We start from the raw sequence: 115,343 nt of genomic DNA, 5'->3' as shown, positions 1-115,343 counted from the left end.
CGACTACGTCTCGGCGAGCGCCGAGCAGGCGCGCGCGGAAGCGATCTGCAAATTCCTCTATCCGAACGACGAGAGCGCGGCGGGCCGCGAGCTGCGGCTGCGCCAGGAATATTTCTTCGTCTCGGCCTCGTTGCAGGATCTCGTCAACCGGCATCTCGCCTCCGACGGCGGCCTGCGCAACCTCGCACAGAAGGCGGCGGTGCAGCTCAACGACACCCATCCGAGCCTTGCGGTCACCGAGCTGATGCGCATCCTGGTCGACCTGCACAATTTCCGCTGGGACGAAGCCTGGAAGATCACCGTCGCGACGCTGTCCTACACCAATCACACCCTGCTGCCGGAGGCGCTCGAGACCTGGCCGGTCGAATTGTTCGAGCGGCTCTTGCCGCGGCACCTCGAGATCATCTACCGCATCAACGTGGCGCATCTGGCGCTCGCCGAGGAGCGCTTCCCCGGCGACATCGAATACCGCGCCTCGGTGTCGCTGATCGACGAGCGCAGCGGCCGGCGGGTGCGGATGGGCCAGCTCGCCTTCGTCGGCTCGCATCGCATCAACGGCGTCTCCGCGATGCATTCCGACCTGATGAAGGAGACCGTGTTCCACGACCTGCATCATCTCTATCCCCAGCGCATCACCAACAAGACCAACGGCATCACCTTCCGCCGCTGGCTGATGCTGGCCAATCCGCGGCTGACCGCGCTGCTGCGCGAGACCTGCGGCGAGGCCGTGCTCGACGACTTCTCGCTGCTCGAGCGGCTCGAGCCCCACTCGAGCGACCTCGAATTCCAGAAGCGCTTCCGCGACGTCAAGCATCACAACAAGCTGGCGCTGGCGCGGCTGATCGGCGAGCGCAACCACATCAAGGTCGATCCGTCGGCGCTGTTCGACGTGCAGATCAAGCGCATCCACGAATACAAGCGGCAGCTGCTCAACATCCTGGAAACCATCGCGCTGTATCACGCGATGAAGGACGATCCGGGGGCGAACTGGGTGCCGCGGGTCAAGATCTTCGCGGGCAAGGCCGCGGCGAGCTACCGCTACGCCAAGCTGATCATCAAGCTGATCAACGACGTCGCCGAGATCGTCAACAACGACGCTTCGCTCGGCGGCAGGCTGAAGGTTGCCTTCCTCGCCGACTACAATGTCAGCCTCGCCGAGGTGATCATCCCCGCCGCCGATCTGTCCGAGCAGATCTCGACTGCCGGCATGGAGGCCTCGGGCACCGGCAACATGAAGCTCGCGCTGAACGGCGCGCTGACCATCGGCACGCTCGACGGCGCCAACATCGAGATCCGCGACAATGTCGGCGAAGAGAACATCGCGATCTTCGGCCTCGAGGCCGGCGACGTCATGGTCCGCCGCAAGCAGGGCCTCGATGCCAGCGACATCATCCGCAAATCGCCGCGGCTCGAGCGCGCGATCCGCGCCATCGAGAGCGGCGAATTCTCGCCGGGCGATGCCGCGCGCTTCGCCTCGATCGGGCACGCGCTGCGCTATCTCGACCACTACATGGTCTCGGCCGATTTCGATTCCTACTATGACGCACAGCGCGGCATCGACGCGCGCTGGCGGGTGCCCCCGGCCTGGACCCGCGCCTCGATCCTCAACGTCGCGCGCATGGCGTGGTTCTCCTCCGACCGCACCATCCGCGAATACGCCGAGGACATCTGGCACGTGCCGGTGCATCCGAGTGCCTCGCCGCAGCTCGGCAGCCAGCGCGAGGCGAAGGGGTAATCCCGGGACGCGGAAATCGATGACCTCGGACGTCATTGAATTCGGCATCGTTGCCGGACTATTGCATGTCGAGCGTCATTCCGAGCGTGGCGAAGCGGTCCGTCGCACCCCACATGTGGACGCATGGATTGCTTCGTCGCTCCGCTCCTCGCAATGACGAACAAATATTCAGGGTCATGCATGCTCACCAAGGCTCCGCACCTTTTCGATGAAGCGACCGCCGTGACTGCCGGCGACAGCCGCTGGCAGGGACGGACCAGCCCGGACTACTGGGCGTTCGTCGGCCCGTTCGGCGGCTGCACCGCCGCCACGATCCTGCGCGCCCTGATGCAGCACCCGCAGCGCGCCGGCGAGCCGCTGGCGCTGACGGTGAATTACTGCGCGCCGGTCGCCGAGGGCGTGTTCGATCTCGATGTCCGCCTGGTGAGAAGCAACCGCTCGAGCCAGCACTGGTCGGTCGAGATGACGCAAGGCGGCGGCGAGGTCACGACCTTGGCGACCGCGGTATTCGCCGAGCGCCGCCCGTCATGGTCGCATCAGCCTGCGGAGTTTCCCGGCGCGGTACCGTTCGAAGAGCTCCGTCCCTATCCGAAGCTCGCGATGACCTGGGCCAACCAGTATGATTTCCGTTTCGCCGAGGGCGAACCCAAGCTCAGCGGCGGCGCCGCGAAGCAGCCCTTGAGCCCCTACTCGAAGCTCTGGATCGCCGACCGCGTCCCGCGCAAGCTCGATGCGATGTCGCTGATGTCGATGTCGGACGCGTTCTTCGGCCGTGTGTTCCACGCGCGGCAGGAGCTGGTACCGTTCGGCACGGTGTCGCTGACGACCTATTTCCACGTCGATGCTGCCGACCTGGATGCGGAGGATACCACCCGCGTGCTCGCGACCGCCGATGCCAAGACCTTCCACAAGAGCTACGGCGACCAGCATGGCGAATTGTGGTCGCCGTCCGGCCGCCTGCTCGCCACCACGACGCAGATCGCTTATTTCAAAGCATAAGCACAAACCAGCTATCCACATGGCCGGACTGGACTGCCTTGCCTATTTCGAGGGTTGAGGGAACAGTGGCGCGTCGCTTCTGTTCCACGCCTTTGGGAGCCCCGCCGCATGTCCGAAGCCGACAATTCCAAACATCAGCGCATCGCCCTGCTCGGCGTTCCCATCGAGATCGGCGCGTCGCAGCCCGGCCCGCTGATGGGACCGGACGCGCTGCGCACCGCGGGCATCGCGCGCCTGCTCGAGCAGCTCGACTTCCACGTTGACGATCATGGCAACCTTGCGATCCCGGCCGTGGTCGCCGACGGCCCGGTGCCGGCAAACACCAGATTCTACGACGAGGTGAAGACCTGGACCCGCGCGCTCTCCGAGCGCGCCTACTGGCTGGCGCATTCGGGCGCGATCCCGCTCTTCATGGGCGGCGATCACTCGCTGTCGATGGGATCGATCAACGGCGTCGCGCGCTACTGGCAGGAAAAAGGCCGGCCGCTGTTTGCGCTGTGGGTCGACGCGCATGCCGACTACAACACGCCGGCCACCACCATCACCGGCAACATGCACGGCATGTCGGCGGCGTTCCTGTGCGGCGAGGCGGGCCTCGACGATTTGCTCGGCGGGCTACCGCGCGCCTCGATCCCGCCGGATCAACTCGCGCTGATCGGCACCCGCTCGGTCGACCCGCTGGAGCGCAAGCTGCTGCGGCAGCGCAACGTCTCGATCGCGGACATGCGCCAGATCGACGAGTTCGGCGTCGCCGTGCTGACCCGCCGCGTCATCGAGCGCGTCAGGGCGAAGAACGGCGTGCTGCATGTCTCGTTCGACGTCGACTTCCTCGATCCGGACATCGCGCCCGGCGTCGGCACCACGGTGCCGGGCGGCGCGACCTATCGCGAAGCGCATCTCATCATGGAGCTGCTGCACGATTCCGGATTGGTGCGCTCGCTCGATATCGTCGAGCTCAATCCGTTCCTCGACGAACGCGGCCGCACCGCGCGCGTCGCGGTCGAATTGATCGGCAGCCTGTTCGGCCTGCAGATCACCGACCGGCAGACGCCGAGCAACGCGGTGCTGCCGGAGATAGGCGAGTAGCGAGTAGCGAAGCGCAATCCCCCGCCCCCGTTATCCTGAGGTGCGAGCACTTGCGAGCCTCGAAGGATGTACGGCCCGGCTCGTGGCCGTCGACCCTTCGAGGCTCGCTCCGCTCGCACCTCTGGGTGACGGATCGAGAAGGAGCGCGCTGCGCTCACTACGCCCAAAAAGCAAAAAGGCGGCCACCAGGGCCGCCTTTTCAAATCGCGAGATCAGCGCGCGTTACTCTGCCGCGAGCTTCACTTCCGGCGCGGCGGCGCGGACCTCGGCGTCGACCTGCGCTTCGAACTTGGCGAAGTTCTTCTGGAACATGCCGACCAGCGCACGCGCGGTCTTGTCGAACTCGGCCTTGTCGGCCCAGGTCTTGATCGGATCGAGGATGTGCGGTTCGACCCCCGGCAACGAGGTCGGCACCGCGAAGCCGAAATACTTGTCGGTGCGGAAGTCGGCGTTGCGCAAGCTACCGTTCAGCGCCGCGGTGAGCAGCGCGCGGGTCACCTTGATCGGCATGCGGCGGCCGGTGCCGTATTTGCCGCCGGTCCAGCCGGTGTTGACCAGCCAGCAGTCGACATTGTGCTTGGCGATCAGCTCGCGCAGCATGTTGCCGTACACCGACGGATCGCGCGGCAGGAACGGCGAGCCGAAGCAGGTCGAGAATTCCGGCTGCGGCTCGTTGCCGAGACCACGCTCGGTGCCCGCGACCTTCGCGGTGTAACCGGACAGGAAGTGATACATCGCCTGCGCCGGCGTCAGCTTGGCGATTGGCGGCATCACGCCGAAGGCGTCGGCGGCGAGCATCACCACGTTCTTCGGATGCGGCGCGCAGCCGGTGCGCGAGGCGTTCGGGATGAAATCGAGCGGATAGGCCGACCGGGTGTTCTCGGTCTTCGAGCCGTCGTCGAAATCGGGCACGCGATCGTTGGCGCCGAGCACGACGTTTTCCAGCACCGCGCCGAAGCGCTTGCTGGCGGCATAGATCTCGGGCTCGGCTTCGCCCGACAGCTTGATGCACTTGGCGTAGCAGCCGCCTTCGAAATTGAAGACGCCGTCCTCGCTCCAGCCATGCTCGTCATCGCCGATCAGCGTGCGCTTCGGATCGGCCGAGAGCGTGGTCTTGCCGGTGCCGGACAGGCCGAAGAAGATTGCGGTGTCGCCGTCGGGGCCGACATTGGCCGAGCAGTGCATCGGCATCACGCCCTTCTCGGGCAGGTAATAGTTCAGCGTGGTGAACACGCTCTTCTTCATCTCGCCGGCATATTGCGAGCCGCCGATCAGGACGATCTTGCGGGCGAAATCGATCGCGACGACGTTCTCCGACTTGCAGCCGTGACGTTTCGGATCGGCGCGGAAGCTCGGCAGATCGATGATCGTGAGTTCGGGCACGAAGCTCGCGAGCTCCGACGTCTCTGGACGAATGAGCAGCGTGCGGATGAACAGCGAGTGCCAGGCGAGCTCGGTGAAGACGCGCGTCTTGATGCGATGCTTCGGATCGGCGCCGCCGTAGAGATCCTGCCCGAACAGAGTCATGCCTTCGGCATGCTTGAGGAAGTCGGCATGCAGCGTCGCGAACTGCTCCGAGGTGATCGACTGGTTGCCGGCCCACCACATGCTCTTGTCGGTCAGACCGTCGCGGACCGTGAACTTGTCCTTCGGGCTGCGGCCGGTGAACTCACCGGTGTCCGCGCAAAGCGCGCCATCGGCCGAGAGCACCGCTTCGCCATTGCGCAGCGCGTGCTCATAAAGCTGCGGCGCACCGTAGTTCCAATGCACGCCCTTGAGATTTTTTAAGCCGAATTTGTCGGCACCGAAGGCACCGTTATGCACGCCCGTCTCTTGCACGAAGAACCTCCTCGAACCCGCGTATCCTTGTTCGCGCGAATGTCGCTAGTCGCGCCCCGTCGCGGTGATGACCGTCATCAGAATATAGCCTCTCGGCCCCGGTCCGGCGACCTAATAGTGGGGATCGCCGGGCTTGCCAAGCCAGTCGAATGGCTTTTGGTTTATTCCAAGGCAGGTACAGCATCGGGCACAATTACCGCAGCGCGAAACAGTTTCGCTTTGCTTTCGCTTTCGCGTTGTTTTCGCGGCGATCGGGCGACGTTTCGTCGCCTTTCCCGCTGCGAGCAGGGGGAATTGCGATGCACAAAGAGTGCCAGCGATCCGCGTGCGCCTCGCGTCGTGCGAACGAAAGCACCGGGGAATGCCGGGTATGCATTTCGCGCTGAGAATGTGTTGCTGAACCAGACTGCCACAAGTTGACGCTGCGCCGCACCGACGAGCACGTCGTCCACGATCGTGTTGCACATGGCATGCACCATTGATCGGCTGTGAGCACAAGCTCGATCGAGCTCAACACGCCAGCGGAACAGCTTGACTGCGTCAATGCTTGGCATCGGCGAATGTTCCGCAACGCCCTGCGTGCAGCGTCGGTGAGACCACTGACCGCAAAGATCTCAGGTAACGCAATCAGCGCGTCACGCACGTGCGTGAGGCCATCGGCGATGGTGAGATATGCCCGCACGAAATGATTGCGCTGTCACGCCCGGCAAGCGCGCGTGCCGCCGCGGCCGTGCGACACCATGCCTCGCCGCGCGGAGCACCGCCGTTCGGATCGGCTGGTGGCCTCCTCTACTTCTTGGCGCGCGCCTCGCCGGCGAGCCGCACCAGCATCTTGCGCAGCTCGGTGCCGTTGGTGACGCGCTCGGGGAAATCGAGCCGCAGCGTGTTACGGCCGGCCTGCATGTCCATGCCGTCGGGGTCGCAGCCGGTGCACAGCCAGTCGGCACTTTCCGCAGCCAGCAGCCGCGTGGCGTAGAGGTTCATGGCCTCGCGGTGGTCCTCGTTCATATGCGCCACCGCGCCCGGCTCGGCCTCCAGCAGCGCGTCGGCACCGCCGAGATCGGTCAGAAACTGCGCAGGCTTCAGGTCGACGATCCGCCCGAACCCGGCGACCAGATGGGCGCCGCGCGGCCGGATCACAAAAAACGAGAAATCCTTAAATTCTACAAAGGCTTCCGCCGACGGATGAGCGCCAAGGTAGCGCCGTTGGACGAGCTCTCGCCCGGCGTCGGCGACCTCCTCCGCTCGGCCGGCCAGCATGATCCGGGCGCCCTCCAGCGGATCGCCCTCGGCGCGCTCGTCCAGCATCAGCGACACCCTGTCGTCGGCCAGAATGTTCTTCGTATGCAGCGCCAGCCGGGAGATCAGCAGGATCGGCGAGCCGTCGGGGTGGCTCGCCAGATTGACCAGCGAGCAATAGGGATCGCCGGAGCCGGCCGTCAGCGTAGCGAGCGCGCCCTGACGGCTGCGGCGGAGCAGCGAGCGGGCGAGGTGGGCAGGATCGAAGTCGGCGGTCGGTTGCATGGGCCTATCGGGTCGTTTTGAGGGCGAATCGGGCGGTTCCCTTTGAAGAAAGGGCCTTTTCTCACGGTCTCAGGGTGCTATATGGGGGTCCAACGCGTGGGTCGCAGAGCGTTTTTTGCGGAACTCGGTCACACTTCAGCCCAGCTTGCATTGCTCGTTGACCGCGTTCGAAGCCCATATTCTACGGCGAGTCGCCAGAGTGCCCGCCGTCTAAGCCACTCTCATTGTGAAAGCAGCTCATGCCCACAATCGCCTTGGTCGACGACGACCGCAACATTCTTACGTCGGTCTCGATCGCGCTCGAAGCCGAAGGCTATCGCATCATGACCTACACGGACGGTGCGTCGGCGCTGGATGGATTTCGCACGTCGCCGCCCGATCTTGCGATCCTCGATATCAAGATGCCGCGCATGGACGGCATGGAAACGCTGCGCCGGCTGCGCCAGAAGTCCGACCTGCCGGTGATCTTCCTCACCTCGAAGGATGAAGAGATCGACGAATTGTTCGGCCTGAAGATGGGCGCCGACGACTTCATCCGGAAGCCGTTCTCCCAGCGCCTCCTGGTCGAACGCGTCAAGGCCGTGCTCCGCCGCGGCCAGCCGAAGGATCCGACCGCCGCGCCGAAGGAGCCGGACGCCCGCGCGCTCGACCGCGGCCTGCTGCGGATGGATCCGGAGCGCCACACCTGCACCTGGAAGAACGAGCCGGTGACGCTCACCGTGACCGAATTCCTGATCCTGCAGGCGCTCGCCACCCGCCCCGGCGTGGTGAAGAGCCGCAACGCGCTGATGGACGCGGCCTATGACGACCAGGTCTATGTCGACGACCGCACCATCGACAGCCACATCAAGCGGCTGCGCAAGAAGTTCAAGGTGGTCGACGACGACTTCGAGATGATCGAGACGCTGTACGGCGTCGGCTATCGCTTCAAGGAAGCCTGATCTGCGCTTCCCGGGCGGCTTGTTGACTGACAGGCTCCGCACGGCTGGGGTAAGCTCGGGCGACTACTGTCTGCTTCGCGGGACGACATCCATACCAACCGGCAGCTTTGCGAAGTGCTTGATCGAACGCAGCTCGAGCAGGGACTGAACACCGAGGACGCGTCGCAGCTCCTCGATCAAGAAGCCGTGGCCGACGATCTGGTCCAGGACAAGGGCTGGCGCCGTCCGCTCGGCTGGCTGCGCCGTGCCGGTCAGTTCTTCTTCGCGCTGTCGTTCTCGAGCCTGACGCGCCGCATCGTCTCGCTCAACCTCGCCGGCCTCGTCGCGCTGGTCGCCAGCATCCTCTATCTCTCGCAATTCCGCGCCGGCCTGATCGAGGCGCGCACGCAGAGCCTTCTGGTCTACGCCGAGATCATCTCGGAGGCGATCGCGGCGTCCGCGACGGTCGAAGGCAATACGGTCACCATCGATCCCGATCGGCTGCTCGACCTCAAGCCCGGCGAGAGTTACGGCCAGCCGGACGAATCGGCGGATTTCCCGATCAATCCCGAGCGGGTCGCGCCGGTCCTGCGCCGCCTGATCGCGCCGACCAAGACGCGGGCCCGCATCTTCGACCGCGACGGCGGGCTGATCCTCGACAGCCGTAATCTGTTCGCGCGCGGCGACGTGCTGCGCATGGAGCTGCCGCCGCCGTCGGAGAAGCCGTCGCTATATGAGAAGACCAAGGCCACGATCAAGACCTGGCTCAACCGCGGCGATCTGCCGATCTATCGCGAGCTCGGCCCCGAAGGCGGCAAGGGCTATTCCGAAGTCGCGCAATCGCTGGAGGGCATGAAAGGCAGCGCGGTGCGCGTCACCGATCGCGGCGCAATCATCGTCTCGGTTGCGGTTCCGGTGCAGCATTTCCGCGCGGTGCGCGGCGCGTTGATGCTGACGACGCAAGGCGACGACATCGACCAGTTGGTGATGTCCGAGCGCCTCGCCATCCTCAAGATCGGCGGGGTCGCATCCGCCGTCATGATCATGCTGTCGCTGCTGCTGGCGAGCACGATCGCAGGCCCGGTGCGGCGGCTCGCCGAAAGCGCAGAGCGCGTCCGCCACCGTATCCAGACCCGCGTGGAGATTCCCGACTTCACCGGACGCCGCGACGAGATCGGGCATCTCTCGGGCGCGCTGCGCGACATGACCAGCGCGCTCTACAGCCGCATCGAGGCGATCGAGATGTTCGCCGCCGACGTCGCCCATGAGCTGAAGAACCCGCTGACCTCGCTGCGCTCGGCAGTCGAGACGCTGCCTTTGGCGCGCAACGAGAACAGCCGCGCGCGGCTGCTCGCCGTGATCGAGCATGACGTCAAGCGGCTCGACCGCCTGATCTCCGACATCTCCGACGCGAGCCGGCTCGACGCCGAATTGCAGCGCCAGGACATGGCGCCGGTCGATCTGCGGCGGCTGCTGACCACGTTGACGAGCGTCGCCAACGAGACCCGGCTCGGCCACGACGTGGTCGTCGAAGCCCGCTTCGAGGGCCGCGGACCGACCGACACGCTCGCTGTCCCCGGCCATGATTCCCGGCTCGGCCAGGTGATCTCGAACCTGCTGTCGAACGCACAATCATTCTCCAAGCCGGGCGACAAGGTGCGTATCGTCTGCCGCCGCACCCGCGGCGAGGTCGAGATCTTGGTCGACGACGATGGGCCCGGCATCGGCGAGGACGCGCTGGAGCGGATCTTCGAGCGCTTCTACACCGATCGGCCGCACCAGGGCTTCGGCCAGAACTCCGGCCTTGGGCTCTCGATCTCCAAGCAGATCATCGAAGCGCATGGCGGGCGCATCTGGGCCGAGAACCGCGTGGGCCCTGCGGACGAAGACGGCAAGCCCACCGTCGCCGGCGCTCGTTTCGTGGTCAGGCTGCCGGCACTATGAGCGACAATTCAAGCGTGCACGCATCCGCCGTTCTGATCGGCGAGCGTGCGGTGCTGATCCGCGGCCCGTCGGGCGCCGGCAAGTCGCGCCTCGCCTTCGATCTGATTCTCGCCGGACGCGCCGGAGCGCTTCCGCCGGCCATTTTGGTGGGGGATGACCGTGTCCATCTCGACACAGCCGGCGAACAATTGTGGGTTCGTCCGGCACCGCAATTGGCCGGTCTGATCGAGATCCGAGGTCTCGGAATCCGCCATTGCCCGTTTGCAGGTGAGGCCGTCGTCGGCTTGATCGTCGATCTTGCCGCCGATGACGCCGAGCGGCTGCCGCCGCCGGAGGCGCTCGAGACTCGCATAAATGGTGTTTTAGTACCGCGAATTCCCGTGCCGGCCGGCTTCCAACCCCTGCCGCTGGTTGTCGCTGCGCTGACGACAACCTGAAAGTTCATGTCCCCGTAATCTTGCGGCCAATTGTGGGAAGGGAATTGGTAACCATATCACATCCACTATCGCGTCGGATTTTGCCGGCGCAGCCTCCCCTCTCTACCGCCAGGAACCGGGAGACTAGCCAAGATGCCCTCTTGCGCAGGGCCTCTGGATGGTCAAAGTGGCGCGTTCGTGCGGTGCACCAAAGGGCGCCCGCGAGGAGTTTCCGATGATTGGTCTAGTGCTGGTGACCCATGGGCGCCTTGCCGACGAGTTCAGAGCGGCGCTCGAACACGTCATGGGTCCGCAGAAACAAATTGAAGCGATTACGATCGGGGCCGAGGACGATTCCGATCTCTGTCGAAGCGACATCATCGAGGCGGTGAACCGCGTCGATAGCGGCGACGGCGTTGCGATCCTCACCGACATGTTCGGCGGCACGCCGTCGAACCTTGCGATCTCCTGCATGAGCCGCCCGAAGGTGGAAGTGCTCGCGGGCATCAATCTTCCCATGCTGGTCAAGCTTGCCAAGGTTCGCGAGGAGCGTTCGCTGCCGGATGCCATCGCGATGGCGCAGGAAGCCGGCCGCAAATACGTCACCATCGCCAGCCGCGTTCTCGCAGGCAAATGAGCGACGAGGCCCCGGGCGGAAACCATGTCGGCCCGGGCGTGCCAGCGGGCGCCGTCTCGCGCGAACTCCTGATCGTCAACAAGCGCGGCCTGCATGCGCGGGCGTCGGCGAAGTTCGTCCAGCTGGTCGAGCGCTTCAACGCCGAGGTCTGGGTGACGCGCGGCGGCGAAACCGTCGGCGGCACCTCGATCATGGGCTTGATGATGCTGGCCGCGGGGCCCGGCACCACCGTCGTGGTCTCCGCGAAGGGCGACGAAGCGCAGCAGGCGCTCGACGCCATCGCCGAACTCGTCGCCAGCAAGTTCAACGAGGAAGGCACGTAACCGCCGCCTCGCGCGGTACGACAAGCGAAAGCCTCTCCCCGTCATTGCGAGCGAAGCGAAGCAATCCATCGCGCCACAAGTGGAAAAATGGATTGCTTCGTCGCTGTCGCTCCTCGCAATGACGGCGGTGAAAGCTTCACAGGAAGACGGAAGCCGCACCGATGCCCCGAACGACTACTTCGCCGGCGGCACCAGATAGACCTTCCACATCGTCGACGGGCCGGGATGGCCGTTGAAGAAGCGCATGGTGTTCATCACCATCGGCTCGGCATCCTTGGCATGCTCCGCCATCCACGCTTCGCATGGCTGCAGGAACACCGGATCGGTGGTGTCGCAGACGCCGATGAAGCCGAGGCGCCTGGCTTCGTCGAGCGACGTCAGCCCCGACGACCACGCTTCGCCCGGCACCAGCGAGGCCGGATGATCCGGGCTGTAGAACGTCATCGGCTCGCCGATGTCGGAGCGTGCGACCACCACCGCCCAGCGCGAATGGAATCTGTTCTGCCAGGTCTCGGTGAGCTCGCGCGCCAATTCGGAGCGCGCGGCGTAGGTCGAGCCGCCGACACGGTTGGACGCGATCTCCTGCGTCGCGATGCTGGGCGCGGCGATCAGCGTGGCGATGGTGGCCACGAACCACACCGCCGTGATCGAGAACAGCGCCATGCGCGGGAAACGCAGCGAGGGGATCGCAACCAGCGCAAGCGGCACCAGGAAGAACAGCGGGATGCCCCAATCGGTCTTGATGTAGACGGTGAAGGCCAGCGCGCCGAGCGGCGGCCCGATCGCGACGATCGACTGGATGATCCAGATATTGAGCGCCTGCGGAAGGTTGACGGCCGGATTGGGTCCGCGCGACCAGATCCGCGCCAGCACGTCCGACGGCCGCCATGGCACCGAGCCCAGCAATAGCGCCACCAAGCCCAGCACGGTCGGAATCGCGAGGAGGCCAAGATTGTGCACGATGTAGCCGATCACGAGCTGGATGTTGAGCTCGCGGCTCGACAGCGCGTAGACGTCGCCGGCATAGGTGAACGGCACGAAGTTCACCTCTTCCAGCCAGACCAGATGCGGGATCATCGTCACGACCATCGTGCCGATCGCAACCCACGGCGCCGGCGAGCGCAGGAATTGCATCCGCTGCGGATGGATCAGCGCGGCAAGCCCGATGGCGCCGATCATCGTCACCACCCAGTACTTGGTCATCAGCGCCAGCATGCCGGCAAAGCCGAGCAAGAGCCCCGATTTGAAGCTGCGCTTCTCGAACGCGTTCAGATAGGCCAGCACCAGCAGCGGCAACGGCACCAGCTGCGCAAGGTCGGCGTTGTATTTGAACCCCTTGAAATTGAAGATCGGGTAGAGCGCGAGCATCACCACCATGAAGAACGCGCGGCGGCGATCGACGACGCGCAGTGCGATCAGCCAGCACACCACCAGCGCGAAGCTGACGGTTGCCATCGCAAGCGCGTAGGTCGACCAGTTGGTGACCGGGAAGATCCTGAACCAGATCCCGGCGATCCAGCCCGACAGCGGCGGATGCTTGCCATAGCCGAGCAGGAAGCGCTGGCCCCAGGCATAGGCCTCCGCGACATCCATATGGACGTCCTGCGCAGCCTTGAGCTTGACCAGGATCAGCGTCCACAGCACCGCGTGGACCAATGCGAAGCCGATCACGAACCACAGGCTGGTCCTGGGATCGACGGCGCGCGAGGCTATCCAGGCGGCGATCCGCCGGATCGTCAGTCTGCGGGTGGTGCGCCTTGCGGCAGGAAGAGCGGTGGCGGTCGACATGGCCTGTGCCTGAGGCATGACCCGGAAACGTGGAAAGCGGTTTCCCGGAAGGATCATACCGAATGGAAGCGGAAGGAACGATGAGTGATTGCTCACCGGCGTTTCGCCGCGCTTTAGCGCGTTTTTGTGGCCAGTGTAATCAGCTTGGCGTGAGAACGCCTCCAACCGACCGATTCACTTCTCGAGGAGCTCCGGGCGGTACTCGAAATGCATGGTATCGTAGTGATACCACTTGCCGCCCCAGATGAAGCCGTGGCGCTCGAAAATGTCGACGATCTCGCGCGGCATCCGGTTTTTGTAGGGGATGGTCCCACTGCCCTTGCCCGCCCACAGCCAGTAATCGGAGACCTTCAGGTTGAGGTCGATCGCGGCCGCATAGCCGTGCATGCTCATCCGCCCGGTATCGGCGACGGCGCGACAAGACAGCACACCCGCGATCGGAAAGGCCGCGGCGCGCAGCGCCGGATCGAGCGCGTCGATCTCGACGGAGACCTGCTTGAGGCGGTCGGCGACACCGTTGACCCGGGTGACCTGGACCGGCTTGCCCCAGGATCGCGGCAGCCAGGTGATCGTCACCAGGTTCCGCCTGACCTCGGCCGTGTTGCAATCGCCATACATCTTCTTGAAGAAGGCCTCGTTGCGGAAACGACCGGGATCGACATTCGGGGCCGGTGGCGCCGCCGGCCCGGACGGATAAGGCTGCCGCATCTGGTCGAGGATCGAGGCATTGCGCAGCAACTGGTCGAGCGGCTTGCCGGAGACGCCATCGTCGGCCGGCATCACCGTGCCGTCGCGCCAGGTGATCGTGGTGTCGTCATGGCCCGACAGCGCATCGGGATAGGCGCGCACCAGGCGGTCGAGCAATTCGCTGTTGCTCTGCGCGTGTGCGAACGGCGGCAGCAGCGCCAGCAGAGCAACGATGCAGGCGGGCCAGCGCGCGGCCATTTCAGCGCTTTCCGGCCTGGTCGATCAGCGTGACATTGGCCTCCTCGATCGCGTTCAGCTTCGGATTCCAGCTGTTCGGCGCATACCAGGGGAAGCGGGCGAAATACGCCTTGAGATCGGCGGAATCGAAATAGCGTCCCCTGCGAGCGAAGATCTCGTTGCGTGCGATCCGCAACTCGTCGCGCGACAGCCGGCGCAGATCGGCCGGCGTCAAGAGACGCCGATCGGAATCCGGGAAGATGAAACCGCTCGGCGCAGCACCGCCACCGGATTCGAAGCGATCGATCAGCGCGACATTCGCGCTCTCGATCGCATTGAGCGGCGGATCCCATGAGCGGGGCACGTACCATGCGAACCTGCTGAACCGCGCGGTCAGGTCGGGCGCGTTGAAGTAGCGCCCGCGCCGCGCGAAGATTTCGTTCCGCGCGATCCGCAGATCGTCCCTGCTCAGCGCCCTGAGATCGCTCTCCGACAACAGGCGGCTGTCGGAGTCCGGAATGATGAAATCCGATTGCGTGCGCACCGCCGGCGGCACGCTTTGCAAAGGCGGGCTTGGCGACGGTAGCGTCTGCTGCGGCGGGATCATCGTCGCCGGCGGATCGGCGGTCGCGACCTGATTTGTCGAGACCTGCGCCGGCGCGTTGCCGGCGAAATAGAACGAGCCGTCGATCGGCGAGGTCGAGACCCAGGGCTGCTGGGCGTTGCCGGTCGCGCGTTTGACGACGAGGCCGACCTGATTGAAGGCCTGCAATACGTCGAGCCCGGGCTTCTGCATGGTGTCGACCAGCGCGCGCGTGTAGGGGCTGTGACCGTCATCGCCGTCGAGCGCGACGTTGCCCGGCTGGGTCGCATAGGACAACAACGTCCCCTCCGGCGCGCGGATCTGGGCGAGGCCACCATCGGCGGCACGCAAGCCGCGGCCGCCGAACGGATTGTTCCGGCAGGCGTCCAGGATGACGATATTGAGCCGCGTGCCCGCGCCTTCCATCTGCCGCAGCACCAGGCCGACATCGACCATCTGGAAATCGACATCGGCCTCACGCGTGGGGTTCGCCGAGACCGGCACCAGATAATTCGTGCCGCGCACCTGGATGCCATGGCCGGCGTAATAGAACAGCGCCACATCGGCGCCCATCAGCTGGCTGCCGAAGCGCTGGATCGCGGCATCGAAACCGGCCTTGTCGAGGTCGACCTGGGCCTGCCCGCCGACCAGCGCAAAGCCGAGCCGCTGCAGCGTGCCGGCCACGAGCTCTGCATCGTCCTTCGGGTTCTGCAACCGCGACACGTTCTGATAGGTCGAATTGCCGACCACCAGCGCAACGCGCTTGTCGGCGGCCGCAGGCTGCACGAACGACATTGCGAGCAATCCGGCGGCGAGAAGGGTCCAGCGCATCGTCAAATCCACGATTTCGGGGCGCCAGAGCTAGCAGAAACGTGCCCGAAAATCGATCATTGCAACTCTGCCGGAAACGCCCCCGTGATTCGCCGTCACACCCCTGCAAAATACCGCAATATGGTTGCCCGCGCGGGGGTGCGGATGCTATCCCGCGCCCCATGACAACCGCCCCGATTTCGAACATCCGCAACTTCTCCATCGTCGCCCATATCGACCATGGCAAGTCGACCCTTGCCGACCGCCTGATCCAGATGACGGGCGGCCTGTCGGATCGCGAGATGGCGGGCAAGGAGCAGGTGCTCGATTCGATGGATATCGAGCGCGAGCGCGGCATCACCATCAAGGCGCAGACCGTCCGGCTGAACTACCGCGCCAAGGACGGCAAGGATTACATCTTCAACCTGATGGACACGCCCGGCCACGTCGACTTCGCCTACGAGGTCTCGCGGTCGCTGGCGGCCTGCGAGGGTTCCCTGCTGGTGGTCGACGCCAGCCAGGGCGTCGAGGCGCAGACGCTCGCCAACGTCTATCAGGCGCTCGACAACAATCACGAGATCGTGCCGGTCCTCAACAAGGTCGACCTGCCCGCTGCCGAGCCCGAGAAGGTCAAGCAGCAGATCGAGGACGTGATCGGCATCGATGCCTCGGATGCCGTGATGATCTCGGCCAAGACCGGCGTCGGCGTGCCCGACGTGCTGGAGGCGATCGTCACCCGCCTGCCGCCGCCGAAGGGCGACCGCGACGCGACCTTGAAGGCGCTCCTGGTCGACAGCTGGTACGACGTCTATCTCGGCGTGGTCGTGCTGATCCGCGTCGTCGACGGCGTCATGAAGAAGGGCCAGCGCATCCGCATGATGGGCACCGGCGCGGCCTACGACATCGAGCGCGTCGGCTTCTTCACGCCGAAGATGCAGCAGGTCGAGGAGCTCGGTCCCGGCGAGATCGGCTTCATCACCGCGGCGATCAAGGAAGTCGCCGATACGCGGGTGGGCGACACCATCACCGACGACAGGAAGCCGGTCACCGAGATGCTGCCGGGCTTCAAGCCGGCGATCCCGGTGGTGTTCTGCGGCCTGTTCCCGGTCGATGCCGACGATTTCGAGACACTGCGCGCGGCGATGGGCAAGCTGCGCCTGAACGACGCCAGCTTCTCCTTCGAGATGGAAACCTCCGCCGCGCTCGGCTTCGGCTTCCGCTGCGGCTTCCTCGGGCTGCTGCATCTGGAGATCATCCAGGAACGGCTGTCGCGCGAGTTCGACCTCAACCTGATCGCGACCGCGCCCAGCGTCATCTACAAGATGAAGCTGACCGACGGCACCGAGCTCGAGATCCACAACCCGGTCGACATGCCCGACGTGGTCAAGATCGCCGAGATCCAGGAGCCGTGGATCGAGGCGACCATCCTGACGCCGGACGAATATCTCGGCAGCGTCTTGAAACTGTGCCAGGACCGCCGCGGTTCTCAGAAGGAGCTGACTTACGTCGGCTCGCGCGCGATGGTCAAATACGATTTGCCGCTCAACGAGGTGGTGTTCGATTTCTACGATCGCCTGAAGTCGGTCTCCAAGGGCTACGCCTCGTTCGACTATCATCTGACCGACTACAAGCCGGCCGATCTCGTCAAGATGCAGATCCTGGTCAACGCCGAGCCGGTCGACGCGCTGTCGATGCTGGTGCACCGGACCCGAGCCGAGGGCCGCGGCCGCGCCATGGTCGAGAAGATGAAGGAGCTGATCCCGCCGCACATGTTCCAGATCCCGATCCAGGCGGCGATCGGCGGCAAGGTGATTGCGCGCGAAACCGTCCGGGCGCTGCGCAAGGACGTCACCGCGAAGTGCTACGGCGGCGACATCACCCGTAAACGAAAACTTCTGGAGAAGCAGAAGGAAGGCAAGAAGAAGATGCGGCAGTTCGGCAAGGTCGACATCCCGCAGGAAGCCTTCATCGCCGCGCTCAAGGTGGACAGCTGAGGCGCTGACGATCCGTCCAGCCCGTCATTGCGAGGAGCGATAGCGACGAAGCAATCCATCTTCCCCCTTATGCGGAACAATGGATTGCTTCGCTTCGCTCGCAATGACGGGAAATGGATCCGTCACGCCGACTATTCTCCAGCAACAAAACGCACCATGATTTGAATCGCCATCGCGGGTCCGCCCCACTAAGCTCCTGACATGTTGCGCATTCTGTCCCTCCTCATCGTCATCCTCGCCTTGCTGCAGCCAGACCTGAGCGCCGCCGCCTCCTCGAAGAAGCGGCAGCCCCCCCGCTGGCATGGCTACGGCTTCCTGCCCGGCTACCGGCAGCCGCCCAATCAGACCATCCCGGTGCTCGGCCCGCGCGGCGCCGCCCGCGGCTACCCCGATTTTTCGCCGGAATATTACTATGGCGGCGATTGGCACTATTTCGGCCGCCCCGGCTTCCATGGCGGCGGGCGCTACAATGGCGGCAGCTATGGCCCGTGCTGGGTCTGGACGCCGATCGGGCGGGCCTGGCAGTGCGGCTAGCCGCGCGTCGCTGCGACATCCTGCGCCTGCAACGCACAATGCGCTGATCCCGGAATGAGAGGCATGTTGCCCGTCATATTGCCCCCGGAGCCCGGATAGGCCACCATCCTCCCTGGGCGCGCCACAACAAACAACAGCGCCTGAGGAAACGCATGAGCAAGGACGCTCGGTTCGACTATGGCTGGGTCGTGGTCGGCGCGGGCGCGCTGATGACCTGCGTCGGCTTCGGCACCATGCTGTCGCTCGCGGTGTTCCTGCAGCCGATCTCGGATGCGATGGGCTGGTCGCGCGCCGGCGTATCGGCGGCCGCGACGCTGGATTTCCTCTGCATGGGTTTTGCGGCGTTCGCCTGGGGCGCGCTGTCCGATCGCTTCGGCACCCGCATCGTGGTGCTGGCGGGCAGCCTGCTGCTCGGGCTTGGCCTCGTGACGGCAAGCCAGGCGCAGAGCCTGTGGCAATTCCAGCTCTGCTTCGGCGTGCTGATCGGAATCGCCGCCGGCAGCTTCTATGCGCCGATGATGGCGCTCGCGAGCGCCTGGATCGACAAGCATCGCAGCCTCGCCGTCGCGCTGGTGTCGGCCGGCATGGGCGTCTCGCCACTCACGGTCGCGCCATCCGCGAGCTTTCTGATCACGGCGTATGACTGGCGCTTCGCGATGCTCGTGATCGGCATCGCCGCATGGGCGCTGCTGATCCCCGCCTCGTTCCTGGTGCGCCCGGCGCCGCAGGGATCGAGCGTCGCGATCGCAACGGCCAGCCATGCGCCGCAAGCGGAATGGACCGTGGCGCAGGCGCTGCGCACGCCGCAATTCATCACGCTCGCACTGGCGCATTTCGCCTGCTGCGCGGCACATTCGGGCCCGATCTTCCACATGGTGTCCTACGCCATGGTGTGCGGCATCGCGCCGCTCACCGCGGTCACGGTCTACAGCCTCGCCGGCTTCTCCGGGCTCGGCGGACGGCTGCTGCTCGGGGTGCTGGCGGACCGGCTCGGCGCCAAGCCGGTGCTGGTCGGCGGCCTGCTGGTGCAGGCGCTGTCGATCGCGACCTATCTTGCGGTGGCGCAGCTCGGCCAATTCTACGCACTCTCTGTCGTGTTCGGCCTCGCCTATGGCGGCGTGATGCCGCTCTATGCCGTGCTGGTGCGCGAATTCTTCGGCGCGCGCATCATGGGCACGGTGTTCGGCGCGGTGTCGGCGTTCGCGAGTCTGGGCATGGCGCTCGGGCCATGGGCCGGCGGTTACGTGTTCGACACGTTCCACGGCTACACGTGGCTGCACGCCGGTTCCTTCGCGATCGGCCTTGCCGCGGTCGCGGTGGCCCTGAGCTTCTCCACCAAGCGACAGCCGTCGCTCGATCTCGACCGCGCCGCCGCCTGAGCGCGGATGCGTCGATCGCTCACGCGCGGCCGCGAGCGACGGATAGCTGATCTGCATCGGCGCCGCCCCGCCTTGCCCTCCTTTGCCGGATGGGCCACCATCGCCTGCCCCGCCCAACAAGAACCTCAGAAGGGGCGCCGAGGACACGCATGAACAAGCCGCAGGGAGTAGACCTTGTCGAGCGGGCGCGCGCGCTGGCGCCGCTGATCATTGCTGAAGCCGACGAGATCGAACGGACGCGGCGGCTGACGCCTTCGGTCACCGCGGCCCTGGTCGAGAACGGGCTGTATCGCGCGCTGCTGCCGAAGCGTTTCGGCGGCGCCGAGGCGACGCTGGACGCGTTCATGCAGATGCAGGAGGAGATCGCCAAGGCCGATGCCTCGACCGCCTGGTGCCTCGGCCAGTGCAGCGTCTGCGCCATGACCGCGGCCTATCTCGAGCCCGACGTAGCCAACGAAATTTTCAACACCGCGCCCGGCATCCTCGCCTGGGGCGCGATCGCACACGAAGTCCGCGCCGAGCCCGGCGGCTACCGCGCCAGTGCGCGCTGGGATTTCGCCTCGGGCTCGCGGCAGGCAAGCTGGCTCGGTGCCCATGTTCGAATCGTCGAGGCCGACGGCACGCCGCGCCGGAAGGCGGACGGTTCGCCGGAGATCCGCACCATCCTGTTTCCGGCGTCGCAAGCGACCATGTACGACGTCTGGGACGTGATCGGCCTGAAGGGCACCGGCACCGATTCCTACTCGGTCGACAACCTCTTCATTCCAGAGACATTCGCCGCGCTGCGCGACGACCCGGCCGCGTGCCGCGAGGGCGGCCCGCTCTACAAGCTCTCCACCAACATGGTGTTCAGCATGGGCTTTGCCGCCACCTCGCTCGGCGTCGCCCGCGCCATGCTGGATGCGGCGACCGAGCTGGCCCGCGGCAAGACCCCGCAGGGCCTCAAGGCGATGCGCGACAACAACGCCGTGCAGGGCCAGATCGGCCGCACTGAGGCGAGCCTGCGCGCCGCGCGCGCCTATCTGTATGCGACGGCGCACGACGTCTGGAGCGATCTCGCGCGCGGCGAAGCGATCACCGAGGCCCACCGCATCGCGATCCGCATCGCCTCGACCTGGACCATTCACCAGTCGGCCGCGGTGGTCGACATCGCCTATCACATGTCGGGCGCAACGGCGGTATTCGCCAGGAATCCGTTCGAGCGACGGTTTCGCGACATGCACGCGATCGCCCAGCAGATCCAGGCCCGCGACACCCAATATGAGGACGCGGGCAAGGCGATCCTGGCGGAAAATCTGGGCGCACCGCCGACGGCGCGCTGAAACGTGCCGAAGTTAGATTGAACCAGGACACGCACTCATCACTCCGCCATGCAGCGCTACTGCAATTGTGTCTGCGCACAGCGCGCCAAATTGGCCCTGACCACGAGGTGATGAAACGGCCTGATCGCGTTGAGATAGGTGAAGCCGAGGGCATTGTGGGTATGCACGACGGTCGTCGCGATCAGCAACGCGCCGATTGGAGAATGGCGCCGGAGCAGAGACAGCCGGAAGTCGAGGTGCCGGTCATCCGCACCGAGCACGATTTCATCCTTGCCCTCCCAGTGCACCGGGAAGAAGTCGACCCGTTCATGGCCGTCCGGGGACGTCCTGACCGTATCGGAGGTCTTGATGCCGAAGGGCGTCACCATGGCGTCGCGCAGCGCGATCAGCGCCTTTTGCCATGCGGGCGGATTGAGGAGCGTCCGCCTCGCCAGCTCGCGCATGCTCGGCTGTTCCGATGCACTGAGGTCAATGCTGTAGCTATCGAGCAGGCTGGCGTTCTCGTACCAGTCCGCCACGACGCTTTCCGACGGCGGCGCCGCCCGGCGCACCAGCGGTTTGCGGTCCAAACCCATGCTCATGATGATGTCACCTGTTCAAGGGACCGATCGCAAGGGCTATTCCCGGCTTGAGGCGCGGGTGATTGTCCTGCGCTGAGCCTTGCCTTACTGGTCTTCAATTCTATGGTGGTCGGCGCGGGGTCTCAAGGCCGATCTACCCCTGATGAGGACGCCGAGTAGGCTCCACACAAGCGGACGGTGAGGAGCACATCCATGCAACGATCGGCCTTTCGCAGTGTCTTGCGGCCTTGCATCCGGCTATTGTTCACGTCGGAAAGGCTTTGAAGGTTCACCAATGCTGCTCGAAACCGGGCTCCGAGGCGCCGCACTGGCGCTGATCGGCCTGCTTGCGATCATCGGTCTTCCCGGCACGCTTCGATCGTTGATCGGTCGCGCCACACTGCTGTTCGACCTGTGTGTCATCGCGTTCCTCGTCGAAACCGCTCCCGGACTACATGACGGGCTCGCCTGGTGGATCGTTCCGCTGCGGATTCTCAGCAACTCGATCGCAGGCATTTTCGTCGTGTGGGCCGAGACGGTGTTCGGGGATGCATCCGAGGCGACGCCATGGCGGTGGGCGGTCTTCGTTGCCGTTTTGCCGCTCGCGGCGGTGGCGACCTTGTCCGGCTCGAGCCTGGCGTGGAATGCGACGCATGCCGTGACGCTCATCGTGGTGGTGATCGAAACCGCCCGGGTGCTTGCAGGACGCAAAGCAGACCTGGTCGAGGGGCGGCGACGCTTCAGGATCATCTTCGCCTGCGCCGTGGGTCTGGTCATTCTGGCAACGACGCTGCTCGACGCAGTAGGTGTCGGCTGGCTCCCCGGGCTTTCGGCCGTGCTGGGCCTCGCCATCGTTGCCGCCATGACACGCCTGCGTGCCGTCATGCCCGATCCGACGCTCGATCCGGCACCGGCAGCGCGAGGGGCCCCGACGATCCCGATCGCGGCGAGCGACATGAGCGCCGAGGAGCGCCAACTGGCGGAGCGGCTGCGGCGGGCGATGGAGCAGGACCGTGCCTACCGCGACCCGGAGCTCTCGGTGGATCGACTGGCCGAGCGGTTGGGCGTGCCTGAATATCGTCTCCGGCGAACGATCAACCAGCGCCTCGGCTATCGGAACTTCACTGATTTCGTCAACGAGCACAGGCTGAAGGAGGCGCGGCAGGCGTTGTCCGACCCCGCGCAAGCCCGCGTCCCGGTCCTCACCATCGCCCTCGATGCCGGTTGGGGATCGATCGGCCCGTTCAATCGCGCCTTCAAGGCCCAAACCGGCCAAACGCCGACTGAATTCCGCCGCCGCGCGCTGGCCGATTTCGCAATCGGCGATAGTTTGCCGGTATCGGCCAGGTCCGACACGGCTTCCGGCAAGACCCCGACCTCGGCATGAGGCCTGATCCCGGCGCAAACCGGAGGACGGGTCATGCCTGGAGAGAGACCGAGCCATCGCCTGCTCTATATCGACAACCTGCGTTGGTCGGCGATCAGCATGGTCGTCGTCATGCACGCGGCCGTGACCTACTCGCCCTTTGGCGCATGGTATTACCGCGAGCATCCGGAGCTGGGTATCGGAGCGAAGATCGGCTTCGCCGCCTATCAATCCTTCCAGCACGCGGTGGCGATGGGTCTGCTGTTCGGCCTGGCGGGCTTCTTTTCAGCCGGCGTCATTGCACGCAATGGCGTCCGTCACTTCGTCCGCGAGCGGCTGCAAAGACTTGGCCTGCCATTGCTGCTCTATGTGACCTTGATTGGCCCGCTGACTGAGTATTTCGTCGCGGGGTCGTGGCGGTCCGACCCGCCGCGAACGTTCATCCAGGACTGGTGGCTGCACTTTCGTTCGGGGGAACTGCTCGACGGCTCGGGGCCCCTGTGGTTCTGCCTGGTGCTTCTCCTGTTCTCCGCCGTCTACGCAGTGCTGTGCCAGGTGCGCCCGATCCAGTTCGCGCCGCGTGATCCGCCTTCGGCAGCGGCCGTGCTGGGTTACGCGGCCCTGATTGCCATCGTGACCTTCGTCGTCGGCGCGGCCTTTCCGAACGCGACGACTGTTCTCAACGTCGATGTGCACGACTTTCCGCAATACCCCTTCATGTATGCCGCCGGAATTGCCGCATGGAAAGGCGACTGGTTCCGCCAGATACCATCACGCGTCGGAAGGCGCTGGTGGTGGAGTGGCCTTTGGATCGGCGGCGCGCTGTGGATCATCCTCATCGCTACTGGCGGCGCCATGCGCGGCGACGTGTCCTCCTATGGCGGGGGCTGGCACTGGCAGGCTGCCGGCATCGACGCCTGGCGCTCATTCACCTGTGTTGCGCTCTCGTTGGGGGCAATCATCCTCTATCGAGACCGGCTTGACGGCCAGGGACCCATCGCGCGCTTCCTGACGCGCAATGCGTTCGGCGTCTATGTCTTGCACGCGCCGATCCTGGTTGCGATCACGCGCTTGCTGCACCTTCTCCCTGCTTCAATTGCCGTCAAATTCGCAGCCGCCAGTCTGGGGGGCATCCTGGCAAGCTTTCTCGTTGTCGGGTTTGTGGCCCGGCGAACGCCTGGCTTGCGCGCAGTTCTCTGAACGTCTGCCTGCGGTCCGGCTGAATCAGCCAAACCTCAGCTCGATTGAGCCGCATGGTACGAAAGTAGGCACCGGCACGATGCTGCCGGCGCGAATTTTCGGCGGTGCAACACCCGGTTGTTAAGCTTTTTCTGGGACTTTGCGGCCGGCGCTAATGCCTGGAGTCCCGCTCGTCCCATGTTCACGCTTCGATCGATTGCCGCCCGCCTGATTCTGGCGATTTCACTGACCGTTGCGGTCGCCTGCGCGATTCTCGGCGGCTTCTCCATCAGCCAGCAGCGGGCGCTGACCCGGCTCGCGCTCGATCAGCAGCTCAAGCTGCAATATGACAGCGTGATTGCGGCGATCGACTATGAAGGCCGCACGGCGCTCGCGGTTTCCGCCGTCATCGCCGCCCTGCCGCCGGTCGAGGACGCGATCGCCAAGGGCGACCGCGACGGCCTCGGCAAGCTGCTCGGCGCCCCCTGGGCCTCGATCAAGGCGCAGGGCATCCCGCTGATCTCGTTCTGGCAGGCCCCGGCGACCAGCTTCTACCGGGTCCACACGCCGAAAATCTTCGGCGACGACGCCTCTACACGGCGCATCACCGTGGTGGAATCGATCAAGGCTGGCAAGCCGATCGTCGGCGTCGAGCCCGGCCGCGAAGCGCTTTCGATCTTCGGCATGACCCCGGTCATGCGCGACGGCAAGACGCTGGGCAATGTCGACATCGGCGTCGCCTTCGGCAAGGAATTCGTCGATCGCGCCAAGAAGCGCTTCGGTATCGACCTTGCCGTGCATTCGTTCGACGGCCAGAAATTCAGGCGGCTGTCGTCCACCTTCGGCGACACCGTGGTCGCGACCCAGGACGAGCTCAAGAGCGCAATGAATGGCGCGGCTCTGCTGCGCGACGCCACGCTCGACGGCCATGCGGCGGAGCTCTATCTCGGCCAGATCAAGAACTATGCCGGCGAACCGGTCGCCGTGCTCGAGATCGTCAAGGACACCAGGGACTATGAGGCCGCGGCCGCGAGCGCGCAGCGCAATCTGATCGTCGGCGTGGTCGCGATCCTGGCCGCGGCCGTGCTGCTCGCGTTCCTGCTCGGCCGCGGCCTGTCGCGGCCGCTGACCGCGATCACCGCCGTCATGAACCGCCTGTCCAGCGGCGACACCAGCGTTGCGATCCCCGGCAGCGAGCGCCGTGACGAGCTCGGCACCATGGCGAAGGCGGTCGACGTGTTCCGCCGCAGCATGATCGAGACCTCTTCGCTGCGCGATGCACAGGAGGCCGACAAGGTGAAGGCTGCGGCCGACAAGCAGGCGCTGCAGCGGCAGATGGCCGACCGTTTCGAATCCGACGTCAAGGGCATGGTCGCCGCCGTCGCGCAATCATCGAGCGCCATGCAGCGCGTCGCGGGCGAGATCGCCAGCAGCGTCAACGGCACCTCCGAACGGACCGCGGCGGCAGCCGCCGCGTCCGAGGAGGCGTCCGCCAGCGTCAACGCGGTGGCGGCCGCAACCGAAGAGCTGGCCTCTTCGATCACCGAGATCGGCCGCCAGGTCACCCATTCCAGCCGCGTCGCCGACAATGCCGTGGCCAAGGCGATGGAGACCACCGAGATGGTGACGAGCCTTGCCGCATCCGCCGAGAAGATCGGCGACGTGCTGCGCCTGATCAGCGCGATCGCCAGCCAGACCAATCTGCTGGCCCTCAACGCCACCATCGAGGCGGCCCGCGCCGGCGAGGCCGGCCGCGGCTTTGCCGTGGTCGCCGCCGAGGTGAAGGAACTGGCGAGCCAGACCGCGAAGGCGACCGACGAGATCGCCGGCCAGGTCGGCGCGATCCAGTCTGCTACCGGCAATTGCGTCAGCGCGATCGGCGACATCAGCGGCACCATCCGCGAGATCTCGGGCATCGCGACCGCGATTGCGGCCGCCGTCGAGCAGCAGGGCTCGGCGACGCGGGAGATCGCCCGCAGCGTGCAGCAGGCGTCCTCCGGCACCCTCGAGGTCTCCGCCAATATCGCGGGCGCGAGCGAGGCCGCCGGCCAGTCCCGCGCCCTCACGGGCAATGTGCTGGATACATCGGGCCAGCTCGGCGATCACGCCTCCGCGCTGTCGCACAGCGTGGATACGTTCCTCGCCGGATTGCGCAACGCGGCCTGAGCGGTCGCGGTCTGGATGACGTTCAAGGCGCTGTGGTAGACAGACGTGGGACGTCCTCCTCGTGAAGCCTACCATGCGCAAGCCGGCGACATCGACCAGCAAGGCGGCACGACGACCGCAAGCGAAGGCTGATTCGCTGTTCGACGGATACCCTGCCCCCGTGAAGACAAAACTGCTGGCGCTGCGGCGGCTGATCTTCGAGACCGCGAAGACGACCAAGGGCGTCGGCGCGCTGGAAGAGACGCTGAAATGGGGGCAGCCGAGCTACCTCACGCCGGAGACCGGCAGCGGCAGCACGATCCGGATCGATCAGGTGAAGCCGGCCGCTGGCCAAGTCGCGATCTACTTCCACTGCCAGACCAATCTGGTCGAGACGTTCCGCGAGCTCTATCCCGAGCTCAGCTACAGCGGCAACCGCGCGATCCTGCTCGATGTCGCGGGGAAGCTTCCGGAGGTAGCGCTGCGCCACTGCGTGGCGCTGGCGCTGACGTATCATTTGAACAAGCGGAAGCCGAGCGACCGGCTACAATAATTTCCACCGCCGTTGCGTGGAGCGAAGTGACGAAGAAGTCCATCTAGCTTCGCGTGAGGCTGGGGCGCGCATCTATCAATCCGAGACCCCCGCTTTCGAGGAGAAGCGGACACGCGATGCAGACCGCGGGGATGCCGCCTTGTGGCCATTGCAGAAGTTGACCAACGACTGCTTCTGGAGGCAACGTCATCGGCCAAAAAGAAATGAGGCGGCCGGCGTTTTCTCGGAACTTTCCTGCTTGATCCCGCGACACCCTCACGCCAAATTGCAATCGGTTGAGGAGCGAATGCAACAGATCGAAGAGTGGCTTGAGAAGCTGGGCATGTCTGCTTACGCCCAGCGGTTTCGCGAAAATCGGATCGATATCTCCATCCTGGGTGAACTTAACGACCAAGACCTTCGGGAACTGGGCATCGTCCTCGGCGATCGCAAGACGATCCTCCGTGCAATCCGCGAGTTGCACGCCTCCGATAAGTCCTCCGCGCCGTATACGGAGTCGGTCCCTGATACGGCCGAACGGCGCCAGCTAACGGTCATGTTCTGCGATCTCGTCGGCTCGACAGCCCTATCGACGCAGCTCGATCCGGAGGATTTGCGGAAGATCATCGGTGCATACCACCGCGCCTGCGCAGCCGTCGTCGAACAGAACGGCGGCTTCGTTGCAAAATATATGGGCGACGGCGTGCTGGTGTATTTCGGCTATCCACGGGCCCACGAGCACGATGCGGAGCACGCTGTGCAGGCAGCACTTGGGCTCGTTGCTGCGGTCGGAAAGCTCGAAACGGCGACCCCCGGCCGACTGGAGGTGCGTGTCGGGATTGCAACGGGACTGGTCGTTGTCGGAGACATCGTCGGCTCTGGAGAGGCCCAGGAACGCGGCGTTGTCGGCGAAACGCCGAATCTGGCGGCCCGCTTGCAGGCCGTCGCGGGACCTGGAATGGTCGTGATCGCGGACGCAACGCGACGGCTGGTCGGCGATCTATTTGTGCTGACGAGTCTCGGGGCACAACAGCTCAAGGGGCTAGCTGGACCGGTTCAGGCCTGGGCCGTCCACGGCACCAACGCCATCGATGGCCGCTTCGACGCCCTTTATCGTCGCGGATTGGGAGCCCTCGTCGGACGCGAGCGCGAATGTGCGGTGCTGGAGCAGAGCTGGTCCAGAGCTCGAGCGAACGCCGGGCAAGTCGTCATCATTGCCGGCGAGGCCGGCATCGGCAAATCGCGCCTGGTGGCTGCCATTCTGGAGCATGTCGTCGCGGATGCGCCGACGCAGCTGCGCTACTACTGCTCTCCGCAGCACACCAATTCGGCGCTTTATCCAATCGTCAAGCAGATGGAACGACGCGCGAATCTTGCGCGCGAGGATGATGCGAAAACGAGACTCGACAAGCTTGATGCGACCCTCGGCCGCTCATCCGCACCTATCGCACACAGGGCAGCGCTTGCCGACCTGCTTCAACTCGCCAATGACGGCCGGTATTCCACCGACGAGCTGACGCCAGCGCTGCGCCGCCAACGAATGCTGGAAGCGATCGTGCTGGATATCCAGAGCCAGGCCCGCTCCAATCCGGTTCTGATGATATTCGAGGATCTGCACTGGATCGATCCGACCAGCCTCGAACTGCTTGGTCAGCTCATCGAGGCGATTGTCGCCCTTCCCGTGTTGCTGGTTGCGACGTTCCGGCCCGAACTTGCACCACCCTTGGCCGCTCGGCCTCATATCACGGCGATGACGATCACCCGGCTTGGTGCGCGCGAAACCGAAGCTCTGGTTGATGAGGTGATCGGAGAGCACCCCCTTCCGGCACACATTCGCAAGGAGATCATCGATCGCGCCGACGGAATACCGCTGTTTGTCCAGGAAATGACCAAGGCCGTGCTGGAGGCTGGCTCCGAGACGCGTCTCGTCGGGGCAATCCCTGCGGCTGCGAGTCCGGTGCCGGCCACCCTTCACGCATCTCTGATGGCCCGCTTGGACCGGCTCGGCCCCGCCAAGGAGGTTGCACAGATGGCAGCCGCAATCGGTCGCGACTTCAGCCAAGCGTTGATCGCCGCCATCGTACCACTGACGGAGTCCGAGCTGAACCGCGCGCTCGACCGTCTCGTCGATGCGGGATTGCTGTTTCGCCAGGGCGACCCGCATGATTCGAACTATGTCTTCAATCACGCGCTGATCCAGGAGGCCGCCTATGGCACGCTCCTGCGTGAGAAGCGCCGCGCGCTCCACCTTGTGCTTGCCGAGACCATAGAAATCGATTTCGTCGACATTGCCGAGAGCCAACCGGAAGTGCTGGCCCGGCATTGCACCGAAGCCGGCCTGCTAGAAAAGGCGGCACACCTGTGGAGCAAGGCCGGAAGGCGGTCGCTTTCCCGGTCGGCGCTCGTCGAAGCGGCGGAACAGCTGGCACGCGCCCTTGACCTGATCGCCAGGTCGCCCGAGACAGCCTCGTTGCGCCGTGAGCGAATCTCGTTGCAAATCGAGCTTGCCAACGCTCTGATCCACACCAAAGGCCATGCTGCTCCCGAGACAAGAGCGGCTTTCGATCAGGCGCGCGCCTTGATCGAGCATGCAGAGAAGCTCGGGGATACGGCGGACGATCCCATCGTGCTCTTTTCGGTGCTTTACGGATTCTGGGTGGCAAGCCGCATGTCGTTCCACGCCCATGTTACGCGGGAGCTGGCTGCCCAATTCCAGGCCCTCGCTGAACAACGGCAGGCAAGTACACCAACGATGATCGGGCATCTCTTGATGGGAATTTCCCTCGTGCTCGCCGGAGACCTGGCTGCCGGCTCAGCCGAGCTCGATCATGTCGTTACGACGTACTGTCACGCCGAGCACCGCCCGCTTGCAATGCGGTTTGGCCATGATGTTCTCGTCTCCGCATTGGCGTGGCGCGCCTTTTCGCAGTGGACGCTGGGCCGCACCGATGCCGCGACGGCCGACCTGGAGCGTGCTATCCGCGAGGCACGCGAGTTTGGCCACGCCGCAACGCTCATGTATGCGCTGGCCCATGTGTCCCTCACTCTCATCTACATAGGCAAACTCGGCTCCGCGGCCGAACTCGCTCGCGAGCTTATGCAGCTCGCGGACGAGAAGGGATCACGCTTCTGGAACGCTTACGGCAAGCTGTTGCGCGGTCGGGTGCTCGCCCTTGAGGGGCAGCACCACTCTGCCGCTGATATGATCGAGGCCGGGATTTCGGGTATGCGATCCACCGGCGCGACCGCCTATGCGCCGTGGTATCTCAGCATATTGGGAGCGACATACGCTCGGATCGGAAGGCTTGGCGATGCGCAACGCTGTAACGAAGAGGCGTTGCTGAGGATCAGGGAGAGTGGCGAATGCTGGCAGGAGGCGGAAGCCTATCAAATCGCGGGAGAAGTGGCGCTGGCGTGCGAACCGCCGAATGTGGAGCAGGCGCGGGCTCATTTCGAAAGGTCACTGGTCGTTGCGAAACAACAGATGGCCAAATCATTCGAATTGAGGGCGGCCGAAAGCCTCGCCCGACTTGCCCGAAAGCCAGGAAGCGGGCCCGAAAACCCGATTCGCTAACATCCACACATGGCCCGTTGCCGACGTGGAGGACTGGATTTCGAGAATAGCTTTCTCGGCTTGAGCGGCGCGGTGACGGCCACAAACTTGGTCGATGCGAGGAAGCAGCGGGCTGTTCTGGCCTACGGCGACTTCCTGGCGACAGTGATCAATTTCTCGTTCTGTACTTTCTCGTTCGCACGGAAGTCGCCGTTACGAAGAGGCAAGTTTCGTCCCATGAGCTAGACGATCATGAACAATGTCCGAGTCCGGCCCTTTGCGGACATCTACTTAAGCGTCGTCGATGTCCGCTCTTTCATGTCAACCGGAACCTCGCTATTCTCGCGCACGCGCGTACCGGCTTTATGAGTACACGTCCCGGATGGATTGATTCACTGCGCTCGCAATGACGCAATCGAAGCAGCTTCGCTACGCCACCAGCGCGGTGGCGACGCGCTGCGCCTTCAGCAGGCTGATGACTTCAGTGTTCGGCCGCGCGCGGCTGAACAGAAAGCCCTGGCCCTCGTGGCAGCCCTCGGCGCGCAGGCAGCTCAGCTCCGCCTCGGTCTCGACGCCCTCCGCGGTGATGGTGACGCCGAGCCCGATGCCGAGGCTGACGATCGAACGCACGATCGCCTGCGCGTCCGGATTGGCGCCGAGGTCGCGCACGAACGACTGGTCGATCTTGATCTTGTCGAACGGGAAGCTGCGCAGATAGCTCAGGCTCGAATAGCCGGTGCCGAAATCGTCCATCGACATCCGCACCCCGAGCGCGCGCAGCGCATGCAGCGTCGCCAGCACCTGGCTGCTCTTCTCGAGCAGCAGCGTCTCGGTGATCTCGAGTTCGAGCCGCCGCGCCGGCAGGCCGGATTGCCGCAGCGCGTCGGTGACCAGCGCCAGCAGGTTGCCGGTGCGGAATTGCAGCGGCGACAGATTGACCGCGACGCGGACGTCGTCGGGCCATTGCGCCGCGTCCATGCAGGCGCGATGCAGCATCAGCGAACCCAGCGGATTGATCAGACCGGTCTCCTCGGCCACCGGAATGAACTCGCCGGGCGAGATCATGCCGCGCTCCGGATGCGGCCAGCGCACCAAGGCCTCGAAGCCGGTGATGCGTCCGCTGGTGAGGTCGACCAGCGGCTGGTAGTAGGGCCGCAGCCCTTCATTCTGGATCGCATCGCGCAGGTCGATCTCGATCTTGCGGCGGCTCTGCGCGCGCGCATCCATCTCGGCCTCGAAGAACGAGAAGGTGCCGCGGAATTCGCTCTTGGCGCGCGACAGCGCCATGTCGGCGCTCTTCAACAGCTTTTCGGAATCCTCGCCGTCGCCGGGCGACATCGCGATCCCGATGCTGGCGCCGACCACCACCGAATGGCCATCGAGCAGATAAGGTTCGCCGATCGCATCGAGGATCCGCCGCGCCAGCAGCACCGCGTCTTCGGGCCGCATCACGCCGCCTTGCACGATGGTGAACTCATCGGAGTTGAGCCGGGCCAGCGCGTCTTCCTCGCGCAGCGTCGAGCGCAGGCGCTTGGCGACCCCGCGCAACAGCTTGTCACCGATGCCGTGGCCGAGCGTGTCGTTGACCGCCTTGAAATTGTCGAGCCCGAGCATCAGCACCGCGACCTTGTCGGTGGAGCGGCGGGTGTGCTGCAACATCTCCTCCATCTGCTGGCGCAGCAGATTGCGGTTCGGCAGGCCGGTCAGGCTGTCATGCTGGGCCATGAAGGCCAGCCGCGCCTCGGCGCGCTTGCGTTCGGTGATGTCCATCAGCGCGAGCAGCATCGCCGGCTGATCGCCATGCATCAGCTGGCGCGAATAGATCGCCAGGTCGATCAGCGTGCCGTCCGCGCGCACATGCTTCCAGGTCCGCGCCGCCTGCTCGTCGCTGCTGCGGCCTGAGGCCCAGGGCAGCTCGGCATCGAACGCCTGCAGGCTCTTGATCGTCATCTTCTCGAATTCGGCACGAACGTAACCATAGTGCGCGATCGCGGCGTCGTTGACCGCCAGAATCTTCTCGCCGTCGAGCGCGCACAGGATCATCGGCACCGGGTTGCCGTCGAACAGCAGGCGGAACGACGCCTCGCGCTGCTTCAATTCGGTGATGTCGACGCGCAGGCCGACGATGCCGCCATCCGAGGTCAGCCGCTCCTCGATCAGCACCACGCGGCCGTCGGCCAGCACCTGCTCATGCCGCTCGCCCGGCTGGTACATCTTCTCGAGCCGCTCGGCGATCCACTCTTCCTCGCGCCCGGCGGCCTCGGGATAGTCGCCGCGCGCGACGCCGATGCGGATGGTGTCTTCGAGGCGCGCGCCTTGCTCGAACAGGTCGGAACTGCGCTTGTAGATTTCCGCGTATTTCTTGTTCCAGAGGGTGTAGCGGCCTTCGGGGTCCAGAAACACGATGCCTTGCGGCAGGATGTCGATCGCCTCGCGCAGCCGCGCATTGGACTTGCGGGCCTCGGCGATCGCAGCGTCGGCTTGCGCGCGCTGGCGCACCAGTTCGCTGATCTCGACCGCGCTGCGGCGCGAACTGCCCGACATCTTCGGCATCGGCCTCACCCGGCGGCCCTGAGGACCTGATAGTTTGGCCTGTTTCGGTTTCTTGATCTTCTTCGGCCGCATCATCGGTATCGCACGCCCCACGCGCATTTCAATTCGGCGACATATCTGCGATAAGTCTCTGAAAAATTGGTATCTCTCGGCAAATAGCTGCGCTGCTTGAGAAGCTGCGGCATGCCTGCTTTGCAGGCGAGTTCACGACGAACGCCAGTGGCGCGCCGTCAGCAGGCGGCCCACAACCCAGATTTACGGCATGGACGCGCCGGAGTGTGGTGAAGGAAGGGTAAAACGGCGCGCGATTGCACAGAAAGCACGTCCGACGCATCAATGTTTGCCAGTGTGTGACAGGGTTATCGCGAGGTAAAGGCGGCACAGGCAAAGGAACAGGGGCAACCTTCGAGTCCGAGCCAAAGCGGTTTGGCCATGCGTATCGACTCCGGACGGAAACCACCGCGCTCATGAAAATCAGCGGCGCGTCGATCGTCAGCGCACATCAAGCGAATGGGATGAAAGCGCGGTTCGCCTGCCTCGAATCCATGTTAGCCTTGCGCAGACAGAGTGATCCGAATGCCACCCCGCCTGCGTCTGATCCCGTTCCTGATCGCCACCCTGCTCGCCTGCACCATCTCCGCGCGGGCGCAGGACAAGGGCTCGCTCAATCCGCAGCCATTGCCGCCGCTCGCCAACCCTAACGATCCGACGATCGGGGCGAAGCAGCTGTTCGCGCGCAAGATGCTGCCGGCGGCGCTGCCGACCCAATCGATCGGCGGCTACACCAAGGGCTGTCTCGCCGGCGCCGCGCAGATGCCGCTCGACGGCGCCACCTGGCAGGTGATGCGCCTGTCGCGCAACCGCTATTGGGGCCACCCCGCCATGATCGCGCTGTTGAAGCGGCTTGCGGCCAACGCCCACAGGGACGCCGGCTGGCCCGGCATCCTGGTCGGCGATATCGGCCAGCCGCGCGGCGGCCCCGCGCTCTCGGGCCATGCCAGCCACCAGATCGGGCTCGACGCCGATATCTGGCTGACGCCGATGCCGGACCGCAAATTGTCACGCGAGGATCGCGAGGAGATGTCGGCGGTGATGATGGTGCGCGACGACCGGCTCGATATCGATCCGCGCGTGTTCACGCCGGCTCACGTGCTGGTGATCCGCGATGCCGCGCGAGAGCCGGCCGTGCAGCGCATCTTCGTCAATGCCGCGATAAAGAAGGCGCTGTGCCGCGAGGCCAAGGGCGACCGCAGCTGGCTGTCGAAGATCCGGCCGTGGTGGGGCCACGACTATCACTTCCACATCCGCATGCGCTGTCCGCCTGGCAGCCCGGCATGCGAGGCGCAGAAACCGCAGACGGAAGGCGAAGGATGCAAGCCGTCCGACCTCGCCTTCTGGTTCAAGGACTCCGTGCTGCATCCGAAGCCACCGCCGAAGCCGCCGAAACCTCGCCCGCCGATGACGCTGGCGCAGATGCCGGCGGAGTGCAAAGCGGTGCTGAACGCTCCCGACGCCAAACAATAACATTCAGAGCAATAACATCTTCGTCAGGCGGCTATGCCGGCCGGGTTATACTGCGTTATGATCCCGCGTCGTCGCGCCGTAAGCGCGTTCGAGCGATGGATCGGGGCCGCTGATCTCTTTCATCCGTCACAATTGCATTGGACCAGACATGCGCAAATCGCTCCTCGCCGCATCGCTGCTGCTTGTTTCAGTTCCCGCCTTCGCGGCGGAAGAGCCGAGCGGCTGCGACAAGTTCAAATGGTCGATCGATCGCGCCCGCGCCGCGCTCACCGCGCCCGATCGCACCAGGCTCGCCTCGGGCGGCGAACAGGCCGCACTGCCGCCGACCGCGATCACGCTGGCGCTGGTCGCGCCCAGCGACGCCAAACTGCCAAGCCCGCCCGAGCGCGCGCCGAAGGACGGCACGTTCGCCGGCTTCACCAGCTTCAAGGCGGCGCCGAAGGCCGGGCTCTATACCGTCAGCCTGTCGGCCGGCGCCTGGGTCGACCTGGTGCAGGACGGGCATTTCCTGAAGCCGAAGGCATTCAGCGGCGCGACCGATTGCGACGGCATCCGCAAGACCATGAAATTTGACCTCGCCGCCAGCCCGTTCGTGCTGCAGGTGACCGGCGCCAGGGAAAATTCGCTGTCGATCGCGATCCAGCCGTCCGATGAATAGGACGAACGGTTAGACAAACAGTCGCCTTTACCGTAAGTGCCAGCCTGCTATGTTTGCCGTGCGATATCCCGAGGACCGTAAGTCCTTCGGAGAACAGCGGAACAGCGCTTCCGTCCGTCGCGTCCCAGAATTCACCAACGCCTGATTTTGCGCGCGCATGTTCGCGCGCGAGCTCGCACGGAGCGCTTCCATGTCACGACTTTCCATTTCAAGGCTTGCAATTTCAAGGCTCGCCGGACTTTTCACTGCCTCCGTCATCCTGCTCGGTGCGATCCATTCGCCCGCGCGCGCCGAGGACAAGACCCTCACGGTTTTTGCCGCGGCCTCGATGAAGAACGCGCTCGACGAGATCGATGCCGCCTACACCGCCAAGACCGGCGTCAAGATCAGCGCCAGCTATGCCGCGAGCTCGGCACTGGCAAAGCAGATCGAGCAGGGCGCGCCGGCCGACGTGTTCGTCTCCGCCGACACCGACTGGATGGACTACGCGATCAAGCAGAAGACCATCAATGAGCCGACGCGGGTCAACCTGCTCGGCAATTCGATCGTGCTGATCGCACCGAAGGATTCCAAGATCGACAATGTCAACATCGCACCTGGCTTCGATCTCGCCAAGCTCGCCGACGGCGGCAAGATCGCCACCGGCGACGTCAAGGCGGTGCCGGTCGGCAAATACGCCAAGGCCGCGCTCGAGAAGCTCGGCGCCTGGCAGGCCGCGGAGCCGAAATTCGCGATGGCCGAGAGCGTGCGTGCCGCATTGACGCTGGTGGCGCGCGGCGAAGCCGTGCTCGGCATCGTCTATTCGACCGACGCCAAGGTCGAGCCGGGCGTCAAGATCGTCGGCAGCTTCCCGGCCGACACCCATCCGGCGATCATCTATCCGGTCGCGGCGACCACGACCGCCAAGCCCGAGACCTCCGACTATCTCGCCTTCCTGCGTTCTTCCGCCGCGAAGACGATCCTCGAGAAATACGGCTTCAAGTTCCTGATCAGCCCGACGACCTGAGCGTGTTTGAGATCTCGCCGACCGAATGGACGGCGATCCTGCTGTCGCTGCGGGTCGCCGTCATTGCAACGCTGGTGGCGACCCCGTTCGGGATCGCGCTCGCCTGGCTGCTGGCGCGGCGCGATTTCTGGGGCAAGTCGCTGCTCGATGCCGCCGTGCATCTGCCGCTGGTACTGCCGCCCGTCGTCACCGGCTACCTGCTGCTGCTGACCTTCGGCAAGCGCGGACTGGTCGGCGGCTGGCTGGCCGACCATCTCGGCATCGTGTTCGCATTCCGCTGGACCGGCGCGGCGCTCGCCTGCGGCGTGATGTCGTTTCCGCTGCTGGTGCGTCCGATCCGGCTGTCGATTGAAGCCATCGACCGCCGCCTCGAACAGGCCGCCGAGACGCTCGGCGCCGCGCCCTGGCGGGTGTTTGCGACGGTGACGCTGCCGCTGGCGCTGCCGGGCGTGCTGGCCGGCATGGTGCTCGGCTTTGCCAAGGCGATCGGCGAGTTCGGCGCCACCATCACCTTCGTCTCCAACATCCCCGGCGAGACCCAGACCATTTCGTCGGCGATCTATTCGCTGATCCAGACACCCGACGGCGACACTGCCGCGGCACGTCTGGTGATCATCTCCATCGTGATCGCGATGGGCGCGCTGATCGGCGCGGAATGGTTCGCGCGCCGCGCCACCGCGCGCCTGCACGGGCAGTAGCGATGCTGCGCGTCGACATCCAAAAGCAGCTCGGCGAGTTCTCGCTTGCGGCGTCGTTCAGCAGTGAGGGCCGCGTCACCGGCCTGTTCGGGGCGTCCGGCTCCGGCAAGACCTCGCTGATCAACACCATCGCAGGCCTGGTGCGTCCCGATCGCGGCACCATCGTGATCGACGGTGAGACGGTCGACGATACCGCCGCCGGCATTCACGTCCCGACCTGGCGCCGCCGGATCGGCTACGTGTTCCAGGACGCACGGCTGTTTCCGCATCTCGATATCAGGCAGAACCTCGATTACGGCCGCCGCATGAACCGCCTCACCGAGGATCCCGCGCAGCACAAGCGCGTCATCGACCTGCTCGACATCGGCGCCCTGCTCGACCGCCGCCCCGGAAAGCTCTCCGGCGGCGAGCGCCAGCGCGTCGCGCTCGGCCGGGCGCTGCTGTCCAAGCCGCGGCTGTTGCTGCTGGACGAGCCGCTGGGCGCGCTCGACGAGAGCCGCAAGCTGGAGATCCTGCCCTATCTGGTCCGGTTGCGCGACGAGGCGGGTGTCCCGATGGTCTATGTCAGCCACGACGCGGCCGAGCTGCGCCAGCTCGCCACCCAGATCGTGATGCTGCGCCACGGCCAGGTGACCGCGTTTGGCGGTGTCAAGGTGTTGACGGGCGGCACCTAGAGCTAGGGTTCTGATTGAATCAGAGCCGTAGCTCTGGGTTCTGGTCTCAAGGCGTTTTCTTCACGCGAACCGGTGCCCACTTCGCTCGAAAACGCCCCGGCTGGCCGTTTTTCCGAAAGTCGGCATAAGATAGCCCATCTTGTCTGCTAGGCCCGGATCGGGACATCCCGATCGGCATGGGGAAAGGTGCACTTTGCGACTGACTGGCTGGGTATTGCTGCTGATCGGCGGGCTGCTGTGCGCCACGATTTCGTGGGCCGCCCTCGGCTTTCTGCTGATGGGCATCGGCCTGATCTCGCTGCAGGTCGCCGAGCGCCGCCGACGCCTCGGGGATGACGCCGTGCCGGCCGGGGCCGGGGGGTTCGTCCCACCTCGCCTCAGTCCCGGGCTGCAGCCGCCGACCCTCGACCCTGTCACCGGCCAGAACGCCGGGCCGCAGCGCCAGCCACGCCGGGTGGCCTGGCCCGACAAGGACGATGCCCCCTACGACCAGCAGACCTGGCGCAGGCTGGTCGAGAGCGATCCCGATCTCGCCCAGCTTGCCAAGGTGCTGGCCGATTACGGCCCGCAATATGTCGATGAACTCGCGGCGAGCTATCTCGCCGCCCCCGACAAGAGCCGCCTCGGCGCGATCGTCGACGGCATCATCGCGCGGGCCCGGGACGGCCAGCCGGCGCCGCCGCCCGCACCGGTCGAAGGATCGCGGCCACCGCCGCTGCCGCCGCCCAGGCCTGAGCCAAGGCAGCTGACCGCCCCTGCCGCCAAGCCGGTGGCTTCGCCGGGCAATCCTGCTTCGCTGGAAGCGTCCCTGCTCGCCACGGTCGAGGAGGCTTCCGCCAGGGTCGCCGCCGAACGCGCGGGTCTCTTCAAGCCTGCCAAGGAGCCTAATAAGGAACCTGGCAAGGCCACCGACAGCCGGCCGTCGACGGCGAGCCAGCGGGAACGGCTGTTCGGTCGTACCCTCCGGGACGCGAAGCCCACCGAGGCGCCGCCGCCGCTGGCCGAGACGCCCGCCGACCTCGAAGCATCGTTGATCACCGCCATCAGCGAGGCCGCCGCCAGACGGGCGGACGCATCCAAGCCAGCGCCAGAGCCGCCGCTGAAGCGCGAGCCGGAGATCCGCGCCGTCGCCCCACCCGCCAACACGCCGCCTGCCAAGACGCCGCCTGCCAAGACATCGCCTGCCAAGACACCGACCGATAATCTCGACGAGACGCTGCTCGCGGCGCTGGCCGAGATTTCCGGCCAGAAGCTGAAGGATGAGCCCAAAGCAGACGCTGCGTCCAACGACCCGCCGGCCCCGCCGGCGGACGATGGCCTGTCCGACATGATCAAGAAGTTCGCGCCGGATTCGAGCTTCCTGCGCAAGCAGTGACGGTGCCGGTCTTATTCCGACGCGTTTTCTTCGCGCCAACCGGCATCCACTTCGCTCGAAAACGCTTCAGACGCCGGCGACCGACGCCCAGATATCGGCGAGCTTGCGCCGGACGGTCTGCATCCGCGTCTGCGGTGCGACCTCCTCCTCTTCCTCCGGCAGGCGCAGGCCCACGACATTGACGCGGCCGCCGCCGATGCTGCGCGCCACCAGCACGATCTCGTCGAGCGCTAACTCGGCGCCTTCCTTCGGCGCGCGGTCGAGATTGATGTCGAAATAATCCGCCAGCGTCAGCTTGGCCTGCTGCTCGTCGACCTTGACGCCGTAGATCTCGGCGAGCTCGCCGAGCGTGTGCTCGCCCGAGACCATGAAGTCGCCGAGCAGGTGTGGATCGGGCGCGCTTGACGGTGCCATGTCGACGAAGAAGCGATCGAGCGCCTCGGCGCGCTCCGGCGGCGCCAGCAGGTAGATGTAGTCGCCGGGCGCCACCGGATCAGCTTCGACCGGCGTCAGGATCCGTTCATCGCGGATCACCAGCGTCGGCTTCGACCAGGACGGGATCAGCCCGCGGCGGAAATACAGGCTCTTGGGCCGCACCGGATAGCCGACCAGCTGCTGCTCGAGCTGGCCGGGCAGATCAAGTTCGACCCGGCGCGGGCCGCGTTCGGTGCGCGGCAGCGCGACGTGCAGCCGCCGCGCGGCCGGGGCCAGCGTCCAGCCCTGCAGCAGCAGCGAGATGATGACGACGACGAAGGCGACGTCGAAATACAGATAGGCCTTCGACAGCCCGACCAGCATCGGGATCGAGGCCAGGAAGATCGCGACCGCGCCGCGCAAGCCGGTCCAGGCGATGAACACCTTCTCCCGCCAGTTGAACTTGAACGGCGCGAGGCAGATCAGCACCGCCAGCGGCCGCGCCACCAGCATCAGCGCGAACGCCACCAGCACCGCGCCGCCGGCGCTGGAGAGCAGGCGATGCGGCGACACCAGGAGGCCGAGCAGCACGAACATCACGATCTGGGCCAGCCAGGTCGCGGCGTCGAGGAAGGTCACCACCGAATTATGCGCGCGGGTCGGCCGGTTGCCGATGATGATACCGGCGAGATAGACCGCGAGGAATCCCGAGGCATGCACGATCTGGGAGCCGCCGAAGATCACGAGCGCCGCTGTCGTGACGAACGGCGCATGCAGGCCCTGCGGCAGCGCGACGTAGTTCAGCGCGATCACCACCAGCCGGCCGCCGATCACCCCGATGATGGCGCCGAGCACGGCCTCCTGGACGAACTCCATCGCGATGTGCGAGGCCGAGCTCTGGCCGATCGAGATGAACTCGACCAGCATCAAGGTGAGGAAGATCGCGAACGGATCGTTGGTGCCGGACTCCGCCTCCAAGGTCGCGCCGACGCGCGGGCGCAGGCGCAGGCCCTGGGTGTGCACCAGCAGGAACACCGCCGCAGCGTCGGTCGAGGCGACGACCGCGCCGACCAGAAGCGATTCGGTCCAGTTGAGGTCGAGCACATAGCGGGCGACCGGCGCCGTGATCAGCGCGGTCAGCAGCACGCCGGCGGTCGCCAGCATCATCGAGGGCGCCAGCACGGTGCGGATGCTGGCAAACCGCGTCTTCAGCCCGCCGTCGAACAGGATCAGCGCCAGCGCCACCGAGCCGACAAGATAGGTGGTGCGAACGTCGTCGAACTGTAGCCGGCCCGGCCCGGAATCGCCCGCCAGCATGCCGACCAGCAAGAACACCAGCAGCAAGGGGGCGCCGAACCGCAGCGCCAGCAGGCTGGACAGGATGCCGGCCATCACCAGCACCGCACCGAGCAGGATCGCTATACTGACGGAGTCGAGGGATGCCATGCGCCTTTGGAGGTCTCAAGGACTTGGGAGGTCTCAAATACTTGCAATTGCATCCTTATCGTCGCGACACTGGGACGCCAACCGATTTCTGTCCGAAGCGGCAATGTGCCCGGTCACCTCGCCCCTAGGTCGCCTCCACACTGTGGTGTATCGATGGTCGGGTGCGCGCCATTGTGGGATTCTGGCTGCACCTTCGAATCACGTTTGCCTGACCCGCGCTGCAAGTTGAGATTTTGCCGATGGACATGAGCTGGAAGGACGTCCTGGAATCGATCCAAATGGCCGCGCGCTCGGTCGGGGCCGAGATCGCTTCGCCCTGGTTCTATCTGCAGTTCGGCATCATCCTCGTCGCCGCGGGCCTTGCCTACGCCGCCGATACCGCCATTCATGCGCGGGTCAACATGTCGTCGCTGGCGAGCCGCTGGCCGCTGCCGCTCCGGCACTTTGCCCGCGTGATGGTATCGAGCGCCTCGACCGCGGTGTTCGCGGTGTTGATGGTGATCTCGCGCATCGTGATGTGGCACGCGACCTGGCCGAGCCGCAGCTATCTGATCGCGGTGTCCGCCAAGCTGGCGCTGGCCTGGCTCGTGATCCGCCTCGTGACCTCGGTGATCGACAATGCCTTCATCGTCAAACTGGTCTCGATCGCGGCCTGGGTGGTCGCCGCGCTGAGCATCATCGGCCAGCTCGACTGGGCGGCCGATACGCTGGATTCGTTCGCGGTCATCGTGGGCGGCCTGCGGCTGACGCCGCTGCTGCTGATCAAGGCCGGCGCGGTGCTGATCCTGGCGCTGTGGCTGAGCAATATCGCCAGCAATTTCATCGACGGCCAGATCACGCGCTCGACCGACCTGACCCCGTCGATCCAGGTGTTGCTGGTCAAGATCATTCGCATCGGCCTGATGGTGATCGCGGTCGCCATTGCCTTGAGCGCGGTCGGGATCAACCTGTCGGCGCTGGCGGTGCTGTCCGGCGCGGTCGGCGTCGGCATCGGTTTCGGCCTGCAGAAGATCGTCGCCAACTTCATCTCGGGCATCATCCTGCTGGTCGACAAGTCGGTGAAGCCGGGCGACCTCGTCACCATCGGCGACAGCCAGGGCCGGATCAGCGCGATGAAGACCCGCTACATCTCGGTTGCCGCCGGCGACGGCCGCGAGTTCCTGATCCCGAACGAGGATTTGGTGACGCAGAAGGTCACCAACTGGACCTACACCGACAAGAACACGCTGGTGAAGATCGCCTTCGCAACCAATTACGACGCCGATCCGAGGCTGGTCTGCAAGCTCGCGATCACCATCGCGACAGCCCACGCCCGCGCGCTCAAGGGCAAACCGCCGAACTGCATCCTGACCGAATTCGCCGAGCTCGGCATGAAGTTCTCGCTGACCTTCTGGATCGCCGACCCTGATGGCATGGACGGCGTGAAGAGCGACGTCATGCTGTCGCTGTGGGACGCCTTCAAGCAGCAAGGCATCAAGGTGCCTTACCCGGTGCGGGAACTGCGCATTCGCGGCGGCGCGCTGCCGGTCGAGAGCGTGGTCGAGGTCTCCAGCTAGCGCCTCCGTGCGGCCTTTTCGGGCAAGCGGCCGCCGCCGTTCCGGATTTGGCCCCTAAAATCAAGCCGTTTGGACATTGTCCCCATGCCCAAGCTTGGCTTGCACCTCGCGCGCCGATCATTAAATTAGAGCCTGAAATCAGCCCCTTGCCCGCAGAAACAACCCGCCCATGAGCTATATCGACGCCACCGACACCTCGCTTCGCAAGACCGGCCAGATCAAGCTGCACGGACCGAGCGGCTTTGCCGGCATGCGCAAGGCGGGCGCGCTGGTGTCGAAATGCCTCGATGCGCTCACCGACATCGTCAAGCCGGGCATTCCGACCTCGGTCATCGACGAGTTCGTGCGCAAATTCGCCTTCGACCACGGCGCGTATCCGGCGACGCTGATGTATCGCGGCTATCGCTACTCGACCTGCACCTCGATCAATCACGTGGTCTGCCACGGCATGCCGGGTGACCGGCCGCTGAAGGAAGGCGACATCGTCAATGTCGACGTCACCTTCATCGTCGACGGCTGGTACGGCGATTCCAGCCGCATGTATGCGATCGGCGCCATCGCGCGGAAGGCCGAGCGGCTGATCGAGGTGACCTATGAGGCGATGATGCGCGGCATTGCCGCGGTGAAGCCCGGCGCCACCACCGGCGATATCGGTCACGCCATCCAGAGCTTCGTCGAGCCGCAAGGCATGAGCGTCGTGCGCGACTTCTGCGGCCACGGCCTCGGCCGCCTGTTCCACGACGAGCCGAACATCATCCATATCGGCCGCCCCGGTGAAGGCGCGCCGCTGAAGCCCGGCATGTTCTTCACCATCGAGCCGATGATCAATCTCGGCAAGCCGCATGTGAAGATCCTGTCCGACGGCTGGACCGCGGTGACCCGCGACCGTTCGCTGTCGGCGCAGTTCGAGCACTCGGTCGGCGTCACCGCCGACGGCGTCGAGATCTTCACGCTGTCCGAGCGCCACGGCGAGAAGCCGTGGGTGCAGGTGTGATCCTCGACGAGATTCAATAGTCGCTCCGCGTCCGCGCGACGATCTCCTCCGCCGTGTGGTTCTCGCCGACCGACATCGCGCAGATCCGCGACAGATGCAGATAGGACAGCCCGGTCTCCTCGGCCCAGGCATTGAACTGCGCCTGCACCTTGGCGAGATCGCGCTTCGACTTGACCTCCTCGGCAATATCGAGCCCGGCATCGCGCAGGCAGGCAACGACGTCGCGCGAGGTGACGAAGCCGTCCCAGCCGAGAAAACGCAGCAGCATCTGCCCGGTGTTACCGCCGAGCCGGCTGCCGCGCTTGGCGAGCAGGTCCAGCAGCCCGACCTCATCCGATGACGGCCAGGCGCTGAGGAATTTGCCGAAACTACCGTGCTCGCGCGCGATCTCCTGTACGAAGCGGCCGTTGTCGCGCACCGACATGATCTTGGCGCCGTTGCGCACGATCCTGACGTCGCTGGTCAGTTTCTCCCAGAATTCATCTGATTTGAAGGCGAGCTTAGCGGGCTGAAAGCCCAGGAACGCCTCCTCGAAGCCCGGCCATTTGGCGTCGATCACGCTCCAGGCAAAACCCGCGCAGAACACGCGCTTGGTCATCTCGGCGAGCACGCGGTCGTCGCCGAGCTTGGCCAGCGCCTTGGCGCCGGCCGGCGGCCGCAGCAGTTTCTCCAACGCCTTCGGCCCGCCCTTGCGCTTCTCGGCGCGTGCGCGGATCACCTTGAACGGTGTCACGCCGCTCCCCCTTCTTGATCCTGAACGTTGCAGCCCACGGTAATTCGCCCGTCGTATCGTGGCAAACCGGACATTGCATCGGCTCTTGCAAATCGCGGCAGGCACGGCATGGTTGTGGCCGATGCCCGCCAAGCCCGATGCCAGCCACGACGAGGCCGACGAGACGCCGCATTATCACGGCCATCGCGAGCGGCTGCGCGAGCGCTTCTATGCGGCGGGGCCGGACGCGCTGACCGATTATGAGCTGCTGGAGATGGCGCTGTTCGCGGCCATCCCGCGCCGCGACACCAAGCCGTTGGCGAAAGCGCTATTGAAGAAGTTCGGCTCGTTCGCCGAGGTCGTGCATGCGCCTGTGGCGCGGCTGCGCGAGGTCGAGGGCGTCAAGGATGCTTCGATCAACCAGCTCAAGCTGCTCGCCGCGGCCGCGGGGCGGATCGCCAGGGGCGAGATCCGGCGCAGCATCGCACTGTCGTCGTGGAACGACGTCATCGACTATTGCCGGAGCGGCATGGCGTTCGCCGACAAGGAACAGTTCCGCCTGCTGTTCCTCGACAAGCGCAACCAGCTGATCTCCGACGAGGTGCAGCAGACCGGCACTGTCGATCACACCCCGGTCTATCCGCGCGAGGTGATCAAGCGCGCGCTGGAACTGTCCGCGACCGCGCTGATCCTGGTGCATAACCACCCCTCCGGCGACCCGACGCCGTCGCAAGCCGACATCCAGATGACCAAGGCGATCGTCGACATCGCGAAACCGCTCGGGATCGCCGTGCACGATCACATCATCGTCGGCAAGAACGGGCATACCAGCTTCAAGGGCATGCGGCTGATTTGACATTGCACTGAAAACCCGCCGCCGTCGTCCCGGCGCAGCCACAACACTCGGCAAGAACCGACCGTCATACTGATCATCGGCAACTACCGCTAAAATCACCAATGCAACGTTTTCCGCGTGGCGGCGTTTGTTGCAGGTTGAATTGATGGCTTCCAGCCTTTGGGGGACCGATGTCCGATTTCGTGATCGAGGAAGGCCTGCCCTATCCGCTGGGCGCCCATTGGAGCGGCCACGGCACCAACTTCGCGGTGTTTTCCGCAAACGCCACCAAGGTCGAGGTCTGCCTGTTCGACGGCGAGCGCGAGACCCATCGCTTCCAGCTGCCGGAATATACCGACCAGGTGTTTCACGGCTTCATCAACGGCGTGCAGCCCGGCACGTTCTACGGCTATCGCGTGTACGGCCCCTACCAGCCGGACGGCGGACACCGCTTCAACCCAAACAAGCTGCTGCTCGATCCCTATGCCTGCGCCCATGCCGGCAGCCTGACCTGGAATCCGGCGGTGTTCGGCTACAAGATGGAAACCGGCGACGATCTGACCTTCGACGCGCGCGACAGCGCGCCGTACATGCCGAAATGCGTGGTGGTCGATCCCAATTTCGACTGGGTCCAGGAAGCGCAGCGGCAGGACGTGCACTGGGACGAGACCATCGTCTACGAGACCCACGTCAAGGGTTTTACCAAACAGCATCCGGGCATCGACGAACATTTGCGCGGTACCTATGCCGGCTTCGGCACGAGTGCGGCGATCGATCATCTCAAGGCGCTCGGGATCACCTCGGTCGAACTGCTGCCGGTGCATTCCTTCATCAACGACAGCACCCTGCTGGACAAGCACCTCACCAATTACTGGGGCTACAACACGATCGGCTTCTTCGCGCCGGACCCGCGCTATGCCGCCGACGTGCCGAACAGCCTGCGCGAATTCAAGGAGATGGTTTCGCGGCTGCATGGCGCCGGGCTCGAAGTCATTCTCGACGTCGTCTACAACCACACCGCCGAAGGCAACGAGCGCGGCCCGACGCTGTCGTTCAAGGGCATCGACAATGCGAGCTATTACCGGCTGCTGCCGGACAAGCGGCGCTACTACATCAACGATACCGGCACCGGCAACACGGTGAACCTGTCGCATCCGCGGGTGATCCAACTGGTGATGGACAGCCTGCGCTACTGGGCCGGGCACATGCATGTCGATGGCTTCCGCTTCGACCTCGGCACCATCCTGGCGCGCGAGGTCTACGGCTTCGACGAGCAGTCCGGCTTCCTGAAGGCGATGAACCAGGACCCGCTGCTCACGACCGTGAAGCTGATCGCAGAGCCCTGGGACTGCGGTCCCGGTGGCTACCAGGTCGGCGGCTTTCCGCCGGGCTGGGCGGAATGGAACGACAAGTACCGCAACACCGTGCGCGACTTCTGGCGCGGCGAGGCGGCGCCCGGCAGCCTGGCGCCGCGGCTGCTCGGCTCGCATGACGTGTTCAACCGCGAGGGCCGGCGCACCTGGGCCAGCGTCAACTTCATCACCGCCCATGACGGCTTCACGCTGAACGACTGGGCGAGCTACAACAACAAGCACAATGAGGCCAATGGCGAGCACAACAACGACGGCTCGTCCGACAACCACTCCTGGAATTGCGGCGCCGAGGGCCCGACCGACAACCCCGAGATCCGAACCTTGCGCGAACGCCAGAAGCGCAACATGCTGGCGACGATCCTGGCTTCGCAGGGCACGCCGATGCTGCTCGGCGGCGACGAATTCGGCCGCACCCAGCGCGGCAACAACAATGCGTATTGCCAGGACAACGACATCTCCTGGTTCGACTGGAATTTGTCCGGCGACGCCGAGAAGCTGCTCGCCTTCACCAAGCGGATGATCAAGCTGAGGCGCGACTATCCGATCCTGCGCCGCAGCCGCTTCCTCTCCGGCGATCGCGATCCGCAGCTCGACATCCGCGACGTGGTCTGGATCAGCACCTCGGGCGTGGAGATGACGCAGGCCGACTGGACCACCGGCTGGATCAAGTGCTTCGGCGTCGTGCTCGACGGCCGCGCGCGCAAGACTGCAATCGCCCGCACTGGTGAGGACGACACTGTGCTCGTGATCCTCAACAGCTTTGAGGGCGACGTCGACTTCAAGCTGCCGGCAATGTCGGCGGGGCCGCAATGGTCGCTGCTCGTGGACACCAATGCGCCGGAGGAGGCGGCGGGTGCGCAGTTCGCGTTCGATAGCACGTACAAGGTGGCCGGGCGTTCGTTCGTGCTGCTCACGGCCGGCGAGGTGAGGTAGTCGCGCCGCTACCACCCTCGTCATTCCGGGGCGGCGCGCAGCGCCGAGCCCGGAATCCATCTAAACATTGAACCTGCGGACCAATGGATTCCGGGCTCTCGCTTCGCGAGCCCCGGAATGACGGCGAGAATGGCGCCCTCACCGCTCCAAGGTCCTTCCCCGCGACCCCGTCGGCCAATTGACATTCGCCGTCGGGCTGCCAGACTTCGCCGAAAATTCAGGGTGGAGACCTCTGGATGGCCAATCTTTCGGCCTCAAATCACGTCGCCCGTGTTTTGTCGGCGGCCAATCAGATGGCCAGCATCGACACCGAGGCGCGGATTGCCGCGTCCTGGCGACGCTGCGTGGTCAATCACAACCTCGATCCAGCCCGGCGCGGGCCGCCGCAGACCCTCACCGAGGCCGAGGTCCGGCACATCGCCGAGCCGATGGAGGATTTGATCCAGGTCGCGATTCCGGAACTCGAGGATCTCGCCCGCGTGCTCCACGACGCCGGCTACTGCGTCAACCTCGCCGATCCCAACGCCACCATGCTGGTGAGCCGGCTGCCCGGGGGCGACTACGCGCGAATGTTCCTGGAATGGAAGATCTACACCGGCTCGAACTTCGCCGAGACCTTCGAGGGCACCAACGGGCTCGGCACCGCGCTGGCCGAGCAGCGGCCGATCATCGTGCATGGCGACGAGCACTTCCGTGAGCAGTGGCACATGTTCACCTGCGCGGTATCGCCACTGTTCGACCACGCCGGGCGGCTGGCCGGCGCCGTCAACATCTCCTCCTGCCGCAGCGATCTCGGCCGCAGCTCGCATGAGCTGGCGCTCGCCGTCACCACGGACGCGACGCGGCGGATCGAGCAGGCGTTTTTCCGCCGGCGCTACCGCACCTCCTGGATCGCGACGCTGCCCGGCGACGGGCACGGCATGCTCGCCTATGACGACGACCGCCGCGTGGTTGGCGCCTGCCGCACCGCGCGCGGCGTATTCGGCCTGACGGACGCGATGATCGACGACGGCATCGATCTGTCGCATCTGATTCAGCTGGACGATGGTGCGACGCGTGCCGCGGACGAGCCGGTCGCGCTGCGCCGGGCGGACGGCACGCCATGGGGCCGCGGCCGCGTGGCGCCACCGGTGCGCGCGCGTGTCCCCCGGCCGTTGCCGGCACCGTCACGCCAGGTGCCGGACGGACAGTTTTCCGGCCTGCACCGGCTTGCGGGCCGCGATCCCGTGCTGGTCAAGGGTGTGAAGCGGCTGATGACGGTCGGCAATCTCGATCTGCCGATCCTGCTGCGTGGCGAGACCGGCGCCGGCAAGGATGTGTTCGCGCGCGCCATCCACGCCGCGAGCAATCGCGCCGGCCGCAACTATGTCGCGCTGAACTGCGCGGCGATGCCGGAAAGCCTGATCGACGCCGAGCTGTTCGGCTACGAGGCCGGCGCCTTCACCGGCGCGCGGCGCGAGGGATCGAAGGGGCTGATCGTGCAGGCTTCCGGCGGCACGCTGTTCCTCGACGAGATCGGCGACATGCCGCTGGCGCTGCAAACGCGGCTGCTGCGCGTGCTGGAGAATCGCGAGGTCTGGCCGCTTGGCGCGCTGAAGCCGGTCACCGTCGACATCCGCCTGATCAGCGCCACCCATCGCGACCTGGCGCAGATGGCGGAGGACGGCAGCTTCCGCTCCGATCTGTATTACCGGCTGCGCGGCATGGAGATCCGCCTGCCCGCCTTGCGCGAACGCGCCGACCGCAGGGACATCATCACGCAGATCGCCGACGAAGAAGCCCCGCACTGCCGCATCTCGACCGAGGCCTGGACGCAGCTGATGGCCTATCCCTTCCCCGGCAACATGCGCCAGCTCCGCCACGTGCTGCGGCTCGCAGGCGCAACCGCCGAGGGCGGCGTCATCACCGAGGCCGATCTCGATCTGCCGCCGTTCGGCGCGCGCACGATGGAGGCCGATCATGCGGCGACCGAGCGCGCCGCGATCGTCGAGGCGCTGCGCGCCAATGGCGGCCGGGTGAACGACGCGGCGAAAGCACTCAAGCTCAGCCGCGCGACGTTGTACCGGAAGATCAAGGCGTTGAAGATCGGGCTGGACGGCTAGAGCAAGATAGCTATGCGAACCCGCGCGGGCATCGTATGGCCATCGATCGCTCGGGCAAGTGGTGGGCAGGCTCGGGTGCTGCGGATGTTGAACCATATTTGCGGGCATACGAGGCCGGTGGATACAGCGTGGGCGAAGCGCGCCCGTGCCGGTGCGAATGCGGCTCGACCGCGTTCAACCGCCCCCGACTTCAGGAAAACTCGTTCCAGCTGACGCGGCGGGCATCGACGTCGCCGAGCGTGATCGGATCATGGATGTTGCGCACGCTCTGGAAGCCGGAGCGCAAATAGATCAGCGGATCGACCGTGGTCACGGCACGGACATGCTGGACCTCGCCGATGAAGATCGAGTGGGTCTTGGTCTCGAGCTCCTGCGCCAGCACGCAGTCAAATGCAGCGACGGCATCTTCCAGCACCGGGGCGCCGGTGGCGCCGGTGGTCCAGCGCCCGAACGCAAACCGGTCGTCGCCGTTGACGCCCTTCTGGCCGGAGAAGGTCAGCGCAAGCAGCGCGTGGTCCTCGTTCAGGAAGTTGATGACGAAATGGCGCTCGGCGCGGATGCGCTCATGTGCGCTGGCATTACGGTTGACGCAGACCAGCACCGACGGCGGATTGTCCGACAGCGAACAGGCCGAGGTCACCGTCAGGCCGGTGCGCTGTCCAGCCTCGCGGCCGACCGTCACCAGCGCGACAGCGCCCGCACAGTGCCGCATCGCCTGCTTGAAACTCTGTGCGTCGACCGTCATGCCGCAAAACCCCATAGATCAGCTCCGTCTAAGATATGCGACAGGGGGTGCGAGGCAAGCCCCGCACCCCGCGCAGCTGTCATGCAGCCTTCTCGAACTCGGCGCCGAGATGCTTCAGCCGCGGCATCACCTCGTTCTTGAGCAGGTCCAGCGAGTGCCGCCAAGCCTCCGGCTTGTGCTTGTAGTCGAAGCCGAACACGCACAGGACCCCGAAGCCGCCGACCTCCCGGTAGATCTTCTCGATCTTCTCGGTGACCGTCGCAGGCGAGCCGACGATCCAATTCCGGCGCGCGCAATATTCGACGGTGACGTCGCTGTCGGGCACGTCGGGGGCGTGCTTCAGATAATCCTTGAAGCCAAAGTGGCCGAGCAGCGGCAGGAAGTACTCGCCCATCATCCGGCCCATCATGTCGCCGGTCGAGAGCTTCCACGCTTCCTCGTCTGTATCAGCCACGAACACCTCGCGCACCAGCCGCCAGTCCCTGCGGCTCGGCTTGCGGCCGGTCTTGGCGGCGCCGGCTTCCACCGAGTCCCAGTGGCTGCCGACATAGGCCGGGTTGAGGTTCAGGCTCATCGGGATGAAGCCGCGCTCGCCGGCGAGCTTGAGCGTGTCGGAATTCTTCGACAGGCCGGCGACGCCGATCGGCGGATGCGGTGCTTGCTGAGGCTTGATGTGCGGCTTGAGGAAGTCGAACATCGTGTCCGGCTTGCTCACCGTCCAGTACTTGCCCTTGTGCGTCCAGGGTCCGGGCTCGGACCACATCTTCAGGATGATCTCGAGCGCCTCGCGGGTCATGTCGCGGTTCTGGCCGGACATGCCGTCGACATTGAACATCGCCCAGTCGCTCGGCAGGCCGGAGGCCGCGACGCCGAAGTTCAGACGGCCGTTCGAGAGGTGATCGAGCATCGCGACGCGGTTGGCGAGCTCCGCCGGGTGATGATACGGCAGCAGGAAGCCGCCCGGCCCGATGCGCAGATTCTTGGTCTGCAGCAGCGCCTGCGCGACCAGCAGATCGGGCGACGGATGCGGCTCCCAGGGTGCGGTGTGATGCTCGCCGATCCAGGCTTCCTGATAGCCGAGCTCGTCGAGCCAGCGCAGCGTCTGCAGGTCCCAGTCGTGGCCCTCCTTCAATCCGCACTCCGGCGGATGCGAGGGCATGGTGAAGTAGCCAAGCTCCATGTGCGTTTCCTTCCTTCGCTTGAGGTTTAGTCATGCAATGCGTCTTGCCGCGCATTCGAAGATGCGTTGAGCAAGCGCTGTGCCAGCGGAGGAATCGCAGGAGAAGAAGCGAAAGGCAGCGTTTTCGGCCACGTGCAAGCCGTCCCTCGGGCCCGGCGAAGCTCTTGCCGTCTCATCGTCGCGAGACGTTGTCGCAACGATGAGACAGCATGCGGTGTCGCGGATCAGCCCGCGGCCCGGCGCGGCAGCTTGTTGGCATCCGGCTCCGATGGCGCGGGAAGCTGCATCAGGATGGTCTGGCCCATCGAGGCGATCTCGATGCCCTCCTCCTGGAAGCGGCGCTTCATGCGCCGGTTGAACTCGCGCTGCACCGCCCAGCGGCCGCTATCGGTGCAGCGGATCTGGCCGACGATGGTCACGACCGAGCCGTCGACCTTGTCGACGCCCCACAATTCGAGGTCGCCTCGGATGAACGCGCGATACGCCGTCTCCTGGCGCATTTGGGCGACGATGTCCTTCAGCACCTCGCCGGCGCGATCGGTGTCCTCCTTGTAGGACACGTTGACGCTGACCGCGGCATTGCCGGCGCCGCGGCTGGAGTTGGTGATCGTCGTCACCGCACTGAACGGCACCACATGGACCGAACCGTCGCCGGCGCGCAGCCGCATGGTGCGGATCGAGACGTTCTCGACCACGCCCGAGAGGCCCGACACCGTGACGGTGTCGCCGACCTGCACGGTGTTCTCGATCAGGAGGAACAGCCCGGTGATCAGATCCTGCACCAATTTCTGCGAGCCGAAGCCGATCGCGATGCCGACGATGCCGGCGCCGGCGAGCAGCGGCGCGACATTGACGCCGATCTCGCTGAGCGCGGTGAGCCCGACGACAGCTACGATCATGCAGAACAGCGCGGTACGCAGCATCGGCTGGAAGGTGCGCAGCCGCGCGGCGCGGGCGTAATGCCCCTCGCGCGACAGCGTATCGATCTGCCGGTCCATCAGCGCATTGGCGACTTCCCAGATCACCGCCGCGGCGAACGCGGCAATGCCGATCGTCACCAGCGCCGAGATCAGGCGGGAGCCGATCTGGCCGCCATAGAACCAGACGATGGCGTCGACGCCCCAGACTTCGAGCAGCGCGACGAAGCCGATCAGCGCGATCACCGCGGTGACCACCTTGCGCAGCAGCGGCAGATAGCGGTTGGCGCGGGTCTCCAGCCCCGGGAAGCGCTGCATCAGGTCCGGGCTGATGCGGAAGCCGCGGTCGATCAGGCTCAGCACCACCATGGTGACGAGCCGGGTGACCAGCAGCACCGCGACGGTGCCGACGAAATATTGCAGCAGCAGCGAATAGCCGTTGCGGATGTTGAGCGCCCACACTGCCCACAGCGCAAGATCGAGCGCGATCGCCAGCACGTGCCAGAGCGAAGCGAGACGGTTGCGCGTCCGCGCGGCGAGGCCGGTGCGATCGGCCGGTGCGCGGATCGCGTCGGCGACCTGGCGGCGGCATTGCAGGATGATGACGACGACGAAGAGATGCACCACCAGCATCACCAGCCGGAGCAGCGCGGCATAGCCGGCGCGATGCAGCCCGAGCAGCAGCGCGACATTGGCAAAGGCGATGCCGGAGACGCCGACGGCGACGATGCGCCGCGCCCAGATCTCGATATAGGCCGCGGTCTCGGCCCGGACGCGGATCAGGCCGAACGGTCCCGCCAGCGCACGCACCGCGCAGATCAGCACGCGCGAGAAGACATAGGCGTTGACGACGGCGAGGATCACCAGCCGCGTGGTCGACTGGTCGCCGATCTCGGTGCCGAGCAGCGCGGTGGCGATGCCACCGAACACCACCACTGGCAGCAATTCGAGTAGCAGGCGGCCGAGCACGAAGGGCAGCCGGATCAGCGACTGCCAGGCACGCGCCAGGCTGAGCCGACGGCGATGCAGATCGCCCTCCGGCGTGACGTCGGTAACCGACGACGGCGGATCGGCGCTCGCGAGCGCCTGCACCGGCACACGCGCGGTCTGCGGCAGCCGCGCTTCGAGGAACGCGACCGGCCGCTTGATCAGGCGGAACACCACCCATTCGGCGGCGAGCGCGCAGCCGAACACCAGCGCCAGCTTCCAGGCGATATCGATCATGAGGCCGTAGGCGGCCGGATCGTTGGCGGTGCGCACGAACCAGTAATAGAACGCCGGGAAATGCGTCAGCGTCCGCGCGACGTCGGCGACCTCGCGCGACATCTCGCCGACCTGCTCCGAGACCATCAGTAGAAGCTGCGCGCCGAGGCTGTCCGCGCTGAGCGGGATCGGCGAATGCTGCTCCGACGCCGGCTCCGCGGCCGCCTGCGGCGAGGCCTTGGCAATGGCGCGCAGCGTGTTGATGATCTCGCCGCGCTTCTTGTCATCCTGCAGCGTGTCGAGCGCGCGCTTCGCCTGCTCCGGCGTCAGTGTGTCGCCGGTCACGGGCTGCGGCGGCGTCGGCTTGGCGGCCGGCTGCGCCAGCGCGGGCGAGACGAACAGGGCGAGGACGAGAAGGATCGCAAAGCGAAGTTTGTACGGCACGAGGGCCTCTTGTTAAAATAATTGCGCAACCGCAGATCCTTAGGAAGGACTCTGCTCTCGCGCTCGCGCCATGTTGGATCGCCCCTTTTCGCCTTGATGATGTGTCGGAAGTTTGCCGCTGCGACGACCATCTCTTGGCATTTGCCGCAACACGATCTTCACAAGTGTTGAACGGCGTTTACGCATGCAAGCGTGTTCCCGGCTGAGCCCGCCGAGCGGCACATCACACGTCAGGGATGAGGCGACAAAATCTTTCGCTTGACGCAGGCCCGCGGCCATGATGTTCTTATTTTGTTCTGTTTGTTTCCGATTGCGTTTCGAGGTGATCATGCACGACGTCTTTGCCGAGAACGGCCCGATCAGGCTCTTCATTCACGACGACAGCGAGACACCGATAGAATTCATCCGCAACCTGCTACGCACGGTATTCGGCAAATCCCGGAAAGAGGCGGTTGCCGCTACCGCACGGATCGAGGCCCAGAACGGAATCGCATGCGGTCCCTATCCAGCACCTGTGGCCCAAGCCCTGCTGGAGTCCGCGCAGCAACTGATCCGCAGCAATGGCCATCCGTTAACGATCACGACGGAGGCTGCCGACGCGGCGCGGCCGTGCAACCTCTGTGGCTCACTGGAACCCGTGACCGATGTCTTTCTCTTCCGCAAGACGGTCTGCCTGTGCAGCAACTGCTTGCTCGCCGCCAGGGCCAGCTCGGAAAAACTGCCGGGCGAGGAGTTCAGATATGCCTTTATAGCACTCGATTGGCATTTTGCCGGAGTGCCGCGCAACCAAATCCTGACCCGGTCGCGGCAGTTTCCCGGTCACATGCGTGCCGATGTTCAGATCGCGATCGACAGGCTGTTCGACGCGCCGATCCATTTCTTCGGCCTTCATGAGGAACACCGCTACGAGACCTTGGCCTTCGCCGCGCTGATGGAGAACAGCCGCAACGCACCAGCGATCGCCCCCCCGCAGTATCACGACGTCGACGTCGGCGAGTCCGAGCCGGTGAAATGCCTCACCAATGGCTTGTGGCTGTGCCAGACCGACGAGCTGCGCTACGCGGTGCTGCTCAGCTACCATCGCGATTATCAGAGCGAGCCGGGCTTGCGGATCGAGCTTGCGGTGCCCGCGGGCGCGGCCGGAAACAGCCTGGTGCAGCGGACTTTTGCCGAGCTGGAAGCTGCCGTGCATGCGGCACGATCCTATCGCGGCAAGATCCTGTCGCTGGAGAATGCCGCAGACTATCGCGGCCGCGCCCGCGGCGTGACCGTGCATCGGCTGCAGACGGTGGCCCGCGATGACGTGATCCTGCCAGAACGGACGCTACGGCTGCTCGACCGCAATGTGCTCGGCTTCGTCGAAAGCCGCGATCTGCTGCGCAAGCTCGGCCAGTCGACCCGCAAGGGCATCCTGCTCTACGGCCCGCCCGGCACCGGCAAGACCCACACCATTCGCTATCTCGCCACCAACCTGCGGGATCACACCACACTGATCATCACCGCCGAACAGGTCGGCCTGCTCGGCGCCTACATGAATCTGGCGCGGCTGCTGCAGCCGACCATGGTGGTGATCGAGGATGTCGACCTGATCGCGCGCGACCGCGAAGACATGGGCGGACCGTGCGAGGAATCATTGCTCAACAAGCTGCTCAACGAGATGGACGGCCTCAAGGAGGATTGCGACATCCTGTTCCTGCTGACCACCAACCGCCCCGAAGAGCTCGAGGGCGCACTGGCCGGCCGGCCCGGCCGCATCGACCAGGCGATCGAGGTGCCGCTGCCCGACGAGACCGGACGCGACAAGCTGATCCGGCTCTACGGCAAGGGCCTGTCGCTCGAACAGCCCGTCATCGACGAGGCCGTGCGACGCACCGAAGGCGTCAGCGCCGCCTTCATCAAGGAGCTGATGCGCCGTCTCGCCCAAGCCAGCATCATCAGCGATGCTGGCGGGGCGGTCACGACTTCCGACCTCGACGGCGCGATCAGTGAAATGCTGTTCGACGGCGGCCGGCTCAACGCGAAGCTGCTCGGCGGTGCGCAGGGAATGAGCGCGACGTGACTAACCGGAAGCCTCGGCTGGTCGTCAGCCGCGCGACGCCTATGGCAGCAACACCTCCCGCTCCCCTTTCGCAACGCGCGCAAGCTCGGCTGACATCCGCGTCAGCACGCCCTCCCAGGCCTGCGGCCTGTCCTGGCGGAACAGCCGCATGGTCGGATACCAGGGCGTGTCGGCGCGATCGCGCAGCCAGCGCCAGTCGAGCGCATAGGGGCACAGCATCCAGACCGGGCGGCCCAGCGCGCCGGCGAGATGCGCCACCGAGGTATCGACGGCGATGACGAGATCGAGCGCGCAGACGGCCGCCGCGGTGTCGGCGAAATCGCCGAGCGTCGGCGCGAGGTCGACGATATCGGCACCGAGGCGCCGCAGCACCGGGGCATCGTCCGGCCGCGGCTCCTTCTGCAGGCTGTAGAGCTGCACGCCCGGTGTGACCAGCCGCGGCAGCACGGCATCCGCCGGCAGCGAACGCTGGCGGTCGCCCTTGTGCCTGGCATTGCCGGCCCAGACCACGCCGACCTTCAGCGCCGATTCGCCGGCGAGCGCCTCGCGCCAGCGCGCCAGCTTGACGGCATCCGCCTGCAGATAGGACACGGCGGCCGGGATGGTCTCGACGGTGGTACGGAAGATGCGCGGCAGGCTGAGCAGCGGCAGTTGCAGGTCGAACGGCGGTAACGGCTCGCCGCGGGCGAACACCGCGACGTCGGGCAGCATCGGCTGCAGCAGCGCGACCAGCGCCGGCTGCACCTGCAGAATGATCCGGCCGCCTTTGCCCGCCAGCATCGGCACATAGCGGACGAAGTTGATGGCGTCGCCGAGCCCGTATTCGGCAAACAACAGCAGCGTGCGTCCCGCCAGCGGCTCACCCTGCCATTCCGGCTCGTCGAACACCGGGTCGCCTTCGCTGAGCATCTTGGTCTTGCGGCGCCACTGATATTCTTCAAAACCCTCCTCGAACTCGCCGTTCATCAGGAGGAAATGGGCGTGGTTGTAATGCGCCAGCGGCTGTTCGGGATCGAGCGCGATGGCGCGGCGCGAGGCCACCAGCGCCGCATCGATCTCGCCGGCATTGCGCAGCGCGACCGCAAGATTGGCGTGGCCCTTGGCGTAGTTGGGTTCGAGCTCGATGGCCCTTCGATGCGCGGCGACCGCGGCCTCGACCAGGTTCTGCGCCTCGAAGATGATTCCAAGGTTGGTGTGCGCGGCGGCATAGTCCGGCTTGAGCGCCAGCGCCAGCTCGGCGCAGGCGATGGCGTCGTCGACCTGTCCGAGCTCGAACAGGCAGGCCCCGAGATTGTTGAGGATGACGTGATCGGACGGATCGCGGGCCGAGACCTGCCGATAGATGCGGACAGCCTCTTCGCGCTCACCCAGTTCGTGCAGCACCATGGCCAGCAGGCGCCGCGGCGCGAAATTGTCGGGATCGAGTGCGATCGCGCGGCGATAGTGCAGGACGGCGTCCTCCAGCCGGCCCAGGCGGTAGAGGGCCGCACCGAGGCCGCTGTGCAGGCCCGGATTGTCAGGGTCCGTGCTTAGCCCGCGGCGATAGGCCGTGGCGGCGGCGTCGTGCTTTTTCTGATCGGTCAACGCATTGCCGAGGTTGAGCCAGACACCGCAATAGGCCGGATCGCGCGCGATCACCTCGCGATAGGCCTGCTCCGCCTCGACCGGCCGCTGCTGCCCGGCCAGCGCAACGGCAAGGTTGAACCGCGCCCGCGTGAGGCCGCCATCGAGTGCGATGGCGCGACGAAACGCCGCCTCGGCCTCGCCGAAACGCGACAACTCGCACAGCGCGACGCCGAGCTTGATCTGCAGGCCGGCATCCTTCGGCCGCAGCGCCACGCCGCGCTGGAACGCCGCCACCGCGCCCTCGTGCTCGCCCTTCACGGCGAGCGCATCGCCGAGCGTGGCGAACGCCGGTCCGTGATGCGGATCGAGGCTGAACACCCGGTTCAGCAGCACCGCGCCCTCAGCGGCGCGATCGGTCACGAAGGCGATGACGGCGGACAGATGCAGCGCCGGAATATGGTCGGGATCGGCGCTGAGGATGTCACCGCACAAAGTGCCGGCCTCCGTCGCGCGGCCCGCGCCATAATGCGCCACCGCATCCAGCAACATCCGATCAACAGCACTGCCCACGATACCGCCCTAGCCTCTCAAGACCCCGATGGGGATTAAACGGGCGACGCCGCCAAATCCGGCACGCAAATGCCGATTGCTCTCCTGTCCCCCTTTGGAGTGGCGAGGTCGCTTTGCTCACAGAGCAAAGCGGGTGGGGATCAGGTCTCTCCGCGATCAGCGGTGCATGCGGCTGGGCTCCCATTCCGACCTTCCCTCTTCAGGGCGAAGGAAAGCCCTCTTGACGCCGACCTCCATCATGTAACATATGATGTTACATGATACGCGACAGCCGTCTATCGAGCGTCCTGCACGGCCTCCTCCACATGATCGGAGCCGGCGAGCCGGTCACGTCGGAGCAGCTTGCGCAGGCGATGGCCACCAACCCGGTGGTGGTCCGCCGCGTGATGGCGGGCCTGCGCGAGCAAGGCCTGGTCCGCTCGGAGAAGGGCCATGGCGGCGGCTGGACGCTGGCGCGCGATCCTGCCGGCATCACGCTCGCCGATATCTATCGCGCGGTCGGCGCGCCCACCATCGTCGCGATGGGCCATCGCTCGGAAAATCCCGGCTGCCTGGTCGAACAGGCCGTCAACGATGCGCTGTCAAGCACGTTTCGCGAGGTCGAGGCGATCTTCCTGAAGCGCCTCGGCGCGGTGACGCTCGACGCGCTCGCGAAGGATTTCGAGCGCCGGCTCGCCAAACACAAGCAAAGCCTCGAGGACCAGATTCATGCAGCCAAGTGACCAGGCGAAGCCGCTTCCGTTCGACGATCCCGCGCACTGGGACAAGATGGTCGCGACCTACGAGGCGCAGTCGCAGCCGTTCACGACACACTTCGCAGAGGCCGCGGTCGCGATGCTCCCGATCGGTCCATCATCGAAGGTGCTCGACGTCGCCACCGGTACGGGTGCTGCGGCGCTGGCCGCCGCGCGCAGGGGCGCCGACGTCACCGCGATCGACTTCTCCGCCGGCATGGTGGCACGGGTCCGCGCGCACGATGTGGCGAATATCGAAGCGAGGCAGATGGACGGCCAGGCGCTTGATTTGCCGGATGCCGCGTTCGATGCGGCGGTGTCGGTGTTCGGCGTGATGCTGTTTCCGGACTGGCGCGCCGGACTGCGCGAGATGGCGCGGGTGACGCGACCGGGCGGATCGGCGGCGATCGCGGTGTGGAAAAGCGCCGACGGCGCCGCGGTGTATCTCCTGCTCTCGCAGATCATCCGGCGGCTCTATCCCGACAATTTCACGCCGATGCCCTGCACCGGCCTCGCCGAGCTCGCCGACCCCACCCGCCTCGCCGCGGCGGTGATCGCTGCCGGCTTCTCCGATCCTGTCGTCGCCGAGATCACCCACGACTTCCAGCTCAATGTCGCCAATCCTGCCAACGTCGACAAGCTGTTCGAGTTCATGCCGCATTGGAGCGGGCTCGACGCGGACCAGAGTGCTGCGGTCGCGCGCGCCTTCCGCGCCGAAATCGAGCGCGGGCGGGTCGGCGATGTCTTCGCGATTCCCTCGACCGCCCTGATCGCGACGGCCCTGCGGCCCTGACCATCATCTGCTTTACGTGCGCTGAATGAAAAGAACCCGCCGCACGATCACGACATCGCAACCATGGCGCGCGCCAACGCCTTCTCAGATTGCGCAATGACGTAGCGGCCCGGCAACGGCGCGCCACAAAAGCGGATGCGCGCGGAGATTCCGCGAACCGCTCCGCGAACCGCGTACTACAACAATCCCGTATTTTTAGATCTGCACCGCCTGCTGCAGGCGGGCGCGACGGGGGTTGCCGTTGTTGCCGATTGCCAACTTTGCGCGGACTGGTTTCCGCTTCGCCGCCTCGCGCCATGCATCCGAGCTTCGCACCAGACTGCCGTTGACGGCGATCGCGCGACGCGCCGGCTGCGGCCTCGTCCTGGTCGCCGCCGCACTGTTCGGCTCGGTCGCCGCGGCCAGCGCGCAGGCGCCGGCGGTGGCCTCGATCTCCCCGACATCAGGTCCCGCCGCGGGCGGCACCACCGTCACCATCTCGGGCGGCAGTTTCAGCACAGCCACCGCGGTGCGCTTCGGCGCCGTCAACGCAACGAGCTTCACCATCAATTCGAGCGAGCGGATCACCGCCGTCGCGCCGGCCGGGACCGGCACGGTCGATGTCACCGTGACCAACCCGTCCGGGACATCATTGACGTCTCCCGTGGATCAATTCACCTACGTGGCATCCGCGCCGACGGTGACATCGATCTCGCCGGCCGCAGGTCCAACCAGCGGCGGAACGACGGTCATCATTACAGGCACAGGCTTGACCGCTGCGACGGCCGTGACGTTCGGCGCAACCCATGCAACCGGCTTCACCGTCAATTCGAGCACCCAGATCACGGCGACCTCGCCGGCGGGAACGGGAACGGTGGATATCACGGTGACGACGGCAGTCGGAACCTCGGCGACATCGGCGGCGGACCGCTTCACCTTCACAGCCGTAACGACGACCCAGACCGCGCTGACCTCGTCGCAGAATCCGAGCAGCCTTGGCCAATCGGTGACCTTCACGGCGAACGTCACCGCCCCGGCGGGAACGCCGACCGGCACGGTGACCTTCAGCGACAATGGATCGCCGATCGGCACCGCGACGCTCGCGGCGGGCACGGCGAGCTTCTCGATCGCGACGCTCAAGATCGGCAGCCACACCATCACGGCGAGCTATGCCGGCAGCGGCGCGTTCAATGCCAGCACCTCGCCGGCGCTGGTGCAAAGTGTGAATGTCCCGACCGACAGCGTAAAGCTGCGGGCATTGCAGATCGACATCACCAAGCTGGTGGCGCAGAACTCCGGCCAGGCGATCTCAGGTGCGATCGACAACGCGATCTCGGACGGATTCAGCGAAGGCGGCAGCTTCATGACGCCAAGTGGCGCTGGCATGCGCTTCAACTTCGCGGCCGATCCGTCAGACGGGGTGGGGCAGGCGGACACGGGCAATCGCAATGCGTACGCCTCCGATCGGAACTCGGACGCAGCCGGACGCAGCGGCGGCAATTCACGGATCGACAATGCGTTCGCGACGATCGATCAGCAGATGCCGACCAAGGCAAAGTCCAGTACCACGCGCGAGGCTCGCGACTGGCAGTTCTGGATCGACGTCAGGGGCAGCGGCATCGACCGCTGGTCGTCGCCGGCTGCGCCCGGCGTCGGCACGACGGGCTCGTCGATCTACGGCAGCCAGCTCAATGCGCTGATGGGACTGACCTACCGGGCGATGCCCAACCTCCTGGTCGGCGCCGTCGCCGGCTATGAGACGTTCAACTACACGGCCCAGGACATCAACGGAAAGCTGACCGGCGACGGCTGGACCGCAGGGACCTATCTCGGCTGGATGATCACGCCGGCGCTGCGCTACGACGCCGCCGTGACCTTCTCGCAGATCGGCTACAATGGCCTCGCCGGAACGGCGCAGGGTAGTTTCAACGGCGACCGCTGGATGTTCGCGACCGGGCTGACCGGCAGCTACAAGATGGGCAGCCTCGTGATCGAGCCGTCCGCGCGCCTCTACGCGCTGTGGGAGCATGAGAATGCCTATGTGGACACGCTCGGCACGCTGCAGACGGCGCGCGACTTCGTCACCGGCCGCGCATCCGGCGGTGTCAAGCTGAGCTATCCGCTGGCAACGATCGACGCCGCGGTGGTCACGCCCTATCTCGGCGTCTTTGGCGACTACTATTTCAGCAGGGACGATGCCGCGGCGCTGGCCGTAAGCGGCATCCCGATCAACCCGACGCTGGTGCTGGAGGGCTGGTCGGCCCGCGTCAGCGGCGGGCTGAACACGCGGCTCGCGGGCGGCACGATGCTCGGCCTCGGCGCGGAGTATGGCGGCCTCGGCAGCGCCGCCCGGATCTGGACGTTCTCGGCCAGGGCACGTGTGCCGTTCAACTGATTGAACACGGCACCGGCTCGCATCCGCGCGATGCGGGTCCATCGGGGGACTCGTTACGTGCGCTGACGCATGTCATCGCCCGGCTTCTCTCCGTCGCTCGGGGGCTGCAGGCCGGGGCTGTTGGCCCAGCGGTCGAGATCCTCGATGACCCGCCGATGGCTCGGCCGCAGCGACGGCGGACCGCCGGGCTCCTGAGACAATTTTCGGGGCAACCTGACCTGTTCTGGCATGGCGAGGCTCCAGAGCTGGGCGGCGTGCTGGCCATTCGCAACGACCGTTACGCAATGCGTTGATCGCCGGCCGCGACGAAGGCGCGAAGATTATTTGTGAGCTGCCGGATTCGCCGGTGCTGCGACCGGCTGCGCGGGAGCGGCCTGCTCCCACGGCGCCGGCAGGATGACCCGCGCCGGCGGCAGGTTCTGCGCAGCGCGCTGCACGCTGGCATCCGCGTTCGCCGACCGCGGCTCCTCGCCGGCGCTATCGGCGCGGGCGACGGCGATGCCCATCGCCATTGCCGCAAGGCCGAGTCCCGCGCCGATCGAAGCGGCAACGATGCCGGTCCGCGGCCTGTTCAGGATGGCAAGATGAGATGGGGTCATCACAACTGCTCCTCACGCAATACACGTGGTTCGGAGCCGTGCGCGACGCAAACATCGCGCACGGCTCGCGGCGGCGATCAGGTCTTGATGTCGGCCGGGAGCTTGCCGCCATTGGCGGCGAGCTTGGCCATCACCTGCTGATGCAGCCAGACATTCATGGTGGCGGTGTTGTTGGTATCGCCGGTGTAGTGCAGCTCCTTGGCGAGCTCCTTTCGCGCAGCAAGGCTGCTGTCGAGGCCGAGCGCCTTCATCAGGTCGACGATCGAGGTGCGCCAGTCGAGCTTCTCGCCGGTGGCAGCCGCCGCCTTGTCGACGATCGCTGCGACGTCGACGGTTTGCGCGGCGGGCGCGGAGGATGCAGCGGTTGACGCCGAGGGCGCAGCCGGCGAAGTGCCGGGCGCGGCGGCCGTGGTGCTCTCAGCCGTCTTGGCCTGGGCGCCGTGGCCGAAGATTGCACCCATGATGCTTCCAAAAATGCTCATGATCTCTCACTCCGTGCGCCCGGGACACCGTTGGCCCGTGACTGGTTCCAGTGACGGGTGGACGATAGGCAGGCCATTGGCCGAGTGGAAGATGACCATCGTCACTATCGGAGTGTGGGACGGCGTGGTGCAGTCGGGGAGAGATTCGTGCGGTGATGCGCCGCATGTCGCGCGTGTTTCATCGTACGCCCCACGTGCGATGAAGTCAGCCGTCCCGGCCCGATTCGCCAGCCCCGAGAAGTCGGGACGGCTGACACAAACCTGCGCGAAGCTATCTGAACTAGAGCTGGCGCCGACGAATGGTCTGGGCGAGTTCGGCAAAGCATTCGGCAATGCCGACGCCGGTCTTGGCGCTGACCGGTTTGACGCTCGACTTGGCGAGCTGGGCAATCGCGCCGACGCTGCCGGCAGCTTCCGGCAGATCGATCTTGTTGAGCAGCGCCCGGTAGGGCCGCCCCGGGAATCGTTCCTCGAAGCCGCGGACCAGCTCGACCATGCGGGTCACGGTCTGCGGCCGCGTGACATCGGATACGATGATGGCGGCGGATGCGCCGGTGACATAAACCGTATCGAAAATCTGGGTGCCGAAATCCCCATCGGTGTCCCACAGCACGAGGCGCATCGGGTCGCTGTCATCGGCCGGCGCCACGTCGTGGCTCAGGATCTCGACGCCGAGCGTCGATTTGTACTGGCCCTCGAACCGGTTGTAGATCAGCCGATAGAGGATCGACGTCTTGCCGACCCCCATATCGCCGAGCAGCATGACCTTTGCGGTGAGCATCAGCGGGCCACTTCGCCTCGGTAAACCGTCTCGAACGCCACGCGGCGGTTGCCGCCGACGGTCGCGTCGAGCCGGTCGGTGATCGGTATCGTCGCGGCACGCGAAACCAAAATCAGTCGCGCCGGATCGACCCCGAGCGCGGTCAGCCGGCGCTGCACCTGCTCCGCCCGCTTGCGCCCCAGCGTCTTGTTGGTGCCTTCGGTGCCGCTCTGATCGGCATAGCCCACGACGCGCACCCTGAGATCGTTGTTCGCCAGCAGCCCGGCAAGCTCGCGCAACTGCGGTTCGGCACGGGCGTCGTCGAGGAACTCATCCGAATTGTTGACGAAGAAGATCGCGGTCGTGGCGATGAAGCGATCGAGACGCGCGGCCGGGCCCTCGACGACCGATTGCAGTTTTGCAAGTTCCTCGCCCAGCTTCGCGGACTGCTCGCCAAGCTTGCTGTATTGCGCATTCAACCCGGCATATTTCTCGTCGCCCGACTTCGCCTGCGCGCCGATCGCCTCGCGCATCTGGTCGAGGCTCGCCTGCAGCCGCGTCAGGCTCTGCTGCAGGCTTGCAATGCCGACCTGCGATGCCGCGGCCTGGCCCGGCGTGGACACCAGCCCGATGCGGTCGACCACCTTGTAGGGCGCCGCGGCCGCAGCGAGCGCGTCGATCACCGGCGCCGTCTCCAACTGGCTCGGCTCGATGCCCGACACGGCCACACTTCGGCTCCCGTGATCGAACGCGAGCCGCAGCGGGAAGGTCGCCAGCAACGGCTGCTTCGCGGCGAGCTGCTCCAGCGCGGCATGGGTCCGCCGCTCCAAAAGGGCGCGCGACAGCGAGGTCGCGGCAAACCAGAGCAGCAGCGCGGCCACGGCCGCGAGCATGGCAAACAGGATCACCTTGCCGCGCCGGCTCGCGATCCGTTGCGGTGTGTCGTCGGTTTCGATCGCCGTTGCGAGCGAGGCGAGCATCGGCCCATCGCAATCCGCGCCGCGGTCGATGCGCTCGATCGCATCGAAGAACAGCGAGTTGATCCTGGCATTGTCGGCCGGGCGCAGCGGTCCCAGGCACTCCGCCGCCAGGATGAAGCGGGGCGAGGCCCGCAGCGCAAGCTGCCGTCCGCCGAAATCGAGCGTCTGCAGATTGCCTTCGCCGGCCAGCGCCTGCACGGAGAATTCGAGGATCGCCGCAACCATGGCGCTGAGCAGGTCGGCGCGCTCGTCGGCGCTCGCCTCGCGCTTCCAGTCGGCGATCAGGCGGCCATTGCCGCGTTCGATGATCAGGAGCCGGTTGATCTGCGGCGGACTGTCGGCGAGCACGAACTCGCTGATCGGACGTCCCGTCACCAGCGACTTGATCCGCCCGACCCACAATTGCGCCGAGGTCAGCGCATTGATGCGCTGCTCGAGCGAGGCAACCAGTTCCCGGAACGAATTCGCGACCGCGGCGCTGACCAGCCGGCCGACGATCGGATAGAGCGCCTCGATCATCGCCTCGCGCGAATTCCTGATCTCGCTGCGGATCGCGGAGACCACGACCGGCGCGATCGCGGTGGCGAGCTCGCGCGGCCGGTTGACCTCGGCGCGCTCCAGCGCCTCGACCAGAATGCCGGCGGTTGCCGTCTCCAGGCGATCGGCGTTGCCGACATAGCGCTGCAGCGAGTCGAGATCGGCCTCGAGCGAGCTCAGACGCGTCGCCTCGGGCTGAAACAGCAATGTCCTGAGCTGCTCGATCTCGCGATTCTGGCCGGCAGCAGCTGCCATGCTATTTGCCCGTGCGGCCGGATCCCAATCCGCTGATGGCAGCGCCGAGTTGGGTGATGGCCGCACCGACATCCTTCAGCGAGTCGAGGCGCTTCTGCTCGGTATCGCGTTCGAGGTCGGAGAGCCGCGCCTGCAGCGCGGTGAGCTCGTTGGTGAAGTCCGCCTGCATCTGCTTCAGCGAAGCCTGCATCTCCTCGCGCAGACCCGAGAGATTGGTCTCGAGCGAACGTTGCGCGCCGCCAAACAGGAGATCGCGGACCTGATCGATCGTCGCCATGCCATGCGCCGCGGCATCCGCGCCGTTGCCGGCCGCCGCGTTTGCCAGTCCATCGCTATCCTTGGTCTGGCGCTCGATACCCTTCATGGTCATTCCCTGTTTAGTCAAAGCCGCGCAATCCGGACCTGCCGTGTCAAAAAGCAAATCCGAAACAATCCTATAGCCAATTTTGTCGGCGCGGCCCAGAGAAAGGCGAGCAATCTCAGCCAGATCAACCGCATGGTGTGCGATTGGGGGCAATTATTTCTAGTAAGTTATTGCCTTTATTGCGAGTTCCGTACGGTTCTTGACCTGGCATTTCTCCAGAATGGTGCTGACATAGTTCTTCACCGTGCCCTCGGCCAAATGCAGCCGCTCGCCGATCTCGGTGTTGCTCTTGCCCTCGACGATCAGCGTGAGAATTTCATTCTCCCGTGCCGTCAGGCCGTCGCGAACCGGCAGCTTCGCCGAGACGCGCGGGCCGCGCAGCCGCTTGAACTCGTCGAGGATGCGCGCGGCGACGCTTGGCGACAGCCCGGACTGGCCGTTGATCACCGCGCGGATGGTTGAGGCGATCTCCTCCATCCTGGCGTCCTTCAGCAGATACGCCTTGGCGCCGGCGCTGACCGCCTCGAAGATCAGATCGTTGGTCTCGAATGTCGTCAGCACGACGATATGGGTCTGCGGCAGTTCGCGGAGAATCCGCTGGGTCGCCGCGATGCCGTCGACGCGCGGCATCTGCAGGTCCATCAGGATCACGTCCGGCCGATAACGCCGCGCGAACTCGATGGCCTGCTCGCCGTCGGACGCACCCGGAAGGATCTCGAAATCGTCGTTCTGCTGGGCAAGCAGTGTGGCGATACCTTCCCTGATCAGGGTCTGATCCTCGGCGATCAGCACCCGCACCTTCTCAATTCTGCTCACGGGCTTCCGTCATCCTCTCGAAAGTCTCGAATGCGCGGCAACGACATCAATCGGCCAGCAGGCCGGCAGATGCTGCCGGCGGCACCGCAACGGGGAGCGATATCCGGACCAGCGTTCCCTGTCCGGGCGCGCTCTCCACCGCGCAGCTTCCGCCGACGAGTTCAGCAAATTCGGTCATCCCGATCAATCCGAAATGTCCGGGAGTAGGCACCGCGAGATCGAAGCCGCGGCCGTCGTCGCGGATCTCGACGACGAGCTTGCGACCGACCGCGGCCGGCGCTTCGAAGGCGTGAAAGGAGACACGGCGCGCCATCGCATGGGCCTGAACGTTGCGCAATGCCTCGCTGAGGATGCGTTGAACCGTCAAGCCGCAATCGCGCAAGCCGGGACGCGCCTCGTCGTCGATCTGGATCGACACCCTGACGCCACTGCGCGCGGCGAAGTCACTGAGCATTCCCTCGACGTCGGGATCAAGCTTCAAATCGTCGGGCGTGCGCAGGCGATCGATCGCCTCGCGGGCACGCGCGAGCCCGGTCGCCGCGGCGTCTTCCGCCGTCGCAAGGCTGTCCGCCACGCGCGCGGGATCGGCTGTCAGATAATGCCTGATCAGCCGGATCTGGGTCAGCAGCGCCACGATCGAATGCACCAGCGTATCGTGCAGATCGCGCGCCAGCCGCAGCCGCGTCCGCGCCAGCGAGGCAAAACGCACCTCGGCGCTGGCCGCCTCGAGCTGCTGCTCCATCAGGCGCCGGGCTCGGCGCTCGCTGCCGAGCAGCGTTTCGACCTGACGCCCGGCGAAGTCCGGCATGGCGATGACGAAGTAATGCGACTGCGCGTCATTCCACAGCACGACCGCCGTCATCGGCTGAGCTATCCCCGGCGAGGCACCGCGAACACCGGCCAATGCGATGATGTCCCGCTGGCCGCGAGCCAGCGCCGCCAGCTCGGCCTCCATGCCGACCAGCAGCATGCATTCGCAGCAATCGACGCCGATGGCGGGAAGCCATTCGACCAGCCGGCCGATCTTGCGCTGCATGCTTCGATCGGCACCGATGACGGCGAGACCGATGACGTCAGCTCCTGTGGCCGCAAGCAAATCCGCGCTCAGATCGATCATGCGTTGCCCATCAACTCAGCGAGCAGCCCACTCTGGCGTAAGCCGGCAGCGGCCGCAAACGAATATGACTTTCGTCACAACTAATCCTGACTTTGGTCAGATGCCCCTGCCGCTCGAAATGCGGTTCTGTCTCGCGAATGAGCAACAGCGCAAGCCATGATGTGCCACGTGCCGGCGTCCATGGCGATGCCGGCCGGCCGCCGGACCTCGCGGAAGGTCGCGCCAGTCGGCCGGAGTGTGAGCTGACAATGAAGGCCGCGCCACGGAAATCGTTGGGTATCGAGCTCATGCGGGCGGAAGCGGAGAAGCCTGCGCGGCGCCGGCGCCTGAGCGCGACCCAGAAGCTGGCATTGCAGGAAGCGCTGGCCGGACGCCTGCAGCTCTACCCGCGCGGATATGCCGCGAGCAAGACCGGCCCGTTCCACTCGCGCCGTGCCATCCTCGGGCTGGTGCGCGCCGGCCTGATGAGCCTCAGCGCGACCGCGCGCTATGCGGCCGTGACCCGGCGCGCACGGGACATGTACGCGACACCGGCGACCAGCGAGAGCGAGTAGCTCGTGTCGTCGAGGTACTGCGCATCTCCCGACGACGCTCAGTCCGGCAAGGGCGCGCCCCAGCTTGCCGTCACGTTGCCGCCCAGCCTCGGATTGTTAAAGGGCCTCCTGGGGCCGAGAATTGGCGGCAAGCGCGGATCGTGAAACCGGGCGTAATACGGCTCCATCCAGGCAAGGTCTCCCTGAAACGTCCAGGGGAAGAGCTGCTGCGGAACGTTGGTGAGCGCGCCGAAGCCGCGCTCGTCCTGCACCGCACGAACGATCAGGTCGGCGAGCCGACGGATCGCTCCATTGTTCTCCGCGTAGAGATCGATCTTCCGGCGGCTCGCGAGCTCGGCGCAGAATACCAGCGGGATCAGCGCGAAGTTGTGATAGTGCAGCGCGCGCTCGCCGCGCTTCAGCTCGCGTTGCAATTCGCCGTGGACGCCGATGTCCCGGATGCCCTGGCGCGCCCGGGACATACCGGCATCGACCAGATCGCCCCGATCAGTCAGGGTGCCGATCGACATCAGATCGAGCCCGGCCCAATAGACCAGATTGTCGCCGAGGTGGTTGATGCGATCGGCATCGCGCGTTTCCTCGGCAATCCGGATCAGCCACGGCTTGATCTCCTGGAATCGATGATCCGCCTTCGTCGATGTGCTGGGGAAGCGCAGCAACGCGAGCGCGAAATCGGTCCCTGCCCAGGAGCGCTCGAAATCGCTCTGGTAATTCGCCCCGATCGTGAGCAGCGCATGTCCTCTCGCCCAGCTTGCGAGCAGGTCCAGCACGCAATCCTGGTCGCGTTCATCGGCGGCCTTGTTGACCTGCGCAATGAACGCGTGCAGCGGCTTGATCGCCTCCGCGTAACCGCCGGCATTCTGGTAGAAGCCGGGTGGATCGACCGAGGTCAGCGCCGGCGGCGCCTCGCAGGTCCGGGCCGCTGCCGGCTGTGCCAGGCAAGCAAGGACGATCGACACGCCGATCGCCGTGAAACGAACATCAAACTTCATTCCAAACAAACTCCGCGAGCCACCGCGGGACGACACGCCACGTTGTGAGCGCAAGCGCAGTCATCGACAACCGCGCGCACGAAGACAACAAAATCTAATGTGATGCGCTCCGGGGCCGAGTTCAGGCGCCGTTCAGATCGTCCGGTCACCGCACCGACGATCACGGGAATATGAAGGTAATCTGCGAAGATTATCTTTACAGTTTACCTGTACATATGTCATTCTCACCAACATGAACAATGCAGTGGCCCGCACCGGCTCGGCGCGTACATCCGCGCTCGCCGAAGACCTTCGCCTGTTGATCGGAACGCTGAAGCGACGGCTGCGCGAGCAGGGTCAGCGCGAGGATCTTCCGCCGTCCCAGGTCGCGGTGCTGCTGCGCCTCGAAAAGGACGGCCCCGCGACCGTGTCGAGCCTGGCGCGCTCGGAAGGCATGCGGCCGCAATCGATGAGCTCGGCGATAGCGGCGCTCGAGGCCGCGGGGCTGGTCCGCGGCGCGCCCGATCCGGACGACGGCCGCCAGACCATCATGTCGCTTACCGATAGCTGCCGCGAGCGGCTGCGCAACGGCCGTGCCGCGCGGCAGGACTGGCTGTCGCGCACCATTGCTGCGCGGCTGTCGGCGCGAGAGCAGGATGAACTCGCCGCCGCCGTCGGCCTGCTGAAACGGCTGATCGCAGATTGATGCCGGCCGCGCCGCGCCAATCGCGAGAAGGGAAACGATCATGGCTCTGACGACGCTCGATCCGATCACCGCCCTCATTGTCGTCGACCTACAATCAGGGCTCGTCGGCGCGCCCTTCGTGCACCCGTTCGAAGACGTCGTGGCGCGCGCCTGCGCCCTCATCAATGCGTTTCGACGGCGTGGACTGCCGATCGTGCTGGTCAATGTCGACGGCACGGCACCGGGACGAACCGAGCGGCCGCGCCACAGCGGACCATTTCCGGATGGCTGGACCGAGCTGATTCCGGAGCTCGATCGGCGGCCGGGCGACATCGTCGTGACCAAGCGGACATGGGGCGCGTTCGCCAGCACGGATCTCGAGAAGCAGCTGCGCGCCCGCAGCGTCACGCAGGTCGTCGTCGCCGGCGTAGCGACCGGGACGGGCGTCGAGTCGACGGCGCGGCAGGCCTATGAGGCCGGCTTCAACGTCACGCTCGCGACCGACGCGATGACCGATGCGCGGCCCAACGCACATGCCTACAGTATCGAACAGGTGTTTCCGCGACTCGGCGAAACCGGCTCGACGCAGGCCATCATCGATCTGCTTGAAAGGACCAACGCGCATGAACTGGCTTGACCTCGTCGCCTATTTCTTCGGTGGCGCCTTCCTCACCAACGCGATCCCGCACGTCGTCGCCGGCATGATGGGTGAGCCGTTCCAGAGCCCGTTCGCAAAACCGCCTGGCGAGGGCCTGTCGTCATCGACCGTCAACATCGTGTGGGGCTTCTTCAATCTCGCGGTCGGATATCTCCTGATCTGCCGCGTCGGCGACTTCGGCTTGAGAACCACCAGCGACGTCGCAGCACTCGGTCTCGGCGGCCTCTCGATCGGCCTGTTCCTGGCGCGGCGGTTCGGACGGTTTCACGGCGGGAACGAACCACAGGGAACATGAGACGCGTCTTTCGATCGCTCGTAAGCTTCAACTACCGGGTCTGGGCGGCCGGCGCGCTGGTGTCCAACATCGGCACCTGGATGCAGCGCGCCGCCCAGGACTGGCTCGTCCTCACCCAACTGACGCAGCATAGCGCATCCGCGGTCGGCATCGTGATGGCGCTTCAATTCGGCCCGCAGCTGCTGCTGATGCCGTGGAGCGGCTTCGCCGCGGATCATTTCAACCAGCGCAAGCTGCTGATGGCGACCCAGGCGACGATGGGCGCGCTCGCGCTGGTCCTCGGAATTCTCACCGTCACCGGACTGGTGCAGCTCTGGCACGTCTATGTATTCGCATTCCTGTTCGGCTGCGCGGCAGCACTCGATGCGCCGGTGCGCCAGACCTTCGTGGCCGAGCTGGTGAGCGACACCAACCTGTCGAATGCGATTGCGCTCAACTCGACCTCGTTCAATGCCGCGCGCATGATCGGCCCCGCCGTCGCCGGCCTGATCATCGCCTCCGTCGGCACCGGCTGGGCGTTCCTGTTCAACGGCGCTTCGTTCCTCGCGGTGCTGACCTCGCTGACCCTGCTGCGCACCTCCGAGCTGCGCCCGAACGCGCGGGCCCATCCCGCCAAGGGCAGCGTCATGCAGGGTTTCCATTATGTCTGGTCCCGCCCCGATCTCCGAGCGACCTTGATCATGCTGTTCCTGATCGGCACCTTCGGACTGAACTTTCCGATCTTCATCTCCACCATGGCGGTCGGCGTGTTCCGCACCGATGCACGCGGCTTCGGCCTGCTGTCGTCGGTGATGGCGCTCGGCACGATGTCGGGCGCGCTGCTCGCCGCGAGCCGCGACCAGCCGCGATTCTCTTCGCTGATGCTAGGATCGGCGACCTTCGGATTGGGCTGCACGCTGGCCGCCCTGGCGCCGAACTATTGGCTGTTCGCCGCCGCGCTGGTCGTGATCGGCGTCGCCGCGCTGACCGTCACCAACACCTCGAACGCGCTGATGCAGCTGTCGACCGAGCCTGCAATGCGCGGACGCGTGATGGCGCTACGGCTTGGTGTGGCGCTGGGCGGCACGCCGATCGGCGCACCGATCGTTGGCTGGGTCGCCGATCACCTCGGCCCGCGCTGGGCACTCGGCGTCGGCGCCGCCGCCGGCTTTGCCGCCGCGATCGTCGCCCTGGGCATGCTGTCGCGGACGCATACCCCGGCCGAACACGGCAGCATGCCGCCGGCCGAATGAGTGGACGGCCCGCAACGCCTCAGACGAAGGCGCTCAATCCCGTGATCGACTTGCCGACGATCAGGGTGTTCATCTCGCGGGTGCCCTCGTAGGAGTCGATCGCCTCGGCGTCGGCGACGAAGCGGCCGATATGGTTCTCGAGCAGGATGCCGTTGCCGCCGAGCAGCTCGCGCGCATAGCCGACCGTCTCGCGGCACTTGACGGTGCAGAACGCCTTGGCCAGCGAGGCGTGCTCGTCCAGCATCACGCCTTCGTCCTGCATCTGTCCGAGCCGCAGCATCATCGCCTGCGTCGCGGTGACGTTGCCGAGCATGCGGACCAAGAGATCCTGCACCAGCTGGAAGCCGCCGATCGGCCTGCCGAACTGCTGCCGCTCGGTCGCATAGCGTAACGCGTGCTCATAGGCGCCCATCGCGCAGCCTACGGCGAACCATGCCACCCCCGTGCGGGTCGTGCGCAGCACCTTGGTCTTGATCTTCTCGACCGCGAAGCCGGGATTGTCCTTGGCCACGACAAAGCCCTTGACCTGGTTGGAGCCCTCCTCGCGCGCCCAGATCACGTTGATGTCGGCGAAGGTGGCATTGCCGATCCACTTCTTCTGGCCGTTGAGGATCCAGACATCGCCCTCGCGCCGGCAGGTGGTCAGCATGCCGCCCGATGTCGCCGAGCCGACCAGCGGTTCGGTGAGACCGAACGAGCCGATCTTCTCGAAGCGCATCATCGCCGGCAGCCAACGCTGCTTCTGCGCTTCGTCGCCGCAAAGATAGATCGAGCCCGCCGAGAGCCCGGTGTGTACGCCCCAGAAAGTCGCGACCGAGCAATCGACCCGCGCCAGCTCCATCGCGACGAAGCCGTTCAAGAGCCAGCTGCCGCCCGCCGCGCCATAACCCTGGTAGCCGACACCGCCGATGCCGATCTCGGCCATCTTAGGGATGATCGCGAACGGAAATTCGTCGCGACTCCAAAATTCCTCGATCACAGGCGCGACGACGCCCTCCGTGAACTCGCGCACGCGCCGCAGCAGCGCGCGCTCCTTGTCGTCGAGGACGCTGGCAATCCCGTAGAAGTCGCCGTTGATCGGCGGCGGCGCTCAATCCGGCCTGGCCGGCCGTGTCGCGTGTGCGTTGGCCATGGTGTCCTCCCTGATACATGGCGATGCTTCGCCCCTATCGCGCTTTCCCGGCAGGACCCGCGCCTGCCGGGATTCGTCTCATCGTGAGGTCAGGTCGGCTTGTTCGGGCGGACGCTGGCGCGGAACTCCTCGAAATTCTCCTTCATCCGGTCCTGGATGATCTTCACCGCTTCCGTGGTCGACTGCCGCGCCGTCGACGCGCTGTCCTGCGCGCCCTTGACCGCGATATCGAACACCTTGCGCGCGAATTCGGTTTGCAGAGCGAGGTTCTCATGAATCTTGCCGAGCGGCTTGTACTCGCGCGCCAAGGTCGCGGCCTCGCGCAAGCCCGCCTCGATCACCTCGCGCTGCTTCTGCGCCACCGATTGCGCGCCCTGGGCCGCAACCTTCGCGCTCTGGCCGAGCGCCTCGAGGTTCTTCTTCTGCGCCTGCAACAATTCGTCCACGTTCAGTTTCGGCAAGCCGAGGTCACTGCCGAACTTCCTGAGCATGTCGATGTAAGAGGTGTTGTCGGTCACGATATCCTCCCTGGTTGCTGTGTCTAAGGCTTCTGCCGTCCGCCTCCGGACGTAGGAACGAGATCCCTGAAATAGCTCGTCGTTCGCGCGAGCAGAGATGACGATGCGACCTGACGGCTCTCGTCGGCTAGAAACGCTTCGATCAGGCCGGCGGTTTCCGTTGGCCGCGTCACCATGAACAGGTGCCCGTCGTCGATCAGGCGCAGCTCGGCATTCGGGATCAGGCTCGCCATGATCTGACCGTTGACCGGAGGGACGAGCGGATCGTCGCGGCCCATCAGAATCAGCGTCGGCTGCGGCAACGACCAGAGCCAGGGCAGGCTGGTCCAGCCGGTCATCGCAAGCAGCTGATAGAAGTAACCCATGCTGCGCGCGCCGTGCATCGCGGCCGCATGCCGGCCGATCAATGACGGATCGTCACGAAACGCCCCGCCATAGACGTCGGCGGCGATGCTTTCCATGTAGCCCTTGTCGGCGTAGCGGCGCGGCGTCGCCATCTTCCACAGCACCGCCGGACTTGCCGGCACCATGGTAAAACCGGGCGCGGTCGCGGCCAGCACCAGGCGGCGGCAGCGCGTTGGAAACTGATGCGCGAATTGCTGCGCGATGCCGCCGCCCCAGGACACGCCGGCGACGTCGACCTCCGTGTAGCCCAGCTCCGCAACGAGCCCGGCGGCAAGCCGCGCCAGGGTCGACGGACGATAAGGCCACGCCGGCCGTGGCGATCCGCCAACGCCGGGCACGTCGAAGATGATGGCGGTGGTCGAGGTGAGCGCGTCGAGGAACGGCCGCGCCAGCTCCCAATTGGCGCCGATGCCGTTGAACAGCAATAGCGGCGGCCCGCTGCCGCCGCCGTGCCTGATCGCGACCTGAAGCAACTGGCCGTCGATCGTGATCTGCCGCGTCTCGATCATGCCGCGCTGCGCGGCCTCGCCAGTGCTGGTGAGATCGTCAGTCAAAGACGTAGGTCCCCGGTGCCGCGCCAAGCGATGGATGGCGCGCGCTGCCGAGCGTCGCGGGCGCCGCCACCTCGTCGCCCGAGCGCGCCTGCAGCCAGTCGCGCCAGTCGAGCCACCAGCTGCCCTTGCGCTTCTCGGCCGAGGCCATGAACGCATCAGGCTTGTCCTTGGAGATCGGCCCGATCATGAAGGACGCCTTCGGATTGCTCGGCGGGTTGAGCAGGCTCTGCAGGTGCCCGCTGTTCGACAGCACGAAGGTGGTGCCCTCGCCCATGATCTGCGCGGTCTTGTAGACACCTTTCCACGGCGTTATGTGGTCGGTCACCCCGGCGACGACGTAGCTGTCGGCCTTGACCTTGCTCATGTCGATGGTCTTGTCGTTCAGTGTCAGCTTGCCGGCGTTGGCGAACGGGTTCGAGAAGTAGAGGTCGAGATAGTCGCCATGCAGCCCAGCCGGCAGGCGGGTCGTATCTGCGTTCCAGTACAGGATGTCGAAGGCCGGCGGCTGGTTGCCGAGCAGATAGTTGTTGACCCAGTAGTTCCAGATCAGGTCGTTGGGCCGCATCCAGGCGAACATCCGCGCCAGATCGTGGCCGTCGACGATGCCGCGCAGCTGCGAGGTGGCCTTCGCCGCGCGCATGGTCTCCGGTGTCATCAGGCAACCGAACGTGCTCTCCTCGGCCGAATTGGGATCGAGCAGGCAGACCGCCAGCACCAGGTTCTTGATCTTCTTCTCGGTTGCGCTGCCGAGCGTCGCGAAATAGGCCGTCGAGGTGATCCCGCCGGAGCAGGATCCCATCATCGAGATGTCTTCGCTGCCGGAAATCTCGCGCGCCGCGTCGACCGCCTCGTCGAGCGCGGCGACATAGGTGTCGAGCCCCCAATCGCGATGCGCCGCCGTGGGGTTGCGCCAGCTGACGGCAAAGACCTGGAAACCGCTCTCGAGCAGGAAGCGGACCATGCTCTTGTCCGGCGAGAGATCGAGCGCGTAGTACTTGTTGATCTGCGGCGGCGTGATCAGAAGCGGCCGCTTCCTGACTGTCGGCGTCGTCGGCTTGTACTGGATCAGCTCGAGCAGTTCGTTGCGGAAGATCACCGCGCCCGGCGTGGTCGCGAGATTCTCGCCGACTTTGAACGCGTTCATGTCCACCATCGACGGCATGCCGCGGTTCTGCGTCAGATCGCCGATATAGTTCTTCAGGCCGCTCCACAGGCTCTGCCCGCCGGTGTCGATGAACTTGCGGACGGCCGCCGGGTTGGTGAGCATCGTGTTGGTCGGCGCGACGGCGTCGATCAGGATATCCGTGATCAGATGCGCGCGCTGCTTGTCGATCTCGCTGAGGCTGGTCTTGTCGACAAGGCCGTTGATCGCCTCGCCCCACGCCAGATAGGCCTTGAGCAGGCCGGAGTGCAGCGAGCTCTCCTTCCAGGTCGGATCGGCAAACCGCTTGTCGCCGGCCTTCGGTGCGCGATCGGACTTGCCGGCGGCGATCGAGCCGAGCTCGCCGACGAAGGACAGCCACTGCTCGGTCGCGACCTTCGGCTCGTTGATGACGGCTTTGAACAGGATACCGGCGCCCTCGACGAGGTCCTGGCCCTGGATGCCGACGAGCGGATTGAGCGCCAGCGTATTCCTGGACGCCGCCTCGGACATGTCGGACGCCGAGGAATCCGGACCGCGATTTTCCGTGCTCATTGCTTTGCTCCCTCCGCCGGAATCAGAAGGGCCAGCGTCTCGGCGATCAGCGCCGGCTTTTCGGAGCCTTCGACCTCCAGCGTGTTCAGGGTTTTCATGATCACCTGGCCGCCGTCCCGCGGCTCGATCCCGGACAGCACGACCCGCAGCCGCACCCGCGTGCCCGCTGGCACCGGCGCCAGGAAGCGCACCTTGTCGACCCCGTAATTCAGTCCGGCCGCGGCATCGCGCGGGATGATGCCGACCTGCATCGCGAGCGGCGCCACCATCGCGAGCGTCAGATAGCCATGCGCGATCGGACCGCGGAACGGGCTCTCCCGTTTGGCGCGTTCGACGTCGACGTGGATCCATTGATGGTCGCCGGTGCAGGCCGCAAAATCATCGATGCGCTGCTGATCGATCGCAACCCAGTCGGAAAGCCCGAGCTCCTTTCCGACGTGTTCGCCGAGCCCGGCCAAAGTGAGGTTGCTCATGACGTCGTCCTCCTCGATCCGTTCTTGGCTGTACTGGAGCGTCACATATTGCCGTACAGCTCGCGCAGCTCCTTCTTGTTGATCTTGCCGACGCTGGTCTTGGGAATGCTGTCGATGAACAGGATCCTGCCGGGGATGCCGTACTTCGAGATGACGCCCTTGTCGGCGAACACCTTGAGATGGTCCTTGATGGCGACATCGCTGAGGCCCTCGACGCCGGCCGGCTTCTTGACCACGAGCGCGAGCGGCCGCTCGCCCCATTTGTCGTCCTTGACGCCGATCACCGCGGCCTCGGCGACGCCGGCGCATTGCGAGATCAGATCCTCGATCTGCAGCGAGGACACCCATTCGCCGCCGGTCTTGATCACGTCCTTGATCCGGTCGGTGATGTGGACGTAGCCGCCCGGACTGACCACGGCGATGTCGCTGGTGTGCAGATAGCCGCCCTCCCAGAGCTGCTCCGACCCTTCGGGGTTATTGAAGTAGCCCTGGGTGAGCCACGGCGCCCGCAGCACGATCTCGCCGGCGGACTTGCCGTCATGCGGCACGTCCTTCATGTCGGGATCGACGATGCGCAGATCGACCAGCGGGCCGGCCATGCCGGCGCGGGTGCGGAATTCGACTTCGCCGTCTGGGTCGCCGCTGAGATCCCTGGAATGGACGTGGGAGACCGCGGCAAGCGGGCCGGTCTCCGACATGCCGTAACCCGCGAAGATGTCGACGCCGGCCTCCATCGCCTGCTTGGCCAGCGCCTTCGGCAACGCCGAGCCGCCGATCACCATCTTGAGGCCGTGGAGATCGACCTTGGCGGCAGCGGCGGCGTTGAGCAGCATCTGCAGGATGGTGGGCACGCCGTGCGTGAAGGTGACGCCTTCGCTCTTGATCAGCTTGACCAGCATCGCCGGCTCGTAGCGGCCGGGATAGACCTGCTTGGTGCCGGCCAACGTCGCCGACCACGGAAAGCCCCAGGCGTGAACGTGGAACATCGGCGTGATCGGCATATAGACGTCGTCGCGCGAGAAGCGCCCCTGCGAGCCGGCCATGCCGAACAGCGCGAGTCCTGCGATGGTGTGCAGCACGAGCTGGCGATGGCTGTAATAAACCCCCTTGGGCAGACCGGTGGTGCCGGTCGTGTAGAAGGTGGTGGCCTGGGTGTTCTCGTCGAAGTCGGGAAAGTCGTAATCCGGCGAGGCTGCCGCAAGCAGGCCCTCATACTCGCCGATGAAGGAGAGGTTGCCGGTCTGCGGGGACGGCTTGTCCGAGATCACGATCATCCGCTTGACCTTGGGCAACTGCGCCTTGATGCCCTCTAGCAAACCGACGAACTCTTCATTGACCAGCAGCGTCGACGCGCCGGCGTGATCGATCGTGTAGGCGATCTGCTCCGGCGACAGGCGGACGTTCACTGTCTGCAACACGGCCCCCATCATCGGGATCGCGAAGAAGGCTTCGAGGAAGCGATGGCTGTCCCATTCGAGTACGCCGACGGTGTCGCCAGGCTCTACGCCGGCCTTGCTGAGCGCCGAGGCGAGGCGGCCGATCCGTTCTCTGGTGTGTCGATAGGTCTGGCGCTTGAGATCTCGATAGACGATCTCCTGATCCGGCGCCTGCACGCGCGGCGTGTGCCAAAGCTGCTTGAAGATGAGCGGATAGTGATAGGCGGATTGGGCAGTCTGAATCAGCCTTCCGACCATGGAAGCCTCCCTCGACCTGGCATCTCCTCCGACCGTTGCGTCCGCAGTTCTGAGCGAGCGGATCGCGTGGCCTGCCGTCCTCATGTCGCGACGGTCCGACCGCGTGACATTACGACCAAGCCTCGCGTGGCGCCCGAGATTTGTGAAGGTCCGAAACGGACATCGGCGGGGTCTCAACCGGACAAGGCGCGCTCATCAATGGCGGCGGTCTTGCTGCTGCGCAGCAAGAGGGCCCCAAGAGAGACCCATTGATAAATCTTGATAACTCTTGGGTTATGGCGCGAACCGACTATGTTCGAAGGGCTCGCAAGCGGAAATCCACTCGGGCCGGGTTTGCGGCGCACTGCTTTTCGACCGAAGGAAGGGCTGGTTCACCTTGCAACCAACCACGCGACTGAAGAGGCCGGTGGGCTCCCGCAACGACATCCTGACCGTCGGCACTGGCGACCAGGTCTATGAGACCACCAAGCTCGGCGCCGTCTTCGACATGCTGGCCGGCGCCGGCGTCCCGGCCGACGCCATCCTGCGCGACACGCGCATTCCGCTGGCCGACGTCCACTCACCGCAGGCGCGGATTTCGCTGACGCAGCTGATGACGGTTTGTCAAAACGCGCTGCGCCTGTCGACCGACCGTCATTTGCCCTATCGCATCGGCGCATCGATCCACGTCTCGACCTACGGAATGTATGGCTATGCGTTGCTGTGCTGCCCGGACTTTCGCAAGGCCATGGAATTTGCGATGCGCTATCACGCGCTCGCCGCGCCGCTGGCGACGATCGAATTCAGCGAGGACAAGGTCTCTGCGAGATGGATCATCGAGCCCAATCTGCATGCACTTGCCGATTCCGCGCTCTACCGGTTCGTCGCCGAGATGCAGATCGGCATCCACATTTCGCTGATGCGCGACATCATGGGACCAAGCTTCGCTCCCTCTGAAATCACGCTCGCCTACCCGCAGGCACAGGACTTCGATCTTCCACTCGATCATGTCGGATGCCCGGTGCGCTTCGGTCAGCCGGCCAACCAGATCGTCTTCAAGGCGCAATTGCTGGACCGGAGAGCGGATCTCGGCAACAAGACGACCTATCCGACCATCGTCGCCCTCTGCGACGACTTGCTCGGCGACTTGAGATTGCGGACCGGCATTGCCGGAAAGATCCGCGCCATCCTGCTTCGCGACATCGCCAATCCCCCGACCTTCGAAGCGATCGCAAAGCTGCTCGGCGTGAACGACCGGTCGTTGCGCCGCCAGCTTCGTCAGCAGGGCTTTTCCTTTCGCGCGCTGCACGACGAACTGCGGACCCAGATTGCGCTGAAATATCTCCGCAGCACGACGCTGGCCAATGACGACATCGCATTGGCGCTCGGCTTCAGCGATGCCGCAAACTTCAGGCGCGCGTTCCACCGCTGGACCAACAAGGCCCCGAGCGAGATCCGCGGCGAATGATTGCAGACGGCGACCGTTGGCCGCCTCGCTTGCGCGGACGACCGCGCTAATACGCGTAGGACGTCTTGCCCGGCTGCACGGTCAGCCGAAAGGCGACATCGGTCGAACCGTCCATCAGCTCGATCAACTGGTCACACACCAGGCATCTAAACTCGCCGGCGATGCCGCCCTTCGACGTCAATTCGATCCGGCGATAGCCGGCCTGGCAATGGGGGCACGTCACGTCAGATTTTCGCATGGAATCAGCAAACCGTTGCTCTCTCTATTTTCCATATGCCCATCGTCAGAAATGTGACGGCGTCACGATCTGTGCGAAACAGACGTCTCCGCGCATATCATCGATGGCTGAAGACCGGCGCTGGCGGGCGATAGGGAAACGCCGAGACCCCGAAGTTGCGGCCATATTGCTGCCGCACAGCCGGGATGTTGACCACGCCCACCTTGAGATCCTGCGATTTGGCGTCGATCGGCGGCGTGTTGGTCACGGGCGGATTGACCTGATCGACCTGTTTCTTCAACCGCTCATTGATACAGCCAAGCGAGGCCGCATCGCCGCAGCCCCCGCTGCCTCTTGCCGCAGCCCCGCCGGTGCCGCCACTGGTGTCGCGGTTGAGGTTGAGCGTGGACGGCGGTGTGCCGACGCTGGTGTCGCGGTTAAGGTTGAGCGCCGACGGCGGTGTGCCGACGACAATTTCCGGCAGCGGCGTGCGCTGCTGCGTCTGCGTCTGCGTTTGCGCCTGTGCCTGCATCGCCGACAATCCGGCAACGGCGACCGCCAACATCATCACTTTCATCGGTGCTGCTCCTTGCAGAACCAGAACTGTTTGAAACGATAGGAAGCCAAGGGCAGATATCAAGCGAGGATATCAAGGCAACGAAGAACGCGAGAGGCGCGGCCTTGCTATTTCCCTCCCCGGGCCTGGATCACAAGTGCGTTGAGCCGCGTGTTGAGCGCGACCAGATCGACGCGGCCGATGCGTCCACCGCCGCCGAGGCATTTGCGGCCACAGCCGCCGCCACCACCACCGGCACGGCCCGGTTCGCCGAAGGTCGCGACCGGGACGGTTCCCGTCACCCGAAAGCCGCGGGCAAACAGCCGGGCGCGCACTGCCACGCAATAATTCACCGACAGATAGGAGAAGCGGGTCTCGCCATGGCCTGCGCGGTACTTCATGACTGCGGTGCACAGGTCGCCGCCGGCAAGGCGCCACGCCTGCGCAAGATACATGACACCGAAGTGAATATTGTTCTCGGGAATCGCGAGTTCGGCAAGCGAACCGGAGAAGCCGAGCATCCGCGCGGTCGACGGCAGCAGCTGCATCAGCCCGATCTCGCCGACGCCGCCGATCACGTCGGGATTGTAGCCGCTCTCCACGCCCATCACCGCCTCGGCGATCTCGGGCGCGAGCCCGCTTCCAGCCGCCTCCTTCTCGATCAGCGCCCGATAGCGCATGCGCGCGTCCGACACCGCGGGCTGGCTCACCGGCGAAGGCGGGAGGGCTCTCCCGCCGCCGTCCTTCAACGCATCTTTGGCCGGCGCAGCCGGCTTGCTCGTCGCCTCGGCCGGCTTTGCCGTGGCGTCGACTGAAGGTTCGACCGACTCGACAGCAGCAAAACGCGTGCTGAATGTCGGCGCCGGCGTCTGTCCCTCGGCATGGACGGGCTGGACGAGGCAAAGCGCGAGCACAAGACCGCCAACAGCGATACCACCGCCCCATCGACGCGCAGGATCGAGCTGCTTCCGCCATCGGCTGAAGCAGCTCGCCTTCATCGTGAAGACACCGTCACACATGGATCGGTTGCGGTCCTGATGCTCGCCCGTGCGCGCGGCCTACTGGATGGTGGGAACCGATCCCGCTTCCGCGGCGTGCTCATGCGCCGGCTGAGCCGGCGCGCTCGGCTGCGGGGCAGCCGCCGCGCCATTCCGGGCGACGATCTTCGGCAGCTCCTCGCGCAGATAGGCGATCAGCTCCTGAACCAGCCGGTCCCAGACCTCGATCTGCGCCCGCACAAAGTTCGGCGCCACGCCGCCGGCCACGGAGACGTCGAGGCAGAACATCAGGAACGGTTGGCTGAACTGCAACCGTCCGAACCGCCGCGTCGTGTTCCAGCGATTGACGAGGTCGAGCGGCAGCTCGCCCTGCACCTGGAGCGTGGTGACCAGCATGGCGTCGATAAAACTCTGTTCCTCGCCGACGAGCTGGTTTCCCGGCCGGATCTCGAAGCCGAGCCCCGCGGTCGCCGAGCGCAGATAGGTCGTGTTGGCAACCGGATCGGTCAGCGTTTCGACGCGATAGCCGACATTCTGGAAGCTGTCGCGCAATCCTTCGATGGTGAGCTTGGTGATGATCTCGGACATCTTTATCTCCGTATTACTTCTTCGACGCGTCGAGCAGGCTCGACAGTGCAAGCTCGTTGAGGACGGGGGGATGCTGCTTCAGCAGCTCGGCGAGGTAAGCCCGCCGCATCATGTTCGACCGCTCGGAGCGGATCTGCTGCACCAGCTGGTCGCGCACTTCCGGCAGGGTGCGGGTATAGGACGCCTTGGTGTCGATCAGCTTGATGATGTGCCAGCCGTCGTCGAGCTTGATCGGCTCGGACACGCTGTTCTTGGCGAGCCCCATCACTTGGCTGCGGATCTCCGGACGGATCTGGTTCTCGGCAACCCAGCCGAGGTCGCCGGCATCCTTGGCGGCGTTGTTGTCGCCGCGCGCGATCGCCGCGAAGTCGGCTCCCGGCGCCTTCAGCTTGCGCTGCACGTCGTCGAGCTCCTGCTTCGCCCTGTCCTCGGCGGCCTTGTCGCCCTCTTTCGGAGCGGCGACGAAGATCTGCGCAAGCTGGAATTGGCGCGGCATCAGGAATGCGGCGCGATTGGCCTCATAGACCTTCTGCAAATCATCTTCGCTCGGAAAGTTCGCGGGCGGCGTCGACACCGATTGCAAATAGAGCTCGACCACCGCGCCCTCGCGCGCCCGTTCGAGCTGCGCGGCGACGGCGGGTTGCTGGTCCCACTTCTTCGCCACCGCTTCCTGCAGCACGAGGCGGTTGGCGAGCAGCAGCCGGACCGCCTGGCTGAGCATGGCCGGATCTTTGGCCAGCGCAGCCTGCTCGCGCGGGGCAAGGGCTGCGACATAGCTGCGAAGATCATCGGCCGAGACGTTGGTGTCGCCGACCCGCGCGATGACGTTCTCGGGCGCGGTGGCCGGTTTCGGCGCGGCCGCGACGGGAGCCGGTGCGGGCGTGGCGGCGGCCTGGGCCTGCGCCGCGGGCTGTGGCTGCGGCTTCCTGACCGGAGCCTGCACCGTCCGTGGCGCGGGAGCCTGCGTCTGGGTCTGCGCCGAGGCATCGAGCGGCGCAACGAACGTGGCGACGGCGGCGGCGAGACCGATCGACCGGAGCGGCTTCATAATGAGGGCGGTCGTCATGGATTCACCTTCTGATCGAGGAACTTGTCGGTGCTTTCCTGCAGCTGGTTCTGGATTTCGACCCGGCGCTGCTGGATCATCGGTTCGCGCGAGACCACGATCTCGCCGATGGTCAGGTCCTTGTAGCGCTGCACCATCTCCTTGCCGGCCTTGACCAGCTGGGCGTTCTTGGCGACGCAGCTCTTGGTGCTTGCCTTGTACGCTGTTGCCTCGCCTTCGAACTTGGCACGCTCGGCGTCCTTGGTGCGGGCAACGGTGGCTGCCTCCTCATACGCCGACTTCCACTTCTCCAACGTATCGTCGCGTTCGGCGAGCCGCTGATTGAACTCGTCGACGGCGTCGCGATGTTCCTTGTCGGCTTTCTTCAGCTGTGCCTTGAGGTCGTCGACCTCCTTCTTGGCCGCCGCCTTTTCGCGATCGGCGTCGGCCACTTTTGCCTGCAGCGCCGTGCGCTGGTCTTCCAGCGCACGGGTCTGCGCCGTCGCGCTGCGCAGTGCCTCGCGCAGGCGGTCGGTCTCGGACTGGGCAAATGCGGTGCCGGAGCTCAATGCTCCGATCACCATCATCAGGACGAAGAGTGCGATGCGCATGATCAGAACTTCGCGTTGAGGTCGACTTGCAGGACGTCTACGGCATAGGGCACGCCGGCGATGCTGTTGGCGCTCATCCAGCGCAAGGTCGCCCAGACATTCTCGCCAAGACCAACATTGCCGCCGACGAAATAGCCCTTGAGGTTGGTGCCGCCGAGGCCGAAGTCGGAGTCCGCGAAGGCATCGATGGTGGCATCCGATTCGAGGTATTTGTAGCCGGCGTGGACGTTCCAATCCCAGAGATGCTTGATTTCCCTGTCGCCGACGGTGACGCGGCCGAGCCAGCCCTGATTGCCGCCGTTGAACGGACCGGGCGTGTTGCCGCCATCGGGGCTAGGCCCGCGGTTGTTCATCGCCGCGGCGTTCATGAGGGAACGGCTGAACGCGGTGTTGTTGACGTATTCGCCATCGAGCACGATGTGGGTCGGATGGAAGTGTCCGAGATCGAGCTGTCCGCTGACCACCACCGGGCGATACTGGCTGACCAGTCCGAAATACTGGTACTTGAAGCTGGTGCCGCCATTGTTGCCCGTGCCAGGGGGATCGGGGATGATGTTACGCAGCGCGAAATAGCTGTTTCCCTTCTGCGCGAAGGACGGTCGGGTCAGGTCAGTATCGCAAACATCGCCTGACAGCTCGACGATGCACGGACTGGAGAGCTGCCCCTGTACATTGTCGAAGTCGTAGAAGGCGACACCGAACCGGAATGCGTATTCCGGACTGAATCGCGCATTGAAGCCGACCTGGCCCCCGAACAGCCACTTGTCGTGGCTCGCGAACTTGGTCGGCGGATTCGTCAGATTGATTCCGGCATTGAAATCGGTGTTGTAGATCGGGAATGCGCCGCCCACCGCGAACGGCGTGAAGCCCTCCCACACCTCGTGCTTGGCCTGCACCGCGAAGCCGTCGAAGCCGAGCTCGCGGTACCAGACCAGGTCGGTCGGCGACCAGAACGGATTGTCGAACCGGCCTGCGGACAGGCTCAAATCGCCGTTCCAGCCCTGCCAGTTGATGTAGCCGCGATCCAGCCAGACGCCATATTTCGAGAAATTGCCCCCGGTGGTGCCAAGCGTCTGGTTAGTCGATACCGGCGAGTTATTCTCGCCGGTCGCGATGCGCAAGCCGGCCGTGAACCCGTAGAGCAGATCCGCTTCCATGCCGAGCCGGCCGCGAATCCGGAACTGGTTACGGTCCTGCGTAGCATCATAGGTGGGCGCGCCGTAAGGATTCGTGATGTTCGAAAGGTCGTACGGCGAACCGGTATTGATCGCGTTGAAGTTGATGGCGTCGGCCTGGTCGTTGCCGGTCGGGAAGTAGTTGCCCTGATAGCGCACGCGCGCATCGCCGTAGAAGCGGATGCGCTGCGCCCATTCCGGGTAGGTTCCGGGAGACGCCCAGTTTTCCTTCTGCGCCTTGGCCATCACCTCCTGCTTGATCTCTTCCCGCAACTGTTTTTTGACGACTTCGGGAACGTAGGTGACGTGCCTGGTGCCGGGCGGCTGCGCGGCCGCGGCGGCGGCCGTCGCGGCCCTGGTGGCGTCGTCGGCCTTGGTCGTGGCGTCCTTGGCGGCCTGGCGGGAGACATAGGCCTCGTCCTCGGCCTGCTTGATCAGCGCCTGGGCCTGGTCCTCCTTGAGGACGCCCTGCTGCACCAGAAGATTGACGAGATTGACGGTGGCATTCGACGATGTCGGCTTGGTGCTCGACACCTTCGGCTTCTTGGCATCGGTCCGCTTCGCCGCGGCGGCGGGCGCCTGGTCGGCGGCCTGGTCCGCAGTCTGGCCCACGGCCGGCGTTGCGCAGGCGAGCGCGCTCAGCGACACCGCAAGCGGCAACGCGCGCCATTCTGCGTGAGCTCGTTTCTTAAACATCAGTCCCCCAGTTCTCACTCGCACATTGAATTCGAGGTTGGTCGTTCGTCAGTTGGTCTCGTCAGCTCGGCCGTCGCGCGGTGACGCGCGTGACCACCGGCATCGGCATGTCCTTGGGCGGCGGTTCGCGCAGCGTCAGGCTGCCGATCACCTCGTTGCGAAGCGCGGCATCGATCTCCGGATTGCCTGATGACGGCGTGAGGACGACGCGGGTGACGTGGCCGGAGCCATCCACCCACAGCCGCACCTGGATCTGCGTCGCCATGTTGCGGGTCTTCGGATTGGCGCGGATTGCCGCCTCGACCTGCGAGGTGATGATCGTGGTGTACCAACCCCAGCGGCTGCCACCTCCGCCGCCTCCGCCATACGGGCTGCCGCCGGGCTTGCCGCCGAGATTGAACAGATCGCCGGGTCCCGTCGGCTTGGCATCAAGCGACAGCGGACCGGGCGGCTCGTCGTTCTTGGCGTCCTTGGCCGGCTCGTCCTTTGGCTTGTCGACCGGCTTCTCTTCCTTGAACTCGGGCTCCGCCATCTTGGGCTGCTCGATCATCTTCTGCTCGGGCTGCGGCTGTGGCGGCGGAGGCGGAGGTGGCGGCGGCAGCGTCACATTGACGATGGTGAGATCGCGCACCTGACGCGGCGGCGGCAGGTCGTCATGACCGAGAAAGAAATAGGCGAGGCCGCCAAGGAACAGCGCGACCACCGCCACCACCGCGCCGTAACGCAGCAGTGCACTGCGCTCGCCCTTTCGGGCGGCCGTGTTGCGGGCGGCCTTCGCCGGCGCCGCGACTGTTGCGGGCGGGACGGCAACATCGTGATCGTCGGCCGGCGGCGCGGCACGCGCGTTCTGGTCCCGCATCGGCGCGTTCATGGCGCGGCCTCCACCGAGGCGCGGTCGAGCAGCCTGTCATTGACGTATTGCATCACGAAGCTGGCAAGCGCGTCGAAGTCCGTCGTCTTCAGGATGACCTTGGTGTCGGGGCCTGCTTCGATCGCCGCGTGAAAGGTCTCAACCTCGCTCAAATAGTCGACATAGGCCATCGCGTCGATCGACAGGCGGGCCCACGGGCATCGCGAGATCGTCAGCCGCAACGGGTTGTCAGCGGGCTCGCGGCCTGCGACGTGCCGGCGCAGCACATCCGCGAGCTTGACCAGCAGGGCCTCGCCATGAACCGGAAATGCCACCACCTCGCCGCGCGGCTCTTCGCGCCCTAGCGGGGCGACCGGCAACACGGGGAGCTCCGCGCCAATACCGACGCGGATCGACACCTGAGGCGCGGGGTCGGCACGCGTGACGTCGGCGGCACCGCAGCCGTGCTCGAATGATCGCATCATGCCGCTCAGCCATGACCGCAGCGTCCTGCGCTCCGTAAGTGGGAAAGGTGCTGGCTGCGTGATCATGGCGTCACTTCCGGCTGGCTCACTTCACGAGCGGCTTGGTGGCGAGCCCGACCTGGCTCAGGCCGATGCGGCTGAGCAGGTCGAACACGTCCATCACGCTCTGGTACTGCGCCTGCGCGTCGCCGCGCAGCACCACGGGGAATTCGGGCGTCAGGGCCTTCTGCTGCACCAGCCGCTGCTCGAGCTCGGGCAGCGTGACCGGTATCGTGTCGAGGAAGATCTTGCCGTCATTGGCGACCGTGATCGCCTTGGTGGTCTGGGTCGCAAGACTGGGCGCTGCCGAAGCCTTCGGCAGATTGACCTTCTGTCCCTGCACGGTCGCCGTCGTCATGATGATGAAGATCACCAGCAGCACGTAGGCGAGGTCCAACATCGGCGTGATGTTGATGTCGTCATAGGGTTTTGAATCGGCCTGGATCTGCATCGCAATTACTCCGCGGCGACGCGATGTTCGATCGGGTCCGGCCGGTCGGCGGAATAGAATTCCGCCATCTTGGTCACGAACTCGTCGACGAAGACCTGAATGTCGTTGGTCAGGTCCTTGATCCGGGAGATCAGGTAGTTGTAGCCGAACAGCGCCGGGATCGCGACGCCGAGACCGGCGACGGTCGCCACCAGCGCCGCCGCGATGCCGGGCGCGATCGCGTTGACGTTGACGTCGCCACTCGCCGCGATCGCCGCGAAGGTGATCATGACGCCGACCACGGTGCCGAGCAGGCCGAGGAACGGTCCGCCGGAGATCGCGATCGTCAGCACCACCATGAGGCGATTGAGCCGCTGCATCTCCTTGACGACGCCGCTATCGAGCGCGGCGCGGATCGCCGCGATCGAGACCGCCGACAGCACCGGAGCGCGCGGCGAGTTGTTGAAGCGATGGCGGATTTCCGCGGCGCCGATGTGATAGATGCGGTAGAGCGAGGACGAGCGCATCATCTTGGCGTCGGCCTCGGTGAGACGTCCGCCCAGCGTCGAGATGTCGTCGGCATCGCCGCGATCCAGCATGGTGAGATCGGCGGCGATCTCGCGGAATCCCTTCAAGAACTGAGCGTTCGCCTTGGCCTGCTTGCTGAGATACGAGGCCCTGTCGAACATCACGACCCAGCTGACCGCGGCCATGATCAGCAGAATGCCGATCACCACCCAGCCATCGAGCGTCACCGACTTCAGGATCACCGCGAAGTAGCCGGACAGCCAGCTTGCGGTCTCCTCATCGACGCTGAATGCCATCAGCTTGGCCTGGTCGGGACCCTGCCCGATCGCCATCACCTTGATGAGTCCGGCGGGGCGCGCGACCTTGCTGATCTGCAGTTCGTCGATGTCGCCGACGAAGCCGGCCATCGCGGCTGCAGCAGGCGCAGGAGCAGGCGTCGCCGCCGCATCCGGCGTCGCTGCGGGCGCGGCGCCACCGCCCGCAGCCGACGCATCAGGGGGCACTGACGGTGTTGCTGCGGACGGGGCCGTCGCAGGCGCGATCGGAGAAGCGCTGGAGGTCGACGAGTCTCCTCCGATCAGGCCAACGGTATTGAGGGCCGGCAGGCTCGCGCTGAGCGCGGCGTAGGATACGCCGTCGAGATAGAGCGTGACCTGGCCGTTTGCCGCGACGACAGCGACATGGTGCCAGCTGCCGGCCGCCACCGGTGCTCCGGCGGTCGAACGCTGCACGGAGCCGGCATTGGTGACCTCGACAAACGGGCTGCCATTATCGACACCGACCACCAGTGCATTGGCGCCGTCACGCCGGCTGAACAGCGCGGCGTTGGGCTGCAAGGCAGCCGGCTTGATCCAGGCCGACCAGGTCAGCGTGGCACCATCCGGCGACGCCAGCGACGGCGAGGCCGGCATGGTTAGCGGCGTACGGCCGTCGAGCCGCAAGCCGGTCCCGATCAGCGAACCGTCCGCCGGCTGACCGACGCTTTGGGCGTTGTTGGCCCACACCGAGGAATCGATCGCCGGCGTGCCGCGCTCGTTGAAGTGATAGACCGCGAGCGTATCCGGATCGTAGGTGCCCTTGGGATCGCTGGTCGCGAGGGCTTTCTTGTTGCCGTAATAGAGCCAGATATCGGTCCGCGCGCCCGGCGCGATGTTCGGCACCGCGACCCAGACCAGGCCTTCGCCAAGCAGGGAGTCGAACTTCTCGATGTGATGCTTCAGCGGCGTCTTGTCGTCACCGGCGACGAACCGCAGATCGCTGCCGTCGTCCTTCGCCGCGCTGAACCGGAAGTTTCCGACATGCAACCGCACCAGCACCGGCGCCGAGCCGATCGGATCGGTGACATTGGCCCCGGTCGCGCTGACGTCGACCGTGATCTTCTTGCGCATCGACCATTCGTCGTTCCACCATGCATTCGCCGGCGCGAGCGACGCCACCAGGGCGACGAGCCCGAACAACAATGCCGTCGCAGCGTTTGCAATGCCTCGGCGCAGCGCCGGCCGGCGCGTGCCCCGCTCGAGAGTAAGACCCATCCCCATCAGAATTCACCCCAGATTCGGAAGTTCACGCGCGGACTGTTTGCGTGCGTGTATTGTTGAGCGACCCCAGGCACCGAAAGCGCGACCATGCCGTTGAAATACTCGAACGTCTTGAATCGCGTGCCGAGGCCGTAGCTCCATGCGACGAATGACGATTGCTGATCAGGTAGCGGCTGCTGGATCGACGCGTATCCGGCATCGAAGAACGTGAAGAAGCGCCAATCGTTGAAGGTGATGAAGCGCGGCTTGCCGTCGCCGGTTTCGCTCTTGAGCTCGCCTTGCAACATGCTGCCGACATTGGGCGTGCGCAGCTCGAAATTGGCGACCGCGCCGTTGTCACCGAGCACCTCGGATTCGAGATAGCCGCGAACGGTATCGAGACCGCCGAGGCTGAACTGCTCGCTCGAGACCAACGGACCGTCGGCAATCTGTCCCTGCACCTTGCCGTAGAGCTGGAAGCCTTCCGGCAGCTCCTGGGTATGCGAGACGTCGAGGTTGAGGTGGGTGAAGCTCGGCGAGGCCTTGAAGCGCTTCGCGTCGAACTCGTCCCACGGGCTGCTCAGCGTCCGGATGTTGTAGGTGACGCCGGCGTTGAACTGCGTCGTGAACTTCTCTTCCTGGAACGTCGCCCCATAGGTCGCGACGACGGGATAGTAAGTGACGGGCGACGAGAAGCCGTCGGTGCCGAGCTTCACGGTCTGGTCGAAATGCTTGTAGTCCATGCCGACCGACAGCGTATGGAACAGACCCTCGCGCGTCGGCAGCGTGATCACGGCGCGCTCGCCGATGATCGTGCCGGGGCCGACCACATTGGTGCCGCCGATCGACGCAACATTGCTGTTCGACTTGACGCTGTAGAACAGCAAACTGAGCCAATCGGCGTTCGGTATCCGAGCCATGTACGAGCCGGAGAACACCTCGGCGTCGCTCGGGCGTTCCGGCGCGACCTGATAGGTGAAGCTCAGGGAATGCCCGAGCTGCCATAGATTGTCGTAATGCACGGTGGCGGAGACGCGGCTCGCCGTGGTGGACGGCGATTGCCGGTTGTTGGCTTCGAGGCTGGCGTGGAACGGCGCCTTGTCCTCGACATTGAGGTCGACGTCGACGGTGCCCGGCGCCACACCAGCGCGCAGCGCTGGCGTCACGCGGCGATCCGGCCACTGGTTGAGCGACACGATGTCCTTGGTGACATCGGTGAAATTGGGAACGGTGCCTTCCTTCAGGGAAGGCGCGCTATCCTTGATCCGGTCGAGATCGAAATAACGCGAGTTCTTCACCCGCAAACGCCCGACCTTCAGCTCGGTCACCTTGAGGGTGACCACGCCGCCCGTCACGTTCTGCTGCGGGACGGCGACGCTGACGGTCTGGAAGCCCTTGTCGTGATATGCCTTCTCCAGCGCGGCCCGCGCCTTCTCGACGTCATCCGAGGTCTTGTTCGGACCGAGGAAGGGATAGATCGCCTCCTCGATCTCAATCTGCGGCAGCTTGTCGGCGCCCTGCACGGCAAAGTCGTCGATGTCGAAGCGCTGCAGCGGCGCCGACGACTTTTGCGCCGGTGCGTTCGCTTGCGCCGGCTGCTTGCCCGCCGGCGCTGCGGCCGTCGCCGCATCTTTCGCTGCTTCCTTCGCCGCGCGCGCCGGAACGACGGCCGCTACAGAGCCAACCACGGCGAGTGCCGCAGCAGACACACGCAACCCGATCCGACATCGCTGACGATGCCCAGTATCCCGATGATCTCTTCGACTACGCACAGACGTCCCACTTAGTTCGCGCAGACGCGCGCCATCGCGACAGGAAGGCCGCGATGACGACGCCTTACTCAGAAGACGTTTGGGCGAATGCAAACCCGCAAAAGAATCTGCGGCGGCGCAAAAGAAATTTTTGGTTTGTTAGGAAATCGAGCGGCGCGGCGGCGATTCGTTCGACTTTAGTCAGCTCATCAACACCACGCCGCCGGGCAGCGATGTGATCCGCGCGCCAAACAGTTGCTCGACCTGTGCGACGAAATTGTCGAGCTTATCGACCTGAAACGTGCCGTTGACGAGCCGGCGTTTCAGTTCCGCGTTGGTAATGATGATCTTTCCGGCGCGATAACGGTTCACTTCGTCGACGACGCTCGCCAGCGGCCGGTCGCGGAAGATCAGCAATCCGGTCTGCCAGGCCGCAACCTGCTTGGCGTCGACCGGAAGCGATGCCTGCAAACCGGCGCGCGAGTAGGTCACCTGTTCGGCCTTGCGAAGCTGCACCGAGCGGCCGTCCTGCTCGACGGTGACGATACCGTCGAGGCATGTCACCGAAACGACGCCATCGAGGCAGCGCGCGTTGAAATCGGCCTGCAGCGCGCTGATGCGCCCGTCGCGCGCCAGCATCACCAGCGGCGTCGACGACGACCGTCGGGCGACCACTGAAGCCTCGCCCGAAATCAACTCGACCCGCGTTTCGTTCGGCGTGGGCCGCAGCGCCAGGCTGGTCTGGGTATTCAATTCGACCGATATGTCGGGCGCCAGCATCACCTTGCGCTGCTCCCCCTTTCCGGTCCGGTAGTCGGCCGAGAGTTCGTCGATCGACGGCCACATGTCGAGTGGCGGGCGGATCATCATATAGCCGGCGGCGGCCGCGATCGCGCCGCCGAGCAGGATGCGGCGCGTCAAGAAGCGTGATGGCCGGGGCGGCAACACCACCACGGGGGCTGCGGCGGCCCGCTCATCGGCGAGTTCCTTTGCCGCGGCGCTGGCGCTGCGCAGCAGCCGGGCAGCCGCCTTGAAGGCATCCTCGTGGTCGGGACTTTGCGCGCGCCAGCGTTGCAACGCGTCGACGTCGGCGCGCGTCGGCGCGCCGGCTTTCAGCCGAACAACCCAGTCAAGCGCCTCATCCAGCAACGGATCGGGCCCGGAAGTGCGCGTCGGCTCGGTCACGACGGATTGCTCATCACCCTGCTCGCCAACCTCAATCTCCCGATCGCGTCGAGCACATAGCGAAGGTCGCTATATAGACGATTCCGACGGCAGCAGGGCACTGCAATCGGCCGTTGCGCACAACGCAAGCAGAAACAACCGGCAATCGCAGCTTGCGCCGCATCGCACGCCGGGAGGCGGCGCGATGATGGCATGGCGGGCCGATCAGGTCTGAACGTGTTTTCAGGCGGCTCAACACTTCCAGCGAACCTTTCCTAGGCACCCAAACGGTCCTCATGAGATCGCTTCTACCCTATAGACGACGGAAGGCCCGCTATCCCGCAGAACGGAGGTTGAAAATCCTGCAGCCTGTGACCCCTGATTTCAGGTCAAGCGCCTGCAATTGTTGGAAATAATTCCTGCAACAAATTTCGACGGCCGCTGCGCGTGACGGCGCGCGTCGCGGCCGCGGCGAATTCGGTCACGAACGGGGACGAGGACCGCCGAGACGACGGATGAGAGTATAATCGAGGCAATCGGCACAATGGCTCAGAGCCAACTTCAAATCGCTTTCCACCGTTCGTACGCTGACACCGAGGCAGGTCGCCACATCGCTCGGCGTCTGTCCCTCGATCGTAATACGATAAAGCACATCGCGCGGCCGCTCCGGCAATTTGGCCAACGCACGCTTGAAAGCATCGATATCGGAGCGCGCCTCGACGATTCGCGCCGGGCTCGGTCCGTCGTCGCTGACGTCGAGCAACGAATCGATTTCAGTCGCGCTGACGCGGAGATTCTGCGCCTTCTGGCGATCCCTGGCGATGTTGATCGCGATACGGAAGATATAGTCGGCGGGGCTGCGGATCGGCACGGCGTCAGTGACCCGCTCCAGCCGCAGGAACGTCTCGTGCAGGGCTTCATAGGCGAAGTCCGACGACCCCAGACGGCGGGTCAATTTCTTGACCAGCCCGTCGTAGTTATCTGCAAGCTGGCCCCGCAGCCGCACTCGATTGATTTCAGCCACGTTTCGCGGCCTCCTAGACACCAGCCCGATATCCAGATTGAATTGTCTTGAAGCTTGGCCCATCTCGTAACGGCCGCGCACAACACATTTATGACGGCAACAAGTCGACTCCGAACGACACGGAATGCGCGGCCCCAGGGTCACATCTCGGGGCCGATAGCAGCGCCCGATGAAGATTGGACGGCCTGATCAAGACGGATCGAATTCGAGCCAAATCTGGATGTTGAGCCGATCGGGCAATCCCCACGGAATCGATGGCAGCGGCTGCGCACGGCGGATCGCGTCCACCGCGGCCTTGTCGAGCACGGCCTGCCCCGAACTGGTCTTGACCCAGACGTCGACGACGGAGCCATCGCGTTGCATCGAAAACAACGTCTCGACCGTTCCATGCAACCGCCCCGGCCGCGCCGCGCTCGGATAGCGCCGATAGCGCGCCACGTGGCGGAATAGGGTCTGCTGAAACTTGGCGGCAACACTGTCCGGCGGCGTGTCGGCGGACGACGGCGTCGGACGCAGGCTCGGCACGGTCGGCTCCGCCGGCATCGGCTCCCGCGCCGGGGCCGCCGTCAGATTGTCGAGCGGCGGATCGGAGCTCTCCAGCGACGCCTCGGTCCGGCTCGCGAGCGTCGCGGTTTGCGGCTCCGACGCGGGCGCAACCGGAATCGGCGCAGGCGATGGGCTCGGCAGCAACCGAACCTGGACGATCGAGCTCTGCTCCCGGCTTGCCGATCCGGCCGGCGGCAGCAGGCGGATCCAGTAGATTCCCCCGACGAACAGCAGGGCCGCAATGGCCGGCACCAGAAGCAGGCGCAGCACCTCGCCCGAGGTCCATGCGCTCGGATCTTCGGGACGAAATCGCAGCGTCATCGGCCTCAAGTCGCGCGCGCCATCCGTCCCGCTGCTGTCGCTGGCACTCATTGGAACGATTTCACCCGGATCGCGATCCGCACCGGCTGCGACGCATTCGCGGGCGTCGTCCGGCTGACGGTCAATCCTTGCAGCGCGGCGGTCACGGCCGCATCGCGGTTCTGGTCGCCGGTCGAGCGCAGCAGCTGGGTTCGCTGGATCGTGCGCGAGGGATCGATCCACAGATCGACGACGAGCTGATAACTGCCGCCGCGCGACCCGATATTCTTCTGCAACGCCTTTTGCAGGTCGAGCTGCAGGCTCTCGCTGTAGTCGCGCAGCGCGCCGCTGTCGTTGCCGTCGCTGGTCGCCCGCACCTGCATCGTGCCGAGCGACAGATCCGCGGTCGCAAGCGGGCTCGCCGGCGGATGGTCGGCGCGGGCGCCGCGCGAAGCAAGCGTGATGGCATCCGGACGAATGTACTGGACCTTGAGGTCGGTTCCGGTCAGCAGCATATTCAAGGCATCCTCGGGCGTCAGTCTGCCTTCGACCGACGTCGACTTCCGGCCCGTCGCAGAATTGCTCTCATAGAGCACCTGAACGCCGGTTCGTTCGCCATAAGCCTGCAGCGCGCTCGCAAGCTGCTGGGCGGGGATGTTGAATTCGATCGCTGCGGATGCCACGACGGTATCGCGCTGCTGGGCGGCAACCGCGCAGATGCCGCCGATCAGGAGCGCGGCACAAATCCCGAACAGATACCGCGACGTTGCGGAGGCTCCCGGAGCGCCCGCGCGTGCACCATGTGATCCAACTGCCGTCATAACCTTGCTTCGGCCCAAAGTTGACCGTGGATGGGTGAAATTCGGCCAGCATGTCTGTGCGGGTCGGCCTACCGGCCAGCGAGCCTGCGTTCTTTATATCTGGAATGTGACGGCCGTCTAACCGGCAACTTGTTGGGGTGGAGTGCCGGAATTTGTGCTGACCTTTCAGCGCGAAAAGTTCCCGACCGCGCCGGAGCGGCACCGGGCACGAGACGCGGCGCAGGCGAAAAACGAGCGAGCGCTCTCTCAGAAAATTCGATCGCCCCCCTTTTCCGGACGCCGGTTCGTGGGCTAGGACTTAGGCAAGGGCGCAAAGCCCGGCCTGGACCGGCAACAAAATGAAATGGTCCGGGGACATAGCCAGGGAGGCAATTTGGGTCTCGCGCGTCAGCCGCCGGGGACGAATGCGTTCGCGATGGACGTGCTTTGCGCACGCATTCTCGAACGCCATCGGGATTCCATCCGGGTCCAGAAGCCGCATCTCGCCGTTCCGAACCTCACGCGCATCATCGGCGCCACGCTCACGCTTTCCAACAAGCACGGCTTTCACGCCACCACGCTGCGCCAACTCGCAGAGGCGTCCGGCCTCAGCATGGGCGGCCTCTATACCTATTTCGACAGCAAGCCGACGCTGCTGTCGATGATCCTCAGCGAGGTCGCCGAAACTGCCGCCGAGGTCCTTACCGCACCGCCCGCCAGCGTGAAGCAGGATGCGCGCAAGCATTTGCACTGGATCATCGCCACCCACGTTCGCATGAGCGAGGCGATGCAGCCCTGGTTCGTGTTCTCCTTCATGGAAGCAAAGTCATTTCCGCCCGCGGAACGCCAGCGCGCCATCGAAATGGAGGTGATGACCGAGAAGATCATCGCCGACGTCCTGAAGCAGGGCGTCGCCAGCGGGGTGTTCGCCATCGACCAGGTCGCGCTGACGGCTTCGCTGATCAAGCCGCTGCTGCAGGACTGGTACGTCAAGCGCGCGAAGTACCGCAGGCGCGGCACCTCGATCGAGGCCTACATCAACGCCGTCAGCGCCTTCGTCGATGCCGCGGTCGCCCGCAGGACGCGGCCCGGCCGCGTCGCGACCGGGCGCCGCACGAGATCCAGGCCGACGGCGCAGCCATAGAAGCAGGAAGGACGAGGCAATGAAGCGACTGCGGTTCAATCAACAGGAGATCGTCTTCGCCGTATTCGCCGTGCTGTTCCTGGCGTTCTCGATTTTCCTGCGCGGCTTTCTCACACCGGAGAACATGCTGACGCTGCTGCAGAACGTCGCGGTGCTCGGCATCCTCGGACTTGCAATGGCGCTGGTCGTGATCGGGCGCGGCATCGACATCTCGCTGATCGCAGCGCTCGCGGTCCCGCCCGGCCTCGTGCTGCAGATGGTGCAGAACGGCTACTCGCTGCCGGCTTCGCTTGCGACCGCCGTGCTGCTCACGATCGCGTTCGGCCTGGTCAATGGCTGGCTGATCGCCTACGCCGAGGTTCCTTCGCTGTTTGCGACGCTGGCGACCGGCCTGCTGCTCGCCGGCCTCGGACAGGCCGCGCTGTTTCAGCTCGACGTCGTGCAGTGGAGCGACGGCATGAAGGGATTCGAGCGGCTCGGACAAGGCACCATCGCCGGCATCCCGACCTCGATCGTGATGTTTGCGATCGCCTGCGTGGTGGTCGCCTTCCTGCTGCGCCAGACGCGCTGGGGCGCCTACATCTACGCGATCGGCGACAATCCCTATGCGGCCCGCGTCACCGGCATCCCCTCGCGGCCGATCATCGTGCTGCAATATGTCGTCGCGGCGCTGATCGGCTGCTTTGCGGGCCTGGTCATGGCGGCGTCCGTGAATTCGATGCCGACCCGCGTCTTCAATTCGACCCTGATCTACGACGTCATTCTCGTCGTCGTGCTCGGCGGCATCGGCCTGTCGGGCGGCCGTGGCGGCGTGCTCAACGTCATCATCGGAACGCTGCTGATCGGCACCATGCTGAACGGCATGACCATCATGGACATCTCCTACGCCGGCCAGAACCTCGTCAAGGGCGTCGTCCTGCTGCTCGCCGTCATCACGGACTCATTCCTGAATCCGCGCAACGAAGAAACGGCACAGCAGGGCGACATCTGAACCAAGTCAAAGAACGATCAATCACGACCAAGGAGGAAGCAATGAAGTACGCTGTCAGGACTGCCAAGGTGATCGCCGCAGCGCTCGGGCTCGCGGCCATCGCCGCCCCGGCTCTGGCCCAGCAGGGCCTCGACGAGCCGTTCCAGAAACCGTTCAAGGAGGCCCTTGCCGGCAAGACGGTGGCCTACGTTCCGGTCGCCATGAACTTCGACCTCACCGAAGGCTGGTACGCCGGCATGAAGAAGGAACTCGAGCCCCTCGGCGTCAAGTTCGAGATCCGCGATCCCAACTGGAACACCAATGCCGGCGCGCAGGCGGTGACCTCGCTGATCTCGGAAAAGCCGGCCGTGATGGTGATCCACAATCCGGACGTGCAGACCTACGCCAAGCTGCTGCAGCGCGCCGAGAACGAAGGCATCTACGTCATCCAGATCAACATGGGATCGGCCTATCGCTCCTCGGCCTTCATCGGCGCCAACTGGATCGAGATCGGCGAGAAGGACACCGAGGCCGTGGTCAAGGCCTGCCAGGGCAAGTCGAACAAGATCGCCATCGTGCAGGGCGCACTTTCGGCGGCCGCCAGCGCCTACACGCTCAAGGGCGTCGAGAACGTGCTCGCCAAGCATCCGGAGATCAAGGTGGTCTCGAGCCAGGCCGCCGACTGGGATGCCGCAAAAGCCAAGGCGATCACCCAGACCGTGCTGAAGCAGAATCCCGATCTCTGCGGCATCGTCGGCTTCTGGGATGGCATGGACATCGGCACCGCGGCCGCGGTGAAGGAAGCCGGTCTGACCGGCAAGGTGTTCGTCGCCACCTCCGGCGGCGGCGAACGCAAGGGCGCGTGCGAACTGGTGAAGTCCGGGGCCTTCGACCTCAATTTGAGCTACGACGTGCCGACCCAGGCCGCGCAGATGGCCGGCACCATCAAATGGCTGCTGTCGTCGGGCGCCAAGGCCGGCTCGGTCAAGGGCTCCGAGTACACCACCCTGATTCCGATCACCAAGGAGAACGCTGACAGCCAGACCGCGTGCTGGAACCTCAGCGACCTGAAGAAATAACCCGGTCCTTCCCGCTGGACGTCCCGGGCTCATCCGGCCCGGGACGTTGATCTCCCATAATCGAACGCCTTGCTGGAATGCCGATGCGCGACACCTTGACGAGCCTGCGTTACCGCTACTGGCCGGATCATCTCCTCGGCGAGATCCTGTCCAAGCGTTGGACCGAGACTGCCATTCCGGTGATCCTGCTCTTGATCGTCGGCTTCGCGCTGAGCCGCTCCATCGATCACTTCCTGTCGCCGGCGAGCCTTGCCGACACCGCGCGGCAGGCCGGCGAGATCGGCTTCATCGGGCTCGGCATGGCGCTGGTGGTCATCGTCGGCGGCATCGATCTGTCGGTCGGCTCGATCTTCGCGTTGACGGATTTCTGCGCGCTCTATCTGCTCGACGTGCTGAACTGGCCGGTGCCTGCGGTGGTGGTCGCCACCCTCGCCTGCGGCGCACTGCTCGGCGCGGTCAACGGCGTCCTGATCGGATACTTAAGGCTGCGCGCCTTCATCACCACGCTGATCACCCTGATCATCTACCGCTCCGCATTCGACCTCCTGATCCAGCGCTACTCCAACTCGATCGCCGCGGCCTTCCCCGACATCCCGTCCTGGAATTTCATCGGCGGCGGCGACGTGTTCGGCATTCCGAGCGTCGCCCTCGTCTACATCGCGATCGCGATCTTCGGCCATATCTTCATGACCCGGCTGCGCCCGGGCTGGCACATCACCGCGATCGGCGGCTCGCGCCGCTCGGCCTACAATTCCGGCATTCCGGTTCGCCGCACCATCGCGCTCTGCTACGTCGCGAGCGGCGTGCTCACCAGCATCGCCGCGCTGTTCTTCGCGGCACGGCTCGGCACCGTCGGCGGCGACATCGGCGTCGGCCTCGAGGTGATCGTGCTGACCGCGACCGTGCTCGGCGGCATCACGCTCGGCGGCGGCAAGGGCTCGGTCGCCAAATCGCTGGTCGGCGTGCTGATCGTGCTGCTGATCACCAACGGCCTGACCACGCTCAATGCGCGCGGCGGCATCAACCGCATGGCGCTCGCCGGCATCCTGCTGGTCGCCGCGATGGTCGACATCCGCTGGCAGAAGAACCGCACCCGCATCATCAGCAAGGTCTATGTCGCCCCGACCTATCACGCCTTGCCGCCGCCTCCACCGACCGAGATCGGCCAGGGCGGCCCGTTCGAGCAGAACGACAAGCTGCGCGACGTCGAGCTGATCGGCCTCGGCCGCATCGAGGCGCCGGAGGACGTGATCCTCGATCGCAACGACAATCTCTACGCCGGCTCGCGCCATGGCGACATCATGCGCTTCTTCGCGCCCGACTATCAGCGCATGGAGGTGTTCGCCCATATCGGCGGCCAGCCGCTCGGCATGGCGTTCGACCGGCAGGACAATCTCTATGTCTGCATCGGCGGCATGGGCCTTTACCGCATCGCGCCCGACGGCACCGTGGAGAAGGCGACCGACGAGACCAACCGCAGCATGCATTCGGTCAACGACGACAGCCGTTTGCGGCTGGCCGACGACCTCGACATCACCGACGACGGCCTGATCTTCTTCTCGGAAGCCACTGTACGCTACGAGATGGACGAGTGGCCGATCGACGGCCTCGAGGCCCGCGGCAACGGCCGCATCATCTGCTACGACACCAAGACCGGCGCCACGCATACGGCGCTGCGCGGCCTCAAATTCCCCAACGGCATCTGCGTCGCCAGCGACGGCCAGTCGATCCTGTTCGCCGAAACCTTCGGCTGCTCGATCAAGCGCTACTGGTTCGCAGGCGCCAAGAAAGGAACGGTCGAGGTGGTCATGGACAACCTGCCGGGCTACCCCGACAACATCAACCTCGCCTCCGACGGCAATTACTGGCTGGCGCTGGTCGGCATGCGCAGCCCCTCGCTCGACCTCGCCTGGAAGATGCCGGGCTTCCGCCGCCGCATGGCCAAGCGCGTCCCGGTCGACGAATGGCTGTTCCCGAACATCAACACCGGCTGCGTCGTCAAGTTCAACGAGCAGGGCAAGATCCTCGAATCGTTCTGGGACCTGCGCGGCGAGAACCATCCGATGATCACCTCGATGCGCGAGCACCGCGGCTATCTCTATCTCGGCGGCATCATGAACAACCGGATCGGCCGCTACAAGCTCGACAACGCCGACCCGAACTACGTGCAGTATGACAAGCGCTGGGGGAAAGCATCGTGATCGCGGCCGTCAGGGAATTCGCCAACCGCTTCCTCGGCCGCGGCGAGGCCACCATCACCGTGCCGTCGTTCGACGGCGCGCTGAAGCCGAACCAGAAACTGGAGGCCGCCACCACCTTGCTGGAGTGCGAGGCGCTCGAGGATCTCGCAACCGACGGCCGCAACCTCTATGTCGCCGACGGCCGGCGTCTGCTGCGCTTCGACGGCAGCACCGCGACCGAGCTGCGCAGCTTCGAGCAGCCGATCTCGGCGCTCTGCATGCTCTCGGACGGCGGCCTCGCGGTCGCGCTCGGCGGCCGCGAGGTGCGCCTCTACGCCAATCCGTCCGCAGGCGAGCCCAGCGTGACGTTCAGCGACGCCGCCTTCAATGCGATCAACGCGCTCACGCTGGCGGATGACGGGACCTTGATCGCGACCGACGGCTCGACAAGTTGCGGCGTCGACGACTGGGCGCGCGATCTGATGGAGCTGAACCGCAGCGGCCGCGTGTTCCGGCTCGATCCCAGGTCACGTTCGGTGAAGCCCGTGGCTGCAAAGCTCGGCTACGCTTTCGGCGCTTGCGCGCGCGGCGATGGCGTCCTGGTCAGCGAGAGCTGGCGGCATCGTCTCGTGCTGGTTGCGGATGGCAGGCCGCCGCAGATCGTGCTCGGCCACCTGCCGGTCTATCCATCGCGGCTGTCGAAGGCCGCGGGCGGAGGCTATTGGCTCACGGCGTTCACCGCACGCACCCAGCTGATCGAATTCGTGTTGCGCGAGCCGGCCTACCGGCGCCGCATGATGGCCGAGATCGACCCGGCCTATTGGGTGGCGCCGCGGCTGCGCTCGGGCTTCTCGTTCAAGGAGCCGATGCAGGGTGCGCACATCAAGACCATGGGCGTCATCAAGCCATGGGCGCCGCCGCGTTCCTACGGTCTCGTGATCCGGCTCGGCGAAGACGGCAAGCCGCTCTATTCGCTGCATAGCCGGGTCGACGGCGTCAATCACGGCATCGTCGCGGCGCTCGAGTTCGGCGGCGACCTCGTGCTGATCGCCAAGGGACCGGGCCGCGTGCTGAAACTGCCCCTCGCCGGGCTTGCCGAGGAGGTCGGTCGATGAGCGACACCGTGCTGTCCCTGCGCAAGGCCACCAAGCTCTATGCCGGCGTGCCCGCCATCGAGGGCGTCGATTTCGAGCTGCGCCGCGGCGAGATCCACGCGCTGGTCGGCGAGAACGGTGCCGGCAAGTCGACGCTGACCAAGGTGATGGCCGGCGTCGTGACGTTGACGTCGGGCAGCATGACGGTCGACGGCGCCGACGTCGCGCCGCGCACGCCGCTCGAGGCTCGCAATCTCGGCATCGCCATGGTGTTCCAGGAGAACAGCCTGGTGCCGACCATGACCGTGGCGCAGAACCTGTTTCTCGGGCAGGAGAAATTCTACAACCGGCTGCGCGGCATCTACATCGCCGCCCAGCAATTCCTGCAGTCGCTGAATTTCGACGTGACGCCGACCGCGACCGTGAGCGGGCTCGGCGCCGCCAAGAAGCAGATGGTCGAGATCGCGCGCGCGGTCCTGCACAAAGCCAAGGTCATCATTTTCGACGAGCCGACCGCGTCGCTGACGCCGGAAGAGAAGAAGTACTTCTTCGACCTCGTCCGCGACCTCAAGAAGCGCGGCGTCTCGATCGTCTTCATCTCGCATGCGCTGGAAGAGGCCTTGCTGCTCGCCGACCGGATCACCGTGCTGCGCGACGGCAAGCACGTCATCACCGACGACGCAGCGAAGTTCGACCGCGCCGCGATCGTACAGGCGATGGTCGGACGCGATCTCTCCAACACGCTATACGGCGCCAGAAAGTCCAGTGTGCGGCCGGCCGGCGCGCGCGTGCTCACGGTGCAGAATCTCAAGATGGCGCCGATGGTGAAGAACAATTCGCTGTCGGTGTTTGCCGGCCAGATCACCGGCGTATTCGGCCTGGTTGGCGCAGGCCGCACCGAGACCTTCAAGATCGTATCCGGCGTGTTGAAGCGCGACTTCTTCCACGGCGGCGAGATCCTGCTGCACGACAAGCCGGTGCGCTACCGGGTGCCGGCGCCGGCGGTGAAGGCCGGCATCGCCTATGTCACCGAGGATCGCAAGGTTGAAGGCTTCTTCGAAACCGCCTCGATCGCCCGCAACATCTATCTCGGCCTGCTCTCGAAGTTTCCCGCCGGCCGGATGATGCTGTCCCGGCGCGAAGCCAACACGGTCGGCAAGACCTGGACCCAGCGGCTCAAGGTCCGCGCCATCGGCGACGAGGCCAGGGTGGTCGAGCTTTCGGGCGGCAACCAGCAAAAGGTGGTGATCGCGAAGTCGCTGGTGCAGGAGCCCGAGCTGATCATCTTCGACGAGCCGACCCGCGGCGTCGACGTTGGCGCCATTGTCGAGATCCACGAGCTGATCAATCAGCTCGCCGACGAGGGCAAGGCGGTGGTGGTGATCTCATCCTATCTGCCCGAGATCATGGCCCTCTCCGACCGCATCCTGGTCTCGCGCCAGGGCAAGGTGGTCGAGGAATTCTCCGCGCTCGAGGCCACCGAGGAGAAGATCATGTACGCGGCGATTCATTGACGCCGCCAGCCACATGCATTACGGCCGGCTCGCCACGCCGTGCCGGAATACGATCGCGCGTCCGAACATGATCATCGGGCGCTCGACCAGCCGGTAGACCAGCCAGGATACCAGCAAGGTGAGGCCGGCGCAGACCAGCATGGTGGCGCTATCGCCGATCTGTCCGGTCAATGGCAGGAAGCGATAGACCGTCACGTTCACCGGCCAGTGCAGCAGATACATCGAATAGCTGATCAGCCCGGTCCGCGACAGCAGCAGCGAACGCGGCCGGTCGAACCTGACGGCTGCCAGGAACACCACAAGGGCGAGCGCGTAGGCAGCGAGGACGGGCGTCAATCCCTCCATGATGAAATTGTCGCCGCGGGCCAGCGAGAACGCCGCAACCGACGGCACCGCGACGATTTGCGCAAGGATCAGCGCCAGCGCGGCAACGCTTGCGCCCGGCACCCGCTCGACCAGCCACAGGCGCAGCAGCAGGCCGAGGAACAGGAACGAGAGGTGCATGCCGAGATACTGCACCGGCAGATTGGCGATGCCGTGGATGCGCAACTGGACCGGCAGCGCCGTCGCGATGGCCAGCGCCAGGCTCAGGATCGACAGCACCCCGACACGTCTCAGCGCGCCGACCGAGAACAGCAGCGCGATGAGGACGTAGAACGCCAATTCGACGAACAGCGTCCAGTAGATCGGCGAAAGCCAGGGCTGGCCGAACAGCGCCGGCGCCATCGTCATGTTGGCGAGCACGGTCGCCGCGCGCGGCGGCTCGCCGGCAAGCCACGCCATGCTGGCAAGAACCGCGAGCGCAAGCCACAGTGCGGGATAGAGCCGGAACGCCCGCGAAACCGCGAATTGAAACAGCGGCCGTTCGCCGCCGATGCTGAACGGCACCACGAAGCCGCTGATCAGGAAGAACAGCGCCACGCCGAACCGGCCGAGGCTGACATTCTGGACCAGCAGATCGCCTGCCGCATTCATCGGCCCGGCGGCAGGCGGCGTTTGCCTGAGCAGGTCGCCGAACATGTGCTCGACCATGACGCCGAGCGCCGCGATCGCTCGCAATCCGTCGATCTTGGCGTAGCGTTGCGGGGTCATGCCTGATCTCATGAAGGTACGAGGCCGAGCGCGCTACGCGTCGCCGGGTCGAAGCCGGGGCCGGTCTCGTTCTCGGCCAACGCGAAGCCGCCTGCCGCCAGATAGGTCCAGCACGACCAGGCGAAGCCGTATGTCTCGGCGAGCTCGCGCATGTCACGCAGCCAGCTCGTGCGTGCTGCCGCGCCCGCGGCAGTGTCTTCAAAGGGTGTTTTGTGCACGCCGAATTCCCCCAGCAGGATCGCTTGCACCGGCAGATTATTCGCGATGCGCCAGGCCGTGATCTGCTGAAACGTCCGCTCAAGCGTCGATCGATTGAAGCCGGAGCTGACATAGCTCGCGAGCGTCTGCCTGGCTTGCTGCGCAAGATCCAGCTCAGTGCCGGTGAGGCCGAGCGCCGTGATGCGCTGGTCGGTTGCCTGATCCATCGCATCGACCGATGCGGGCGCCGGATAGACGATGGCATCCAGTGCATAGGCGGGGCTGCCGGACACGCCCTGATGGGTGAACTGCCACGGCGAATAGTCGTGATAGGCAAAGATCAGGCGCGGATCGCCGGCAAACGGACTCATGCCGATTTGCGCCAGCGCACCGGGCGCGTTCATCGAGCCGCCGCCCAGCACGAGCGGCAGCGTCGCCGAACCGCTGCGCGCTGCCGCGTAGGCGGCCTCGAGCATTGGCTGCCACGTTGCGGCCGGTATCTCCGGTTCGTTCATCAATTCAAGCGCTATCCGCGGCGGCGCCGCACTGCCCTGCTCGGCAGTGACCTGGCCCAGACGGCCGGCCAGACGGGTCAGCAATGCGAGCACGGCCTGGAATTTCGACGTGTTCACCCCTGCGGTCAGCTCCGAGGGCCGGTAGGCCGGATTCATCCCGCTCGGATGCATGTCCACGATCACGCCGAGATCAGCGGCGAGCAGATCGCGGACCGTGGTGACGACGAGATCGTCGAGCCGGTCACGGCTCGGGCCGTCAAACGCCAGGAAGGGACCGACATCGACCACCAGACGCACGAAGTCGAACCCCGCGGCCCGGATCGCCTGGCGCTGCTCCGCGCTGAACTGAAACCGCGGCGCGGAGAACGGCGGATCGACATAGGAGCCATTCGCTTGCACATCGGCCCATCCGAACGCATGCGCGACGCCGATGCCGCGATGGAAGTTGGGAATCGGGCTGACCGGATCGGCCACGGCCTGCAGCGTCGCAAACGGAGCAAGCATCGCGACGCCGGCGATGCTGCGGAGAACGGAACGGCGGCTGGTCACGGCGTTTCTCCCGATGGTGGTCAACCGTCAAACCAGCCGGGATGGCGCGCCGTCAGCGCACCATCGAGCACGATCATGTCGCCCTGGCCCGCAAACGGCGCGGCGAGACCGGCGAGCGAGATGTCGCGAAGCGCGGGATCGACGGTTCGCGATGGCACGAACCGAACGTCGCCCCACGCCTGCGCCTTGAAGGCTGCGATGTAGTCGGCAGGGCGCAGCCGGTTCGGTTGTCCGGGAAAGCGGAACAGCCGGTAGATCGCCTCGGGATAGCGATAGATGTTGTTGGGGTCCTGCTCGCGAATCCAGCGCGAATGCGTCTGCAGGTCGATGATGTGGATCGCCTCGCAGCCCGGCCGGGCGACCTGCGTCAGGCCGGCAACGGCATCCGGAACGCTGTCATAATGCTCGAACGCCGCGCAGCTCACGATCAGATCGAAGGTCCGTCCGCCGGCGAGGCCCGGGATGTCGAAGTCCGGTCCGACCGCATAGCTGAATTCGCGGGCACCGGGCGTCGATGTGACGACGCGTGCGCGCGCCCGGTCCGCCTCGGTGCCTCCAGCGAAGCGGTCGAGCAGCAGCTCGTAGAACACGGGATCCTCGTCGCCGGCGAGGTTGAAGACGTCGATGGCGTGATACGATCGCGCACCCATCGCAAGGAACAGCACCCCGTTGCCGCGCGACGCGCCGGGACTGAGCTCCAGCACGTCGCGCCCGCGCAGATCGAACTCCGGCGGCATGAAGCGGCGGAGCGAGCCGAAAATATCGAGCAGATAGGCGATCTGGCCCTCGACGTCGGATTTCGACACGGCGTTCGGCGTGGCGTAGCCACGCAGCTTGGCCTTGCTCCAGGCAAGGCCGAGGAAACCGAGGCCGAGCACCGTCATCTCGAATTGCCGAAGCGCTAGCGTCATTGCCGGCCCCCGAAGCCGAGATGGTTCTTGAGGTCGGCACCGCCGCGATGCGCACGGCCGGGTTTGCTGGCAGCCACCGCGGTCTCGTAAACCTCGATGGTACGGTCGACGATCGGGTTCCAGCCGAAGCAATCGAGGGCGTGCGCGGCACGTTCGCCCCGTTCAGGCGCGCTGTCGGGCGCGGCAAGCTTCAGCCGGATGGCCGCCGCGAGCGCGTCGAGGTTGCCCAACGGAAAGTAGCTGTCCGGCCCGAGATCGAGCGCGAGATTGGCATCGATATCGCTCGCCAGACACGGCACCCCGTGGCTCAGCGCCTCGAGCAACACCATCGGCATGCCTTCGTGGCTCGACGGAAGCACGAACAGCGCCGCGTTCCGGTAGAGCTGGGCAAGGCTCTCGCCGGACTGGAAGCCGGTCATCACCACGCCCGGCGTCACCGCGGCCGCCCTCTCCACCGCGCCCAGATAGCTGCCGTTGTGATCGGCCGTGCCGACGAGGATCAACTTCCTGTCGGGATCGCCCAAGCGCGCGAAGGCATCGATCAGATCGAGTTGCCGCTTTTCCTCGACGATTCGGCCGACGCACAGGATGTAGCGGTTCGGGATCACCTCGATATAGTCGAGATAGGAGGTCCCGAGTTTTGGAGCATTGCTCTCGACCCCGTTCGGAATGAAGGTCGCCGCAACCCCGAACCTGGTACGCACCGAATCGACGATGCTCTTGGCTACGCCAATACGGGCGTGGGCAAACTTCATTCCCATCCATTCACCGGTGCGCAGCACGGACTTCGCGATCCATCCCCATTTCTGGCGCTCGTAGTCGAAGCCGTGATGCGTCACCACGACGCGGAGGCCGAGCAGGCGGGCAAGCGGCGTGAGAAGCGCGGGCCCGATCGCGTGGATATGAACGAGATCCGGATTGCGACGGGCGGCGGCAAACAGGCCCAGAGCGGTATGCAGCAGCGCTTCGACGTTCTTTGAGCGCGGCGTCCAGACCGGCGTTACCACGACGTCTTTCCAGACATAAGGCTCCGGCGACGGAAGGTACGGCTTGCGACCGAGCACCTCGACCCGCCAGCCGCGCTGCGCGATGCGCACCGCGAGCGCGGCGACGTGGGTTTCGACCCCGCCCTGAATCTCCGGGATGCCGCGCAGACCGAGGAAGATCACCTTTCGCGGCGGGCGATCTGTTTCACCGGCTGGTATCAGCGTGTACATCAGTGCACCACCGTCTCGTAGAGTGCCGTCGTGCGGTCGCGGTACTTCTCGGGAGAGAATTCCCGCAGCACCCAGTCGCGGCCCGCGGCCCCGAGCCGGTTTCGCCCTGTGCGGGGAAGCTTCGCCATGCTGGCCATGGCTTCGGCCAGCATGCCGACATTGCCCGGTGGCACCAGCACGCCGGTCTTGTTGTGAACGATGAGCTCCGGGATGCCGCCGATCCGCGTGCCGATCACCGGACGTCCCAGCGCGTAAGCTTCAAGGATACTGATCGGTGCGTTCTCGTACCATTCGGAGGCGAGCACCAGGGCGCGCGATTCTCCGATCAGCTGCTTCAGCTCCGGCTTGGCCATATGGCCTGCGAAGACAACGTCGGCGCCGAGCTCGTACGCGAGCTCGCGCAAAGCCGGCTCTTCGGGGCCCTTGCCGACCAGGATCAGCCGCTGATGCGCGAGCGCGGCGGCACGCACCAGCGTGGCGAGCCCCTTCTCCGGCGCGAGCCTTCCCGCGTAGACGAAGTAATTCCCCTCGTGGCACCAGGGCGTAAACTGCTCGGCGTCGACGAAATTCGGAATGTAGGCGATGCGGCTGGCGTCCCAGCCCCACTGCACCAGCTTGTCGCGGTAGAATCGGCTCGGCGCGACGAGACAGTCGAGCGTGTCGCGGTAGAGGCCGAAGCTGCGATGGACCAGGGTCTCGAGGAAGACCAGCCCGCTCACCATGGCCGAGTCCTTGACGCAGCGGCGCAGCACCACGTTGTGGATCCGTCCGCCGCGGCAGCGCTCGCAGACTGCGCCCTGGCTCAGCATCTTGTAGGCGGGGCAAGCAAGCTTGAGATCGTGTGCCGTCATCACGACAGGCACGCCTTCGGCCTTGAGGACGTCGAAGATCGAGGGCGAGATGTGATGGTACACGTTGTGGGCATGGGCCACCGACGGCTGCACACGGCCGATCAGGGAGCGGATCTTGCGGCGCGCTTCCAGCGAGAAGATGATCTTGGCCGCCTGCCGGGCCTTCGTGATCGGCCCGTTGGTCCGGCCGTACTCGATCTCCGAGACGAAGTATTCGGACCACGGGCTCGGCAGGTTCTCGGGATGCTCCATCGCGAAGGGCACGACATCCCAGCCGGCTGCCGAGAACAGATCGATCTGGTCGAGGAACACGCTCTCGGCGCCGCCGCGCCGATAGAAGTAATTGTTGATGGCCAGCAGCCGGCGATTGCTCGTCATCGTGTACTCCCTCGAAGTCCCATGCGGTCGAGCGCGGCATCGACGGTCAACACGCAGCAGCCGCGCTCGACCGCGTGCGCGACCAGCCGCTCAAAGGCGGCCGGCGTGCTGCCATAAGGCGTCGGGGTCGGTGCGATGTCGTGCGTGAAGAAGATCAGCCAGCCTGGCTTCTCCACCACCGCGTCGATCCAGCGCGTCAATCCCGCCACATGAGTCTCCGGCTGGCGAATCTCGACGGCCTTGAGAAAGCTCGGGTCGGTCGGCCCGCGGTTGATCGCCTCGCCGCCTGCGCGGCAGGTCCGGTACGAATGGGCCAGTATCTGCAGTTTGCCGAGACACCCGCTGTTGTAGGGATAGGCAAAATTGCGCCGGCCCGGACGCCGATCGATCGTGTCGAGATAGCGCGCATTCCGCGCGAGGTCCGCGACGAAGGCGGGGCGATCGACATGCCTGATATCCTGATGGCCAAAGGTGTGGCAGCCGATCTCGTGACCGCGTGCGGCGAGCTCCCTGCAGCCTGCAGCGTCGATCAGGGTACGATCCGGCTCGACGCGTCCCGCGAGGCCGCCGGAGATGTAGAATGTGCCGCGCACGCCGCGCGCTTCCAGGATCGCTGCACCGACGCGGAGTGCGGAATCCGGCACATCGTCGAACGTGAAGGAGACGATCGGCGTCCGGGTCTGCACCTGCATGACCTGCCATGGCGTCGCCCGGATCAAGCGATTGGTCAGACGGCCCGCGAACCGGTCGATCGCCCCCGGCAGGCGTGACGTAATTTCCGGCGCGCGCCGTGCGACGGCGGGGCTATGCATGGGCGGTCTCCCCGACATGCATCGCGGTTTCCGTCTCGCGAATCTCGTGCGCGCTCGCCTGCAGGCGCAGGCCGAAGATCGAGACAACCACCATGAACCAGGCGAGACTGCCGGACTGGAAATACAGGCTCTCGACGCAGGCCGTAAGCACCCCGTAGAGCCAAATGCGGGTGAACAGTCGGGTCAGCGCGGGATCGTTGTCACACGCCTCCGCGCGCAACACGTCACGCAGCGGCAGCCAGACGAGCAGCGCCAAAGTGAGAATGAGACCCGGGATGCCGGTCGTGATCGCGGCATCGAGATAGGCGTTGTGCGCGTTGAAGGCGGCGACGGCCCAGCTCGCGCCGCCCCCCGCCTTGTAGACCATCTCGTCGGTCTGCCAGAACAGCTGGAATCCGTAGCCGGTCAGCGGCCTGTCGGCCACCGCGGATGCGCCAACGCGCCAGATGTCGATCCGATTGGTGAAGGTCGGGTCGACCCCGAGGCTTGAGACCAGTTCGCGCATCGCCGGCGAGATCGAGCAGCCGATGGTGACGACGTTGACTGCGGCAATCGCCAGAAACACCATCGGGATCCGGATCGCCCGCCACCGCTCGAAGATCCAGGCGATCACCAGAATGCCGGGCAGCGCCGCGGTCGACGATTTGCCGCCGGTCTGGGTCAGGAACACGACCGCCAGCAGCGTGATCGCGCCGCCGACGATACGGCGGCCGGTGCTGTACAAATAGAGCCCGGCGAAGCTGATGATCACCATCGCCGCGGCTGCCGCGTTCTTGTGCGCGAAATGACCGCGCCATAGCCCGGCGTTCATCGGCTCGCGCACCTCGCTCGCCTGGTGGATCGCAAGCTGCGGCCACAGCGCGACGCCGATATAGGCGAACGCCAGCGTCCCGAGGCAGCACATCGACAGCATGCCGGCGAACTGTCGCTCCGAGCGCGGCAGCAGCAGCAAGATGCCGGCATTGACGATCGTCAGCGTCGCCAGCACGACGCGCTTCAGCGCAAGGTCGGGATGCGCCGAAATCGCCGAGACGAACGCAAACCACAGCAAGGTCATGATCAGCACGCCGCGCGGACGCACCGCGAGATGACGCGCCGGTGAACTGATGGCGGTCAGCCACAAGCTCGCGGTCAATCCGAGGAAGACGATCTGATTGATGGTGTTCGACTTGTCTGCCGCCGGATCGCCGGCATCGGCCGCCGACAGGTCGATGAATGGGGTCAGCGTGATCAGATAGAACAACAGCGTCGCCACGAACAGCGGTGGCCCCAGGACCCCGATCGCTCCACCCTCGCGCATATCGCCCGATGTCGTCATGCCGCCCTGCTCCTGGCGAAACGAAGTGCGTCGAGATAGAAGATGCCGGCGAGTGCCGCTGCGCAAAGCAGCAGGCCCAGCGCGGCGCCGGCGGCGGTGGCGATGATCGGACGCGGTGGCCAGGTCGGGCGCAGCGGCGCGACGGCCGGGGAGATCACACGCACGTCGGTTGCATCGATCTGTTGCCGCTCGGCGGCCTCGCCTGAGCGCGTCAGGAAGGTCTGGTAGAGCGCGGTCTTGGCGCTTGCCTCGCGCTCGAGTTCGCGCAGCTTGACCTGGGCCTGGTCGTCGACCGACACGTTGCCCCGCAAGGTGCGCGTCTCTTCGTTCAACGTGTCGAGCGCCACCTTGGCCTGGTCGACCTCAAAGCGGGCGGCACTGCGTAGCCGCTCGGTCTCGGACTTGATCGCCTTGGTGAGGGCATCGGATTCGGCCATCGCATTCAGCATGGCGGGATGGCGCGGACCCAGAGTCTGGGTGAGGGTCGCGATCTGCCGGCGCAGAGCCGCCTCGTCGGTGAGCAAGCCGGACAACGTTTGCGACTGCACAGCTCCGGCCTGCACGCCATAGAGCGACACTGCGCGCGAGACCTCGTTGTAGCGGGCCTCCGCCTCGGCGAGCCGCGCCTTCGCATCGGTCATCTTCCCGCTCATCCGCTCCATGGCTTCGGAGCTCAGCGGCTGCCCGGACGGCCCTTGCTGCAGGCCGTGAGCGCGACGGAAGGCTTCGGTGCGGTCTTCGGCCTCGGCCGCCGCGGCTTTGAGCTCGCCGAGCCGCGCCGCCAGCCCCTGCGCCGCGCGCCCGGCCCGCTCGGCGTCGGCGCGAACGACCTCTTCGCGGAACGTCGTGGCGATGGCGTTCGCAAGCCGCGCCGCCATCGCAGGCTCGCTCGCCCAGACCGACATCGTCACGACATAGGAACGCTCTTGTCGCGTCACCTTGATGCGCTTGGCGAGCAAGCCCATCAGGTCGTTGCGTTCGGCGGCGTCGGATGCACCGCGGTCGAACAGCCAGCTGAAATTGAGCAGGCGCATCTTGTCGGCGAATTCCGGATCGTTCCTGAGGCCGAGCTTGTCGATGACGCGGCGCAGGACGTTGCCGGAGGTGATGGTCCGCATCTTGCTCTCGACGTCCAGGATCTGGCTGTCGGTCTGGATGTTCGTCGCGTAGAGATCGTTCGGCGTGACCAGCAGATTGGACGGCGAAATCGTCAGGTCCGTGATCGCGGTGAAGCGGGGCGTTACGAGTTGCGTCGCACCGAGGCCGGCGATCGCACCGGCGAGAACGGCAACCAGAATCCAGCGCCAGCCCTGCAGCAGAACGCCTGCCACTTGCATCGCGCTGATCACGACCGCAGGAGCGGAAGCCGCTGCGTTCATCTTGCGATAGGCTGCATCGCTTCGCCGTGACCTGCTGTTGTCGGTTGCTGTGTACATATCAGGTCACTTCACTGGGAGGGCTGCCGGTCGAGCGGATTCGGCCTAGTTGCGGCTGGACGAGGCGTCGCCGACGGAAACCGCGCTGCCATTGTTCAGCGCGAGCAATGCGGAGCCGGACGGATCGATCGTGTCGTCATGCAGCACGCGTCCGTTGATGAGTCTCTCGACGTTTCGAGCAGCGCCCCGGGCCAAATCGTTCATGGCGACCTCCATGTTCTGTCCCGAGCAGTGATTGCGCTCGGCTCGGCCCACTATCCTCCTCTCGAAAGTCGAGACAACCTTGAGTGGCTTTTAGAGTTAGGTGTTAGCGTTAACCTTACTATCAATCTGTTGAATGGAAGCATGCGAGCTGATGGGCTCATAAAAGATGATGGCCGACGGCTTGCTTATGGAAATCCAACAATCAACCTTCAATTGAATCGATGAGCACGCGGCCTTCGCAAACGGCGCTCAGCAGGAAGCCGCCGGGAACACGCCTGACGCGCGCTCGGTTTCCGCAAGTCATGCGGACTTCGATGATGTGACGGACCGCGCGCTCGTCCGCCCGGATCGGTGCGCGGATGAACATCGCTTCTGTCACGAAGCTGAGAGACGGTCGAAGGCCTGAGCATCCGCGATCAACGCGCCGCATCAGACTTCGCACACGGCAGATCGCCGCCTTCGCGAGTGTCACTCGCGCGCCGCCGACGACAACCCAACGACCCGCCGCGCCGACGTTAACGTCAATCTTCGAACGGCGCGCAGCTCACGATACGTGGCGCATGCGAGCCTGATAGAGTGCCGTGGGGATCGACCGCCAACCAGAGGCCGTGGATCATTGCGACACATCAGTGCCGTTAGCCGCACATTCTCGACGGCCACGCCGATGATCGTCAGCTATCTGCTGTCGAGCGGATCGCTGGCGGCGGCGAGCCTTGCGCAGCTCGTGACCTTTGCGATCCTGGCACGTGCGCTCGGGCCGGCCGAATTCGGCCTGTTCGTGCAGATATCGGCGGTGACCGCGATCGCGGTGCAGATCTGCGGCCTCGGCGCCTCCGACTGCCTGCTGCGCAGGGTCGCGCGCGAGCCCGCGAGCTATCCCGATCTGCTCGGCCACAATCTTCTCCTGATCGGGCTCACCAGCGCCGTGCTTGTGCTCGCCGGCGTTGCGACGACGGCGTCGTGGATTCGCATGGTCTCCGGTTCCCCGATCGCCATCTCGACCGTTGCCCTGCTGTTCCTCGGCAACGTCGTGCTGGTCCGCCTGATCCTTCTGGTCGAGACCGTGTTCCTTGGCCTCGGCCAGGTTCGCTCGGCAAATCGCTCGGTGGTGGGTTTTGCAATCGCACGCACGGCCACCGCCGCGCTTGCCTGCATCGTGTTCCATACATCGAGTTTGGCGGAATGGGCGGCGTGGCAGTTCTGCGGACACTTGCTCTATGCACTGGTGGGACTGATGTGGCTGCGGCCGCTTGGCCGGCCACGGTTCAGGATCGTGCGCGAGGAGCTACGCAACGGCATTCTGTTCAGCTCCCAATTCGTCGTTCGGGCGATCCGGTCCAACGTCGACCTGTTCGTGATCGGCCTGTTCATGCCGATCGAGACGGTCGGCAGCTACGGCGTCGCCCGCCGCATCATGGACAGCAGTTATCTCTCGATCGACGCTTTCAACCGGCTGATCTATCCGCGCTTTGCGCGGGCCAGCCGCGACGGCCTGCATCTGGCGCTCCCCGCAGCGAAGCGCGCCCTGATTGCGGCCATCGGCCTCGGTGTTGCGACATTCCTCATCCTGTTCGTGCTGGCGCCCGAGCTGCCGCGGCTGTTCGGCCGCGAGTACCGCGATCTCGCGTTCTTCGTGCGCTGCCTGTCCGGCACGGTTGTCCTGATCGGTGGCTGGGCGGTCGCGATGGACTTGCTGGGAGCGTCGGGACGGCAGGGCGTACGCGCACTGATCCTGAACAGCACCAACATGGTGGGCAGCGGCCTCATCGCCGCCGCGACGTGGATCGCCGCACCGATCGGAACCTTTGTTGCACTCTATGTGATCGAAGCATCCCTCGTCGTCTCCGGCTGGCTGGTTCTGCTACGGCTGGCGCGCCGCAGCGGCCAGGACATGGGCCACGACATCGACGAATCCGGCACGAGCGTTGCGCCGTCAGGGAATGTCCTGCACGATGCGGCTGTCGATCCAGTCCGCCGGAGCCTCCCGGCCGTGGAAGAAGCCGAGCGGTAACGCTGCGGCGTGAAACAGCCACGCGACGACAGCATAGAGACCAAGCGACAGGCTGCGCTGGCGCGCGCTCATCAACGCAATGACGCCTGCGATGACGGCCGCATCGATCGCGAGCCCCCATCCGGGATGCGACGTCAGGAACGGCAGCACGGCCATCACGGCCAGCCACAGATAGACTGCGCCCCACAGCTTCAGCTCGGGCAATTCCTGCACCAGCTGCTTCCATTGCGGCTTGCCGAACGCCGCCCGCAAGAGCTCCCCGATCCCGCGCAGATAACCCGACTTCCAGCGCCGGACGAGCAGCGCATAGGCATTGATCGCATGTCCAAAATGCCGGACGAAGCTGCGGTCGAGACGGTGCAGCGTCCAGCCGCGCGCGCGCAACCGCACGCCGAGATCGAACTCCTCATAGCCATGCAGGTTGCGGTCCGACAGATATCCGACCTGCTCGATGGCTGCCCGTCGATAGAGACCGCCGCCGTTCATGCGGTCGATTTCGCCGATCCGGTTCTCCGGCGAGATCCTGCGGCCGCGCCGCACATATTCGAGACTGGTGTCGTTCATCTCGACGACATGCCCCGTAACGCCGGCGACGCCCGGATGGTCCGCGAGAAAGGCGAGCGCGTCGGGCAGGAAGCCGGGATCAAGCAACATGTCGCCGTCCATCAGGCAGATGAACGGCTCGTGGCTGTACTGGAAGCCGAGCTGCGGACCGATGCCGCAACTCGGCGCGATCGCAGGTTCAAGCTGCACGATGCGGACGGGGTATCTGGCCGCGACGGCGACCGTCCGGTCG

Annotated in this window: 102 protein-coding genes and 1 pseudogene (2 of these 103 running past the window's edge); 46 read left to right on the top strand and 57 right to left on the bottom strand. The window is 65.4% G+C overall.

The features are described 5' to 3' along the window. From AKN83_RS24210 to rocF, 3 genes are all read left to right on the top strand, one after another. Window positions 1-1,735, top strand: partial view of a glycogen/starch/alpha-glucan phosphorylase gene (locus AKN83_RS24210; protein ID WP_050405994.1) — the 3' portion only. Its footprint begins 776 nt before the window's first position; only the last 1,735 of its 2,511 coding nucleotides appear in the window; the start codon falls outside the window, past its left edge; the stop codon is at window positions 1,733-1,735. A gap of 180 nt (window positions 1,736-1,915) precedes the next feature. Continuing rightward, the gene (locus AKN83_RS24205) at window positions 1,916-2,734 is read left to right on the top strand and encodes an acyl-CoA thioesterase (protein ID WP_050405993.1); all 819 of its coding nucleotides are present in this window, start codon (window positions 1,916-1,918) and stop codon (window positions 2,732-2,734) included. Between the two features lie 108 nt (window positions 2,735-2,842). Next, the gene (gene rocF / locus AKN83_RS24200) at window positions 2,843-3,820 is read left to right on the top strand and encodes an arginase (RefSeq protein ID WP_050405992.1); all 978 of its coding nucleotides are present in this window, start codon (window positions 2,843-2,845) and stop codon (window positions 3,818-3,820) included. Between the two features lie 222 nt (window positions 3,821-4,042). Here the strand turns inward: rocF and AKN83_RS24195 are convergent, their stop codons facing one another. The 3 genes from AKN83_RS24195 to AKN83_RS24190 all read right to left on the bottom strand — a co-directional run bounded on the left by AKN83_RS24195 (window position 4,043) and on the right by AKN83_RS24190 (window position 7,183). After that, a complete protein-coding gene (locus AKN83_RS24195; protein ID WP_050405991.1) occupies window positions 4,043-5,659 on the bottom strand; it encodes a phosphoenolpyruvate carboxykinase in 1,617 nt (538 codons plus the stop codon). A 161-nt stretch (window positions 5,660-5,820) separates the two neighbouring features. Then, entirely contained in the window at window positions 5,821-6,213 is a 393-nt protein-coding gene (locus tag AKN83_RS39860) for a hypothetical protein (RefSeq protein ID WP_157113533.1), read from the bottom strand. Between the two features lie 235 nt (window positions 6,214-6,448). After that, complete coding sequence (locus tag AKN83_RS24190; protein ID WP_050405990.1) at window positions 6,449-7,183, bottom strand: HugZ family pyridoxamine 5'-phosphate oxidase; 735 nt, start codon at window positions 7,181-7,183, stop codon at window positions 6,449-6,451. Between the two features lie 239 nt (window positions 7,184-7,422). Here AKN83_RS24190 and AKN83_RS24185 point away from each other — a divergent pair, with 239 nt between their 5' ends. From AKN83_RS24185 to AKN83_RS24165, 5 genes are all read left to right on the top strand, one after another. Further along, window positions 7,423-8,124 carry a response regulator transcription factor gene (locus AKN83_RS24185; RefSeq protein WP_016843287.1) on the top strand — a complete coding sequence of 234 codons (702 nt, stop codon included), beginning with the start codon at window positions 7,423-7,425 and terminating at the stop codon, window positions 8,122-8,124. Window positions 8,125-8,238: 114 nt separating this feature from the next. Then, window positions 8,239-10,047 (top strand): sensor histidine kinase, encoded by a 1,809-nt coding sequence (locus tag AKN83_RS24180; protein ID WP_050405989.1) that lies wholly within the window; start codon window positions 8,239-8,241, stop codon window positions 10,045-10,047. Continuing rightward, entirely contained in the window at window positions 10,044-10,484 is a 441-nt protein-coding gene (locus tag AKN83_RS24175; protein ID WP_050405988.1) for an HPr kinase/phosphorylase, read from the top strand. Before AKN83_RS24180 ends, AKN83_RS24175 begins: the two co-directional genes overlap by 4 nt. 214 nt (window positions 10,485-10,698) lie before the next feature. Next, window positions 10,699-11,100, top strand: coding sequence for a PTS sugar transporter subunit IIA (locus AKN83_RS24170; RefSeq protein ID WP_021076632.1), 402 nt, complete (start codon window positions 10,699-10,701; stop codon window positions 11,098-11,100). Continuing rightward, a complete protein-coding gene (locus AKN83_RS24165; RefSeq protein ID WP_050405987.1) occupies window positions 11,097-11,423 on the top strand; it encodes an HPr family phosphocarrier protein in 327 nt (108 codons plus the stop codon). The genes AKN83_RS24170 and AKN83_RS24165 overlap by 4 nt, the downstream gene beginning before the upstream one ends. Before the next feature lie 174 nt (window positions 11,424-11,597). Here the strand turns inward: AKN83_RS24165 and AKN83_RS24160 are convergent, their stop codons facing one another. The 3 genes from AKN83_RS24160 to AKN83_RS24150 form a co-directional block, all read right to left on the bottom strand. Beyond that, window positions 11,598-13,211 (bottom strand): glycosyltransferase family 39 protein, encoded by a 1,614-nt coding sequence (locus tag AKN83_RS24160; RefSeq protein ID WP_050406023.1) that lies wholly within the window; start codon window positions 13,209-13,211, stop codon window positions 11,598-11,600. Window positions 13,212-13,385: 174 nt separating this feature from the next. After that, a complete protein-coding gene (locus AKN83_RS24155) occupies window positions 13,386-14,156 on the bottom strand; it encodes a M15 family metallopeptidase (RefSeq protein WP_050405986.1) in 771 nt (256 codons plus the stop codon). 1 nt (window position 14,157) lies between these two features. Beyond that, window positions 14,158-15,549: a YARHG domain-containing protein gene (locus tag AKN83_RS24150; protein WP_050405985.1), complete on the bottom strand. Its 1,392-nt coding sequence runs from the start codon at window positions 15,547-15,549 to the stop codon at window positions 14,158-14,160. Between the two features lie 161 nt (window positions 15,550-15,710). On the opposite strand from AKN83_RS24150, the gene lepA reads away from it, so the two are divergent. From lepA to AKN83_RS24130, 4 genes are all read left to right on the top strand, one after another. Beyond that, complete coding sequence (gene lepA, locus AKN83_RS24145; protein WP_050405984.1) at window positions 15,711-17,522, top strand: translation elongation factor 4; 1,812 nt, start codon at window positions 15,711-15,713, stop codon at window positions 17,520-17,522. 201 nt (window positions 17,523-17,723) lie between these two features. Next, the gene (locus AKN83_RS24140; RefSeq protein WP_050405983.1) at window positions 17,724-18,056 is read left to right on the top strand and encodes a hypothetical protein; all 333 of its coding nucleotides are present in this window, start codon (window positions 17,724-17,726) and stop codon (window positions 18,054-18,056) included. A 152-nt stretch (window positions 18,057-18,208) separates the two neighbouring features. Further along, window positions 18,209-19,435, top strand: coding sequence for an MFS transporter (locus tag AKN83_RS24135; protein WP_050405982.1), 1,227 nt, complete (start codon window positions 18,209-18,211; stop codon window positions 19,433-19,435). 149 nt (window positions 19,436-19,584) lie between these two features. Next, complete coding sequence (locus tag AKN83_RS24130) at window positions 19,585-20,757, top strand: acyl-CoA dehydrogenase family protein (protein WP_050405981.1); 1,173 nt, start codon at window positions 19,585-19,587, stop codon at window positions 20,755-20,757. Between the two features lie 56 nt (window positions 20,758-20,813). On the opposite strand, the gene AKN83_RS24125 is transcribed toward AKN83_RS24130, so the two are convergent. Next, a complete protein-coding gene (locus tag AKN83_RS24125) occupies window positions 20,814-21,338 on the bottom strand; it encodes a DUF2867 domain-containing protein (protein WP_063695497.1) in 525 nt (174 codons plus the stop codon). Window positions 21,339-21,612: 274 nt separating this feature from the next. On the opposite strand from AKN83_RS24125, the gene AKN83_RS24120 reads away from it, so the two are divergent. From AKN83_RS24120 to mscL, 6 genes and pseudogenes are all read left to right on the top strand, one after another. Then, window positions 21,613-22,704, top strand: coding sequence for a helix-turn-helix domain-containing protein (locus AKN83_RS24120; RefSeq protein WP_050405979.1), 1,092 nt, complete (start codon window positions 21,613-21,615; stop codon window positions 22,702-22,704). A gap of 33 nt (window positions 22,705-22,737) precedes the next feature. Further along, window positions 22,738-23,883, top strand: a complete 1,146-nt coding sequence (locus AKN83_RS24115) for an acyltransferase family protein (protein ID WP_050405978.1) — start codon at window positions 22,738-22,740, stop codon at window positions 23,881-23,883. A 177-nt stretch (window positions 23,884-24,060) separates the two neighbouring features. Next, complete coding sequence (locus AKN83_RS24110) at window positions 24,061-26,028, top strand: methyl-accepting chemotaxis protein (protein ID WP_050405976.1); 1,968 nt, start codon at window positions 24,061-24,063, stop codon at window positions 26,026-26,028. Between the two features lie 73 nt (window positions 26,029-26,101). Continuing rightward, window positions 26,102-26,560: a DUF1801 domain-containing protein gene (locus AKN83_RS24105; protein ID WP_050405974.1), complete on the top strand. Its 459-nt coding sequence runs from the start codon at window positions 26,102-26,104 to the stop codon at window positions 26,558-26,560. A gap of 286 nt (window positions 26,561-26,846) precedes the next feature. Then, window positions 26,847-30,113: an adenylate/guanylate cyclase domain-containing protein gene (locus AKN83_RS24100; protein ID WP_050405973.1), complete on the top strand. Its 3,267-nt coding sequence runs from the start codon at window positions 26,847-26,849 to the stop codon at window positions 30,111-30,113. Window positions 30,114-30,140: 27 nt separating this feature from the next. Continuing rightward, a pseudogene (gene mscL / locus AKN83_RS41310) lies at window positions 30,141-30,284 on the top strand (large conductance mechanosensitive channel protein MscL); the annotation flags it as partial. A gap of 237 nt (window positions 30,285-30,521) precedes the next feature. Here the strand turns inward: mscL and AKN83_RS24095 are convergent. Continuing rightward, window positions 30,522-32,636 (bottom strand): putative bifunctional diguanylate cyclase/phosphodiesterase, encoded by a 2,115-nt coding sequence (locus AKN83_RS24095; protein ID WP_244522096.1) that lies wholly within the window; start codon window positions 32,634-32,636, stop codon window positions 30,522-30,524. 585 nt (window positions 32,637-33,221) lie between these two features. Between AKN83_RS24095 and mepA the strand changes: the two genes are divergently transcribed. From mepA to AKN83_RS24065, 6 genes are all read left to right on the top strand, one after another. Beyond that, window positions 33,222-34,169, top strand: a complete 948-nt coding sequence (gene mepA / locus AKN83_RS24090) for a penicillin-insensitive murein endopeptidase (protein ID WP_050405970.1) — start codon at window positions 33,222-33,224, stop codon at window positions 34,167-34,169. A gap of 148 nt (window positions 34,170-34,317) precedes the next feature. Further along, window positions 34,318-34,827 (top strand): hypothetical protein, encoded by a 510-nt coding sequence (locus AKN83_RS24085; protein WP_050405969.1) that lies wholly within the window; start codon window positions 34,318-34,320, stop codon window positions 34,825-34,827. Window positions 34,828-35,047: 220 nt separating this feature from the next. Then, on the top strand, window positions 35,048-35,833 hold the full coding sequence (modA, locus tag AKN83_RS24080; protein ID WP_050406021.1) for a molybdate ABC transporter substrate-binding protein: 786 nt from the start codon (window positions 35,048-35,050) through the stop codon (window positions 35,831-35,833). Window positions 35,834-35,835: 2 nt separating this feature from the next. After that, the gene (gene modB / locus AKN83_RS24075) at window positions 35,836-36,531 is read left to right on the top strand and encodes a molybdate ABC transporter permease subunit (RefSeq protein ID WP_063695496.1); all 696 of its coding nucleotides are present in this window, start codon (window positions 35,836-35,838) and stop codon (window positions 36,529-36,531) included. Between the two features lie 2 nt (window positions 36,532-36,533). Then, a complete protein-coding gene (gene modC, locus AKN83_RS24070; protein WP_050406019.1) occupies window positions 36,534-37,205 on the top strand; it encodes a molybdenum ABC transporter ATP-binding protein in 672 nt (223 codons plus the stop codon). 193 nt (window positions 37,206-37,398) lie between these two features. Further along, on the top strand, window positions 37,399-38,580 hold the full coding sequence (locus tag AKN83_RS24065; protein ID WP_157113531.1) for a hypothetical protein: 1,182 nt from the start codon (window positions 37,399-37,401) through the stop codon (window positions 38,578-38,580). Window positions 38,581-38,646: 66 nt separating this feature from the next. Here AKN83_RS24065 and AKN83_RS24060 read toward each other — a convergent pair whose 3' ends face one another. Further along, window positions 38,647-40,440 carry a potassium/proton antiporter gene (locus tag AKN83_RS24060; protein ID WP_050405967.1) on the bottom strand — a complete coding sequence of 598 codons (1,794 nt, stop codon included), beginning with the start codon at window positions 40,438-40,440 and terminating at the stop codon, window positions 38,647-38,649. Window positions 40,441-40,679: 239 nt separating this feature from the next. Here AKN83_RS24060 and AKN83_RS24055 point away from each other — a divergent pair, with 239 nt between their 5' ends. Both AKN83_RS24055 and map read left to right on the top strand, forming a co-directional pair. Further along, window positions 40,680-41,996 (top strand): mechanosensitive ion channel family protein, encoded by a 1,317-nt coding sequence (locus tag AKN83_RS24055; protein WP_050405965.1) that lies wholly within the window; start codon window positions 40,680-40,682, stop codon window positions 41,994-41,996. A 169-nt stretch (window positions 41,997-42,165) separates the two neighbouring features. Then, window positions 42,166-42,990 carry a type I methionyl aminopeptidase gene (gene map, locus AKN83_RS24050; protein WP_028340441.1) on the top strand — a complete coding sequence of 275 codons (825 nt, stop codon included), beginning with the start codon at window positions 42,166-42,168 and terminating at the stop codon, window positions 42,988-42,990. A gap of 13 nt (window positions 42,991-43,003) precedes the next feature. On the opposite strand, the gene AKN83_RS24045 is transcribed toward map, so the two are convergent. After that, on the bottom strand, window positions 43,004-43,723 hold the full coding sequence (locus AKN83_RS24045) for a DNA-3-methyladenine glycosylase I (protein WP_050405963.1): 720 nt from the start codon (window positions 43,721-43,723) through the stop codon (window positions 43,004-43,006). Window positions 43,724-43,844: 121 nt separating this feature from the next. Between AKN83_RS24045 and radC the strand changes: the two genes are divergently transcribed. The 3 genes from radC (at window position 43,845) to AKN83_RS24030 (ending at window position 48,945) form a co-directional block, all read left to right on the top strand. Continuing rightward, entirely contained in the window at window positions 43,845-44,558 is a 714-nt protein-coding gene (gene radC / locus AKN83_RS24040) for a RadC family protein (protein ID WP_050405962.1), read from the top strand. A gap of 170 nt (window positions 44,559-44,728) precedes the next feature. Beyond that, complete coding sequence (gene glgX / locus AKN83_RS24035; RefSeq protein WP_050405961.1) at window positions 44,729-46,843, top strand: glycogen debranching protein GlgX; 2,115 nt, start codon at window positions 44,729-44,731, stop codon at window positions 46,841-46,843. Window positions 46,844-47,079: 236 nt separating this feature from the next. Further along, the gene (locus AKN83_RS24030) at window positions 47,080-48,945 is read left to right on the top strand and encodes a sigma-54-dependent Fis family transcriptional regulator (RefSeq protein WP_050405960.1); all 1,866 of its coding nucleotides are present in this window, start codon (window positions 47,080-47,082) and stop codon (window positions 48,943-48,945) included. A gap of 190 nt (window positions 48,946-49,135) precedes the next feature. Here the strand turns inward: AKN83_RS24030 and AKN83_RS24025 are convergent, their stop codons facing one another. The 4 genes from AKN83_RS24025 to AKN83_RS39855 form a co-directional block, all read right to left on the bottom strand. After that, window positions 49,136-49,690 (bottom strand): flavin reductase family protein, encoded by a 555-nt coding sequence (locus tag AKN83_RS24025; RefSeq protein WP_050405958.1) that lies wholly within the window; start codon window positions 49,688-49,690, stop codon window positions 49,136-49,138. 79 nt (window positions 49,691-49,769) lie between these two features. After that, window positions 49,770-50,870, bottom strand: coding sequence for an LLM class flavin-dependent oxidoreductase (locus AKN83_RS24020; protein WP_063695495.1), 1,101 nt, complete (start codon window positions 50,868-50,870; stop codon window positions 49,770-49,772). 224 nt (window positions 50,871-51,094) lie between these two features. Continuing rightward, window positions 51,095-53,434 carry a mechanosensitive ion channel domain-containing protein gene (locus tag AKN83_RS24015; RefSeq protein WP_050406130.1) on the bottom strand — a complete coding sequence of 780 codons (2,340 nt, stop codon included), beginning with the start codon at window positions 53,432-53,434 and terminating at the stop codon, window positions 51,095-51,097. A gap of 39 nt (window positions 53,435-53,473) precedes the next feature. Continuing rightward, window positions 53,474-53,764: a hypothetical protein gene (locus tag AKN83_RS39855; RefSeq protein ID WP_157113530.1), complete on the bottom strand. Its 291-nt coding sequence runs from the start codon at window positions 53,762-53,764 to the stop codon at window positions 53,474-53,476. Between AKN83_RS39855 and AKN83_RS24010 the strand changes: the two genes are divergently transcribed. Then, entirely contained in the window at window positions 53,763-55,493 is a 1,731-nt protein-coding gene (locus AKN83_RS24010) for an ATP-dependent Clp protease adaptor ClpS (RefSeq protein WP_050406155.1), read from the top strand. The genes AKN83_RS39855 and AKN83_RS24010 overlap by 2 nt on opposite strands. A 39-nt stretch (window positions 55,494-55,532) precedes the next feature. Here AKN83_RS24010 and AKN83_RS24005 read toward each other — a convergent pair whose 3' ends face one another. After that, window positions 55,533-57,608 (bottom strand): tetratricopeptide repeat protein, encoded by a 2,076-nt coding sequence (locus AKN83_RS24005; protein ID WP_050406129.1) that lies wholly within the window; start codon window positions 57,606-57,608, stop codon window positions 55,533-55,535. A gap of 278 nt (window positions 57,609-57,886) precedes the next feature. Between AKN83_RS24005 and AKN83_RS24000 the strand changes: the two genes are divergently transcribed. The 3 genes from AKN83_RS24000 (at window position 57,887) to AKN83_RS38480 (ending at window position 61,530) form a co-directional block, all read left to right on the top strand. Next, window positions 57,887-58,351, top strand: coding sequence for an Rrf2 family transcriptional regulator (locus AKN83_RS24000; RefSeq protein WP_050406128.1), 465 nt, complete (start codon window positions 57,887-57,889; stop codon window positions 58,349-58,351). Beyond that, a complete protein-coding gene (locus AKN83_RS23995; protein ID WP_050406127.1) occupies window positions 58,338-59,156 on the top strand; it encodes a class I SAM-dependent methyltransferase in 819 nt (272 codons plus the stop codon). Before AKN83_RS24000 ends, AKN83_RS23995 begins: the two co-directional genes overlap by 14 nt. A 244-nt stretch (window positions 59,157-59,400) precedes the next feature. Further along, the gene (locus AKN83_RS38480) at window positions 59,401-61,530 is read left to right on the top strand and encodes an Ig-like domain repeat protein (RefSeq protein ID WP_244522072.1); all 2,130 of its coding nucleotides are present in this window, start codon (window positions 59,401-59,403) and stop codon (window positions 61,528-61,530) included. Between the two features lie 53 nt (window positions 61,531-61,583). Here the strand turns inward: AKN83_RS38480 and AKN83_RS40655 are convergent, their stop codons facing one another. From AKN83_RS40655 to AKN83_RS23945, 8 genes are all read right to left on the bottom strand, one after another. After that, entirely contained in the window at window positions 61,584-61,760 is a 177-nt protein-coding gene (locus tag AKN83_RS40655) for a hypothetical protein (RefSeq protein ID WP_172803602.1), read from the bottom strand. 90 nt (window positions 61,761-61,850) lie between these two features. Continuing rightward, on the bottom strand, window positions 61,851-62,129 hold the full coding sequence (locus AKN83_RS23975; protein ID WP_050406123.1) for a hypothetical protein: 279 nt from the start codon (window positions 62,127-62,129) through the stop codon (window positions 61,851-61,853). Between the two features lie 77 nt (window positions 62,130-62,206). Beyond that, window positions 62,207-62,611 carry a DUF3597 domain-containing protein gene (locus AKN83_RS23970; protein ID WP_050406122.1) on the bottom strand — a complete coding sequence of 135 codons (405 nt, stop codon included), beginning with the start codon at window positions 62,609-62,611 and terminating at the stop codon, window positions 62,207-62,209. 280 nt (window positions 62,612-62,891) lie between these two features. Beyond that, the gene (locus AKN83_RS23965) at window positions 62,892-63,392 is read right to left on the bottom strand and encodes a Rab family GTPase (protein WP_050406121.1); all 501 of its coding nucleotides are present in this window, start codon (window positions 63,390-63,392) and stop codon (window positions 62,892-62,894) included. Then, a complete protein-coding gene (locus tag AKN83_RS23960; RefSeq protein WP_050406120.1) occupies window positions 63,392-65,143 on the bottom strand; it encodes an OmpA family protein in 1,752 nt (583 codons plus the stop codon). The genes AKN83_RS23965 and AKN83_RS23960 overlap by 1 nt, the downstream gene beginning before the upstream one ends. Window position 65,144: 1 nt before the next feature. After that, window positions 65,145-65,507 (bottom strand): hypothetical protein, encoded by a 363-nt coding sequence (locus tag AKN83_RS23955; protein ID WP_244522071.1) that lies wholly within the window; start codon window positions 65,505-65,507, stop codon window positions 65,145-65,147. A gap of 159 nt (window positions 65,508-65,666) precedes the next feature. Beyond that, window positions 65,667-66,323, bottom strand: coding sequence for a response regulator transcription factor (locus AKN83_RS23950; RefSeq protein ID WP_050406118.1), 657 nt, complete (start codon window positions 66,321-66,323; stop codon window positions 65,667-65,669). Window positions 66,324-66,369: 46 nt separating this feature from the next. Next, window positions 66,370-67,440: a sensor histidine kinase gene (locus tag AKN83_RS23945; protein WP_050406117.1), complete on the bottom strand. Its 1,071-nt coding sequence runs from the start codon at window positions 67,438-67,440 to the stop codon at window positions 66,370-66,372. A gap of 272 nt (window positions 67,441-67,712) precedes the next feature. Here AKN83_RS23945 and AKN83_RS23940 point away from each other — a divergent pair, with 272 nt between their 5' ends. After that, window positions 67,713-67,994 (top strand): hypothetical protein, encoded by a 282-nt coding sequence (locus tag AKN83_RS23940; RefSeq protein ID WP_244522070.1) that lies wholly within the window; start codon window positions 67,713-67,715, stop codon window positions 67,992-67,994. 38 nt (window positions 67,995-68,032) lie between these two features. Here the strand turns inward: AKN83_RS23940 and AKN83_RS23935 are convergent, their stop codons facing one another. Then, window positions 68,033-68,986: an alginate lyase family protein gene (locus AKN83_RS23935; RefSeq protein WP_083992192.1), complete on the bottom strand. Its 954-nt coding sequence runs from the start codon at window positions 68,984-68,986 to the stop codon at window positions 68,033-68,035. 232 nt (window positions 68,987-69,218) lie between these two features. Between AKN83_RS23935 and AKN83_RS23930 the strand changes: the two genes are divergently transcribed. Genes AKN83_RS23930 through AKN83_RS23915 form a run of 4 tightly spaced genes read left to right on the top strand, consistent with a single transcriptional unit; the run spans window position 69,219 to window position 71,835 of the window. Further along, the gene (locus AKN83_RS23930) at window positions 69,219-69,671 is read left to right on the top strand and encodes a MarR family winged helix-turn-helix transcriptional regulator (protein ID WP_050406115.1); all 453 of its coding nucleotides are present in this window, start codon (window positions 69,219-69,221) and stop codon (window positions 69,669-69,671) included. A gap of 40 nt (window positions 69,672-69,711) precedes the next feature. Then, window positions 69,712-70,287 (top strand): isochorismatase family protein, encoded by a 576-nt coding sequence (locus tag AKN83_RS23925; protein WP_063695492.1) that lies wholly within the window; start codon window positions 69,712-69,714, stop codon window positions 70,285-70,287. Then, window positions 70,274-70,603, top strand: coding sequence for a hypothetical protein (locus tag AKN83_RS23920; RefSeq protein WP_050406113.1), 330 nt, complete (start codon window positions 70,274-70,276; stop codon window positions 70,601-70,603). Before AKN83_RS23925 ends, AKN83_RS23920 begins: the two co-directional genes overlap by 14 nt. Then, window positions 70,600-71,835 carry an MFS transporter gene (locus tag AKN83_RS23915; RefSeq protein ID WP_050406112.1) on the top strand — a complete coding sequence of 412 codons (1,236 nt, stop codon included), beginning with the start codon at window positions 70,600-70,602 and terminating at the stop codon, window positions 71,833-71,835. Before AKN83_RS23920 ends, AKN83_RS23915 begins: the two co-directional genes overlap by 4 nt. A gap of 19 nt (window positions 71,836-71,854) precedes the next feature. Here the strand turns inward: AKN83_RS23915 and AKN83_RS23910 are convergent, their stop codons facing one another. The 6 genes from AKN83_RS23910 to AKN83_RS23885 all read right to left on the bottom strand — a co-directional run bounded on the left by AKN83_RS23910 (window position 71,855) and on the right by AKN83_RS23885 (window position 78,307). Next, entirely contained in the window at window positions 71,855-72,892 is a 1,038-nt protein-coding gene (locus AKN83_RS23910) for an acyl-CoA dehydrogenase family protein (RefSeq protein ID WP_283807402.1), read from the bottom strand. Window positions 72,893-73,056: 164 nt separating this feature from the next. Then, the gene (locus AKN83_RS23905; RefSeq protein WP_050406110.1) at window positions 73,057-73,485 is read right to left on the bottom strand and encodes a phasin family protein; all 429 of its coding nucleotides are present in this window, start codon (window positions 73,483-73,485) and stop codon (window positions 73,057-73,059) included. A gap of 23 nt (window positions 73,486-73,508) precedes the next feature. Beyond that, on the bottom strand, window positions 73,509-74,444 hold the full coding sequence (gene phaZ, locus AKN83_RS23900; RefSeq protein WP_063695491.1) for a poly(3-hydroxyalkanoate) depolymerase: 936 nt from the start codon (window positions 74,442-74,444) through the stop codon (window positions 73,509-73,511). Then, window positions 74,437-76,140 (bottom strand): alpha/beta fold hydrolase, encoded by a 1,704-nt coding sequence (locus tag AKN83_RS23895; protein WP_050406109.1) that lies wholly within the window; start codon window positions 76,138-76,140, stop codon window positions 74,437-74,439. Before AKN83_RS23895 ends, phaZ begins: the two co-directional genes overlap by 8 nt. Then, complete coding sequence (locus AKN83_RS23890; protein WP_050406153.1) at window positions 76,137-76,613, bottom strand: MaoC family dehydratase; 477 nt, start codon at window positions 76,611-76,613, stop codon at window positions 76,137-76,139. Before AKN83_RS23890 ends, AKN83_RS23895 begins: the two co-directional genes overlap by 4 nt. 41 nt (window positions 76,614-76,654) lie before the next feature. Continuing rightward, the gene (locus tag AKN83_RS23885; RefSeq protein ID WP_050406108.1) at window positions 76,655-78,307 is read right to left on the bottom strand and encodes a fatty acid--CoA ligase; all 1,653 of its coding nucleotides are present in this window, start codon (window positions 78,305-78,307) and stop codon (window positions 76,655-76,657) included. 406 nt (window positions 78,308-78,713) lie between these two features. On the opposite strand from AKN83_RS23885, the gene AKN83_RS23880 reads away from it, so the two are divergent. Next, window positions 78,714-79,754, top strand: coding sequence for an AraC family transcriptional regulator (locus tag AKN83_RS23880; RefSeq protein ID WP_050406107.1), 1,041 nt, complete (start codon window positions 78,714-78,716; stop codon window positions 79,752-79,754). A 46-nt stretch (window positions 79,755-79,800) separates the two neighbouring features. On the opposite strand, the gene AKN83_RS23875 is transcribed toward AKN83_RS23880, so the two are convergent. The 16 genes from AKN83_RS23875 to AKN83_RS23800 form a co-directional block, all read right to left on the bottom strand. Continuing rightward, entirely contained in the window at window positions 79,801-79,977 is a 177-nt protein-coding gene (locus AKN83_RS23875) for a hypothetical protein (protein ID WP_224924689.1), read from the bottom strand. A gap of 112 nt (window positions 79,978-80,089) precedes the next feature. Then, complete coding sequence (locus AKN83_RS41305) at window positions 80,090-80,503, bottom strand: hypothetical protein (RefSeq protein ID WP_244522068.1); 414 nt, start codon at window positions 80,501-80,503, stop codon at window positions 80,090-80,092. A gap of 152 nt (window positions 80,504-80,655) precedes the next feature. Further along, entirely contained in the window at window positions 80,656-81,546 is an 891-nt protein-coding gene (locus AKN83_RS23865; RefSeq protein WP_347336837.1) for a lytic transglycosylase domain-containing protein, read from the bottom strand. A gap of 39 nt (window positions 81,547-81,585) precedes the next feature. Continuing rightward, the gene (locus AKN83_RS23860) at window positions 81,586-82,113 is read right to left on the bottom strand and encodes a YbjN domain-containing protein (protein ID WP_050406105.1); all 528 of its coding nucleotides are present in this window, start codon (window positions 82,111-82,113) and stop codon (window positions 81,586-81,588) included. A gap of 13 nt (window positions 82,114-82,126) precedes the next feature. Further along, window positions 82,127-83,179: a peptidylprolyl isomerase gene (locus tag AKN83_RS23855; protein WP_050406104.1), complete on the bottom strand. Its 1,053-nt coding sequence runs from the start codon at window positions 83,177-83,179 to the stop codon at window positions 82,127-82,129. After that, complete coding sequence (locus AKN83_RS23850; RefSeq protein WP_050406103.1) at window positions 83,176-83,769, bottom strand: hypothetical protein; 594 nt, start codon at window positions 83,767-83,769, stop codon at window positions 83,176-83,178. Before AKN83_RS23850 ends, AKN83_RS23855 begins: the two co-directional genes overlap by 4 nt. A 2-nt stretch (window positions 83,770-83,771) precedes the next feature. After that, window positions 83,772-85,640: a putative porin gene (locus AKN83_RS23845; RefSeq protein WP_050406102.1), complete on the bottom strand. Its 1,869-nt coding sequence runs from the start codon at window positions 85,638-85,640 to the stop codon at window positions 83,772-83,774. Between the two features lie 61 nt (window positions 85,641-85,701). After that, window positions 85,702-86,511, bottom strand: coding sequence for a TonB C-terminal domain-containing protein (locus tag AKN83_RS23840; RefSeq protein ID WP_244522067.1), 810 nt, complete (start codon window positions 86,509-86,511; stop codon window positions 85,702-85,704). Next, a complete protein-coding gene (locus AKN83_RS23835) occupies window positions 86,508-87,041 on the bottom strand; it encodes a hypothetical protein (protein ID WP_244522066.1) in 534 nt (177 codons plus the stop codon). The genes AKN83_RS23840 and AKN83_RS23835 overlap by 4 nt, the downstream gene beginning before the upstream one ends. A 19-nt stretch (window positions 87,042-87,060) precedes the next feature. Beyond that, window positions 87,061-87,465: an ExbD/TolR family protein gene (locus AKN83_RS23830; protein WP_024578845.1), complete on the bottom strand. Its 405-nt coding sequence runs from the start codon at window positions 87,463-87,465 to the stop codon at window positions 87,061-87,063. A 5-nt stretch (window positions 87,466-87,470) separates the two neighbouring features. Beyond that, on the bottom strand, window positions 87,471-89,510 hold the full coding sequence (locus tag AKN83_RS23825; protein WP_050406101.1) for a DUF2341 domain-containing protein: 2,040 nt from the start codon (window positions 89,508-89,510) through the stop codon (window positions 87,471-87,473). Then, a complete protein-coding gene (locus AKN83_RS23820; RefSeq protein ID WP_244522065.1) occupies window positions 89,510-91,177 on the bottom strand; it encodes a ShlB/FhaC/HecB family hemolysin secretion/activation protein in 1,668 nt (555 codons plus the stop codon). The genes AKN83_RS23825 and AKN83_RS23820 overlap by 1 nt, the downstream gene beginning before the upstream one ends. Before the next feature lie 264 nt (window positions 91,178-91,441). Then, a complete protein-coding gene (locus AKN83_RS23815; protein ID WP_083992189.1) occupies window positions 91,442-92,425 on the bottom strand; it encodes a FecR family protein in 984 nt (327 codons plus the stop codon). A 460-nt stretch (window positions 92,426-92,885) separates the two neighbouring features. Further along, the gene (locus AKN83_RS23810) at window positions 92,886-93,428 is read right to left on the bottom strand and encodes an RNA polymerase sigma factor (protein WP_050406100.1); all 543 of its coding nucleotides are present in this window, start codon (window positions 93,426-93,428) and stop codon (window positions 92,886-92,888) included. Window positions 93,429-93,617: 189 nt separating this feature from the next. After that, on the bottom strand, window positions 93,618-94,346 hold the full coding sequence (locus AKN83_RS23805; RefSeq protein ID WP_063695490.1) for an energy transducer TonB: 729 nt from the start codon (window positions 94,344-94,346) through the stop codon (window positions 93,618-93,620). Beyond that, window positions 94,343-95,095, bottom strand: coding sequence for an STN domain-containing protein (locus AKN83_RS23800; RefSeq protein WP_083992188.1), 753 nt, complete (start codon window positions 95,093-95,095; stop codon window positions 94,343-94,345). Before AKN83_RS23800 ends, AKN83_RS23805 begins: the two co-directional genes overlap by 4 nt. Before the next feature lie 415 nt (window positions 95,096-95,510). Between AKN83_RS23800 and AKN83_RS23795 the strand changes: the two genes are divergently transcribed. The 6 genes from AKN83_RS23795 (at window position 95,511) to AKN83_RS23770 (ending at window position 103,055) form a co-directional block, all read left to right on the top strand. Then, the gene (locus AKN83_RS23795) at window positions 95,511-96,218 is read left to right on the top strand and encodes a TetR/AcrR family transcriptional regulator (protein WP_050406144.1); all 708 of its coding nucleotides are present in this window, start codon (window positions 95,511-95,513) and stop codon (window positions 96,216-96,218) included. A gap of 19 nt (window positions 96,219-96,237) precedes the next feature. Further along, window positions 96,238-97,209, top strand: a complete 972-nt coding sequence (locus AKN83_RS23790; protein WP_050406099.1) for an ABC transporter permease — start codon at window positions 96,238-96,240, stop codon at window positions 97,207-97,209. 41 nt (window positions 97,210-97,250) lie between these two features. After that, window positions 97,251-98,267: a sugar ABC transporter substrate-binding protein gene (locus AKN83_RS23785; protein WP_050406098.1), complete on the top strand. Its 1,017-nt coding sequence runs from the start codon at window positions 97,251-97,253 to the stop codon at window positions 98,265-98,267. A gap of 77 nt (window positions 98,268-98,344) precedes the next feature. Then, on the top strand, window positions 98,345-100,468 hold the full coding sequence (locus tag AKN83_RS23780; protein ID WP_050406097.1) for an ABC transporter permease: 2,124 nt from the start codon (window positions 98,345-98,347) through the stop codon (window positions 100,466-100,468). Beyond that, a complete protein-coding gene (locus tag AKN83_RS23775) occupies window positions 100,465-101,562 on the top strand; it encodes an SMP-30/gluconolactonase/LRE family protein (RefSeq protein WP_050406096.1) in 1,098 nt (365 codons plus the stop codon). The genes AKN83_RS23780 and AKN83_RS23775 overlap by 4 nt, the downstream gene beginning before the upstream one ends. Beyond that, window positions 101,559-103,055 carry a sugar ABC transporter ATP-binding protein gene (locus AKN83_RS23770; RefSeq protein ID WP_050406095.1) on the top strand — a complete coding sequence of 499 codons (1,497 nt, stop codon included), beginning with the start codon at window positions 101,559-101,561 and terminating at the stop codon, window positions 103,053-103,055. Before AKN83_RS23775 ends, AKN83_RS23770 begins: the two co-directional genes overlap by 4 nt. 18 nt (window positions 103,056-103,073) lie before the next feature. Here AKN83_RS23770 and AKN83_RS23765 read toward each other — a convergent pair whose 3' ends face one another. The 10 genes from AKN83_RS23765 to AKN83_RS39845 all read right to left on the bottom strand — a co-directional run bounded on the left by AKN83_RS23765 (window position 103,074) and on the right by AKN83_RS39845 (window position 112,903). After that, window positions 103,074-104,147, bottom strand: a complete 1,074-nt coding sequence (locus tag AKN83_RS23765) for an acyltransferase family protein (RefSeq protein WP_244522064.1) — start codon at window positions 104,145-104,147, stop codon at window positions 103,074-103,076. Window positions 104,148-104,155: 8 nt separating this feature from the next. Then, window positions 104,156-105,334, bottom strand: coding sequence for a glycoside hydrolase family 5 protein (locus AKN83_RS23760; protein WP_172803601.1), 1,179 nt, complete (start codon window positions 105,332-105,334; stop codon window positions 104,156-104,158). A gap of 95 nt (window positions 105,335-105,429) precedes the next feature. Then, window positions 105,430-106,320 carry a class I SAM-dependent methyltransferase gene (locus AKN83_RS23755; RefSeq protein ID WP_063695488.1) on the bottom strand — a complete coding sequence of 297 codons (891 nt, stop codon included), beginning with the start codon at window positions 106,318-106,320 and terminating at the stop codon, window positions 105,430-105,432. Continuing rightward, window positions 106,317-107,537 (bottom strand): glycosyltransferase family 4 protein, encoded by a 1,221-nt coding sequence (locus AKN83_RS23750; RefSeq protein ID WP_083992187.1) that lies wholly within the window; start codon window positions 107,535-107,537, stop codon window positions 106,317-106,319. Before AKN83_RS23750 ends, AKN83_RS23755 begins: the two co-directional genes overlap by 4 nt. Further along, the gene (locus AKN83_RS23745; protein ID WP_050406091.1) at window positions 107,537-108,766 is read right to left on the bottom strand and encodes a glycosyltransferase family 4 protein; all 1,230 of its coding nucleotides are present in this window, start codon (window positions 108,764-108,766) and stop codon (window positions 107,537-107,539) included. The genes AKN83_RS23750 and AKN83_RS23745 overlap by 1 nt, the downstream gene beginning before the upstream one ends. Then, on the bottom strand, window positions 108,763-109,578 hold the full coding sequence (locus tag AKN83_RS23740; protein ID WP_157113527.1) for a polysaccharide deacetylase family protein: 816 nt from the start codon (window positions 109,576-109,578) through the stop codon (window positions 108,763-108,765). Before AKN83_RS23740 ends, AKN83_RS23745 begins: the two co-directional genes overlap by 4 nt. Beyond that, window positions 109,571-110,896 carry an O-antigen ligase family protein gene (locus AKN83_RS23735; protein WP_050406090.1) on the bottom strand — a complete coding sequence of 442 codons (1,326 nt, stop codon included), beginning with the start codon at window positions 110,894-110,896 and terminating at the stop codon, window positions 109,571-109,573. Before AKN83_RS23735 ends, AKN83_RS23740 begins: the two co-directional genes overlap by 8 nt. Continuing rightward, window positions 110,893-112,332 (bottom strand): GumC family protein, encoded by a 1,440-nt coding sequence (locus AKN83_RS23730; RefSeq protein WP_063695486.1) that lies wholly within the window; start codon window positions 112,330-112,332, stop codon window positions 110,893-110,895. The genes AKN83_RS23735 and AKN83_RS23730 overlap by 4 nt, the downstream gene beginning before the upstream one ends. A 45-nt stretch (window positions 112,333-112,377) precedes the next feature. Continuing rightward, on the bottom strand, window positions 112,378-112,548 hold the full coding sequence (locus AKN83_RS39850) for a hypothetical protein (protein WP_157113526.1): 171 nt from the start codon (window positions 112,546-112,548) through the stop codon (window positions 112,378-112,380). Between the two features lie 190 nt (window positions 112,549-112,738). Further along, entirely contained in the window at window positions 112,739-112,903 is a 165-nt protein-coding gene (locus AKN83_RS39845; RefSeq protein WP_157113525.1) for a hypothetical protein, read from the bottom strand. Between the two features lie 297 nt (window positions 112,904-113,200). On the opposite strand from AKN83_RS39845, the gene AKN83_RS23725 reads away from it, so the two are divergent. Continuing rightward, on the top strand, window positions 113,201-114,547 hold the full coding sequence (locus AKN83_RS23725; RefSeq protein ID WP_063695485.1) for a lipopolysaccharide biosynthesis protein: 1,347 nt from the start codon (window positions 113,201-113,203) through the stop codon (window positions 114,545-114,547). Here the strand turns inward: AKN83_RS23725 and AKN83_RS23720 are convergent. Further along, window positions 114,470-115,343, bottom strand: partial view of a glycosyltransferase family 2 protein gene (locus AKN83_RS23720; RefSeq protein WP_050406088.1) — the 3' portion only. It continues 125 nt past the right edge of the window; 874 of the gene's 999 nt are visible here — the last part of the coding sequence; the start codon falls outside the window, past its right edge — the gene reads right to left on this strand; its stop codon occupies window positions 114,470-114,472. The two genes, AKN83_RS23725 and AKN83_RS23720, sit on opposite strands and share 78 nt — an antisense overlap.

It is taken from the genome of Bradyrhizobium embrapense, assembly GCF_001189235.2.
In the GTDB taxonomy this organism is placed as follows: domain Bacteria; phylum Pseudomonadota; class Alphaproteobacteria; order Rhizobiales; family Xanthobacteraceae; genus Bradyrhizobium; species Bradyrhizobium embrapense.
Note: the sequence above shows the minus strand (reverse complement) of the source record. Positions and strands in the feature narration are given on the sequence as shown.

Excerpts from the sequence above, each read along its gene's own strand:
- AKN83_RS24205 (WP_050405993.1), top strand. The coding sequence starts at position 1,916 with ATGCTCACCAAGGCTCCGCACCTTTTCGATGAAGCGACCGCCGTGACT.
- rocF (WP_050405992.1), top strand. The coding sequence starts at position 2,843 with ATGTCCGAAGCCGACAATTCCAAACATCAGCGCATCGCCCTGCTCGGC.
- AKN83_RS39860 (WP_157113533.1), bottom strand. The coding sequence starts at position 6,213 with ATGCCAAGCATTGACGCAGTCAAGCTGTTCCGCTGGCGTGTTGAGCTC.
- AKN83_RS24190 (WP_050405990.1), bottom strand. The coding sequence starts at position 7,183 with ATGCAACCGACCGCCGACTTCGATCCTGCCCACCTCGCCCGCTCGCTG.
- AKN83_RS24185 (WP_016843287.1), top strand. The coding sequence starts at position 7,423 with ATGCCCACAATCGCCTTGGTCGACGACGACCGCAACATTCTTACGTCG.
- AKN83_RS24175 (WP_050405988.1), top strand. The coding sequence starts at position 10,044 with ATGAGCGACAATTCAAGCGTGCACGCATCCGCCGTTCTGATCGGCGAG.
- AKN83_RS24170 (WP_021076632.1), top strand. The coding sequence starts at position 10,699 with ATGATTGGTCTAGTGCTGGTGACCCATGGGCGCCTTGCCGACGAGTTC.
- AKN83_RS24165 (WP_050405987.1), top strand. The coding sequence starts at position 11,097 with ATGAGCGACGAGGCCCCGGGCGGAAACCATGTCGGCCCGGGCGTGCCA.
- AKN83_RS24160 (WP_050406023.1), bottom strand. The coding sequence starts at position 13,211 with ATGTCGACCGCCACCGCTCTTCCTGCCGCAAGGCGCACCACCCGCAGA.
- AKN83_RS24155 (WP_050405986.1), bottom strand. The coding sequence starts at position 14,156 with ATGGCCGCGCGCTGGCCCGCCTGCATCGTTGCTCTGCTGGCGCTGCTG.
- AKN83_RS24150 (WP_050405985.1), bottom strand. The coding sequence starts at position 15,549 with ATGCGCTGGACCCTTCTCGCCGCCGGATTGCTCGCAATGTCGTTCGTG.
- lepA (WP_050405984.1), top strand. The coding sequence starts at position 15,711 with ATGACAACCGCCCCGATTTCGAACATCCGCAACTTCTCCATCGTCGCC.
- AKN83_RS24140 (WP_050405983.1), top strand. The coding sequence starts at position 17,724 with ATGTTGCGCATTCTGTCCCTCCTCATCGTCATCCTCGCCTTGCTGCAG.
- AKN83_RS24135 (WP_050405982.1), top strand. The coding sequence starts at position 18,209 with ATGAGCAAGGACGCTCGGTTCGACTATGGCTGGGTCGTGGTCGGCGCG.
- AKN83_RS24130 (WP_050405981.1), top strand. The coding sequence starts at position 19,585 with ATGAACAAGCCGCAGGGAGTAGACCTTGTCGAGCGGGCGCGCGCGCTG.
- AKN83_RS24125 (WP_063695497.1), bottom strand. The coding sequence starts at position 21,338 with ATGAGCATGGGTTTGGACCGCAAACCGCTGGTGCGCCGGGCGGCGCCG.
- AKN83_RS24120 (WP_050405979.1), top strand. The coding sequence starts at position 21,613 with ATGCTGCTCGAAACCGGGCTCCGAGGCGCCGCACTGGCGCTGATCGGC.
- AKN83_RS24115 (WP_050405978.1), top strand. The coding sequence starts at position 22,738 with ATGCCTGGAGAGAGACCGAGCCATCGCCTGCTCTATATCGACAACCTG.
- AKN83_RS24110 (WP_050405976.1), top strand. The coding sequence starts at position 24,061 with ATGTTCACGCTTCGATCGATTGCCGCCCGCCTGATTCTGGCGATTTCA.
- AKN83_RS24105 (WP_050405974.1), top strand. The coding sequence starts at position 26,102 with ATGCGCAAGCCGGCGACATCGACCAGCAAGGCGGCACGACGACCGCAA.
- AKN83_RS24100 (WP_050405973.1), top strand. The coding sequence starts at position 26,847 with ATGCAACAGATCGAAGAGTGGCTTGAGAAGCTGGGCATGTCTGCTTAC.
- AKN83_RS24095 (WP_244522096.1), bottom strand. The coding sequence starts at position 32,636 with ATGTCGGGCAGTTCGCGCCGCAGCGCGGTCGAGATCAGCGAACTGGTG.
- mepA (WP_050405970.1), top strand. The coding sequence starts at position 33,222 with ATGCCACCCCGCCTGCGTCTGATCCCGTTCCTGATCGCCACCCTGCTC.
- AKN83_RS24085 (WP_050405969.1), top strand. The coding sequence starts at position 34,318 with ATGCGCAAATCGCTCCTCGCCGCATCGCTGCTGCTTGTTTCAGTTCCC.
- modC (WP_050406019.1), top strand. The coding sequence starts at position 36,534 with ATGCTGCGCGTCGACATCCAAAAGCAGCTCGGCGAGTTCTCGCTTGCG.
- AKN83_RS24060 (WP_050405967.1), bottom strand. The coding sequence starts at position 40,440 with ATGGCATCCCTCGACTCCGTCAGTATAGCGATCCTGCTCGGTGCGGTG.
- AKN83_RS24055 (WP_050405965.1), top strand. The coding sequence starts at position 40,680 with ATGGACATGAGCTGGAAGGACGTCCTGGAATCGATCCAAATGGCCGCG.
- map (WP_028340441.1), top strand. The coding sequence starts at position 42,166 with ATGAGCTATATCGACGCCACCGACACCTCGCTTCGCAAGACCGGCCAG.
- radC (WP_050405962.1), top strand. The coding sequence starts at position 43,845 with ATGCCCGCCAAGCCCGATGCCAGCCACGACGAGGCCGACGAGACGCCG.
- glgX (WP_050405961.1), top strand. The coding sequence starts at position 44,729 with ATGTCCGATTTCGTGATCGAGGAAGGCCTGCCCTATCCGCTGGGCGCC.
- AKN83_RS24030 (WP_050405960.1), top strand. The coding sequence starts at position 47,080 with ATGGCCAATCTTTCGGCCTCAAATCACGTCGCCCGTGTTTTGTCGGCG.
- AKN83_RS24025 (WP_050405958.1), bottom strand. The coding sequence starts at position 49,690 with ATGACGGTCGACGCACAGAGTTTCAAGCAGGCGATGCGGCACTGTGCG.
- AKN83_RS24020 (WP_063695495.1), bottom strand. The coding sequence starts at position 50,870 with ATGGAGCTTGGCTACTTCACCATGCCCTCGCATCCGCCGGAGTGCGGA.
- AKN83_RS24010 (WP_050406155.1), top strand. The coding sequence starts at position 53,763 with ATGCACGACGTCTTTGCCGAGAACGGCCCGATCAGGCTCTTCATTCAC.
- AKN83_RS39855 (WP_157113530.1), bottom strand. The coding sequence starts at position 53,764 with ATGATCACCTCGAAACGCAATCGGAAACAAACAGAACAAAATAAGAAC.
- AKN83_RS24005 (WP_050406129.1), bottom strand. The coding sequence starts at position 57,608 with ATGTTGCTGGATGCGGTGGCGCATTATGGCGCGGGCCGCGCGACGGAG.
- AKN83_RS24000 (WP_050406128.1), top strand. The coding sequence starts at position 57,887 with ATGATACGCGACAGCCGTCTATCGAGCGTCCTGCACGGCCTCCTCCAC.
- AKN83_RS23995 (WP_050406127.1), top strand. The coding sequence starts at position 58,338 with ATGCAGCCAAGTGACCAGGCGAAGCCGCTTCCGTTCGACGATCCCGCG.
- AKN83_RS40655 (WP_172803602.1), bottom strand. The coding sequence starts at position 61,760 with ATGCCAGAACAGGTCAGGTTGCCCCGAAAATTGTCTCAGGAGCCCGGC.
- AKN83_RS23975 (WP_050406123.1), bottom strand. The coding sequence starts at position 62,129 with ATGACCCCATCTCATCTTGCCATCCTGAACAGGCCGCGGACCGGCATC.
- AKN83_RS23970 (WP_050406122.1), bottom strand. The coding sequence starts at position 62,611 with ATGAGCATTTTTGGAAGCATCATGGGTGCAATCTTCGGCCACGGCGCC.
- AKN83_RS23965 (WP_050406121.1), bottom strand. The coding sequence starts at position 63,392 with ATGCTCACCGCAAAGGTCATGCTGCTCGGCGATATGGGGGTCGGCAAG.
- AKN83_RS23960 (WP_050406120.1), bottom strand. The coding sequence starts at position 65,143 with ATGGCAGCTGCTGCCGGCCAGAATCGCGAGATCGAGCAGCTCAGGACA.
- AKN83_RS23955 (WP_244522071.1), bottom strand. The coding sequence starts at position 65,507 with ATGAAGGGTATCGAGCGCCAGACCAAGGATAGCGATGGACTGGCAAAC.
- AKN83_RS23945 (WP_050406117.1), bottom strand. The coding sequence starts at position 67,440 with ATGATCGATCTGAGCGCGGATTTGCTTGCGGCCACAGGAGCTGACGTC.
- AKN83_RS23935 (WP_083992192.1), bottom strand. The coding sequence starts at position 68,986 with ATGAAGTTTGATGTTCGTTTCACGGCGATCGGCGTGTCGATCGTCCTT.
- AKN83_RS23930 (WP_050406115.1), top strand. The coding sequence starts at position 69,219 with ATGAACAATGCAGTGGCCCGCACCGGCTCGGCGCGTACATCCGCGCTC.
- AKN83_RS23925 (WP_063695492.1), top strand. The coding sequence starts at position 69,712 with ATGGCTCTGACGACGCTCGATCCGATCACCGCCCTCATTGTCGTCGAC.
- AKN83_RS23920 (WP_050406113.1), top strand. The coding sequence starts at position 70,274 with ATGAACTGGCTTGACCTCGTCGCCTATTTCTTCGGTGGCGCCTTCCTC.
- AKN83_RS23915 (WP_050406112.1), top strand. The coding sequence starts at position 70,600 with ATGAGACGCGTCTTTCGATCGCTCGTAAGCTTCAACTACCGGGTCTGG.
- AKN83_RS23895 (WP_050406109.1), bottom strand. The coding sequence starts at position 76,140 with ATGAGCACGGAAAATCGCGGTCCGGATTCCTCGGCGTCCGACATGTCC.
- AKN83_RS23890 (WP_050406153.1), bottom strand. The coding sequence starts at position 76,613 with ATGAGCAACCTCACTTTGGCCGGGCTCGGCGAACACGTCGGAAAGGAG.
- AKN83_RS23885 (WP_050406108.1), bottom strand. The coding sequence starts at position 78,307 with ATGGTCGGAAGGCTGATTCAGACTGCCCAATCCGCCTATCACTATCCG.
- AKN83_RS41305 (WP_244522068.1), bottom strand. The coding sequence starts at position 80,503 with ATGCAGGCACAGGCGCAAACGCAGACGCAGACGCAGCAGCGCACGCCG.
- AKN83_RS23865 (WP_347336837.1), bottom strand. The coding sequence starts at position 81,546 with ATGTGTGACGGTGTCTTCACGATGAAGGCGAGCTGCTTCAGCCGATGG.
- AKN83_RS23860 (WP_050406105.1), bottom strand. The coding sequence starts at position 82,113 with ATGTCCGAGATCATCACCAAGCTCACCATCGAAGGATTGCGCGACAGC.
- AKN83_RS23855 (WP_050406104.1), bottom strand. The coding sequence starts at position 83,179 with ATGACGACCGCCCTCATTATGAAGCCGCTCCGGTCGATCGGTCTCGCC.
- AKN83_RS23850 (WP_050406103.1), bottom strand. The coding sequence starts at position 83,769 with ATGCGCATCGCACTCTTCGTCCTGATGATGGTGATCGGAGCATTGAGC.
- AKN83_RS23845 (WP_050406102.1), bottom strand. The coding sequence starts at position 85,640 with ATGTTTAAGAAACGAGCTCACGCAGAATGGCGCGCGTTGCCGCTTGCG.
- AKN83_RS23840 (WP_244522067.1), bottom strand. The coding sequence starts at position 86,511 with ATGAACGCGCCGATGCGGGACCAGAACGCGCGTGCCGCGCCGCCGGCC.
- AKN83_RS23835 (WP_244522066.1), bottom strand. The coding sequence starts at position 87,041 with ATGATCACGCAGCCAGCACCTTTCCCACTTACGGAGCGCAGGACGCTG.
- AKN83_RS23830 (WP_024578845.1), bottom strand. The coding sequence starts at position 87,465 with ATGCAGATCCAGGCCGATTCAAAACCCTATGACGACATCAACATCACG.
- AKN83_RS23825 (WP_050406101.1), bottom strand. The coding sequence starts at position 89,510 with ATGGGGATGGGTCTTACTCTCGAGCGGGGCACGCGCCGGCCGGCGCTG.
- AKN83_RS23805 (WP_063695490.1), bottom strand. The coding sequence starts at position 94,346 with ATGAGTGCCAGCGACAGCAGCGGGACGGATGGCGCGCGCGACTTGAGG.
- AKN83_RS23800 (WP_083992188.1), bottom strand. The coding sequence starts at position 95,095 with ATGACGGCAGTTGGATCACATGGTGCACGCGCGGGCGCTCCGGGAGCC.
- AKN83_RS23795 (WP_050406144.1), top strand. The coding sequence starts at position 95,511 with ATGGACGTGCTTTGCGCACGCATTCTCGAACGCCATCGGGATTCCATC.
- AKN83_RS23790 (WP_050406099.1), top strand. The coding sequence starts at position 96,238 with ATGAAGCGACTGCGGTTCAATCAACAGGAGATCGTCTTCGCCGTATTC.
- AKN83_RS23785 (WP_050406098.1), top strand. The coding sequence starts at position 97,251 with ATGAAGTACGCTGTCAGGACTGCCAAGGTGATCGCCGCAGCGCTCGGG.
- AKN83_RS23780 (WP_050406097.1), top strand. The coding sequence starts at position 98,345 with ATGCCGATGCGCGACACCTTGACGAGCCTGCGTTACCGCTACTGGCCG.
- AKN83_RS23770 (WP_050406095.1), top strand. The coding sequence starts at position 101,559 with ATGAGCGACACCGTGCTGTCCCTGCGCAAGGCCACCAAGCTCTATGCC.
- AKN83_RS23765 (WP_244522064.1), bottom strand. The coding sequence starts at position 104,147 with ATGACCCCGCAACGCTACGCCAAGATCGACGGATTGCGAGCGATCGCG.
- AKN83_RS23755 (WP_063695488.1), bottom strand. The coding sequence starts at position 106,320 with ATGACGCTAGCGCTTCGGCAATTCGAGATGACGGTGCTCGGCCTCGGT.
- AKN83_RS23750 (WP_083992187.1), bottom strand. The coding sequence starts at position 107,537 with ATGTACACGCTGATACCAGCCGGTGAAACAGATCGCCCGCCGCGAAAG.
- AKN83_RS23745 (WP_050406091.1), bottom strand. The coding sequence starts at position 108,766 with ATGACGAGCAATCGCCGGCTGCTGGCCATCAACAATTACTTCTATCGG.
- AKN83_RS23740 (WP_157113527.1), bottom strand. The coding sequence starts at position 109,578 with ATGCATAGCCCCGCCGTCGCACGGCGCGCGCCGGAAATTACGTCACGC.
- AKN83_RS23735 (WP_050406090.1), bottom strand. The coding sequence starts at position 110,896 with ATGACGACATCGGGCGATATGCGCGAGGGTGGAGCGATCGGGGTCCTG.
- AKN83_RS23730 (WP_063695486.1), bottom strand. The coding sequence starts at position 112,332 with ATGTACACAGCAACCGACAACAGCAGGTCACGGCGAAGCGATGCAGCC.
- AKN83_RS39850 (WP_157113526.1), bottom strand. The coding sequence starts at position 112,548 with ATGGAGGTCGCCATGAACGATTTGGCCCGGGGCGCTGCTCGAAACGTC.
- AKN83_RS39845 (WP_157113525.1), bottom strand. The coding sequence starts at position 112,903 with ATGTTCATCCGCGCACCGATCCGGGCGGACGAGCGCGCGGTCCGTCAC.
- AKN83_RS23725 (WP_063695485.1), top strand. The coding sequence starts at position 113,201 with ATGATCGTCAGCTATCTGCTGTCGAGCGGATCGCTGGCGGCGGCGAGC.